The sequence below is a fragment of the Paenibacillus sp. FSL W8-0187 genome (assembly GCF_037969755.1).
In the GTDB taxonomy this organism is placed as follows: domain Bacteria; phylum Bacillota; class Bacilli; order Paenibacillales; family Paenibacillaceae; genus Paenibacillus_AQ.
Genome location: NZ_CP150206.1, coordinates 6,352,501 through 6,467,843 on the forward strand (window position 1 = coordinate 6,352,501; position 115,343 = coordinate 6,467,843).

89 protein-coding genes and 1 riboswitch (1 of these 90 running past the window's edge) are annotated in these 115,343 nt (G+C 51.1%); of the genes, 14 read left to right on the forward strand and 75 right to left on the reverse strand.

Annotated elements, in window-relative coordinates:
* Nucleotides 1-219 precede the first annotated feature (219 nt).
* On the reverse strand, nucleotides 220-1,098 hold the full coding sequence (locus MKY48_RS28950; RefSeq protein ID WP_339268039.1) for a nucleotidyltransferase-like protein: 879 nt from the start codon (nucleotides 1,096-1,098) through the stop codon (nucleotides 220-222).
* Nucleotides 1,099-1,285: 187 nt separating this feature from the next.
* Between MKY48_RS28950 and MKY48_RS28955 the strand changes: the two genes are divergently transcribed.
* Nucleotides 1,286-1,651, forward strand: coding sequence for a YgzB family protein (locus MKY48_RS28955; RefSeq protein ID WP_076325456.1), 366 nt, complete (start codon nucleotides 1,286-1,288; stop codon nucleotides 1,649-1,651).
* A 127-nt stretch (nucleotides 1,652-1,778) separates the two neighbouring features.
* Here the strand turns inward: MKY48_RS28955 and MKY48_RS28960 are convergent, their stop codons facing one another.
* From MKY48_RS28960 to MKY48_RS29055, 20 genes are all read right to left on the reverse strand, one after another.
* Entirely contained in the window at nucleotides 1,779-3,494 is a 1,716-nt protein-coding gene (locus MKY48_RS28960) for a glycosyl hydrolase family 18 protein (RefSeq protein WP_339268041.1), read from the reverse strand.
* Between the two features lie 116 nt (nucleotides 3,495-3,610).
* Nucleotides 3,611-4,030, reverse strand: a complete 420-nt coding sequence (gene perR / locus MKY48_RS28965) for a peroxide-responsive transcriptional repressor PerR (RefSeq protein WP_071219580.1) — start codon at nucleotides 4,028-4,030, stop codon at nucleotides 3,611-3,613.
* 87 nt (nucleotides 4,031-4,117) lie between these two features.
* Nucleotides 4,118-5,437 carry a DUF4097 family beta strand repeat-containing protein gene (locus tag MKY48_RS28970; protein ID WP_339268043.1) on the reverse strand — a complete coding sequence of 440 codons (1,320 nt, stop codon included), beginning with the start codon at nucleotides 5,435-5,437 and terminating at the stop codon, nucleotides 4,118-4,120.
* A gap of 49 nt (nucleotides 5,438-5,486) precedes the next feature.
* Nucleotides 5,487-6,095 (reverse strand): hypothetical protein, encoded by a 609-nt coding sequence (locus tag MKY48_RS28975; RefSeq protein ID WP_339268044.1) that lies wholly within the window; start codon nucleotides 6,093-6,095, stop codon nucleotides 5,487-5,489.
* Between the two features lie 195 nt (nucleotides 6,096-6,290).
* Nucleotides 6,291-7,004: an MgtC/SapB family protein gene (locus MKY48_RS28980; protein WP_076325452.1), complete on the reverse strand. Its 714-nt coding sequence runs from the start codon at nucleotides 7,002-7,004 to the stop codon at nucleotides 6,291-6,293.
* Between the two features lie 49 nt (nucleotides 7,005-7,053).
* Entirely contained in the window at nucleotides 7,054-7,512 is a 459-nt protein-coding gene (locus tag MKY48_RS28985) for a GNAT family N-acetyltransferase (RefSeq protein WP_339268045.1), read from the reverse strand.
* A 118-nt stretch (nucleotides 7,513-7,630) separates the two neighbouring features.
* A complete protein-coding gene (gene gatB, locus MKY48_RS28990) occupies nucleotides 7,631-9,070 on the reverse strand; it encodes an Asp-tRNA(Asn)/Glu-tRNA(Gln) amidotransferase subunit GatB (protein ID WP_339268048.1) in 1,440 nt (479 codons plus the stop codon).
* Nucleotides 9,071-9,100: 30 nt separating this feature from the next.
* Nucleotides 9,101-10,558, reverse strand: coding sequence for an Asp-tRNA(Asn)/Glu-tRNA(Gln) amidotransferase subunit GatA (gatA, locus tag MKY48_RS28995; RefSeq protein ID WP_339268050.1), 1,458 nt, complete (start codon nucleotides 10,556-10,558; stop codon nucleotides 9,101-9,103).
* Nucleotides 10,559-10,578: 20 nt separating this feature from the next.
* Nucleotides 10,579-10,866, reverse strand: a complete 288-nt coding sequence (gene gatC / locus MKY48_RS29000) for an Asp-tRNA(Asn)/Glu-tRNA(Gln) amidotransferase subunit GatC (RefSeq protein WP_009594109.1) — start codon at nucleotides 10,864-10,866, stop codon at nucleotides 10,579-10,581.
* Between the two features lie 173 nt (nucleotides 10,867-11,039).
* Nucleotides 11,040-11,420: an ATPase gene (locus tag MKY48_RS29005; protein WP_071219588.1), complete on the reverse strand. Its 381-nt coding sequence runs from the start codon at nucleotides 11,418-11,420 to the stop codon at nucleotides 11,040-11,042.
* Nucleotides 11,421-11,634: 214 nt separating this feature from the next.
* Nucleotides 11,635-12,411, reverse strand: coding sequence for a hypothetical protein (locus MKY48_RS29010; protein WP_339268052.1), 777 nt, complete (start codon nucleotides 12,409-12,411; stop codon nucleotides 11,635-11,637).
* On the reverse strand, nucleotides 12,408-13,331 hold the full coding sequence (locus MKY48_RS29015) for an ABC transporter ATP-binding protein (RefSeq protein WP_339268054.1): 924 nt from the start codon (nucleotides 13,329-13,331) through the stop codon (nucleotides 12,408-12,410). Before MKY48_RS29015 ends, MKY48_RS29010 begins: the two co-directional genes overlap by 4 nt.
* Nucleotides 13,328-13,522, reverse strand: a complete 195-nt coding sequence (locus MKY48_RS29020; protein WP_339268056.1) for a PLDc N-terminal domain-containing protein — start codon at nucleotides 13,520-13,522, stop codon at nucleotides 13,328-13,330. Before MKY48_RS29020 ends, MKY48_RS29015 begins: the two co-directional genes overlap by 4 nt.
* A gap of 44 nt (nucleotides 13,523-13,566) precedes the next feature.
* On the reverse strand, nucleotides 13,567-13,776 hold the full coding sequence (locus MKY48_RS29025) for a hypothetical protein (protein ID WP_076325445.1): 210 nt from the start codon (nucleotides 13,774-13,776) through the stop codon (nucleotides 13,567-13,569).
* Entirely contained in the window at nucleotides 13,776-14,114 is a 339-nt protein-coding gene (locus MKY48_RS29030; protein ID WP_339268058.1) for a YxlC family protein, read from the reverse strand. Before MKY48_RS29030 ends, MKY48_RS29025 begins: the two co-directional genes overlap by 1 nt.
* On the reverse strand, nucleotides 14,095-14,640 hold the full coding sequence (sigY, locus tag MKY48_RS29035) for an RNA polymerase sigma factor SigY (RefSeq protein ID WP_076325443.1): 546 nt from the start codon (nucleotides 14,638-14,640) through the stop codon (nucleotides 14,095-14,097). Before sigY ends, MKY48_RS29030 begins: the two co-directional genes overlap by 20 nt.
* Nucleotides 14,641-14,887: 247 nt before the next feature.
* A complete protein-coding gene (locus MKY48_RS29040) occupies nucleotides 14,888-15,079 on the reverse strand; it encodes a hypothetical protein (RefSeq protein WP_076325442.1) in 192 nt (63 codons plus the stop codon).
* A 178-nt stretch (nucleotides 15,080-15,257) separates the two neighbouring features.
* Nucleotides 15,258-15,896, reverse strand: coding sequence for an MBL fold metallo-hydrolase (locus tag MKY48_RS29045; protein WP_339268060.1), 639 nt, complete (start codon nucleotides 15,894-15,896; stop codon nucleotides 15,258-15,260).
* A 2-nt stretch (nucleotides 15,897-15,898) separates the two neighbouring features.
* Entirely contained in the window at nucleotides 15,899-16,465 is a 567-nt protein-coding gene (locus MKY48_RS29050; protein ID WP_339268062.1) for a thioredoxin family protein, read from the reverse strand.
* Nucleotides 16,466-16,468: 3 nt separating this feature from the next.
* Nucleotides 16,469-17,080: a DedA family protein gene (locus MKY48_RS29055; protein ID WP_076325439.1), complete on the reverse strand. Its 612-nt coding sequence runs from the start codon at nucleotides 17,078-17,080 to the stop codon at nucleotides 16,469-16,471.
* Nucleotides 17,081-17,231: 151 nt separating this feature from the next.
* Here MKY48_RS29055 and MKY48_RS29060 point away from each other — a divergent pair, with 151 nt between their 5' ends.
* Nucleotides 17,232-17,546: a hypothetical protein gene (locus MKY48_RS29060; RefSeq protein ID WP_076325438.1), complete on the forward strand. Its 315-nt coding sequence runs from the start codon at nucleotides 17,232-17,234 to the stop codon at nucleotides 17,544-17,546.
* A 58-nt stretch (nucleotides 17,547-17,604) separates the two neighbouring features.
* Here the strand turns inward: MKY48_RS29060 and MKY48_RS29065 are convergent, their stop codons facing one another.
* The 5 genes from MKY48_RS29065 to yyaC all read right to left on the reverse strand — a co-directional run bounded on the left by MKY48_RS29065 (nucleotide 17,605) and on the right by yyaC (nucleotide 23,764).
* Entirely contained in the window at nucleotides 17,605-19,794 is a 2,190-nt protein-coding gene (locus tag MKY48_RS29065; protein WP_339268064.1) for an O-antigen ligase family protein, read from the reverse strand.
* A 378-nt stretch (nucleotides 19,795-20,172) separates the two neighbouring features.
* Nucleotides 20,173-21,348 carry an SAM-dependent methyltransferase gene (locus MKY48_RS29070; RefSeq protein WP_339268066.1) on the reverse strand — a complete coding sequence of 392 codons (1,176 nt, stop codon included), beginning with the start codon at nucleotides 21,346-21,348 and terminating at the stop codon, nucleotides 20,173-20,175.
* A gap of 36 nt (nucleotides 21,349-21,384) precedes the next feature.
* Nucleotides 21,385-22,068: a DUF6483 family protein gene (locus tag MKY48_RS29075; protein ID WP_339268067.1), complete on the reverse strand. Its 684-nt coding sequence runs from the start codon at nucleotides 22,066-22,068 to the stop codon at nucleotides 21,385-21,387.
* 256 nt (nucleotides 22,069-22,324) lie between these two features.
* Nucleotides 22,325-23,116: an alpha/beta hydrolase gene (locus MKY48_RS29080; protein WP_339268068.1), complete on the reverse strand. Its 792-nt coding sequence runs from the start codon at nucleotides 23,114-23,116 to the stop codon at nucleotides 22,325-22,327.
* A 108-nt stretch (nucleotides 23,117-23,224) separates the two neighbouring features.
* Nucleotides 23,225-23,764 carry a spore protease YyaC gene (gene yyaC / locus MKY48_RS29085; RefSeq protein ID WP_339268069.1) on the reverse strand — a complete coding sequence of 180 codons (540 nt, stop codon included), beginning with the start codon at nucleotides 23,762-23,764 and terminating at the stop codon, nucleotides 23,225-23,227.
* Between the two features lie 182 nt (nucleotides 23,765-23,946).
* Here yyaC and MKY48_RS29090 point away from each other — a divergent pair, with 182 nt between their 5' ends.
* Entirely contained in the window at nucleotides 23,947-24,174 is a 228-nt protein-coding gene (locus MKY48_RS29090; RefSeq protein WP_339268070.1) for a DUF1128 domain-containing protein, read from the forward strand.
* 112 nt (nucleotides 24,175-24,286) lie between these two features.
* On the opposite strand, the gene MKY48_RS29095 is transcribed toward MKY48_RS29090, so the two are convergent.
* Together MKY48_RS29095 and MKY48_RS29100 are read right to left on the reverse strand one after the other, a co-directional pair.
* Nucleotides 24,287-25,006, reverse strand: a complete 720-nt coding sequence (locus tag MKY48_RS29095; protein ID WP_339268072.1) for a pirin family protein — start codon at nucleotides 25,004-25,006, stop codon at nucleotides 24,287-24,289.
* A gap of 65 nt (nucleotides 25,007-25,071) precedes the next feature.
* Nucleotides 25,072-26,076, reverse strand: a complete 1,005-nt coding sequence (locus MKY48_RS29100) for an asparaginase (protein WP_339268073.1) — start codon at nucleotides 26,074-26,076, stop codon at nucleotides 25,072-25,074.
* A 282-nt stretch (nucleotides 26,077-26,358) separates the two neighbouring features.
* On the opposite strand from MKY48_RS29100, the gene MKY48_RS29105 reads away from it, so the two are divergent.
* The 3 genes from MKY48_RS29105 to MKY48_RS29115 all read left to right on the forward strand — a co-directional run bounded on the left by MKY48_RS29105 (nucleotide 26,359) and on the right by MKY48_RS29115 (nucleotide 27,640).
* Nucleotides 26,359-26,616 carry a GlsB/YeaQ/YmgE family stress response membrane protein gene (locus MKY48_RS29105; RefSeq protein WP_006212694.1) on the forward strand — a complete coding sequence of 86 codons (258 nt, stop codon included), beginning with the start codon at nucleotides 26,359-26,361 and terminating at the stop codon, nucleotides 26,614-26,616.
* 47 nt (nucleotides 26,617-26,663) lie between these two features.
* Nucleotides 26,664-27,074, forward strand: coding sequence for a YtxH domain-containing protein (locus tag MKY48_RS29110; RefSeq protein WP_076325431.1), 411 nt, complete (start codon nucleotides 26,664-26,666; stop codon nucleotides 27,072-27,074).
* Nucleotides 27,075-27,208: 134 nt separating this feature from the next.
* Nucleotides 27,209-27,640 (forward strand): DUF5665 domain-containing protein, encoded by a 432-nt coding sequence (locus MKY48_RS29115; protein ID WP_339268074.1) that lies wholly within the window; start codon nucleotides 27,209-27,211, stop codon nucleotides 27,638-27,640.
* A gap of 87 nt (nucleotides 27,641-27,727) precedes the next feature.
* On the opposite strand, the gene MKY48_RS29120 is transcribed toward MKY48_RS29115, so the two are convergent.
* The 11 genes from MKY48_RS29120 to MKY48_RS29170 all read right to left on the reverse strand — a co-directional run bounded on the left by MKY48_RS29120 (nucleotide 27,728) and on the right by MKY48_RS29170 (nucleotide 39,745).
* The gene (locus MKY48_RS29120; protein WP_339268076.1) at nucleotides 27,728-28,705 is read right to left on the reverse strand and encodes a magnesium transporter CorA family protein; all 978 of its coding nucleotides are present in this window, start codon (nucleotides 28,703-28,705) and stop codon (nucleotides 27,728-27,730) included.
* Between the two features lie 120 nt (nucleotides 28,706-28,825).
* Nucleotides 28,826-29,596, reverse strand: a complete 771-nt coding sequence (locus tag MKY48_RS29125; RefSeq protein WP_009594120.1) for a sigma-70 family RNA polymerase sigma factor — start codon at nucleotides 29,594-29,596, stop codon at nucleotides 28,826-28,828.
* Nucleotides 29,593-30,042 (reverse strand): anti-sigma B factor RsbW, encoded by a 450-nt coding sequence (gene rsbW / locus MKY48_RS29130; RefSeq protein ID WP_076325428.1) that lies wholly within the window; start codon nucleotides 30,040-30,042, stop codon nucleotides 29,593-29,595. The genes MKY48_RS29125 and rsbW overlap by 4 nt, the downstream gene beginning before the upstream one ends.
* Nucleotides 30,043-30,074: 32 nt before the next feature.
* A complete protein-coding gene (locus tag MKY48_RS29135) occupies nucleotides 30,075-30,398 on the reverse strand; it encodes an STAS domain-containing protein (RefSeq protein WP_009594079.1) in 324 nt (107 codons plus the stop codon).
* Between the two features lie 111 nt (nucleotides 30,399-30,509).
* Nucleotides 30,510-32,189, reverse strand: coding sequence for a response regulator (locus tag MKY48_RS29140; RefSeq protein WP_339268078.1), 1,680 nt, complete (start codon nucleotides 32,187-32,189; stop codon nucleotides 30,510-30,512).
* Between the two features lie 20 nt (nucleotides 32,190-32,209).
* Nucleotides 32,210-33,082 carry a protein-glutamate O-methyltransferase CheR gene (locus MKY48_RS29145; protein WP_076325426.1) on the reverse strand — a complete coding sequence of 291 codons (873 nt, stop codon included), beginning with the start codon at nucleotides 33,080-33,082 and terminating at the stop codon, nucleotides 32,210-32,212.
* A gap of 60 nt (nucleotides 33,083-33,142) precedes the next feature.
* Nucleotides 33,143-36,802 (reverse strand): response regulator, encoded by a 3,660-nt coding sequence (locus MKY48_RS29150; RefSeq protein ID WP_339268080.1) that lies wholly within the window; start codon nucleotides 36,800-36,802, stop codon nucleotides 33,143-33,145.
* The gene (locus tag MKY48_RS29155; protein ID WP_339268082.1) at nucleotides 36,799-37,974 is read right to left on the reverse strand and encodes a SpoIIE family protein phosphatase; all 1,176 of its coding nucleotides are present in this window, start codon (nucleotides 37,972-37,974) and stop codon (nucleotides 36,799-36,801) included. The genes MKY48_RS29150 and MKY48_RS29155 overlap by 4 nt, the downstream gene beginning before the upstream one ends.
* Nucleotides 37,975-38,205: 231 nt before the next feature.
* On the reverse strand, nucleotides 38,206-38,547 hold the full coding sequence (locus MKY48_RS29160; RefSeq protein ID WP_339268083.1) for a general stress protein: 342 nt from the start codon (nucleotides 38,545-38,547) through the stop codon (nucleotides 38,206-38,208).
* A gap of 85 nt (nucleotides 38,548-38,632) precedes the next feature.
* Nucleotides 38,633-39,166: a hypothetical protein gene (locus MKY48_RS29165; RefSeq protein ID WP_339268085.1), complete on the reverse strand. Its 534-nt coding sequence runs from the start codon at nucleotides 39,164-39,166 to the stop codon at nucleotides 38,633-38,635.
* 57 nt (nucleotides 39,167-39,223) lie between these two features.
* Nucleotides 39,224-39,745, reverse strand: a complete 522-nt coding sequence (locus MKY48_RS29170) for a DUF948 domain-containing protein (RefSeq protein WP_339268087.1) — start codon at nucleotides 39,743-39,745, stop codon at nucleotides 39,224-39,226.
* Between the two features lie 275 nt (nucleotides 39,746-40,020).
* Here MKY48_RS29170 and MKY48_RS29175 point away from each other — a divergent pair, with 275 nt between their 5' ends.
* Complete coding sequence (locus tag MKY48_RS29175) at nucleotides 40,021-40,185, forward strand: DUF1328 domain-containing protein (RefSeq protein ID WP_006212708.1); 165 nt, start codon at nucleotides 40,021-40,023, stop codon at nucleotides 40,183-40,185.
* Between the two features lie 119 nt (nucleotides 40,186-40,304).
* Here MKY48_RS29175 and MKY48_RS29180 read toward each other — a convergent pair whose 3' ends face one another.
* From MKY48_RS29180 to MKY48_RS29190, 3 genes are all read right to left on the reverse strand, one after another.
* Nucleotides 40,305-41,810, reverse strand: coding sequence for a DHA2 family efflux MFS transporter permease subunit (locus MKY48_RS29180; protein WP_339268089.1), 1,506 nt, complete (start codon nucleotides 41,808-41,810; stop codon nucleotides 40,305-40,307).
* A 52-nt stretch (nucleotides 41,811-41,862) separates the two neighbouring features.
* Entirely contained in the window at nucleotides 41,863-42,312 is a 450-nt protein-coding gene (locus tag MKY48_RS29185; protein ID WP_076325419.1) for a MarR family transcriptional regulator, read from the reverse strand.
* 251 nt (nucleotides 42,313-42,563) lie between these two features.
* Nucleotides 42,564-43,142 carry a hypothetical protein gene (locus MKY48_RS29190; protein WP_076325418.1) on the reverse strand — a complete coding sequence of 193 codons (579 nt, stop codon included), beginning with the start codon at nucleotides 43,140-43,142 and terminating at the stop codon, nucleotides 42,564-42,566.
* A 202-nt stretch (nucleotides 43,143-43,344) separates the two neighbouring features.
* On the opposite strand from MKY48_RS29190, the gene MKY48_RS29195 reads away from it, so the two are divergent.
* Entirely contained in the window at nucleotides 43,345-43,710 is a 366-nt protein-coding gene (locus MKY48_RS29195) for a hypothetical protein (protein WP_339268092.1), read from the forward strand.
* A gap of 107 nt (nucleotides 43,711-43,817) precedes the next feature.
* Here the strand turns inward: MKY48_RS29195 and MKY48_RS29200 are convergent, their stop codons facing one another.
* Nucleotides 43,818-44,693 (reverse strand): cation diffusion facilitator family transporter, encoded by an 876-nt coding sequence (locus MKY48_RS29200; protein WP_339268094.1) that lies wholly within the window; start codon nucleotides 44,691-44,693, stop codon nucleotides 43,818-43,820.
* Nucleotides 44,694-44,919: 226 nt separating this feature from the next.
* Between MKY48_RS29200 and MKY48_RS29205 the strand changes: the two genes are divergently transcribed.
* A complete protein-coding gene (locus MKY48_RS29205; RefSeq protein WP_076325415.1) occupies nucleotides 44,920-45,111 on the forward strand; it encodes a hypothetical protein in 192 nt (63 codons plus the stop codon).
* 124 nt (nucleotides 45,112-45,235) lie between these two features.
* Here MKY48_RS29205 and MKY48_RS29210 read toward each other — a convergent pair whose 3' ends face one another.
* The 4 genes from MKY48_RS29210 to MKY48_RS29225 form a co-directional block, all read right to left on the reverse strand.
* Nucleotides 45,236-46,861: an ATP-binding cassette domain-containing protein gene (locus MKY48_RS29210; RefSeq protein ID WP_339268096.1), complete on the reverse strand. Its 1,626-nt coding sequence runs from the start codon at nucleotides 46,859-46,861 to the stop codon at nucleotides 45,236-45,238.
* Nucleotides 46,862-47,171: 310 nt separating this feature from the next.
* Nucleotides 47,172-48,203: an MBL fold metallo-hydrolase gene (locus MKY48_RS29215; RefSeq protein ID WP_339268097.1), complete on the reverse strand. Its 1,032-nt coding sequence runs from the start codon at nucleotides 48,201-48,203 to the stop codon at nucleotides 47,172-47,174.
* Nucleotides 48,204-48,436: 233 nt separating this feature from the next.
* Nucleotides 48,437-49,468 (reverse strand): cytochrome d ubiquinol oxidase subunit II, encoded by a 1,032-nt coding sequence (locus MKY48_RS29220; RefSeq protein ID WP_076325412.1) that lies wholly within the window; start codon nucleotides 49,466-49,468, stop codon nucleotides 48,437-48,439.
* On the reverse strand, nucleotides 49,465-50,817 hold the full coding sequence (locus MKY48_RS29225) for a cytochrome ubiquinol oxidase subunit I (protein ID WP_339268098.1): 1,353 nt from the start codon (nucleotides 50,815-50,817) through the stop codon (nucleotides 49,465-49,467). The genes MKY48_RS29220 and MKY48_RS29225 overlap by 4 nt, the downstream gene beginning before the upstream one ends.
* Before the next feature lie 544 nt (nucleotides 50,818-51,361).
* Here MKY48_RS29225 and MKY48_RS29230 point away from each other — a divergent pair.
* Nucleotides 51,362-52,492 carry a virulence factor gene (locus tag MKY48_RS29230; RefSeq protein ID WP_339268100.1) on the forward strand — a complete coding sequence of 377 codons (1,131 nt, stop codon included), beginning with the start codon at nucleotides 51,362-51,364 and terminating at the stop codon, nucleotides 52,490-52,492.
* 118 nt (nucleotides 52,493-52,610) lie between these two features.
* Nucleotides 52,611-52,790: riboswitch (Lysine riboswitch) on the forward strand.
* 170 nt (nucleotides 52,791-52,960) lie between these two features.
* Complete coding sequence (locus MKY48_RS29235) at nucleotides 52,961-54,352, forward strand: amino acid permease (RefSeq protein ID WP_244879126.1); 1,392 nt, start codon at nucleotides 52,961-52,963, stop codon at nucleotides 54,350-54,352.
* Nucleotides 54,353-54,427: 75 nt separating this feature from the next.
* On the opposite strand, the gene MKY48_RS29240 is transcribed toward MKY48_RS29235, so the two are convergent.
* The 5 genes from MKY48_RS29240 to xylA all read right to left on the reverse strand — a co-directional run bounded on the left by MKY48_RS29240 (nucleotide 54,428) and on the right by xylA (nucleotide 62,082).
* On the reverse strand, nucleotides 54,428-55,570 hold the full coding sequence (locus MKY48_RS29240; protein WP_339268102.1) for a transglutaminase domain-containing protein: 1,143 nt from the start codon (nucleotides 55,568-55,570) through the stop codon (nucleotides 54,428-54,430).
* Between the two features lie 107 nt (nucleotides 55,571-55,677).
* On the reverse strand, nucleotides 55,678-58,029 hold the full coding sequence (locus MKY48_RS29245; RefSeq protein WP_339268104.1) for a YcdB/YcdC domain-containing protein: 2,352 nt from the start codon (nucleotides 58,027-58,029) through the stop codon (nucleotides 55,678-55,680).
* 243 nt (nucleotides 58,030-58,272) lie between these two features.
* Nucleotides 58,273-58,902 carry a bifunctional 4-hydroxy-2-oxoglutarate aldolase/2-dehydro-3-deoxy-phosphogluconate aldolase gene (locus tag MKY48_RS29250; RefSeq protein ID WP_076325406.1) on the reverse strand — a complete coding sequence of 210 codons (630 nt, stop codon included), beginning with the start codon at nucleotides 58,900-58,902 and terminating at the stop codon, nucleotides 58,273-58,275.
* 156 nt (nucleotides 58,903-59,058) lie between these two features.
* Nucleotides 59,059-60,555 carry a xylulokinase gene (gene xylB / locus MKY48_RS29255; RefSeq protein WP_339268105.1) on the reverse strand — a complete coding sequence of 499 codons (1,497 nt, stop codon included), beginning with the start codon at nucleotides 60,553-60,555 and terminating at the stop codon, nucleotides 59,059-59,061.
* A gap of 210 nt (nucleotides 60,556-60,765) precedes the next feature.
* Nucleotides 60,766-62,082, reverse strand: coding sequence for a xylose isomerase (gene xylA / locus MKY48_RS29260; RefSeq protein WP_076325404.1), 1,317 nt, complete (start codon nucleotides 62,080-62,082; stop codon nucleotides 60,766-60,768).
* Between the two features lie 367 nt (nucleotides 62,083-62,449).
* Here xylA and MKY48_RS29265 point away from each other — a divergent pair, with 367 nt between their 5' ends.
* Together MKY48_RS29265 and MKY48_RS29270 are read left to right on the forward strand one after the other, a co-directional pair.
* The gene (locus tag MKY48_RS29265) at nucleotides 62,450-63,622 is read left to right on the forward strand and encodes an ROK family protein (protein ID WP_339268107.1); all 1,173 of its coding nucleotides are present in this window, start codon (nucleotides 62,450-62,452) and stop codon (nucleotides 63,620-63,622) included.
* Nucleotides 63,623-63,774: 152 nt separating this feature from the next.
* Complete coding sequence (locus MKY48_RS29270; protein WP_076325402.1) at nucleotides 63,775-63,978, forward strand: hypothetical protein; 204 nt, start codon at nucleotides 63,775-63,777, stop codon at nucleotides 63,976-63,978.
* Nucleotides 63,979-64,105: 127 nt separating this feature from the next.
* Here the strand turns inward: MKY48_RS29270 and MKY48_RS29275 are convergent, their stop codons facing one another.
* The 5 genes from MKY48_RS29275 to MKY48_RS29295 form a co-directional block, all read right to left on the reverse strand.
* Nucleotides 64,106-64,342 carry a glutaredoxin family protein gene (locus tag MKY48_RS29275; RefSeq protein ID WP_076325401.1) on the reverse strand — a complete coding sequence of 79 codons (237 nt, stop codon included), beginning with the start codon at nucleotides 64,340-64,342 and terminating at the stop codon, nucleotides 64,106-64,108.
* A gap of 67 nt (nucleotides 64,343-64,409) precedes the next feature.
* A complete protein-coding gene (gene trxB / locus MKY48_RS29280) occupies nucleotides 64,410-65,351 on the reverse strand; it encodes a thioredoxin-disulfide reductase (RefSeq protein WP_339268109.1) in 942 nt (313 codons plus the stop codon).
* Nucleotides 65,352-65,908: 557 nt separating this feature from the next.
* On the reverse strand, nucleotides 65,909-66,916 hold the full coding sequence (locus tag MKY48_RS29285; RefSeq protein WP_339268111.1) for a leucine-rich repeat domain-containing protein: 1,008 nt from the start codon (nucleotides 66,914-66,916) through the stop codon (nucleotides 65,909-65,911).
* A gap of 129 nt (nucleotides 66,917-67,045) precedes the next feature.
* On the reverse strand, nucleotides 67,046-69,067 hold the full coding sequence (locus MKY48_RS29290; RefSeq protein ID WP_339268113.1) for a heavy metal translocating P-type ATPase: 2,022 nt from the start codon (nucleotides 69,065-69,067) through the stop codon (nucleotides 67,046-67,048).
* 335 nt (nucleotides 69,068-69,402) lie between these two features.
* Nucleotides 69,403-70,512: a PEP-utilizing enzyme, TIM barrel domain protein gene (locus MKY48_RS29295; protein WP_339268115.1), complete on the reverse strand. Its 1,110-nt coding sequence runs from the start codon at nucleotides 70,510-70,512 to the stop codon at nucleotides 69,403-69,405.
* Nucleotides 70,513-70,784: 272 nt separating this feature from the next.
* Between MKY48_RS29295 and MKY48_RS29300 the strand changes: the two genes are divergently transcribed.
* Complete coding sequence (locus tag MKY48_RS29300; RefSeq protein ID WP_339268116.1) at nucleotides 70,785-71,399, forward strand: hypothetical protein; 615 nt, start codon at nucleotides 70,785-70,787, stop codon at nucleotides 71,397-71,399.
* A gap of 121 nt (nucleotides 71,400-71,520) precedes the next feature.
* On the opposite strand, the gene MKY48_RS29305 is transcribed toward MKY48_RS29300, so the two are convergent.
* The 18 genes from MKY48_RS29305 to MKY48_RS29390 all read right to left on the reverse strand — a co-directional run.
* Complete coding sequence (locus tag MKY48_RS29305) at nucleotides 71,521-72,855, reverse strand: alkaline phosphatase (protein ID WP_339268118.1); 1,335 nt, start codon at nucleotides 72,853-72,855, stop codon at nucleotides 71,521-71,523.
* Nucleotides 72,856-72,971: 116 nt separating this feature from the next.
* Nucleotides 72,972-75,227, reverse strand: coding sequence for a N,N-dimethylformamidase beta subunit family domain-containing protein (locus MKY48_RS29310; protein ID WP_339268119.1), 2,256 nt, complete (start codon nucleotides 75,225-75,227; stop codon nucleotides 72,972-72,974).
* A gap of 367 nt (nucleotides 75,228-75,594) precedes the next feature.
* Nucleotides 75,595-75,849, reverse strand: a complete 255-nt coding sequence (locus MKY48_RS29315; RefSeq protein ID WP_076325395.1) for an acyl carrier protein — start codon at nucleotides 75,847-75,849, stop codon at nucleotides 75,595-75,597.
* 3 nt (nucleotides 75,850-75,852) lie between these two features.
* On the reverse strand, nucleotides 75,853-76,887 hold the full coding sequence (locus MKY48_RS29320) for an HAD-IIIC family phosphatase (RefSeq protein WP_339268120.1): 1,035 nt from the start codon (nucleotides 76,885-76,887) through the stop codon (nucleotides 75,853-75,855).
* The gene (locus tag MKY48_RS29325; protein ID WP_098748974.1) at nucleotides 76,871-77,329 is read right to left on the reverse strand and encodes a GNAT family N-acetyltransferase; all 459 of its coding nucleotides are present in this window, start codon (nucleotides 77,327-77,329) and stop codon (nucleotides 76,871-76,873) included. Before MKY48_RS29325 ends, MKY48_RS29320 begins: the two co-directional genes overlap by 17 nt.
* Nucleotides 77,330-77,354: 25 nt before the next feature.
* Nucleotides 77,355-78,524 (reverse strand): bis-aminopropyl spermidine synthase family protein, encoded by a 1,170-nt coding sequence (locus MKY48_RS29330; RefSeq protein ID WP_339268122.1) that lies wholly within the window; start codon nucleotides 78,522-78,524, stop codon nucleotides 77,355-77,357.
* 174 nt (nucleotides 78,525-78,698) lie between these two features.
* Nucleotides 78,699-85,184 carry an HAD-IIIC family phosphatase gene (locus tag MKY48_RS29335; RefSeq protein ID WP_339268123.1) on the reverse strand — a complete coding sequence of 2,162 codons (6,486 nt, stop codon included), beginning with the start codon at nucleotides 85,182-85,184 and terminating at the stop codon, nucleotides 78,699-78,701.
* Nucleotides 85,181-92,983, reverse strand: coding sequence for an SDR family NAD(P)-dependent oxidoreductase (locus tag MKY48_RS29340; RefSeq protein ID WP_339268125.1), 7,803 nt, complete (start codon nucleotides 92,981-92,983; stop codon nucleotides 85,181-85,183). The genes MKY48_RS29335 and MKY48_RS29340 overlap by 4 nt, the downstream gene beginning before the upstream one ends.
* 13 nt (nucleotides 92,984-92,996) lie before the next feature.
* Nucleotides 92,997-97,724, reverse strand: a complete 4,728-nt coding sequence (locus tag MKY48_RS29345) for an SDR family NAD(P)-dependent oxidoreductase (protein WP_339268127.1) — start codon at nucleotides 97,722-97,724, stop codon at nucleotides 92,997-92,999.
* Nucleotides 97,717-100,344 carry a non-ribosomal peptide synthetase gene (locus MKY48_RS29350; RefSeq protein ID WP_339291775.1) on the reverse strand — a complete coding sequence of 876 codons (2,628 nt, stop codon included), beginning with the start codon at nucleotides 100,342-100,344 and terminating at the stop codon, nucleotides 97,717-97,719. Before MKY48_RS29350 ends, MKY48_RS29345 begins: the two co-directional genes overlap by 8 nt.
* 33 nt (nucleotides 100,345-100,377) lie before the next feature.
* A complete protein-coding gene (locus tag MKY48_RS29355) occupies nucleotides 100,378-109,605 on the reverse strand; it encodes an amino acid adenylation domain-containing protein (protein ID WP_339291776.1) in 9,228 nt (3,075 codons plus the stop codon).
* Nucleotides 109,606-109,623: 18 nt separating this feature from the next.
* Nucleotides 109,624-110,790, reverse strand: a complete 1,167-nt coding sequence (locus tag MKY48_RS29360; protein WP_339268131.1) for an acyl-CoA dehydrogenase family protein — start codon at nucleotides 110,788-110,790, stop codon at nucleotides 109,624-109,626.
* Nucleotides 110,791-110,793: 3 nt separating this feature from the next.
* Nucleotides 110,794-111,045 (reverse strand): acyl carrier protein, encoded by a 252-nt coding sequence (locus tag MKY48_RS29365; RefSeq protein WP_053491437.1) that lies wholly within the window; start codon nucleotides 111,043-111,045, stop codon nucleotides 110,794-110,796.
* The gene (locus MKY48_RS29370) at nucleotides 111,046-112,113 is read right to left on the reverse strand and encodes an HAD-IIIC family phosphatase (RefSeq protein WP_339268136.1); all 1,068 of its coding nucleotides are present in this window, start codon (nucleotides 112,111-112,113) and stop codon (nucleotides 111,046-111,048) included.
* A 12-nt stretch (nucleotides 112,114-112,125) separates the two neighbouring features.
* A complete protein-coding gene (locus MKY48_RS29375; protein WP_339268138.1) occupies nucleotides 112,126-112,980 on the reverse strand; it encodes a 3-hydroxyacyl-CoA dehydrogenase family protein in 855 nt (284 codons plus the stop codon).
* A 4-nt stretch (nucleotides 112,981-112,984) separates the two neighbouring features.
* Entirely contained in the window at nucleotides 112,985-113,716 is a 732-nt protein-coding gene (locus MKY48_RS29380; RefSeq protein ID WP_339268139.1) for an alpha/beta fold hydrolase, read from the reverse strand.
* Nucleotides 113,717-115,258 (reverse strand): serine hydrolase domain-containing protein, encoded by a 1,542-nt coding sequence (locus MKY48_RS29385; RefSeq protein WP_339268141.1) that lies wholly within the window; start codon nucleotides 115,256-115,258, stop codon nucleotides 113,717-113,719.
* A gap of 14 nt (nucleotides 115,259-115,272) precedes the next feature.
* A protein-coding gene (locus tag MKY48_RS29390) for an amino acid adenylation domain-containing protein (RefSeq protein ID WP_339291777.1) crosses the window boundary here: on the reverse strand, nucleotides 115,273-115,343 show its end. It continues 4,411 nt past the right edge of the window; the window shows 71 of its 4,482 coding nt (coding positions 4,412-4,482); its start codon lies beyond the right edge, outside the window — the gene reads right to left on this strand; its stop codon occupies nucleotides 115,273-115,275.

Below are 115,343 nucleotides of genomic sequence, written 5' to 3' on the forward strand. Positions count from 1 at the left end.
GAAGGGGCGAGTTATAATTTATCACAGAAACAGGTGGCTCGTCAACATAATTCGCCAAATTATTTTCAGGCTTCTTTTAACAAACGTCCTAAGGCATCTTTGCACGGTTAAGAACATCTTTTTTCTACACTAGTTAGATACTGTGTCTCCTTAGATGCTGTTTTATAACCGTAATATCAAATGTTCCGGCACAAAAAAAAGAAGGACTCGCGTCCTTCCTTAGTCGGTGTAGTACCGAATGGCTTCAGATCCATAAGATCGAATTCCTCTCCATAGCGGAACTTCCTTCACAAGTGATTGATACACCAGCTTGCGCATCACGATCGGCAGCTCTTTGCATACAGGTGCCAGCTCAGGGTGGAGAATCAGCTCCTGTATCGTCCAGGGATTCCGCCGGCTTCTTAAAACCCGGAGCAGCAGTGCTGCTGAGCTCTCCAGCTTGGATATCATGGAGAATTCATAGGCCAGCAGGGCCAGCTCCACTCGTTGCCCGAGCGTTTCCGTACTGACCGTAAGCTCTTCATATAATTTGCGGACGGGTGTATTCAATCCTGTAATCTGCTCCCAAACAGCCGACTCTGGATGAATCCCCCGCTCGATCAGCTCCAGCTGCCCCCAATGATGTAGACCTTCTAATAGAGTATGGTAAGCATCCAGAACCCGCTCTTCCTTCAAGTGCATCTTGGCATCCATATACTTTTGTAGAAAGTGGGCAAAACCAATAAACAATTTTTGCTCCCGGAACGGTTCAGCAAACCTAAGGAAATCACGGCGCAGATTGGACAGGCGATCTTGATCGTCTTTTATGATATCTCCTTCTAGGAAGCATTTGATCAATACTTTGTATGTGCCGCTCAGGAGTTCCCGATGCAATCCGTCCAATCCGATACTTATAACCTGGCAGCGTTCCCCGCCTACAATAGAATGCTGGATGGGAGGCTCATCAGGTGTTCCGTCATACACGACAACAATATTAACCTCAAAATCATAAACAAGTAATCCTTGCTGCCTTTTGTCCGAATTACGGTATGCTATCGCCCCTACAGCTTCCTCATCAACCGTATTTCCATAATAAAAAGAAAAGTTGGTTAATTCCACGTTTCCCTCCATACATTCCTTGGCGAATTTCAGCCATTTCAGTTATAATGTAATTCTACATGTCCATGTAAGTTCCTTCTTTTAGGAGATAAGATCTTATGAAGACGATAAACGAAAATACAAGATTTCATTTCTCGGTTCACGTTATTTCATAAACAACTATTTGAATGACAGGAGTTTTCGAGCCATGATCTTTAAAAACGCAAAAATCAACGCCTTCCGCACTTGGGGATTGCTGCTGACGATGCTGGGTATGGGCCTTATGGTGCTTGGTACAGCCGGAATCGTATTCTTCGGCCAAGCAGGCAAAATATTTGCCGGAATCGGATTGGTGTTTGGCCTGATTATGATGCTGGGGAGTCTCGGCATTTACTTCTGGGCAGGTATGTTATCCACGAGTGCCGTCCAAATTCAGTGCCCGGAATGCAATAAATTGACCAAGATGTTGGGAAAAACCGACCGCTGCATGTTCTGCCATACGATTTTGACACTGGATCCAGGTCAGGCCAACATCACAGCAGAAGAGCTTGAAGCCCAGCAAACCAAATCCTAAAGGGATTTGCAGAACCTGCATATTCAATAGGATTCGCAACTCGTAAGACGATTAAACACAAAGAACCCGGTTATCCTCGCGATAACCGGGTTCTTTATTATGATATGAAGATAAGTTCTGTTCATCCTTAATCATGTATCGTCTTCAGAACATGCCAGGTTTCCGGAATGGCAAAGCTTCGATTCCACGAAGCAACGCCGCCGAGCTTCAGCTTTTTGGCCATATTCACTCGGGACTGGAGAGAAGTGCCGTCCTCCATCCATATTTTCTTGATGGATTCTCCCTCTGTGAATTGAACATAGTTCTGCCCTGTACTGGCATCAAGTGTACCTTTCACTTTTTGTTCCTTAAGCAGGGTCTGCAGCTTCTCCATTCCAATCGCTTTCGAGGATACCTTCGTCTCTCCCGCTTCGCTTGTTTCCGTCCACACCCGTGTATATAACGGTACGCCCAACACCAGCTTGGACGACGGTACCGCGTCCTCCTCCATGATTCGCCTTACCGACTGCTCGGCCCATGGCAGCGAAGATACGGATCCCGCTTTCGGACTCGCGGCCCAATGCTCGTCATAAGCCATCACCATCATGTAATCAACCGTCTCTCCGAGTCGCTTCCGATCGAGAAAGAGCGACCACATCTCGCTGTTCGATTTTGGCGTAACATCAATAGAAACGATCAGCCCTCTGGCTTTGGCCAGCGGCTTCATTTCCCTCACGAACTGAACGACATGATCTTTATCCTTGGTGTGGACATTTTCAAAGTCGATATTGATTCCGTCGAGTTTATATTGCTTGGCATAAGACAGCATCTGCTTGATAATATGTGATCTTCTATCAAAAGTAGACAGCGCCTCGGTTGTCATATCAGGATCGAAGCTGTTGTCCATCAGACCCCATACCTCCATGTTCCTGTTATGGGCCCAGCTTACATACTGCTTATCAGCTTTGGATTTGACCGTGCCCTCACTATCCACAATGTTGAACCAGGTCGGACTGACCACGTTGACACCGGGCAGTTCGCCAATGCGATCCGTGCTGGGATTTTTGGTATAAACAGCTTCCCATGCCAGATTGACTGACTTATCCTTCCATTCCAGCTCTGCCCGCGAAGGAGTCTGTGCAAGCAGCGGAAGTTCCTTCACGTCCCCAAGTTTAATCTGCTCTTTAAGAGCATATCCCGTATACCCGTTATCTGCCTGGACGAATAACCATCCCTCTTCTTCACGCCATACGCGAAGCCGCTCACCGGCCGGCATGTCCAGTACAATCGGAGACCTTTTCTCCCCGCTCTCGCGCAGAGCCACGGTGTCCTCAGGGTTACCGGGTGCTGCCTCGGCAAGCTGAATCGAATCCCCCGCACGCATCAGAATGATGGCGCCTGTCGCCTTGTCCTCGTGAATGGCCACACCATAATGCTGTTTGAGCGGCTTAATCGGAACATAGGCAATGCCGTCAATCAGCTTAGGTGCGTAGGGAATAGTGACCGCCTTGCCGTTCAGCTCACCCTTCGTGCTGTCCATCTTCATGCGGAATACCGATTCCGAAGTCGTTACAATGACGGATTCCGTTTTCTGCTCATAACGGATGTTGGCATCCACGCTCTCCTGAATCACCGTTATCGGCAGCAGCAGCTCTTCCCCGGAGCCCTGTGCAGGCTGTTCCTTCAGTTCCCCCTGAACAAAAATCGGCTTGTCCATTCCACGCCAGTCCGGCACGGTATAGGTCTGGTTCGGAAATAATGTAGTAACAACCCACCAGACCCCGGCCGCAATCAACAACAACCCCAGAAAGAAAGAGCTTCCTCTCGTACGCCGCTTCTTTCCCCGATATCTTCTTCTTGCCAACCTACTCCCCCATTTCACTCTTGCTCATGACTAATCCCTTGATACAGAATAACGCCCTTAAAAATAAAAACGTGTGGAATGGTTCATTCCGCACGTTCATTTATAATAACCGGCGTCTATTGGCAGGACTTGCAGAGCCCATACAGCTCCATTCGTAGTCCCTTTACTTCAAACCCGGTGCTTTTCTCAGCTTGTATTCCAACATCTTCAAGGGACGGATAGCTGAAATCTTCGATTTTACCGCAACTCTGACATATAACATGATGATGATCCGATACGTTGGCGTCAAAACGACTCGAGTTATCCCCATACGTCAGCTCACGCACCATGCCGGCTTCAATAAACATTTTTAAATTGTTGTATACTGTGGCTACGCTCATACTAGGAAAATTAGGCTCCAGAGCCCGATAAATATCATCCGCTGTCGGATGGCCCATAGATTCCACCAGATACGTTAAAATCGCATGACGTTGCGGCGTGATGCGGACACCGGTCGTTTTCAGTTGTTCCAGCGCATGCTGTACGGACGTTCCCATGGTTGCCCACCGCCTTCAAGTTTAACTGGTTTTTACAAAACCTATACCGTTCTTAGACTTCATTGTACGGCGTTTCTTGGATTGTTGTCAATCCGGCAGAGGCGTCCAGCCCCCGCTGTTCCGGCCTTCCTCCTGCTCCGGATAGCTTCGGTAGATGTTCAGATTACTGTTTCCCTCAATACGAATGGAATGTTCGCCTGTACCGGATCCACCGGAGATGGTTTTCTGTTCGATCAAGAGATTGGGCAGCGTCGTCAGAATTCTGCCGTAGCTAATCGTCCCTTCTAGCTTGTAATCGCCCTCGAGCGGAATGTGAAGATTCATCTCGCCAACCGCACTGTATACATTCCAATCGCCACCAATGCGGGATGAACGTATAGCCACTCCACCATTGAGAGATTCAGCGTTTAATTGCGACTCTGCCCCGCTGATCAGAATATTGCCGTTCCTCGTCTGAGCCCGGATAAGATCGGTCGTTCGCTTTACCGTCATATTTCCTACTTGCGTGGTTAAATCCGTTTCGCCCGTAATGTCGACGGCCAGCATATTCCCGCGATTAGTGGACATTTTAATATTACCGGTAACGCCGCGCGCCGTAATTTCGCCATTTAAGGTCTTGCCCGTAACATTTCCGTATATCCGATCCATCGTAATTGGCCCACTACCGCTCTCCAGCAAAATATTCTCAATCGCTTCCACCCGGTTTAAGGTAATCGCTCCGTTCATCGTTCGTATCTCAAAATTGAATCGTCGATCATCCGGAACCGCGATGTTCAAGTTCATACGGGGCTGCCGCTTACCCGATTCTCCATAGGTCTTCCCCTTGGAACGAATCGTGATCGTCTTGCCTTCCCCCACTTCGATCGTCGACTGCTCGGCGATCGCTTCAGCTAAACCGGGCTGCTCATGATCGACCCATACTTCCGTCTCCACCTTGATATCGTCGACATCCTGCCGTGTGATGGAGATATCCCCGTTTAAGTGATCAACGATGACTTTCTCGGTTTCAAGCTCCACTGGAATCTCCAATGTGGACTTCTGGAACCGGTTATCTTCAGCTTCGCTGTAATCCACTCCCGCTGCCGTCAAGTTCAGGCTCACCCGGTTCCAGAGATGGAGAAAATGCTCCTGCTGGGAAATGACGAATACGGAGGCCGTAACAGCCACTGCCAGCAAAATCCCCCTCATGTCCGGCCGAAACCGAAATTCTTTGCCTTTGCCTAAGAGACGCGATAGCGTGTACCTGACTAAATATTCAACGCCGAGCAGGATAAATAACAGCGGCCACCAACGCTGGAGCGTAAATATATAATCCGTGCCTCTCCACTCGTCCAGCAGCAATAAAACGCCTGTACATACAAGCAGCAAAGCGGCTGTATATCGTCCCACTCTAATTTTATGTTTCATCCGTCTCCTCCCTCATCTGTTGGGCAGCTATCACCGTACACTGTGTGCATTATAGGAACTTGCCATTGTCTCTTCGGTGCCGGAGAGCTTCCCGGATGCCTGCCCATATCCCGATAACGATCAGCATGATGGCAGAGGCTTCCGCACCATAGTCGCGTATTCCTGTCTGCAGCCAAGGCGGCTTCTGATGAAACAAAATAAGCAGGGTCCCGGTAACAACCAACATGATGCCAAAAGCGATTCCCCGTTCACCCCGAAACGGATGGTTCCGTTCTCTTCCGTCCTCGGAAGCAGCGGCTACCTCACCACGTTTTTTCCGGGAAATAATATATTCTGCTGCCTGCAGCACGTCATACACGTTATAGAAATACCCTACCGGAATCAGAAGACCCAGGACGACAAGCAGCGGTACATTGATCTGCATACCGATGGAAGAGAAATATAAAAGCGCCGATATATCCAGCAGCAGCAACATAATAAATGTGATCCCCTTGCGATACATACCGAGGTATAAATGACCCAGGCCCGGAATGAGAGCGGCTAATAGAAGTGCATATAATTTCCGCTTTTTTCGCTGCAGCCCCGGGTGGCGCTTAACCTGGACCTGATGCCGTTTCTTCTTGCTGACTTCGGTTTGTGGTTCGGGTGTTGGATTCATAACCTTCTCGCCTCCTTCCAAACATCCTGGGACAGGCGTTGTTTTACGATGTTTTTCTTTGATAGTACCCCAACGAGGAGCCGAAGTAACTGGCAAAAAACTGGATAGACTGTCCGCAGAAGGCCGGCAAGCCCGCAAAAAAACGGCACCGCCGGTGGTTCAGCAGTTGCCGTTTGTTATGGTTCATTCCATATCCTATTCAGCCGTTACCATCGTTACATGACCGACTCCCCGTAATTGCCGGGTAATCTCCATCGGTTCGAATTTGCGATCGGTCAAGACGTGCAGCGAAATTTCGAGCCCTAATACCGCAGGCTGCAGCTCCCCGTATGCCACACTGCTTCGTTCGTTAACGATAAGCTTCTTGATCACGAATTCCTGTTCCTCCAGAACAGCGGATATGTCCTCCAAAATATTCGGCGTATTCGCTGCATGGACAGTGATGAGATGGAGTTTGCTGCCGCGGATGTAACGCTGCTCCAGCTTATTGAAGACAACCAGATTAAGAAGAATTAGTACGGTCGATACAATCGAGGCAAAGTAAAATCCAGCCCCGACCGCCAACCCCACGGCTCCCACAACCCAGATGGACGCAGCAGTGGTTAATCCGGTAATGGATTTACCCGTAAACAGAATGGTACCGGCACCCAAGAAGCCAATCCCTGTAATGACGGCCGTTGCCAAGCGCGCAGGGTCAATCCGAACGTTTATCTCGTCTACAAAATCGGAAAAACCGTAAATGGATAACAGCATAATAAGAGTAGAACCCAAGCATACCAATATATGCGTGCGCAATCCTGCAGCATGGTTGGAACGTTCCCGTTCAAAACCGATCAAGCCGCCAAGCAGCATAGCCAGCAGCAATCTTAATAAAATGGATACATTATCTATCACCCAAGGATTATTCAAAAGAACGATACTCCCCTCACGTCGCCTTCAATCGCTTATGCTATATCATTCATTGTATATGAAGATGGAACTCGGTCAATTCCACGCCCGGAGCAACCTCAAAAGCGTGATTCTTTACAAATCCGAATTTCTCATACAACGTTACCGCAGGCGTATTGCGCGTCCCTGTTGAGACCACGAACAATGGCGCTTCCTTGTAGGATTCCAACACATGTCGAATTAAAGTCCCCGCGATCCCTTTGCGAAAATGACCGGGATGGACCATCATCCGTGATATGGTGACCTGCTCCTGTTCCGGCTCTACCGCAATAGCTCCAATAAGGTCGCCTTCTTCATTTGTATAACCAAAAAAAGTTTCCCCGCTCGTACGGATCGTATCGAAAGTATCCTGCAGTGGGGGGATTTCGGAAAATCCGATTAATTCAGCTTCCAAAGGGTACGCCATGTGCTGCAGACTCCATATCTGCTGGACGGTATCCCTATCCTCCAAAGACAATGCTTTTATCATATATTCATCCCCTAACCAAGTTATTATTTCTGATATCTTAAAAAGGAACTTGCCCCTAAATACGGGACAAGCTCCCATTATCTAAATACATTTCGGGAACATGACGGATGAACGTTGATTATCCGTTCAGCACCTCAACCAGTAGTTTGTTGGCCAGCGCAGGATTAGCTTTTCCCTTGCTCTCTTTCATCACTTGACCAACCAGGAAGCCGATTGCTTTCTGTTTACCTGCCTTGTAGTCCTCTACGGATTGCGGATTGTTTGCAACCACCTGCTCGACAATACGCTTGATCGCACCTTCATCGCTGATTTGGACGAGGCCCTTCTCCTCAACGATTTGTGCAGGCAGCTTGCCGCTCTCCAGCATCTCTTTGAAGACGGTTTTGGCGATTTTGCTGCTGATGGTTCCCTTCTCGATCAATCCGATCATCTCGCCCAGGCCTTGGCCCGTGATCTTCACTTCAGACAGCTCCAGATTGTTCGAGTTCAAATAACCCAGCAAATCTCCCATGATCCAGTTCGATATGGATTTGGCATCCTTCGTATAGTTCAAGCTGTCCTCGAAGAAGTCGGCGAGCAGCTTGGACGACGTGATGACCGCAGCATCATACTCCGGCAATCCATACTCCGAAGCATAACGTGCCTTACGGGCATCCGGAAGCTCCGGAATCGTCGCACGAATCGCTTCTTTCCATTCCTCGCTAATATGCACCGATACCAGATCCGGGTCCGGGAAATAACGGTAGTCGTGCGCCTGCTCCTTCCCGCGCATGGAGAAGGTTTTTGCCTGTGCTTCGTCCCAGCGGCGGGTTTCCTGTACGATCACGCCGCCCTCATCAAGAATTTCCGTTTGCCGGTACTGCTCATATTCCAAACCGCGCTGTACGCCGCGGAAGGAGTTCATATTCTTCAGCTCGGCCTTGGTGCCGAATTCTTCCTGTCCCCATGGACGAAGGCTGATGTTGGCGTCGCAGCGAAGCGAACCCTCCTCCATCTTCACGTCGGAGACGTCGCAGTATTGCATAATCGCACGTATTTTCTCCAGATAAGCCTTGGCTTCCTCCGGCGTTGAGATCTCAGGTTCGGACACGATCTCAACAAGAGGCGTGCCTACGCGGTTAAAGTCAACCAGCGATGCATATCCGCCATCCACGTGCGTGAGTTTACCGGCATCTTCCTCCAGATGAAGCCGGGTAATCCCGATTCGCTTCGTCTTTCCGTCCACCTCAATATCGATCCAGCCGTTTTCACCGATCGGCTGATCGTACTGGGAAATCTGGTATGCTTTCGGAGAATCCGGGTAGAAATAGTTCTTGCGGTCAAATTTGCTGATATCGCCGATGGTGCAGTTCAGCGCCATGGCAGCCTTGATAGCATATTCCACAGCCTGGCGGTTTAATACGGGCAGGACGCCGGGATGGCCAAGACAGATGGGACATGTATGTGTGTTCGGCGGGGCTCCAAACGCAGTGGAGCAGCCGCAAAATATTTTGGAATTCGTATGCAGCTCTACGTGCACTTCCAATCCGATAACCGTTTCATATTTTGATGTAGACATCGATTGTTTCCCTCCTTCTCTGCCGCCGGTTTACAGTTCAGGGCGCCGTTTATGGTGTTCAGTATTTTGCTCGTAGGCATGCGCGACGCGCAGTACGGTCGACTCATCAAAGGCTTTGCCGATAATTTGCATGCCAACGGGTAGTCCGTCCGCAAATCCGCAAGGAACACTCACTGCCGGCACACCTGCCAAGCTGACAGGAATCGTCAGGATATCATTCAAATACATCGTCAGCGGATCGTCCACCTGAGCTCCCAGCTTAAAAGCCGTAGTCGGAGCTGTCGGTCCGATGATGACATCATATTGCTCGAATACTTTATCGAAGTCCTGCTTGATGAGCGTACGGGCTTTTTGTGCCTTCAAATAATAGGCATCGTAATAGCCCGAGCTCAGCGCATAGGTTCCCAGCATGATGCGGCGTTTCACCTCATCGCCGAAGCCTTGGCTGCGGGACTCATGATACAGGTCGATCAGGCTGCCTGCATTGTCGGAACGAACGCCATAGCGTACGCCGTCAAAGCGGGCCAGGTTCGAAGAAGCCTCCGAAGAAGCGAGCAAATAATATGTTGCTACCGCATAGTCGGTATGTGGCAGGGAAACTTCGTCCCAGGTAGCGCCCATTGCTTCGAGCACCTTCAGTGCGTTCAGGACGGTTTCCTTCACTTCAGCGTCAACACCCTCGCCCAGGTATTCCTTAGGCACGGCAATGCGAAGACCCGTAACGTCTCCGGATAACGCACTCAGATAGTCGGGCACGTCCACTTTGGCGGATGTCGAATCCATGGGGTCATAACCGGCAATGGCTTGCAGGACATACGCCGAATCTTCCACATTTTTCGTCAAAGGTCCGATCTGATCCAGCGATGATGCAAAGGCAACAAGGCCGAACCGGGATACGAGGCCATAGGTTGGTTTCAGTCCCACGACACCGCAATAAGAGGCAGGCTGCCTGATGGAACCGCCTGTATCCGACCCCAGCGAAAAGTATGCTTCACCTGCAGCTACAGCCGCAGCCGAGCCGCCGCTAGATCCACCGGGCACCCGATCTAAATCCCATGGGTTACGCACCGGGTAGAAGCTGGAGTTCTCATTGGAGCCTCCCATTGCAAATTCATCCATGTTCAGCTTACCGATTGTCACCGTATCCGCTGCACGCAATTTACCGACAACCGTCGCATCATAAACCGGTGTGAAATTGGACAAAAACTGACTTGCGCATGTAGTGCGAAGTCCTTCTGTCACGATATTATCCTTGATTCCGACAGGAAGCCCGAACAACAGACCGCGCGTCCCCTCTGAAGCCAGCTTCTCATCCAAAGCCTTGGCGGATGAACGAGCACCTTCTTCGTCCAAAGTAATAAATGCCTTCACCCGATCCTCACGTTCGGAAATACGAGTAAAAGCTTGGTCAACCAGATCGGTTACGGAAAGCTCCTTATTCTGCAGCTTATTATGTATCTCCGTTAACTTATAATCAAACAGACTCAAGTGTGTATCCTCCCTTCAGGCTATTCCAAAACAGCAGGTACTTTAATTTGATCGTCTTCTTCATCGGGTGCGTTAAGCAGCACTTTCTCGATGGGCAAGCTCTCGCGTACTTCGTCTTCCCGCATGACATTGCTGAGGTGCAGCACGTGCGTAGTCGGCTCAACGCCGTCTGTATCCAATTCGTTTAATTTCTCGGCATATTGTAAAATCGCATTCAGTTGGCCGGTAAACATCTGCTCTTCTTCAGGCGTCAAATTCAAACGGGCCAGCTTTGCTACATGCTGAACATCCTTATCGGTAATGCTCATGGCTTTACATCCTCCTTCATGCCCCTATCCAGTTAAAGGGGTAAAGTCTGTCACGACAACTTTTCTCATTATATTGTAGAAGCATGCAAGATTCAATCCAAACAGCTTGAAGCTTGCCGCTTCGAAGTCACTTTTCCATTCCATCAAAAAAGAGTCGGCCTCAGCCGACTCTTCTAAATCCAAGCACGAAGATTCACTTGTTTGATGAAATCCGCCTGGGATATTGCTTCCTTGGTCTCTTCTTCCTCTTCAACACTTTCCAACTCGCCGTTCATCACTTGATGAAACAGCTTCTCATTATATGTCGACAGGGCGAAATCGATGAGCGCTTCCCGCTCGACCCGCTCGGCTTCCTGCTTCAACACGATTGATTCCAGCTCTACATCATCTGCCGGAACAAAAAAATTACGGTTGAGGCTCGGAATCCGAATGACGTAATCGAACGCATTGTCCGGATTTCGGTCATAAGCGATGATATAACCGTATTGACCGATTGGAAGATTCTGCTCAAAGGCGTCCGCAACGATTGTAATCTTTTCCCCTAAACGCAGCATCGTCTACCTCCTGAGTTGTCTATCCTTTTTTAAGAGATAAGAAAATATAAACTTCAGAGGTTTATCATCCTTATCTCGCAAGAAAAACTTCCGCTAAATACGGTCTCTCTTCTGATAACGTACGTCGATAGACGTTTTTCTTGTCTTCATAGTCTACTAAAAAAAGATAGAGATGTCCATGTGATTCAGATAAAACCTGAATCTCCCATGGAAACTAGGATTGCGGGGATAATGGACTCCTTCTGAGCAGCTTGGCGGCAACGATAATCGACACCACCATAATCAGCATGGCAACGAGTATCGGTAACCACGCGCTGCTCCCTATACCAAGGATTCGCTCCGCGGCCATGCTGCTTAACCGGCCCGGGCTCCATAGAACGCGGGAGGGCAGCAAACCGGATAAGAGCGAAAGTACTCCGGCAACGGCCAAGCTGATGAAGGCCGCAGCTGGCCCGCGAAGGAAGGCGCCGAGCGGCAGTACAAGCGTTACGATCCAGGCCAGCCATACCGCATATAAACCTCCGCCGCTGGTAACCGCTCCCCATTCCAAAGGACCGATGAGCTGATACGTGTAATAAGCAGCACCGCCAAGCCCAAGCGCAAAAGAAACGACCATCAACGTCATCATGGCAGCCCATTTGGCAGACATCATGGGAATCGTGGATACCGAGCGGGCGAGAACAAGCTCAGCCGTGCCGGTGGCCCGCTCCCCTGCTACCGTGTTCATTCCGGCCAGCACAAGCACCAGCAGGCCGATGGTGCTGAATTGGCTCAAGGTTGATGCCATCACGCTCTCAGCGGACGGGACAGTAAATAATGCCGCTGCCTCCGGGGGCAACTCCCCGGCCATGGTAAGAATCTCCGGCAAATAATAAGTGGATACCGGCTGCATAATGCCAAGAAGCAGAAAGACCGCGGGGACCCAAATCCATTTATAGGTCCGACCTGCCTCGAGCATTTCTTTTTGATAATAAATCCAGAACGGCTTCATGAGCCCACCACCTTCATAAACATATCCTCGAGCGAAGACGTGCCCGCTTCAAAACGAAGCAGCTCGATTCCGTCATCGGCAAGCTCCTTGATTAACGCAGCACGCGCAACATCCATATCCGTCACCAACAGCTTGGCGCCTCGTTTGCCGAGCTCGATCTCATGCACATAAGGACGGCTCGCAAGACTGTCGAGCCAAGCAACCTCCCGCTCCCCCGGTTCAACCTCAATCGATAGGACCGGCTGGCGGTATTTCGTGCGAAGTTCACTAAGGGCGCCTTTCTCCGCAATTTCCCCGTCTACCATCAGTACCATGTCATCACAAATTTCCTCCGCATCGTGAAGCACATGGGTAGAGAACAGAACGGTGACTTCCCCGCGCAAGCGATCCAAAAGGTCCATTACCTCACGGCGTCCGATCGGATCAAGCGCCGATACCGGCTCGTCCAGCATAATCAGCTCGGGCTCATGCACAAGTGCCTGAGCAATGCCAAGCCGCTGCTTCATTCCGCCGGAGTAACCGGATATTCGGCGTTTAGCCGCCTGCTGCAGGCCTACCATTTCGATGACTTCCCGACTTCGCTTACTAGCCTCTCGTCCGGATAATCCCGACAGCTTGGCGCTGAAAGACAAGTACTCGATGCCCGACATCCAGCTATAAAACTTGGGGTACTGAGGCAAGTAACCAATACGGTTACGCCAACCGCTCGTTTGCGTATCGGCCGATCCGTATCGGATCTCCCCCCGGGTTGGAGGAATTAATCCAGCCAACATCCGCAGTGTGGTTGTTTTGCCGGCACCATTAGGACCAAGCAGGGCGGTGCAGCTTCCACGCTGCAATTCAAATGAGATGCCCTTGACCGGCGTGATGCTTCCTATGCTTTTGGTCAATTCATGAATGCTTAAAAGCTTCTCTATCAAACTTCTCGCCTCCCCGCAACGAAATAAGCAACGCTACCAATCAGGTTGCCCAGCAGTATAATGAGCACCCACATCCATCTCGGCCCACGTATGCTTGCTGGCTCTGCCCTAAACAGAGATACAAGTCCTGTCACCGCGAGAATCACTTGCAGTGCAAGAATCGGCCAGATCAATCCCCAAATCATATCCATTCTTAATCCCCCTAATTTTCCATATATAATGTAAGAACTTAAGACTAGTGGTCGTCTTCGTCTTTACGAATGACAAAAATCCAGTAAAAAAGCAGCGGCAGCGGCATTGTCGTAGACCCCCATATCCCCCAGAACCAGGCCATCTTGCCAAGCCCCCGTTTCCTGGCATCCAGGAAAAGCCATGTCCCTTGGATCAGCACAAGCACAACGGCAAGGATGATCACTCCCAGCGGGCTCTCGTTAACTTCATTCATCAGATTCCCTTCTTTCCGGCAGATCTCAGACTCTTGGAAAATACAAGAACGGAAATCCCGGCAACCATGCCGAACCCGTGAATAAACAGTAGGATCATCGGCGCCGCCAAGGCAGCCATCAATCCGCCACCAACGATAAAGATTGCAATCAGAAGAAAGAGTATCAACTCGTATTTCATCCGGCGCCGGCGCCGCTCCAAGGTATGAACGGCCAACTTGTGCATTCCTTCCAGAGAGGGCGACGGCACGTCCTCAAACAATTCATCTACTCTTTTCAACTCTTGAGTCAATCCTTCAATCCAAGCATCATCCTCATGCTCAGGCCCTTTGACCATCATCACCCATCTCCTTTCGCAGCTGCTTGATACCGTAGGCTGTTCGTGATTTTACCGTTCCCTCGGGAATGCCAAGCATGGTTCCGATTTCATCATAGCTGTAACCGTAATAATGCTTCAGCAGTATGGCAATCCGGTGATCTTCGGATAAGCGCGATAATCCATCCAGCATGTCTGTCCAATCTTCTCCCCGCCGCTCCATCTGCCAGCGCATCCGCCTTGCCGACTGAAGCGCCTCCTGCTCCAGCCATTTCTTCTCCCGCTTCCTTCGCCGGGTACTATCGATGAACAATCGAGTAGCAATGGTTATCATCCATGAGGAAAAAGATGACGTTCCGTTGTAGCGGTTCATATTCTCCATGCATCGAACAATGGTATCCTGTGCAGTATCTTCTGCAACCATCGGGTCCATCGTTACCTTAAGCAAATATTTATAAAGAAAGGAATAATGCTGCTTGAATAATAGCGCCATAGCCGCTGCATCTCCTAATTGCGCTTGTCGTATCAAACCCTCTTCATCAGGGATCATGATGAAATCATCACCTTCTTTCGCATTCCACCGTAATACGATTACCGACAGCTAATCGTTCAAATGGATATTTATATTTATCGTATACCGAATGATATTATTTATTTAAATTCAATCATGTCGGCAAGAAATTCATCGATATCTGTAAAAAAACTCAAAAAAAAGCAGCCGGTAAATAACCGGCCGCCCTCCCCAATAGAAAGAACACATTCACTTCATGATGAGGGTGTCATGTTCGTATGTCGATCTATTGATTAAATCTTATAACCTGCAGCCGATGATGCCATGGCTGCTGCGCTATCCCTTCATCCTTCACCAGCCTGTCCCAGACAACCGAGGATATTTCCGTCTGGGTCTGCCGGCGGGACTCCGATTGTCGATCAATCGCTTCGCCTCTTGTAGCCCTTCCGTTCAACAGCGATAGATGATCTTTCCTCACTGGCGCTTCCCCCTAATTACGTCCATGCCAAAAAACTCCCCATAAAATAAAAGAACGCAAACCGGGATAAATTCCACAGTCTGCGTGCTTCGCAAGGGTAACATTTAATTAACCGTATTGTATCAATGTTGTCTATGTTTGTCCAGACAAAAATTCCCGATTTATGTCGGAAGCTATCTTATCGGCTGGCAGGGACGTAAGGATTCCGCTGTTTTTCATAGCCAATGGTTGTCCGGGGACCATGGCCGGAGTACACAACGACTTCATCCGGGAAGCTGTACAGCGTATTTTGAATGGAATCAAACAAATCACGTTCACGACCTCCAGGAAGGTCCGTTCGCCCAACGCCTAGACGGAACAGCACATCGCCGGAAAACAGATCATTTCCACATTTGAAGCTCACACTTCCCGGTGAATGGCCCGGTGTATGAAAGACGCTGAAGGTATGTCCGATTAGCTGCAGCTCAAGTCCGTCCGCCAAATCGTACTCAGCCGGCTCGGTGGACAGCGGTTCCGTTACCTGTGGCCACATCATCGAGCCGTTAAGCTTCGGGTTGGACAGCCATTCACTCTCCAGGGTGTGCAGGTAAACAGGACAACCCTTTAGCTTACGGATTTCCTCGACACCGGCCATATGATCAAAATGCGCATGGGTCAGCAGGATCGCTTCAATTTCCAAATCGGCTATTCGCTTCAGCAGCGGCCCCGGGTTCATGCCAGGGTCGATGATGACTGCTTTGCCTTCTACAGGCCCTGTCAGTAAATACGCATTCGTCTGAAGCGGTCCTAAATTAAAAGTCTCAATATGAAGTGTCATGATTAGAACCCTGACATAAGTTCACGCAATTCCTTGATGATGGCAGCGTGAAACTCATACCCTTCCCCGTAGGCTTGAATAATGCTTTGTCGTGTGACTGCAAGGTTGTCCTGATAGTCCGGTGCTTCACGATCCGGATTGTTCTGCTTAAACTCAATCATAAACTTCTGCACATGCGCCGGGCGCGGTCCCCATGTACCGAGAACATGCCCTCCGGTATCTGAAATGATAACAATCGGAATGGAACGACCACCCATGGTCAAGAACTGATCCATGACATCCAGATTCTCTTCCATAATCAGCACTTCGGTCTCAATCCCGGCAGTCTCCATCGCCCGGAATACGACAGGCATATTGCGTGCAACATCACCGCACCAGTCCGCTGCCAGAATGAGGACCCGCAGGTCATCCCGGAAATTCAGACTTTCGAAGAACGCTTTATCCTCTTCATTCTCCCAGACAAACTGTTCATATCCTGCCTTGAACGTCTCCTGGTTCTTCTGCATGCCGTCCATAAATTGCTGTGGAGATATGCCTGTCCCCAAATGATTTGCCATATTCATGCTCATTCGTTATTTCGACCTCGCCTTCGATGATTTTATCCATTTTATCAAAAAATAAAGAATCATGACGGCCAATGCCCCCAGCAGAATTTCCTGCACGTATGGCCCTGCTTTCTCGTCAATATGCTCCCATTGATCACCCAGAAGCAATCCGAGGTATAAGAATAATGCCGTCCATGGAATAACAGCTAGTGTGGTCAGCAGCGTAAACCTTCCCACATGCATCTTGGATATGCCTGCCGGTATGGAAATCGCATGCCGTACCACCGGTACAAACCGTGCCGTAAATATAACGCCAGTGCCGTACTTGCTAAACCACTCCTCGGCGTAATCGATATGCTTCTTCTTAATCAATATGTACTTCCCGTACTTCTCTAAGAAGGGCCTGCCTCCATAACGGCCGATCCAATAAATAAACAACTGTGCGAGCACGCCGCCAGCGGTACCGAAGAGCATGGCTCCGAGAAAATGAACCTCACCCAAAGACACCAGATAACCGCCATAGGCGAGTACGATCTCGCTTGGGATGACCTCCACCATTAATCCGAGCATGATTCCGAAATAACCCAGCTGTTGGATCCATTCAAACAACCGGGCTACAACCTCGTAAAAGAATTCCACGCTTGTCCCCCGCTTTCCTCCTGCGCTGATTTCTAGTACTAGCCTATTCTAACACAGCCCGGGACATGCCTACTACTGCGCCCAATTATAGACGGCACAGTGACTTTCGCCCGTTTCGGGACATATGGTGAAGCAAAGGAGTGAGTCACGCATGCATTCTCCCCATGCCAAACAACCGGGCAGCAAGCCCCCCTCCCCGCGCGGGATACGGCGGGCCTGCAGCAAAGAATTATACCGCACGACCAAACGTCTCAAGCTGTACCTTCCTCCGGAAGCCTTGAAGCAAGGTGAAGAATTGTATTACCGGAAGGTTATCGGTAATTTGATCTGGATCCACGAAAACCACAGCAACAAGAAACTTTTGTGCGACTGGTGGGAAAAGGAAGTCTGCGGCGAACTGGCCGGGCTGTGGGAGGTTCCTGAACGTCAGTTGGCCTCGGCCTTCCGGGATGCCTTCGGCGGATAACGCTGCTCTTCCTTGTTTCGTTACCTGCTGTGAAATGGACAGTACGGCATGATTCGCGCTAGCGTCGGGCCGAGATATCTGCTTTCATGGGCTGCCTTGCCGCATGCTTTTCGTGTTCCCCATTCAGCATTTTTTCCAAACGGTTGGCCTGCCGCGCTGCAAGCATAGACAGATCGAATTCCCGGTCATTTCGATGATCATCCATCTCACGAAAATCGACCGCAAGGGCACGATAGCGCATCAGGATATCCATACCGGCCCGGGCTGCTTCAACCGATCTGGCGGGATCTCCTCCCGTCCGGTGCCAATCTGCGAGGGCAGCCAGCTTCAGCACGGCTCGGGTTTGTTTGACATCATTGAACCGATCCCGATCGATGGCCGCTATATACCAGGCTGTCGCTTCTTCCGATTCACCTCTGAGCGAGTAAGCCTCTGCCAGCTTCCAGCTCAGCCCCGGGTGATTCGGTGCATACACCAAACTTCGCTTCAGCAGCGGGATTCGCTGGCTTGGGGGAAGCCAATCCGCCAGGCTCAGTGCCGCCTCCGTGTTGGCAAGGTTCCACCTTAACGAGGATTGGAGGAGCGCGATCTGCCGTCCGGGCGGTTCCGATGCGGCCCATCGCTCTTTGACCTCGCTGATGCCCAGCGCGGCAGCGAGAAGAACCCAGCATACGAGCAGAACGATCGCTGTAACCCTGAGCAATGGCAGCAACGGCCGATTTCCCCGGTTCCCTTCATAAACGGCTAGCAGCTGCTTCCCTATTTTGAAGGGTTTGCGTCTTTGAGCTGCGATAGGTCCATTCTGCACTTCCCGACCAGAAGAGGCCGCAGCGAAGCCCATTACTGTAAGCCACAACAGCAGCAGCCATACCAGCCCAAAGCTCCAGTCAAAGTCCACCGCCGCGTGTCCGATCAGCACGAAAGCAGCGGGCATGAGTCGGGAGTTCACAGCAATGAGCCCCGCAACGATAAAGCTAACCAGAACAAGGACAAGCAGCAACCCGATCAGGCCCGCATTCAGCAGGATATCCATGTATCCGCTGTGCACCTCGGCACCCACGTAGGGCTGGGACTGAATGGCAAGGTAGGATTGCCGCCACGTCTCCCCTCCCCGTCCCAGCCACAGCGACGACCGGGCCAGCTGCCATGCGTCGCTGTACATGAGGCGGCGCGCGCTCAGCGTTGCCGCGCCGCCCAGAGTCCGATCCTGCACCTGATGCAGGATCACCGCTCCGGCTGCGGCAGCCAGCAGCGCCGCAGCCCCCAGGGTCCCTGGCGCGGCATACCGCCGCCACGGGTCCCCGCTGTGCCGCCAGCGGCACAGCAGCAGGCCGGCGAGGACGCCGCCGGCCCAAAGCCCGGCCAGCCATAGCAGGCCGGGCAGCACGGCTGGCGCCAGCTTGGCCTCAGCCAGCTGGCGGTACAGCAGCGCCGCGCTCTCCAATGGCGCGGCGGCAGCCACCAGGAGCGGCGCGAAAGCACGCCGCTCCTGGGCGAATCCGGCCGCGCACGCGAGGGCGGCCGCGAGCCAGGCGCCGCGCGACTCCGTCAGGAGCAGCGCGGCGGTGTAGGGCAGCAGCGGCAGCAGGGCAGCCGCTGCGCGGAGCGTGCCCGTCCGGGTCCGCAGGACGGACGGCAGCGCGAACAGCCGCTCCAGCAGGAAGGCGGCCATCACGGCCCCGAACACGTTCGGGTACTGAAGCAGGCCACCAAGCCTCGCGCCCGTCGCGCTGATGTCCGCATCCGCCGTATGATAGATCCCATACGGCAGCTCCAAAAGCCCATATACGGCAAGCAAAGCACTGCCGCACAGCACAGCACCCATCAGATGCCAACCCGCCTGCATCATACGTAAGCCATCACCTGCACGGCATATACGCCAGGCGACAGCTGCAAAGGAGCCGTAGCTTCCCCACAGGATGATCTCTTTCATCGTGCCTTCCAGAGAGAGTGGTCGCCCGATTGCATGAAGCACATACATGAGAATCATTCCGCAGATGCACCCAAGCACCACTCGCAAACCTTTATCCAAATTAACCAATCCAGGCATCATGCCAATGCCATGAATCTCCTGACCTTGGATTCCACCATGCCGTTTAGTTCCCATCATAAGCAGCAGAAGCACTCCAAAACAGGCTCCGACCCCATAGATATCTCCATCAAAAAACATTCCGCTCCGGATACCTGCCACCAAGACAAGTGCAATCAGCATCATCCCGCAATTACGATGTAGGGTCTTCCTTGCCATGAACCAACGCCCCCGTTCCCATGCATAACCATTCAACCTCGGCTGCTCCTTACACGGCATCCGTCCTTCTGGCCAAACCAGCTATTAGCCATTGTGGACAAGGACTTACGACGTTATTCTTTGAAGCAGCGTCTGTGATCTCATCGGGCTATAAGGCCGCTTGATCCCCTGGATTAAGGCTTCGAATGCCATCGCTTAGATGTTCCCCCGCAGAATCGGAATCACCGGCAATCGGGGTAAAGATATCTGCTCGATGCCAAACTTTCTTGCGATATCTGGAAGTCCAAGCTTCGAAGTTTATACGTTCTGATCTCTAAAAAAAGCGATGAAAGTGCAGTTGCACTTTCATCGCTTTTCCGGGATCAACATGATGTGATTTTACGTTTCCGGCAGCAAGTCCTTGCACGCCCGCTCAAGATATGGCGAGGCGCTTAAAAAATCGCGGAACGCGGTATATTCCTGCCACAGCTTATCCCGATCTCCGGCAGAACCGCTAACCGCACGGATCAATATGTTTTTCGGTGTATGTTCCATATCAATAAACTCCAGCAGCTGCGTCTTGTAGCCCATCAGATCGAGGAGCTTGGCTCGAATGGCGTCCGTGGCAAGCGCTGAGAATCGTTCCTTCAGAATACCGTGGGACAGCAGCGGCTCCATAACAGGGCTTTGGACTTGAGAGAACAGCTCATGCTGGCAGCAAGGCACCGACAGAATAACCGAAGCACCCCAACGGACCGCTTTTTCCAGCGCAGCATCTGTTGCTGTATCACATGCATGCAGCGTGACCACCATATCCACCTGCTCCAGCTCGTCATATTCCGCAATGTCACCGACAAGAAACTGCAACTGGGTGTAGTTCAGTTTTTTCGCCAGCATACTGCAGTGTTCGATGACATCCGCCTTGAGATCCAATCCGACAATATTCAGCTTTCTGTGCGCGGTTACCGCCAAATAGTGATATAAAGCGAAGGTCAGATAGGATTTGCCGCAGCCAAAATCAACGATCGTCAGTGGACGGTCCTCCGGCAGGTGGGGAAGCACGTCCTCAACCATCTCCAAAAACCGGTTGATCTGTTTGAACTTATCGTACCGGCGAGCAAATACTTTGCCGTCCTCACTCATGATGCCGAGCTCCACCAGAAACGGAACGGGCTCTCCCTCTTCAAGGATGTACGTCTTTTTCCGGTTATGAGACAAATCCGTCTTGGTCTTGGAGGCGGATTTGGTCAGAATCGAAACCTTGTATTTCTTCGAGATCAGTACCTGATAATCTGCTTCCGGCGTATACATCATCGCTTGCCGGAATACATTCTCAAACATGTCAACCAGCACCGCCTCCGCCTCATCCGCTGGCACGTTCTGATGGGTGACTTTGGTTCCGGAATAATAGGCGAACTGGTAGTGCAGCTTATTCTTGAGCTCTACAGGCTTAACCGTTACTTTGCTGTAAGTCATGCCTTCCCGCTTGCGAAGCTGGCTTAGCGTAGCCGTGATCAACGAGCCTTCTTCCATGATGTTATGAATCAATTTTCTTAATGCATCCAAAAGGCACATCTCGCTTTCTTTATGTGATAGACAGGTTAATCCCGCTTAGGTAAACGACTTGTCACCGTTTACCGCTGTATGTGGAAAACGACGGTTAAGCTCATCCATTCCTTCGTGGACTTCCTCCAGCGGAAGCCCGCCCTTCGCCAAATCCTCGGGCAGCTTCAGCTGCAATCTTTGATAGAACTGTACGGCTTCACTATATTCCATCTTGCCGTTATCCAGCAGTTGGTAAAGGGTGTTCTCCGCTTCCGCGTACATCCCCTGCTGCTCCGTATATGCATAGTAATCCCGCATCGCCGTCTCAGGCAATGCGTATGACCTTAAACGTTCTCTCACCATACCGATCCGTTCCGTCAACCCGATCAGTTTGAGATCCGCTCCTTGCAGGGCTGACTTCAAATATAGCTGAAAAACCTTGGTATAGAGCATAACAGCCTCTTCTTCACGCTCCAGGTCAAGCAGCAGGGATGCTTCCTCTTCCATAAGCCTGACGGCGCTTTGCAGCTTGTCCGCTTCCAAATAACCATGAATCCGAAATAACTGTTCAATATCGGCAGCGGACAATGAGCGAAGCAGATCCGAATTCAACCGGAACTGCCGTTTGAAGAGCTCATCCAGCTCCCATAGGGCTTCTGTGTGCTTGCGCTCCTGCTTCAGCGAAAACACCTTGGCAATCATCTGTGTCATATCCTCAATTAGCCGCACGAGATAATCCCTGCGAAACATTCGCCCACCCCCAACCTGCATCCATGACAAATGCAGTGTATTCTGATCTTGCCGGGTCCAGATCCCAACCGGATCACGATTAAATTGTAGGCTATCCGGGGCCAGAATTCCAGTAGCCGGCCCTCCCCCCCATTCTCGGCTCTATTTCAACGGCCGGACAAGCAAACGACGGAGAGTACGCTGGGCACAAAAATAAAACGGATATCCCGCAAGGGGGTATCCGTTCATTATAAACTATCGAAAGACTCTCATGCGTTTATTCATGCTCAAGCCGTCCCAAGAAAGAAGTGATGACTTCGCCGAGCTTCTCCGGCGTCTCCATCATACTCATATGTCCTGCGCCCTCGATTATGATTGGGGTCACGTTGTCATGATCTGTCGTAAAGGTACGCTCTGCCGGAATCAATCCGTCTTTCTCCCCGGCTACCAGCAGAATAGGCAGAATGGACGCCGAGAGCACATCGCGTCGGTCCGGACGCTCACGCATCGCCAGCGCCGCTCCGATCGCTCCCTGAGGTGGCGTTAGATAACCTATCTCCTTCGCGCGCTGAATACATTCCGGCTTGGTATCCTTCGTATCCGGAGCGAATAAGCCGGGCACCAATCCGTCAACAAAAGCCGTAATGCCCTCCCCTTGGATGGTGCTGACCGCCTTCACCCGCTTCTCCTTCGCTTCGTCCGAATCCGGGTAGCCTGTAGAATGAATCAGGCCGAAGGCGTTCAAACGAGAAGCGTAACGCTGGGCGAAGGAGAGCGTGATGTATCCTCCGAGGGAATGACCGAGTAATGTTGCCTTCGGGATGTCGAGCTCATCCATCAATAGCAGCACATCGTCTGCCATCTGTTCAATGGTATACGATCCCATCGGTGCATCAGACCGCCCGTGACCACGGAGATCCGGTACAATGACTCTGAAGCCTTGAAGAAATGGCAGGACCTGTTCCCAGTAGGCGGAGCTTCCGCAGAAACCGTGAAGCAGAATGACTGGCTCACCTTGTCCCTGATCAACATAACAAATCGTGCTGCCGTTGCATTGTACTTTTTCCATAGCGATACCCTTCTTTCTATTCAGCGGATGCCATGTGACAGACACCCATTATTTTATAAAGAATGATCTATTATTAAACAAAAACACCCCCGGCTGAAACGCCGTGTCTTACGGCCTAAGGCCAAAGGCTATAGCGGCTTGCTTCGCTATCTGCTCCGCCATCCCCATGACTTGGTATAGGGACGTCACTTGAAGAGTCCAATACGGTTTCGGTCCATGGACATTCACAACTGCTGCCACGCTGTAATCTCCCACTGCCGGAAGCCTCCCGCCGACGGACTGGGCAGGCGTCAGTGGACCCTCGCATGTAAAAAAATATCCGACTGACGAGGCTTGTCCCAGGCATGCATCAATGGCAATAATCGCCTTATCCTCAGGCAAACCTTGAAGCCTTGACTCAAGATTAAAAGCGTCGCACGGATCAGGCAGCGTCCCGATCACATGCGGAAAACCGTATTCCATGAGCCGGCTTCCTGTAAGCGGTCCGAGTGCATCTCCTGTGGAACGGTCGGTGCCTATACATAAAAATACAATGCTGTCCAGCGAATGCCGCTGCGAAATCGACCGAAAAAAATCCGTCAGTTCATGCCCCGACATTTTAGCTTTTACAGCCTGTACGCCTGGCGTCTTGCCGGCTTGTTCGCTCATGACGGCCCTCCTCCTTGATTACATCGCTTGAAACCTTGTCCCGCAGCCTGAAAAACCTTTTTTTCCTGATTTTAACCTATCTCTGTCTCCGATGGCAAAAACATTGGTCGAGCCACACGGTAACATGGTACAATACAGGGACGAAAATCGTAAATCAGCCTATGAGAGGATGGTGTTAATCCATGGATTTGAGTGAAAAATCCCAAGCCAATGTCGAGTATATGATTGAACAGATTAAAACCAAGCTTCGGATGGCTACAGGAGCTGCTATGCAAGCCTCCGCCTTCTCGGTTAACCAATATGATGACATTTATGATTTGTACGACATGGTCATAAATAAGCAAAACCTTAGTATATCGGAAGTGGAAGCTGTTGTCTCGGAGCTCGGGCAGTTGCGCGGGAACCAGTAGATCATCATTGCCCGAAAAGCTTGAAAAGATCAAAAAGAAGAGCCCTTGTATAGCTAAAAGCCCCCGGAACTTCGCTAATTTAAGCAAAGTTCCGGGGGCTTTCTGTCCTTCTCTACGGCATATCAATCATCACCACTTCTGAGTTCCCCTCACTTGAGTTCCCTCGGAATGTCAGCTCATGACGGCGCTGTATCCTGGCCGCGTCACCCGCTGTAATATCAAACATGCCGTCTTCCGATGATATTTCGACTTGACCGCTAATCACATACAAATGCATTCTCCGACCTTCGGCCAGGCTGTACGTCAGTTCTTGTCCTGTCTCCAGTATGGTACTGTACATTACAACATCCAGCGACTCGGGCAAGCTGCGTTCCCCGTGGCCCGGCCCCATAATCGGAAGCACCTGGTTCAATTGCTGTTCTTTTGTAAAATCGCCTTGATGATGACTGGTCTCAAGGTTCGGCTCCGGAGGTAGAAACCACATTTCCAGATAGCGTACGTCCTCGGAAGATGAGGCATTCTTCTCTGCATGGTACACGCCGGAGCCTGTATTCACGACATGAATCGAACCGGGCGTCAGCTCCATTTCTTTCCCTGTATCATCTTCATACGTTAACGTGCCTTCCAGCACCAAATGGACAATGACCAAGTCATGATGAAATCTTCGATCAAAACCTTCCATCGGTTTAAGCACATATTCATTATGTGCCAGCAAGCTTCCAAAATGCTCGTTATGTGGGTCTGTATAATCACCAAAGGAAAAGCTGAATTCACTATGAATCCCGTCTTTATGGGTCGTATGTCGTTCCGCTGCCGTCATGATTTTAATCATGGCCGGTCACCTCCGCCGTTTTTACTAATCAATACCCCGGCGGTTTCCGGTCTAATCAGTCATGCTTACGTATGAGTCAGCCTAAATGCGGTTTCCACCCTGCCTACTTTAAGGCCTTCATCGTTGTATAAATCCTTGGGATACGCGGCTTTCAAGCGATCGATGGTTGTTTTGTTGTTATACCCGATTTGCTCCAATATGGACTCCGCTACCCAGCCCCATTCTTCTTCAGAGCCATCTGCAATCTTGAACGAAATGCCTAGGTGCTCCTTCTTCAGACCCAAGCAGTACACACCTTTAAAGCCGCCCTTGGCCACAATATTATCATCTTCCAAAAGAAGGGTGTCCACCTTGTGATTTCCCGCCACCATATAAGGAGATGCATGCATGGCCTCCGTAATTCGGATGACCGCCCTTTGTGTTGGCTCATCCTCAATAAGTTCCGGGGATGCGAGCTTCATATAGGCTGTAGCCAGAGCACGAAGCGGCATGGCAAATACCGGCAGGCCGCAACCATCGGTTCCCAACCGGATATCTGAGGGAGCCAGTCCGGCCAAATCGGAAACCGTCTGAAGGATCTCCTGCTGCAGCGGATGTTCCGGCTGATCATATCCCGTCAGCGGATATCCTGCCATCTGGCAATAGGCCAGCATGCCATAATGCTTGCCGGAGCAATTATGGTACCATTTACGCTTGTCTCTCCGCTCTCGCAGAAGAGCTTCTTTATTTTCCTCATCCAGCGGCCAGCTGGACGCGCAAACCATGTGATCTTCGCTAATATTCACCTTGCGGGCAAAGCCTTCCAGCACTTCTATGTGAGCCGGCTCCGCCCGATGCGAGGCCGTCATGATCGCGATTTCCTTATCCGTCAGTCCATAATGGTCAGCAAGCCCGCCGCGGATGGAGGGGATCGCCTGCATCGGCTTGGCCGAAGAGCGCGTAAATGCGACATATTCCGGATCTCCCGCGTAAGCCTGAACGCTTCCTTGTTCATTAACAATACATATATGTCCATTGTGGACGCACTCTAATATGTCCGCCCGATATTCATTCACTAATACAGTGTCCATGTTGAATAACTCCTTCTATAACCGTCTGTGACCGTATTCCCGCCTTAGAAACCTCTTCATGCGTGGTACCTATATTCCTCGCTTATTCGAGGATTATTGCAAATCTGTATTCAGTATAGTACAAAAATCTGCAAATAACAGCAGGCTAAATTCCGCAGGGGACGGACACTCCATTTTATCTCCCGTTTCACGCTGTCCTGTTTCACGATGTGCCCTTAGGTTTAATTACGAGATAAGCAAGCCCACTCGAAAAACATTGCTCTTTAAAAAGGAGGCGATCGTATGTGGGGAATCATCATCAGCATCGTAATGGCAATCATCATCGGGATTATCGGGGATGCACTGGTTGGTCATGAAATGCCGGGCGGAATTATCGGATCCATGATCGCTGGTTTCGTGGGCGCATGGCTTGGACCATGGCTCTTCGGAGCATGGGGACCTGTCATTGGCGGATTTGCCATTGTGCCCGCTATCATCGGTACAGCTATCTTCGTATTCTTGCTCGGTCTTGTTGCCAAGCTATTTAGACGTACAGCCTGATTCTCGTGTCTATATTCTTTTTATATTAACTAAAAGGAGTGAAAGTTATGAATCACACAGAACAAGAACATCCAGTACAAAGCGGTTCCACATTCTTCAAAGGTGCTTTTATCGGTGCCTTGGTCGGAGCGGCAGCAGCTCTGTTGTTCGCTCCAAAGCCAGGCCGCGAACTGCGCGGGGATTTGTCCGAGAAACTGAGCATGGTAACGGATAAAACCAAGGAAGTTGCTTATACCGTAGGCGATAAAGCTTCTGAACTGGCCAAAACCGTGGGTACCAAAGCCTCCGATGTGATGGCCACCGTGAATGAAGGCCGCCAAAGCATTATGTCCAGCGTCAAGGAAGCATCGGCGGACGTGTCCAGCGAGGTTTCTAATGCTTCCAAAGACGTAAAGGATCAAGCGATGGACACTTCTTCCGATGTCAGCCGTGAAATAAAATCGACAACGAATGTTTAATTCGTGAGGTCACGAATAGCCAGCTGACACAGCTGGCTATTTTTGTGCCAGATCGTGACAGTCAGCTTATAAGCATCATATGGATTGATAATTGAAATGAAACGGCGCATTTGCCTAGAAAGCGGGGATAACTCATGAGTAAAGCGAACCCATATCATAGCGGCTCCAGCTTCTCGACCCGGAGCGGCAATCGTTCGACACGACGCGAGGAGCCACGAATGGAATCCGAAACTAGTAAAGAAAGGCGCTCCCGGGAGACGGATGATGTCCAGGAGCATCCCTTCGAACTGCGGCACGAGGTAAAGAAACTGAACACGCGGCTGGACAAAATTGCCACCATGCTGGAGAAATCCGAAATGAGGGACATGATCGATCATTACATGAATCCCAAGAAACGCATCATCGCCAACCTCACAGCCGGACTATCCCGGGGGCTAGGCTTAACGCTTGGCACGGCACTCGTGCTTGGTCTTCTGGGTTACATTCTCAGCTTCTTTGTCAACGTACCGATGATCGGGGATTTCATCTCGGATTTGCAAGGATATATCGATCAATCCAGATCATAGTGTTAACACATGAACACGCCCGGTGCCTTTAGGGGTCACCGGGCGTTGTGATCATTCTTGCTGCCATTCATGCATAACCTTTATGCCTCAAAGGTTTTTATTGCTGGACTTCACTTGAAGCAGGTCTCCCGTCCATCCCTTCGTGCGCATCCAAAGATACATGCCTCCGGTCCACAGCAGCGTAAAGCTGCTGACTACCGTAAATCCCCAAAACGTATTAATGGCGGGCAAATTTACAAAATTCATCCCCCATATGGCTCCGACCACGGTTGCCGGCGTGAATAGGACGGTAAAAATCGTCAGTGTCTTCATAATTTCATTGCCGCGGAACGCCGAGATTGCATCGTCTATCGATACCAGCGTATCGATTTCCCGCTCATAATGATAAATCAGCTTTTCCATTCTTTCCACTCGGTGCAGAAGCTGTTGAAACGAGCGGCTGCTATCCAGCTCGCCATGATACCCTTCCTTTGCAGCAGCGATCAGCTCCTGAAAAGGAATAAACAGATTGCTCCACTCCAGCAGCTCAAACCGGGACGAGAGAATGCTATCCATTAACGACCGGCTGTTGCGCGTGCGCATATCACGCTCGACAAGGCGCAGATTGTGCTCGAATTGATCCATTCCTGCATGGTAATAATGCAAAATGGCTCGAGCCAGCACAAACATCCCGTCGACAGGCTTTTGGCATTGATGAAGCATGGAAGCTCTATCGGACTTAGCCATCACGCTTCGGGTATGCTCATCCAAATTGATGGTGATCAGCACTTGGTGGTCTGTATAAAAATAGAATTGTTCCGACTTGTAATGATCGGCATCATCCGTAACCTTGTAAAGCATGGTTCCCATAATGACCGGCTCCACCCCATCCTTGAATCGGACGGATAAGTAGTTTCGTTCCTTTAACGTCGATGCCAGATCAAACCATTCGGCTGTATAAGGATAGCGCGTCCGAAGTTCACCGATCCAGGAGGATTGCCAGTCATCCGTTCGAACATCGTACCACTTCCATCCCCCTGCAATAGTATAAATATCCTGACCTTCCATCCTATCTGGCCCCAGCATGTTTCCCTGTCACTCCCTTCTATAAATACGAATCGTAGGTTCCAAAAAGGCACGCTTTCCTGTAATGGAGGAAGCGTGCCTTATGTTGCTATACGTCTGTTTCTACGAGGCTTGTCCATATCAGTAAGAAGAATTGGACATGATCTGCTTCAGTTTTTCCGTTGCCCGCTTCTGGATACGCGAGACACTCATTTGCGACACGCCTAACCTCTGAGCGATCGCTCTCTGGGACTGTCCCTCCTGAAATGCCAGCAATAGCACCTTCTGCTCTTGCTCCTTCAACTGGCTCATCGCCTGCTGAAGATCCATGCGCTTCTCAACGGAATCAAAATCATTTACATCCGAACTGATTAGCTCTCCAAGCGTCGCTCCGGTTTCTTCCTGAGATAAAGGGGAATCCAATGATACATAATGATAGCATTCACGTCCGGCTAGCACTTCAACCGTTTCCTCAACGGAAAGATCCAGGTAGGATGCGATCTCATTTACATCGGGAGATCTCTCCAGCTTCACCATCAATTCATCAATCGCTTGCTGAACCAAGGCACCCTTCTCCTTGATTCGTCTTGGTACTTGAATGTACCATGATTTATCACGGAGGAAGTTTTTCATATGCCCGATCATGCTCTTCATGGCATAGGGCTCAAACGGAATCCCCAGGCTGATGTCATATTGCTGCAGAAGGCGAATTAATGCCATTTGGCCAACCTGATACAAATCCTCATACAGGTCGGGCCGATTTCGGGCAATCTTGCCTGCCGCCATTTTAACCATCGGCTCATATTTCTTAATCAGCACCGTCGCGATATCGTTATCCTTCGTTTGCTGATACTGTTCAATTAAATGAACGGCTTCATCTCTGGACTCTTGGGGAGTCGCCTTATCACTCATACCGGCTCCTCGCTTCTTGCGAGCCGCTTTGTCAGCGTAACCTCGGTTCCCTTTCCAGCCTGGTTTGTCACGCTTACCTCATCCATAAGCGCCTCCATCAGGTAGAAGCCTAGTCCTCCGATTTGGACCTCGCTGAGATCTTTATCATGAAGTGTACGGTTGCCAACCGCTCCCACACTGTCGAAACTCTCCCCTTCGTCTCTGACCGTAATGGATAGCGAATCGCTGGTCACTTGAAATAAAACCTCTACCATTCCGCCTTCCTGACTATAAGCATACAAGACCGAGTTATTACAGGCCTCGGACACCGCGACCTTCATATCTTCGATCTCTTCATAGGAAAAGCCCATCTTGGAAGCTATCCCGTACAGATTCAGTCTTACAATATCCACATATTCAGCACTGGCAGGCAAATTAAGCGTTACTCTTTGTACATCTGAATTCATTCTTTTCGATCCTTTCCTATTGGGAATTCTTCTTACGACTGAAAGAACTTCGCAATACCCGTCATATCGAACAGCTTTTGAATTTGCGGCGGAACTTCCTCGACTGCAAAGCGTGCTTCCATGCCATGTCTTGCTTTCAGTATCGACAGAAGAATACCAATACCCGTGCTATCAATATATGTCATGTCCTTCATGTTGACGATCAAGTCTACTTCGGAATTGCCGACAAGAGGCTCCATGACTAACCGAAAATCCGGAGCGACGGACAGATCAAGTTCACCGCTCAAAAATACCGTGCATACGCCCTCGTTCATTTGGGTCTTAGCATTGAACTTATCATTCGTTTTTGTATTCATAGACACTCTCTCCCAATCATTTGTTTTCCCTTTACATAACCCGTTATCTCGCTTGTTGAAACAGGTTAGGTGGGTTGTAGACACGCTAATATATGGAAACCGATTGCTGCGCTAACCGTTGATGATGCGAACAGGGCTTGGGCTGATATCCCATCCTTCCGGTCCTACCGGTACATACCGGGATATCAGATGCTTCACACAGCTGATTTTGACCGGCTTGCTGATATATTCATTCATGCCCGCGTCAAAGCAGCGCTTCTGAATCCCGTCCATCACATTAGCCGTCATCGCAACCAGAACGGGAGGCTCAGCCTCCGGTTTCATCTGGCGGATCAGACGCGCTGCTTCAAGACCATCCATAACTGGCATCTGCAAATCCATGAAGATCATGTCGTAGACTTTAGGACCGGCAACCATATCAACCGCCTGCCTGCCGTCCTCCGCCATATCCGCTTTCATCCCCATCTTTGCCAGCATGCTTTCCATCAGTTTTCGATTAATTGGATGATCGTCCACAATCAGGATGTTTGGCTGCCTCTCCCCATGCACACGATATCTTGCCGAACGCTCCTCTTCCCGGAGTCGATGATACTCTTCCTCATGCGTATGAACGCAGATCGTAAATACGAAGGTGGCTCCCTTGCCTTCTATGGACTCAACCGCGATCTCTCCGCCCATCATCTGTACGAGCGATTTACAGATCGCAAGCCCAAGTCCTGTTCCACCATAGCGCCTTGTCATCGAGGAATCCAATTGAGAGAACGGCTTGAATAACCGATCAAGTTTCTTGGATGAGATTCCGATCCCCGTATCCTTCACTGTGAATTCAAGGGTTAACCGGTTCTCTTCAGCTTGGGCAAGCGAAACAACCAAATACACGCCGCCCTCATTCGTAAACTTCACGGCATTGGATACCAGATTCACCAACACTTGACGAAGGCGTCCCATATCCCCGAATATGATCGCAGGAATTTGATCCTCGATATAATACGTAAGCTCCAGATTCTTCTTGGAGGCTTCTCCAGAGAACAAACCAAACACTTCCTGAACGCAGGACTTGAGATCGAACGGATATTCCTCGAGCTCCATTTTGCCTGATTCCATCTTGGAAAAATCCAGAATGTCATTAATGATGTTAACCAAGGCATCCGCGCTGTTGCGGATAATCGTTGCGTATTCCCGCTGTTCATCCTGGAGGTCGCTGTCCATCAGCAAATCAATCATCCCGATGACGCCATTCATCGGCGTGCGGATCTCGTGACTCATCATCGCCAGAAATTCCGTTTTTGCTTTGGCGGCAATCTCCGCTTCTTCCTTGGCCAGCACAAGTTCCTGATTAATCTTTTCAAGCTCCTGGGTCTTCTGGTGCAACTGCATGGACTGAATTTTCAGCCTGTTATTGGTCCGGTACATATCGACAAAACCCTCGATCTTGGACTTTAAGATTTGAGGGATAAAGGGTTTAACCATATAGTCGATCGCCCCCGCGGAGTATCCTGCAAAAAGATGCTCCGCATCCTTGCTGTTCGCGGAAATGAATATAATCGGAATATCCTTTGTCTTGTCTCTCGCCTTGATCAGCCTTGCTGTTTCGATACCGTCCATGCCGGGCATTTGTACATCAAGAACAATCACGGCAAAATCATACTTCAAGAGATATCGCAAAGCCTCTTCCCCTGAAGTAGCTTTGATGAGCGTGTATTGTTCGCTGTCCAGAACAGCTTCGAGTGCAAGTAAGTTTTCAGGGCGGTCATCTACCAACAGAATATGAATCGGTTCGTGAAACCCCATGAGATCCTCCTACAAAACTTCTATTTAATCTTCCGGTATATTTTCTCCACCCGGTCCAGCGTCTCATAAGCTTCACTATAATTCGTAAAGTGAATAGACTCTTTAGAACCCAGTACGAGAATACCAAAATGGCTTAGACTCTCGTGAAATAATCCATGTACGTGATCCCGCAGCTGATCATTAAAATAAATCATGACATTCCGGCAAAAGATCACATTAAACTCGTTAAAGGAACGGTCTGTTGCCAGATTATGCTCGGCAAATATCATATTTTTCTTCAAAAACGGTTGGAAAATAACCGAATTGTACTTCGCTGTATAGTATTCGGAGAACGAGCGGGTACCGCCCGCCTCCATATAATTCTTGGTGTATTGCTTCATGCGTTTGATGTCGAATACGCCTTCCTTGGCCTGCTGGAGAGAACGTGAATTCATGTCTGTCGCATAAATCCGGGATTTCTCATACAGTCCCTCTTCATGAAGCAAAATAGCCATGGAATACACTTCTTCTCCAGTCGAACAGCCGGCATGCCAAATCCGTATATAAGGATACGTACGAAGCAATGGAACTACCGACTGCCTGAATGTCAGGAATAGTTTCGGATCCCTGAACATTTCCGTAACCGGAATTGATAGATTATATATGAGCCGTTCAAAACAAGAACGGTCGTGAAGTACTTTATCCTGAAGGGCTGAGATTGTGGATACGCCCTCGGCATGAACATGATGCCAGATTCTCCGCCTCAATGAGGGAATAGCGTAATTGCGAAAGTCGTAACCATAGAATCGATGAATTCCTTCCAAAAGAAGCTCAATCTCGATCTGTTCCAGCTCACGTTCGCTTTCCTCTGTTAACAACAGTTGTTCTGATTCCATATGGTCACTAGATGACATTACGCTTGCACCGCTTTCCCCGTGTTTATTTGCTACTTGTACTTTACCCACAAAAGCAGCTTACGAATACAACCAAACCCTCATAAGCGAAAGAAGTTGCTCCGTTTGTATCGGCTTCTTCATATAATCGGAAGCTCCCGCTTCAATACATTTCGCGCGATCCTCTTTCATGGCTTTGGCTGTCAGGGCAATAATCGGCAGTTTCTCGAATTCCGGCATTTCGCGTAAACGTCGCATCGCTTCATAACCGTCCATCTCCGGCATCATCATATCCATTAACACCAGATCATAATCCGGATGTTCCTGAAGCAGCTCGATTGCTTCCCGACCGTTCTCAGCGAAGGTAACTTCCATATGGTATCCCTCCAGCACGCTGGAGAGAGCAAACACGTTGCGGATATCATCGTCCACCAGCAGAATCTTCTTACCTTCAAACAGCTCTTCCTTGTTGTGCAGTTTCTGCAGGATTTTACGCTTATCTTCCGGCAAATCAGCCTCGACCCGATGGAGGAACAGTGTTGTTTCATCCAAAAGCCGCTCCGGCGATTTTACGTCTTTAATGATGATCGACTCCGCATATTTGCGTAGCTGCATCTCTTCCTTCGAATCAAGGTCCTTGCCTGTATAAATAATAATCGGCAGATCCACCAGTTTCTCATCGTCGCGGATCTGATCTAGCAGCTCAAAACCTGTCATGTCCGTCAGCATCAGATCAAGCACCATACAATCATAGTGCTGTTTGTGCAGCTCAGTGAGCGCTTCGGCGCCTGTGGATGCCGCCGTAATCGATACATCGTCATGACCAATCAATTCAATAATGGAATTCCGCTGAATATCATCATCCTCGACAATCAGCAGATGCTTCATCGATTTTTCCGTATAGGATTCGATATGCGTAAACGCGCCCTCCAGCGCTTCCCTGGATGACGGCTTCTTCAAGTAAGCGATCGCTCCCATCATTAATCCTTGTTTCACTTCATCCACGACCGAAATGACATGCACTGGAATGTGGCGCGTAACCGCAGAGCTCTTCAGCTCGCCCATGACAGACCAGCCATCAATAACCGGAAGCTGGATATCCAGGATGATGGCATCCGGTTTGTACGACTTGGCCATCTCCAGACCGATATCCCCCTGCAATGCAACCAACGCCTTGAAGCCGCGTCCTCTGGCCATATCCATAAGAATTCTGGCAAACTTCACGTCATCCTCAATGATAAGCAACACTTTATCTGTCGGTCCGAGCTGGTTGCGATCATCATCCACCTGTACGGATGGCTGAGCCTCTTTCGTAATCATCTTTGCCTTCGGCACGATCAGATTACGCTCCGGTGGTGCCTCAATTGCTGCGGCTGCTTGCTGTGTACCTTCTACCAAATCCGGAGGATTAGCTGGCAGGAAGAGTGTGAAGCAGCTTCCCTTGCCTTCTTCCGATTCAACCAGAATGCCTCCGCCCAGCAGACGGGAAAGCTCGCGGCTGATGGATAAACCAAGCCCGGTTCCCCCGTATTTACGGCTGGTTGTGCCGTCTACCTGCTGGAAGGCTTCAAAGATTAGATCCGTTTTATCAGCCGGGATACCGATACCGGTATCTCTGACAGCAAAGGCCACATAATCCGCTTCGGCATTCAAGTAAAGCGGAAGTTTCTCCTTGTCGGCCTTCTCCACATGCAGCTCGACAGAGCCGCTATTGGTAAATTTAAAGGCGTTCGACAACAGATTACGAAGAATTTGCTTCACACGATGGCTGTCCGTGACAATGCTCTGCGGAATATCTGCACCAATGTGCACACCCAGGTCAATATGCTTGCGGGATGCAACGGCGGCAAAATTCTGCTCCACGAAGGCTTCAATATCCGGAAGCTGAACATCCTCATAATTGATCTCCATTTTCCCTGCATCCACTTTGGACAAATCGAGAATCTCATCAATCATTTTCAGCAGATCGGAGCCCGACATATAAATAGTCTGTGCATATTCAATCTGCTTATTGCTCAGATTTCCATCCTTATTCTCCGACAACAGCTGTGATAATATCAGCAGGCTGTTAAGCGGGGTCCGTAGTTCGTGGGACATATTGGCCATGAACTCCGACTTATATTTGGTTGTAATCGAAAGCTGCTTCGCTTGCTGCTCAAGCTGCATTCTCGCCTTCTCGATTTCATCGTTCTTCTCTTCCACTTCCTGCACCTGTTCCTCAAGCGCACGCGTCTTGGCAACAAGCTCGGTATTGTAATGCTCCAACTCTTCCTGCTGGCGCTGCAGCAAGTCCTCGGAACGCTTGAGGGCATTGGTTTGCTCCTCCAGATTTTCGTTCGTACGGCGAAGCTCTTCTTGCTGGGTCTGCAGCTCTTCCGATTGAACCTGAAGTTCCTCGGTCATGGCTTGCGATTCGCGCAGCAGCTGCTCCACCCGCAGACGGCCTGTAATATTGTTCAGAATAATGCCAAGAGATTGACTCAGCTGAGATATTAGCTGCTGCTGTAATGAGGTTGTTTCCTCAAAGGCTGCCAACTCCATAACACCCATCACTTCATTTTCAAACAGAATCGGATAGATCATGACGGATACCGGCTTCGATGATCCCCATGCGGATTCCACCTTCATGTAATCCTCCGGTGCGCTTCTCAGTACGATCGGTTTCTTGTCGAATGCAACTTGACCAACAAGCCCTTCCCCGATCATGAAAGAAATCTTCGGTTCTTCGCCGCCTTCATGGGCGTAAGAGCCCTTCATCTCCAACTTATTCGGATGTTTGTCTTCTTGACGGATATAGATAGCTCCATAATGCGCACCCAAAATTGGCGTGAACTCGCTGATGAACCGCTGACCGACTTCCTCTAGGGAATTGATCCCCTCCAGCAGCTCCGTGACTCTGGCCATATTCGAGTTCAGCCAAGACTGATCACGCTGCGCCTGGAGATAGGTTTCCTCGATACGCTGCTTCTCAATAATGTCTTCCGACAGGTCTTTAAATACCCGAGCCACATCGCCAAACTCATCCTTGGACGTAACTTTAATACGACGGATCGCCTTCAATCTGCCTTCGCCAAAGCTCTTCAGCATCATGGAGACCACGTTGATGCCCCGGGTAATGCTTGGGAGAATCCATAGAATGACCAGCATTCCGATTAACAATCCGCCAGCCATGATATAGATGAACATTTGGACAGAGCGGTCATATGCCGCTTTTGCTGCTGTTATTTCATCATTGATCTTCTGGTTCTCATAACTGCTAAGCTCGTTCAAACTCGTCAGCATCTCTTCCTGGACAGCTTGTCCAGTCGAGCTGCGTAGCAGATTGGCCTCTGTTGCATTGCTCTTTGCCAATAGTTCCAATGTCTTGTTTTGATAAACGATATATTGATTCACCGCACGATCAATCCGGACTAACAATTGCTGCTCTTCGGCGGTATTTGCACTTTCCTTGATCGCTTTAAAATACGCCTGAGTTTGTGTTGTCATCGTTTCCAGTTCCTGTTCGGACACAGCGTACGTGGACTGGTCATTACTCAGTATCATATTCGTAAGCTCACGCGCCATATCGTTGACCTCTCCGCGCATTGCGCTGGAGTTTCGTACCTTTTGATAGCGCTCCTGATAGACCTGATCCATCTGGTCTTTCATATAAGTGATTCGGTCATAACCAATCAAGGTCAGAACCAGCATGAGCGCCAGTAAAGTCGTAAAACCAATGACTAACTTGCTCCTAAGCTTCATTGATTGGTTTCCTCTCCTTTTTTAAGAGATATCCAAACCAGGCATTTATCGTCCTCTCGCTCCTGCGATGGATCATCCACAAAATATTGCTCCTTCATTTCATCTTCTCGCCAATGATGAGGGCCGCCCAAATGTTCCTTCAAATACTCCAGCTTCTCGTCATGACCCCCCTCTACCAGCTCAAGCAGGCCATCCGTATACATAACCAAGTGTCCTTCGCCTTCATACTGAAAGCTTCTAGGCTCCATGTCTTCGATCCGGTCGAATAACCCCACTGGGCAGCAGCCTTGATCCAAGGTCATCACATCCCCGCTTTCCTGAAAGAAAAGAGCCGGAGGATGGCCTGCATTGACATAGTCCACCCGCTTCAAACGGGTGTCTACAACAAGATAGATCGCTGTAAAATAGTACTGTATCAGCTGTTCGCCGAGGTTTAACTGATTGAACCTGCGGTTCAATTCCTGAACCACCTTCTCCGGTTCGACATAAGTTGTCACCGTGTCCTTCAAAACCGAAGCGATGAACATGCAAAATAGGGACGAAGTAATCCCGTGTCCCATCATATCCAGCAGAATCACGCCATAACGGCCTTCGCCAAGCGGGTACCATGCATACAAATCCCCCGCCAGTTCCGCTGAGGGCTGGTATAACGCATGAATCTCAAGCTGATCATCTTCAATTGGTGAGCTCAAAACGGCATTCTGAACCATGGCCGCAAGCTTCAATTCAGCTTGGACCCGCTGTTCCCTCTCAATATGCCAGTCTTTCTCATGCTTCAACCGGAGCGCCAGACGAATCCGTGCCATAAGCTCCACCTTGTTGATCGGCTTCGTCACATAATCGACGGCTCCGGCATCCAGCGCTTCCGCCAGCTTCTTGGAATCCCCGACGGCAGTGACCATAATGATCGGTATATCTTTCAAATGCTCATATTGCTGTACAATACGGCAAGCTTCAATTCCATCCATCTCGGGCATCATCATATCGAGCAGAATCAAATCGATATCCGCTCTCCGGGGATGCAGCTCACGGCTGCGATCGCCAATCCCCAGATGTTCCAGCATTTCCAAGGCTGAAGATGCAGATAAAGTATTCTGATAGTTTTCCTTTTTTAAGATTTCTCGAATAATAATGACGTTAGTCGGATTGTCATCTACGATTAATATTCTCATTGCCCTCTCCCTTAACGTTACGGATTATACGATAGAAATCCTTTTCCTACTATTATACTATAATAACCTTCTGATCAATTGCCATAGAAAAAGGCTCTGTATCTTGAATCTTCCACCTTTACAAGGTTTATGGAACATTCTTTTAAAACATAGATAAGGAATGAGACGTCCAAGGTCTCATTCCTTATCTATGATTTAAGTCCTATAACGCATACCGTCGATGTTATGTCATTAATCTTTTTTAGCGATGACGAGTACTTTGCCTAGATCCAGCTGTTTCTCATAGAATCCAGCCTCGGCCTCCGTGAAGCCAAGCGATACGATTTTGGCGCGGAGCTCATCGCCGCGGGATCGGAATAAATTCGCAAAGGCATCAAACACGCCTTCTTCCTTGATGCCTACGTTGTTGGCATCGGATGCATCCACGATCCGGCTTGTCTTGTCCGAATCATGAGCCAATACATAAATTCGCTCCTGATCGTAACCGGACTGGCGCAGGTTCTGAACTTCCTGAACCGCTTGCGTACCGTTCTCAACGACTTTGGCATATGACTTCGTATTGGTAAATTCCATTGTGAAAACCTCCCCTAATAGTGTAAAACCTCAGTAGGTTGTAGTCCATTTGTTATTAACCTGATTTCTTAAGGTTGAAACAAATTTACTGGCTATAATCGAAAAACAAATCAATTCCTGTAATTTCACCGGAGTTCCGGTCAATAAACACCTTAAGCGCATGATGGTCCTCAAGGTACACATCCCCGTCCTCCGCTTTAAAATACGGCTTCCCCAGAGATGCCCGAATTTGATTGGTTGTCATACCTATACGCTGGTCTTCAACCTGAAAGGATGCGGCAGAGGGCTTCACATGAACATATTCCGTGTAGCCGTTGCGAACCCCAACCTCCAAATCTTTGTAATCCAGCTTGGTCATTCCGGTCAGCTCCTCATGCTCAATTTGAGCCGGCGCTCCCAGCTTGCGAATGACATCGCGCTTGTTATCCGTTAACGAAATCCCGTTTAAAGTTCGATAGCTCTCCGTAGAGTTGTCGCTGGTCTGTGCTTGTCCAACATCCGATGCGGCATGAATAATAGGCGGTGGCGACATCCCGGCAGAAGGCTGCGGCTCTGCCACAGCACCTCCACCTCCGGAGTAAATCAAGAGCCCTACCATCAACAGTGCGACATTCCACATGCGACCTCCTCCTTTCTTCAGCTTGCAGAGCTATACCCGGGCTTGGCTTTTTTACATTTATCTGGCTTTTTGACGACGAAAGCTGTTCCACAGACCAACCGCTGTATCCACGTAGGCTAACCAATTCCGGCCGCGTGACTTTTCTTCTTCTTCCGTATGCTGGTACACCGCATCATAGGACTGGAATGTACGATCCTGAGCCGTCAAAGGCACTTCCGTACGGGCAGGCTGCTCTTTCTTCTGTTCCATCCGGGATTGCTTAAAGCGGCTAACCATGCCGGAGGATACCTGCTTCACCGCATAGGTGACTTCGCTTAAAGCTTCTCCCAGATTCTTGACGGTATCCAGTACCGGATCGATCTGTCTCATCTTATGCTGAACATCCACCGTAATATCGTTCGTATTTCGAATGGTCTGCTTCACTTCATAAGTCAATTCGTCCACCGTCTTTTGGACATCCTGGAGTGTTTCTGTTACCTTTTCGAGCGATTGTGTCGCAGCCTTTAATGTCTTGATTAAAAAGAAAACCAGAACCGCAAATGCCACAGCAATAATGGCAACACTGATTTGGGTTAGCATACGTTGTCCCTCACTTTCAAGTATGTTGGTTTCGGATACGCAATAGTTACCCTATCCCCCAGCTCACGAAACAAAGGGACGATTGCTATTCCTGCCATTGTTCTGCAGCTTGTTTCATCCTCTGCCGCCCCGGTTAAAGAACACTACGAAGGGCGCTGTGGCAACAGCCGATAGCTCCCTACCGAGCTTCAAATTGGGTATATGCCGCTTCTTGAAGCCTCCTGAGACTGCTTGCTATATCCAATAAAATCGATAAAGAAAGCAGGGTGAATAGGATGTTAAAATGGTCCGTAATTTTTCTAGTTGTTGCACTGATTGCAGGGATCTTTGGCTTCTTCGGCATCGTTGAGGCTGCAGCCAGTATCGCGAAGGTGCTGTTCTTCATCTTCGTTGTCCTGTTTGTGATCTCTCTCTTCACCGGACGCAGACGAAGTATGTGACGCTGTAAGCCCATGCATTGAATATACACATTTGGAAATGAAAAAAAGGGTGTCCTCCGTTTGATAAACGGATTGGACACCCTTTTTATGCGTTATGCGCTGAGCAAAATCGGATCGGGTTACACGTTCGTTCCTGCAACCTCCTGATTTCCTGAAGTCTTCGGCTCTTCCGCCGGTCTCGTCTTCTTAATAAAGAAAGCCAAGATCAAAGAAGCGACGCTGATCCATGTGGCAATAACAAAGGCATAATTAATGCCGTAAATGGTTGCTTCGTTACCCAGCTTGAGCAGGTCAGCCTGATTCTTCGGATCAAATAGTCCCGATTGCATCAGGGCTTCCCCTTTGCTCTCGGCCTGGGTGGACATTACGGTAACAAGAATCGCCGTTCCGATCGAGCCGGAAACCATGCGGAGTGTATTCGACATGGCCGTACCGTGGGCGTTCAAGCTCCGCGGCAGTTGATTTAGTCCGGCCGTCTGGATCGGCATCATAAGCATCGACATCCCGAACATGCGGGCCGTATAGATGATCATGATGTGGTTGTAAGACATTGTTTCGGTCAAATTACTAAACTCCCACGTCGTAATGACCGTAATCGCCAGACCGATAACAGCCAGCCATCTTGCGCCAACCTTATCGAAGATCGCGCCCGTAATCGGTGACATGATCCCCATCAGAATAGCGCCGGGAAGCATGAGAAGTCCTGATTCCACCGGCGTGAATCCACGGATCTGCTGCAGATAAATGGGCAGCAGGATCATGCCGGCATACATTGCCATCGTGACAATGACATTGATTAGGGTCGTTAACGTAAACATGTTGTATTTGAATATCCGGAATTCCAGCATCGGATTGTCGGTCTTCATCTCCCGCCATACAAACAGGATGAGGGCGATCGCCCCGACCGCTAGGGTCGTAACAACCGGCGTGCTGGACCAACCGTCATTCCCGGCATCACTGAAGCCGTACAGCAAACCGCCAAAGCCCAAGGTGGACAAAATGATCGCGATCATATCCAGCTTCGGCCGGCTGACCTCGGTAACGTTTTTCAGGAAGAAAACTCCGATTAATGTAGCAATGATCGAGAAAGGCAGAATCATGTAGAACAGCACACGCCAATCATAGTGCTCCACAATATATCCGGAAAGCGTAGGTCCGATAGCAGGAGCAAATATCATAGCGATCCCCATCATCCCCATCGCCTTGCCGCGATTCTCAACAGGGAAAATATTCAGAAATACAACGGTCATAAGCGGCATCAAAATACCTGCACCCGCAGCCTGAACGAGGCGTCCGGTAAGCAGGAACGCAAAATTGGGGCTGATGGCACACAGCAAGGTGCCAATCGTAAACAGCGTCATCGCACTGATGAACAGCTGCCTTGTCGAGAAACGCGCGATCAGATAAGCGGTAACGGGGATCAAGACCCCGTTCACCAGCATAAAGCCTGTGGTCAGCCACTGGGCTACTGTCGGTTTGATGCTCAAATTTTCCATGATGCTCGGCAGAGCAACATTCATCAATGTCTGGTTAAGAATGGCGACGAAAGCGCCAATCATAAGTGCAGCAATGATAGGGCCTTTCTTAACAGGCTCGCCGGGGCGAACAACGGTATGGGTACTCATGTGCAGCCTTCACTCTCTTTCTAAGTAAAATCATATATATAGCTTGTTTGTTCTATGTGGACATCTGACCTTGGATGTGCTCAACATTCGTCAAAATTTTGCGATATAGGACACTCAACTGCTTAACCTCTTCGTCCGTTAGAAAACCGTATAACAAATCGCTCAACTCGGCACGTTTATTGGCCAACTGTTCGATCAGTTCCCGCCCAAGCGGCGTGATCTCCAGATGGATAACTCTTCGGTCGGCTGTATCCCTTATTCGGCGCGCGAACCCACCTTCGATTAATTTATCGGATATGCCTGTAACCGCTCCGCATGTCACATGAATGGAATCGGCCAAATCCGACAATCTCAAAGCTCCCTGTTCATGAAGCATCTCCAAAGCGGTATACTGGGTTCTGCCTAGTTTAGGAAATCCCTCCTTCTGCCATTCATGATGCACAGTCCGAACCATCTTCTTAAATAGCATCTCCAACTCCAGAATTTCATTCCGCATGGACATGTATTTTTACACTCCCTTAAAAGGTCCAGCACTCCTTCAACAGAGACAGCCATCTTCGCCTCTATATACTTTAGTACTAAAACATTTATTTCTAAACATTTATTGATTATAGTGGCGGATGATTATAGTGTCAATGTTTACATATGTATTTTCTTCATAGTTTTTTTCTGAAAATAATGACATCTCTTGAAAACACAAAAAAAGACCCAGACATTCTTCCCTTGTCTGAGTCTTTAGCCGATTCCCTTGCTTTACTTAAATAGCGACGGAATGGACATCCAATCCATGGTGAAGTTCAATTCCAAGCCATCAGACAGAAACTTCACATTTTTCACAGTTACCAGATCCGGTAAATAGTCCTTGAGCGAAATTTGAATCGGATCCAGGCGGAACATATTCAAAGGGATCTCAACTCCCCGAATCGTCGTCGATTCATGTATCAGGTGAAGATGGCTTCCCTCAGCCGACATTTGAAAGCGCAGCACAGCGCCAAAGGGAAGGATCCCCCATTGCCCGTTCATACGGGCTGTCATTGTGGTGCCATTCATCATGAAATCGGCGCCTGTAATATCTACGCCCAGGTCATGGGTGCTCATATATTTGACCATGTTCTTCTTGCTGAGTTCCCCGACTTCTTCTGTGCTCAGCAGCATGCGGGTATCCCGATTTGATACCATAGTCATCAACTTGTCCTTAAAATCAACGGAACGATATCGCATATCAAGAGATTGCGTAGGATAAACAAACCAGACCAACGCACCGATAATCACAAGCAGAAGGACAAATATACCCAGCAGGAAACGTCCGGCTCTTTTTTTTCGACGTACCATTCAAAGTCCCTCCTCCCATAGGATATTCCTGCAATAACAAGGCTTTTCCCATCTCCAAAGTATATAGGAATCCATGAAACTTGTCACGATTTGAGAAATGTACCCAACTTTCTTGGTTCAAAACATCCAAATCGTGGTTATTACGATAATGTGTTAAAATAATGTGTCAAATCATACTTCGGTCCCAAGGAGGAATTATTCCATGAAAAAAACACTAAGCATTACTGCAGCCCTAGCACTCACCCTGTCCCTGACCGCCGTAGCAAGCGCAGACCCGATTAACGGGACGGTATCCGAAACTTCGGGGACGGTAACTGAAACTTCAGGTCCGGCTCCCATCTCGACGACAGAGCCTATTATAAAACCGGAAGAAGTCGTGTTGGTGCCTACACCTATGATCGAGATTGCGGAAAGAACCTACTTCTATAACGCTCCAAACGGCGAAAAGCTTGGTGCCTTGGCTTCGCAAAAAATCGACACAACCGGTAATCGAACGGGTGTCGTGTTTGGCGGGGAATGGATTGAAGTTTATACATGGCTCGGTAAAGCTTGGATTTATGTAGCGTAATCGTGTATGACTGCCGGACTTCATGATCCTTCATGTATCCTAGCAGGTTAAATGGCAGGTCAAGACAATCTTGGCCTGCCATTTGTATACGTACCTCTTCGGTGCCTCTAGGACGATCCCTTAGGCTCCACATGAATGTGGACACTCATAATATTGTGAATCTTCTCCATCTGTTCTTCGATCCGGTCACTGATCTGATGACCCTCCAGAACACTGATATCCGGGTCGACCTCGATGACAACATCCACCAGCACATGATTGCCGTGAATTCGGGCCTTCATGTCCTTAATCCCCTCGACACCGGGCGTACGGGCAATCGTACTGCGCAAGTCCGACAAACGATTTTCATCAAAACCGTCCGTTAGACTATAGGTGCTATCTCTGAATATTTCCCAAGCCGTTTTGCAAATAATGACACCAACCGCTACCGCCGCTACGGTATCCAGCCAGGGCAGGCCGAATTGAGCGCCGATAATACCAACAGCTGCCCCCACACTGACAAGTGCATCCGATAAATTATCCTTGGCCGCTGCCATGAGTGCCTGGTTATCGATGCGCCGTGCGAGGTTCCGATTGTACCGGTATACGCCAAGCATGGCAACGGCACAGATGCCGGCCACGCCGGCAGACCATAAATTTGGTATTTCCTTAGAGCCTTCAAAAAATGAACGAACGGCTTCAACCAGCACTTGGATACCCACGACCGCCATGATAAATGAAGCAACCAGAGCCGCAATCGTCTCCGCCCTTAAATGCCCATACGCATGATCGGAATCCGGCGGTTTCTGGGAAATTCGCAGTCCGATCAATACGGCGAGTGATGCCACAATATCCGTCAGGTTGTTGAAACCGTCAGCAAGCAAAGCACTGGATGCAAATAAGTATCCACAGAATATTTTAAATGATGACAACACGAGGTAGGCTGCAATACTGATCCAAGCCCCGCGTTCCCCTTGTTTGATGTTTTCATAGGCGTTATTCACTTTATACGTCTCTCCTTTGCTTGCCCTTTTGCAGGCCTCAAGCGATATCCATCATTATCCATATTTAATCCTAGCAAAGGTCATTCGTGTGGGTCTAGAGAAACATAATTGCTTTCGGTCAAAGAACCATGGGCGTAGAAAATGGTATTAATCATTGTTACCCTTGCCGGGCGATTTAAAAACGAATAAAATGAGGACAGGCGAACACAAAGAGGAGGGTGATACTATGCCCGAGAATAATAATGAGTCACGTAAAGTGAATTTGGCTGATGCAATCCGGCAAAAGCTGGAACAAAAGAAACAGCAAAACTCATCCGCGAACAAACCCGGACAATTCCAGGCCGGTTCAGCGCAAAAAATGAAAAGCCAAAACAATAAAAAACCAAACAACCAGCGTCGTCGTACCGGCGGTTCGTAGAAGAGCCCGTCCGTGCATAACGCAAAAAATGCTGCACCTCCCATACTTGGAAGGTGCAGCATTTTTTAATGGATCGTGCGAGATGAAAGCTCGCGCCATCATCTTCGCCGTCGTATCTTATTTCTTAAGCTTCAACCGGGTACATGCTTTCGCGAAGTCCCTTGATCTCTTCACTCTCAAGATACTCATCATAACTCATGCTGCGGTCGATAATGCCATTTGGCGTAATCTCGATAATTCGGTTGGCAATCGTCTGAATGAACTGATGGTCATGCGAGGTGAACAGAATCGTTCCGTCGAAATCGATCAGACCATTGTTGAGTGCCGTGATGGATTCAAGATCCAAGTGGTTCGTCGGCTCATCGAAGATGAGCACATTCGCGCCGTTCAGCATCATTTTGGCCAGCATACAGCGAACCTTCTCGCCCCCGGACAATACGCTTGCTTTCTTCAACGCTTCCTCACCCGAGAACAGCATGCGGCCAAGGAATCCGCGCAAGAATGTCTCATCTTGATCCTTGGAATATTGGCGCAGCCATTCCACAAGGTTGATATCAACACCGTCAAAATAAGCAGAGTTGTCTTTCGGGAAATATGCCTGGGTGGTTGTTACACCCCAGCTGTATTCACCGGCATCCGCTTCGGTTTCTCCTGTAATGACCTGGAACAGCGTCGTTTTCGGCATACCGTTCGGTCCAACAAATGCGATTTTGTCGCCTTTGTTTACAACAAAGCTGACATTATCCAGAACCTTTTCCCCATCCATCGATTTGGTGATGCCATCAACCGTAAGCAACTGCTTGCCCGCCTCGCGTTCAGGCTTGAAATGAAGAAACGGATATTTACGGTTCGAAGGACGAAGATCCTCCAGCGTAATTTTATCGAGCTGTTTCTTACGGGAAGTCGCCTGCTTCGATTTGGAAGCATTCGCCGAGAAGCGTTGAATAAATGCCTGCAATTCCTTGATCTTCTCTTCCTTCTTCTTGTTGGCATCCCGTTGAAGTTCAAGCGCCAGCTTACTGGATTCATACCAGAAATCATAGTTGCCGACATACAGCTGGATTTTACCGAAGTCGATATCCGCAATATGCGTACACACCTTGTTCAGGAAGTGACGGTCATGGGATACCACGATAACGGTGCCTTCATAATCCATAAGGAAGTTCTCGAGCCACTGAATCGATTCCAGGTCCAAGTGGTTGGTAGGCTCATCCAGCAGCAGGTTATGCGGACGGCCAAACAATGCTTGCGCCAAGAGAACGCGTACCTTCTCATTACCGCTCAGCTCCGACATTTTCTTATCGTGCAGCTCACGTGGAATGCCGAGACCGATCAGGAGCGCTGCCGCATCCGGCTCTGCATCCCATCCGTTCAGCTCTGCGAATTCGCCTTCCAGCTCACCCGCACGCATGCCGTCTGCTTCAGAGAAATCGGCTTTCGCATACAGCGCATCTTTCTCTTTCATGATGTTATACAGCCGGGCATGACCCATAATAACCGTCTCCAGGACTGGATACTGGTCGTATTCATAGTGGTTCTGCTTCAGAACCGCCATCCGTTCATTCGGTGTCATATGAACCTCGCCTTGGTTCGGTTCAATCTCACCAGAGAGGATTTTCAGAAATGTAGACTTACCCGCCCCGTTGGCGCCGATGAGGCCGTAGCAGTTGCCCGGGGTGAATTTTATATTGACATCTTCAAATAGTGCTCGTTTGCCATAGCGGAGCGTTACGCCGCTTGTACTGATCATTAAGCATTACCATCCTTTATCACTATTGGTTTCAGCACATTATAGCATAAGTACGACGGTTATCGAAGCTTCTGGACGATATAAAACGGTTTTAAACAAATATAACCTCCTGCTTGCACTCTTTTCTCAAGCGCACAGGACAGGACGCCGTCGATCAAAAACTACTTTTTCTAGTTTAATAGAAAAAGTCTAACTGAAAATGGGCCCGAGAGGTTATAAAAAACCTTCCGGGCCTTCTTTTGCTAGTCTATGGTGTATGAATCTTTCCGTATTATGCATTTGCTTGATCAGAATCGTTTGTACGTTTCAGTTACGATGTCACGCTTCTCCGCTCAGGCTGAACCTTGAAGGTTTCTCCGTACTTTAATACGCAAATACGCTCCTTGGCGATCCCCAGCCGCTCGCGTTCCGCTTCCATCCTATCCAGCGCTTCTCTGGCCGTATCGTCTGCCAGCTTGAAAGTGCCATAATGCATCGGAATCATCGTCTCGGCCTTCACGTCCTGGAACGCCTGCAGCGCCTCTTCCGGATTAACGTGCTGTGACGTCATGAACCATTCCGGCTCATATGCCCCGATCGGCATCAGAGCAAGGTGAATGTTAAAGCGTTCTCCGATCAGCTTAAAGCCCTCGAAATAACCGCTGTCTCCGGCAAAATACAAATTCGGCGGAAGCAGGCGGGTACCATCCTCCGCGACAGGTTCGTTATAGCATAGCGATTCATCGGAAGAACCCGAATCCCTCTTCGCATCCTGCAGCACGGGCTCCATCACGAATCCTCCCCAATGGGATGTATTCGTATCAAACGGCGTACGCCGAGTCCAATGCTGTGTCGGCACGAAGGAGAATTTAACGCCCTTAATGGTTGCAGATTCCCACCACTGCAGTTCGATCACGCGGCGAAAGCCTTTGTTGATCATTTTGCGACGCAGACCAACGGGTACGATGATCGTGGTGTCCGCACGATACAGCTTGCGGATCGAGGCAACATGCATATGGTCATAATGGGAATGCGAGATCAAAATGACATCAATCGGGGGGATCTCATGAATGGGAAGTCCAGGTTCTCCAAGGCGCTTATTAAACCCCATTCTCCGCGCCCATACGGGATCAGTCACGATATTCAAGCCTTCATATTGGATGAAGAACGTAGCGTGCCCGATCCAGGTAACGGAGGTTTCGTGCCGGTTGCTATGCAAATACTGAAGATCCGGCGTCAGGTTCGGAATACAGTAGGAATAATCCTTCTTCTTCTGACGACGTTCGTCGCGCCACTGCTTGAATTGTTTAAGTGTTTTATCCGTGCTGACGTTATCGATATTGTTATAGCGAATTTTTGGCATGCAGCCTCCTCCTTCCATTACCCTGTATTTTACCCCGTATTGACCTCTCCGCTCAACTTTGCGTATGTTGTTCTTTTTACACCGAATGATTCGTGGCGAAACAACCCGTATTTGCCTTTGTCAGAATCAATCCGATGGATCTTTATACTTGACGACATAGATCGCCATAAAGGCTACAGCAGCCAGTACGGTGAGCAGCGGTGCTATGAAAATGGCGAAGTCCTCCACTTGCCTCACCCCTTCTTCGCGGATTTTCCACGAATGTAGTTCGCATCGAACAGAAACAATCGCATCAGCAGGATCAGGGAAGGAACCAATACGCAGAAACCCAGGATAAATGCGGTAATCAAAGCGATCGCCATCGTATCGTTGGTAATACTCTCATGAATATGGATGTAATCATAGAGAACATACGGCAGATGCGAGCGTCCATACCCATACCAGGCAAAGGCAAATTGGAGCATAACCATGATAAAAGCGATGCCGAGCCGGATTCGTTTCCATACAAGATACACCGCAATGACAAAGCAGATGAATGAGGCGATAAACATCCATGCGATATCCAGCATCTGCCCAAAATGCACCGGGTTCTGATGGTTGATCTGGAAAAACGCGAAAACCGAAGCCAGGATCGTCGGTCCGCTCCACCCCAGTGCATAGCCCCGGACCACGCCGAACGCTACCTCATCCCCCGCACGCTGCGCGTAATAAGACAGGAACATCGCCGAGATGTACAGAACGCTCACAAGTGCAAGCAGGATGACCGACCACGTGTACGGGTTCGTGAAAAACGTATACCAATGAAGCTCCACCTTCCCGTTGTCCATATAGATAATGCCACCTTCCGAGATGGCCAATATCGTTGACAATGCGGCCGGGATGAGAAGCCCCGTTGCCCCGTAGAGCCCCATATACACGATATTGTTCCCAGTCTGGCTGCCATACGTGTGATAGGCGTAGTAAGCGCCGCGGATCGCCAGCAGCACAAGGGCCAAGCTGCCCGGCACAAGCAGAGCGGTGCCATAATAATACGCAGCATCCGGAAAGAATCCGACAAGCCCAACCACAAAAAAGATCAGGAATACGTTGGTCACTTCCCAGACGGGAGATAAATACCGCTGGATGATGTTATGAATCTTGTTCTCGTGTCCAGTGAGCACGCTGTAATAGCTGAAAAATCCGGCACCGAAATCAATCGAGGCCACCAGCAAATAGCCAAACAGAAATGTCCACAGCACGGTTATTGCTACCATTGCATAGCTCATTTGCGGTCTCCCCCTTCGATTTTGAGTCCCAGCAGCCGGATTTCCTCTTCGGCGCTTTTATTCCGGAACAATTGGCTCAGCACGCGGATCGCGGATACGGATAGCACCAGATACAGGATAATAAACAGCACTAGCATCCAGCCGACGCTTGATGAAGTGGTTGCTGCATCCGATACCTTCATGTATCCCCGCACAATCCACGGCTGCCTTCCGATCTCGGCAAGGAACCAGCCCAGCCATATGGCTGACATCGAAAGAGGCCCCAAAGCCAATATACTGAGCAGCAGCCATTTTGGATAAGGCCTTTTGCCAGGAAGTTTCTTGCGGAACATATACAGGAGCGGAATCAGAACGATCACGGCGCCGCTGGTCACCTTCAAATCGAAAAAATAATGCACTGACATCGGCGGTCTCTCATTCTCCGGAAATTCATTCAGGCCAACGACTTCCGTGCTGGGGCTGTTTCCCGCTAATATGCTTAACGCATAGGGAATCTTCAATGCATACTTAATCTCGTTATTCTGATCCAGAAAGCCGCCGTAAATGAGCGGGGCTTGTGTCATCGTCTCAAAATGCCACTCGGCCGCCGCCAGCTTCTCGGGCTGGTATTTAGCCAGAAATTTGCCAGAGAAATCTCCGATCATCACGGTAGCCACTGCAAAAACAAAGGTGGACACGACAGTAAGCTTCAGCGCTTTCTTAAAGTAGATGTGCCTGCTTCCCCGCAATAAACTGAAAGCGGCTATGCTGGCCAGCGCAGCCGCACTGGTCGTATACGCTGATGCCAGCACATGGCTCACCTTGGTCGGCGTTGCCGGATTGAACATAGCCACAAACGGATTCACATTCGTAAATACCCCATCTACCAGTTCGAAGCCCTGGGGCTGATTCATAAAAGCATTCATGCTCGTGATAAAGAATGCTGACGCGGAGGAGCCGATCGCCACGGGAATAAGCAGCAGCAAATGGGTCCATTTATTTTTGAATCGATCCCATGTATAGAGATAAATGCCAAGAAAAATCGCCTCCACAAAAAAAGCAAAGGTTTCCATAAACAGCGGCAGCGCAATGGCTTTACCGGCTACACGCATAAAGGTGGGCCATAACAAGCTAAGCTGCAAGCCGATGGCAGTACCTGTCACAACGCCGACGGCCACCGTAATCACGAATCCCCGCGCCCAGCGCCTGGCGAGCAACGTATAATGGTTGTCCCCTGTCCGAATCCCCCTCCATTCCGCCAGGGCCAGCATAATCGGAATCCCAACGCCGATGGTTGCCAGAACAATATGTACAAACAGGGTCAAACCGGTCAGGATCCGGCTCATCAGTACGGGGTCCAGTGAAGACATCAGGTTCACTCCTCAGTTTCTTTATCCAAAATATTTCATATAGCGCAGATACCCTTTCACGGCGCCGTATAGCATTATGGCCGCAACAATAAAGCATAGAATCGCAAGCTTTCGCTCCTGCTTCCTGTGCATCCGTCAGCCTAGCCTCCTTTAGAGGTTGTTCAAAAAGCCCGCTTTTGATCACGAAGCGAATCAGGAAGCAGCTCGGCATCGAATCTTGAATTCAGCCGGGACTTCCGGTGCTCACGTACCCAAAACGTACGCTCCGCTCCTGACGTCCCTAGCTTCATCCAACCTTCTCGGTGCTGAAAATCGACCTTTTTGAACACGCACTTTAAGTATTCCAGCCCTTCTGCAAGGGCGCGGCCCTTCCACGCGTCATTCTCTTGAAACACACAAATGGCATATATCCAATCATTATCAGTTTTACAAACCTTCCCTCTTTTTATCCAAAGTCTGCTTATTTGGTTTGAATCCTTGCCATGATGTTTTTTCCTGCATGGAAAAGAGGTACAATAAGAGGATAAGGAGGCGAGATCATACCATGAAAATTACATTTATTGAACCAACCCCGAGCCCGAACTCCATGATGCTTCACCTTGACGAAACACTGGAGTCCGGGATTCGCAGAACATATACACTGGACAACGAACGGTCGGCTCCCCCCTGGATTAGGCAGCTGCTCCACATCCCAGGTGTAAAGAGCGTCTTTCATACCCTTGATTTCATCGCGCTCGACCGTAAAGGTAATGCCGATTGGCCTTCCATTCTGGGCGCCGTTCAGGAAATATTCGGTCAGGAGGGCCTTGCGGCCGGACTCCAAGAAGGTGCGGATGGTATCGCTTTTGGAGAGGCTCAAGTATTCGTGCAGTACTTCCGGAATATTCCGATGCAAATTCGTGTCAAAAGCGGGAATCAGGAAGAACGCATCGGTCTGTCGGAGCGCTTCGCCAAAGCGGTAGCCGCGGTGGGAACCACGACGCTCATCAAAGAACGCAAGCTCAAGGAGTACGGCGTTCGCTACGGCCAGCTGGAAGGCATCGCACGTGACGTAGAGCAGGAGCTTGAAGCTGCCTTCCCGCAGGAGCGCCTCGATAAGGTCGTTGCCCAGGCGATTGCCCACGGTGCCAGCGACGAGGATTTCGTCGAGCAGCGCCGGAAGCTGACTGACGAGGAAACCGAAGCCGCGCTGCAGAATGAGGACTGGCGCGTCCGTTATGCCGCGCTGGATGCACTGGAGCCATCCGAGAAGCATATTCCGCTTCTCCGCCAAGCGCTTCGGGATCCAAAGATGCAGATCCGCCGGCTGGTCGTCGTCTACTTGGGCGATCTTCGCACCCCTGAAGCGATGGAGCTTCTATATGAAGCCATGCGCGACGAAACACCGGCTGTTCGCCGTACCGCAGGCGATACGCTGTCCGATATCGGCGATGCTGCCGCTACCCCGGTCATGATCGAATCGCTCAAAGACAGCAGCAAAATCGTACGCTGGCGTGCGGCCCGTTTCCTGTATGAAGTGGGTACCGAGGAAGCCCGCTCCGCCCTGGAGGAAGCCGCCAACGATCCGGAATTCGAGGTTAGTCTGCAGGCACGAATGGCACTGGAACGCATCGAATCCGGCGAAGAAGCTGCCGGAACCGTCTGGCAGCAAATGGCCAAACGGAATCAATCGTAATCGTATCAACAGGACCACCTTCATACCGTAAAATTTAACCATTGCCTCTAACATGGAATGTGATTTATACTAGGACTCTCTTGTTAGAATTGAATATATAGATAGCCTCATCATTCCAAGATGAGGTAGAGGTTGCAGACATGATCAGTAGTTGTGCCGAGGCGAAGAGAAGCCGGTGAAGCATAGTGAAAGGCATGAATGCCGAAGTGCAGGGTATACTCTTGTATTCTGTGCTGGGGCCGTTGTCGAAAGAGACGGAACTGTCACGGGGATTTCCCCGTGTTGAGCTATCTTCATGGAGGGTATGGTGCGGATACGATAAAGACCGCAGGTATAATACCTGCGGTCTTTTTGTTTCAACAGGGTATATTTTAAATATCATTTCTTAATGTATAGAAGGAGTGTTCGATCTTGAATCGCAAAAAAGCACCAGCTGCTTCGCTGAAGCAGAGCTTTAAAGCCCGTCATATGACAATGATCGCCCTTGGCGGATCGATCGGTACTGGCCTGTTTCTGGCGAGCGGAACGGCCATCGCCTCTGCCGGCCCAGGCGGAGCGCTTATCGCCTACGCCGCGGTTGGCCTCATGGTTTACTTTCTGATGACCAGCCTGGGCGAGCTCGCTACGTATCTTCCGGATTCCGGCTCGTTCAGCACCTACGCCTCCCGGTTTGTCAGCCCTGCCTTCGGATTTGCAGTCGGCTGGAACTTCTGGTACAACTGGGCTGTTACCATCGCCGCCGAGCTCGCGGCGGCCACAGTTATTATTAAATTTTGGTTCCCGGACAGCCCGTCATTTCTGTGGAGTCTTCTATTCCTGGCGATTATGTTCGGCTTAAACTTTCTATCCGCCAAAGGATACGGCGAATCGGAATATTGGTTTGCTATCATTAAGGTGGCAACCGTCATTATCTTCCTCATCATCGGTGTCATGATGATATTCGGTATTCTTGGCGGTGAAGCCGTTGGATTCAGCACCTTTAACCTAGGCGATGGGCCGGTACACGGCGGGTTCTTCGCGCTGGTCGGCGTGTTCATGGCTGCCGGCTTCTCCTTCCAGGGAACCGAGCTGATCGGGGTCGCAGCCGGCGAGAGCGAAAATCCGAGAAAACATGTCCCTAAAGCCATCCGTCAGGTGTTCTGGCGCATCCTGATTTTCTATATTTTCGCTATTTTTGTCATCGGCATGCTGATCCCTTACACCCACCCGAGCTTGCTTCAATCCGGGGTCGATAATATCGGAGTCAGCCCTTTCACGCTGGTGTTTGAGAAGGCCGGGCTTGCCTTTGCCGCATCCGTCATGAATGCCGTTATTCTAAGTTCCGTGCTGTCGGCAGGCAACTCGGGAATGTATGCTTCAACCCGTGTCCTGTATGCCATGGCGAAACAAGGAATGGCTCCAAGATGGCTGAGCCGCCTGAACAGCCGCGGCGTACCGGTTGCGGCTCTAATCGTAACCTCTGCCGTAGGTATGCTGGCCTTCCTGGCCTCCTTCTTCGGCGATGGAGTGGTGTACGTGTGGCTCCTGAATGCCTCCGGGATGTGCGGATTCATTAACTGGCTGGCCATCGCCGTGAGTCATTACCGCTTCCGCAAAGCCTATGTCGCCCAAGGTAAAGACCTGAAGGAGCTGCCGTTCCGTGCACGCTGGTTCCCCTTCGGTCCCATCTTCGCCTTCCTGCTCTGTCTTGTAGCCATTATCGGTCAAGGCAATTTCAGCGGGGAGATCGATTGGTTAACGATCATTGCCACTTATGTCAGCATTCCGTTGTTCCTCTCCATCTGGTTCGGCTACCGCTTGATTAAGAAGAGCCGCGTCGTTCCATTGGACGAGTGCGATTTAAGCACGAACGTCAAATAATATAGATCAGACATACCAAAAGCAGCTTCCCTCCCATACTTGGGAACGGAAGCTGCTTTTTTTGATGCGGACATATTACCAAATAATCTGCACTCTCAGATCATCGGTGTTCTCAAACGCATGGTGATAGTATTTGATGGAGCCGAGATTGCTCTTCATCTGCACTTGCTGGAGCACATTCACAAGCTCTCGCTCGCTGCCGTCAAACCGGAACACCAGCTTCTGGCTGCCTTCAGCCTTTGCAGCTTTAACCAATGGTTGGAGCTGTGTATAGGAGCTGACGATGGAACGGGCATCATAGAGCTGATATTCCAGATCCCGTTTCAATTGTTCGTATACTCCGGCTCTCGAACGATCCTTTACGGCAAGCCCTGACAGCGTGTTGCGGTAAAGGGTGCTCGCCTTCGGATAGGATTTGACCCAGGTATGGTCACGGCCCATCTGTTCATCCGTCCGGAGGTAGTACGTATAGGATACCTCGTTGTCGCGATCCGGCACGGGATCGTTCCACGTCGTGTCCAGATGGTACCATTTGCCGTCCAGAAGGACCAGATTCCAGGCATGGAGCTGGCCCTTCGGATTATCGGAGGCATAAGCCGTGCCCTCCACAATTTTGTTCTGGATTCCGGCTTCCTTGAGCAGTTTATGCGTTAACAGGGAATAGCCCTGGCATACTGTGCTTCCGGTATAGAGCCCGTCATAGGCCGTATATTTCGTAAGCGTGGTATCGTATTTCAAGTTCCGGACAACCCAATCGTGGATGGCTTTCACCTTCTCATGATCATTCATGCCCGGCTTGATGATCTGCTTCAAAATGCTGTCGGCATTCTGGTTCACATAGTTCGTCTGCTCCGCAGTCTCGCGATAACTCAACCGAACCGTGACATTGGCGGAACTGGATGTCCCACGATAGTCGTAGCTATAACTAGCAATAGTGTAATGAATATAGGGATCACTGGCCATTGCCTGATCAAGTGCATCTTTAAGCTGCGATTTCAGCGATTGGGTCTCCCCCTGGTAAACAAATCGCACCGTCGATTGCCTATCGCTCATCGCTGTCAGCAGTTTCTGCTGAATCCCATTGACCGACTTCACGACCGCTTTGTTGGAGGTGGCATAGACATCACTGAGATTAGCTGGTTCAGGTACTGCTGCAACGGTTACCGCCAAAGACCCTATGAACAGTAATTTAACGATTGTTCCTCGGCTTCGTTTCATCGGTACACCCGCCCTTCATCTTCCTCATCCGTATGCACCATTATTGTAACACATAACATCAGGGCTTAAGGGTTCTAGTTTTGTCGACCGGGCACGAATATCAAATACTACCAATAAAATGAGGACAGGAAGGAATCGCTACGTCCCGCGAGCTTCGACATGCGAACCAGAACCTCTGCAGCCTCTGCACGCGTCACCTCACGCTCCGGCAAGAACTTGCCATCAACTGCAGGCAGAAGACCCAGCTTGAGAGCAATCAGGGCTGCTCCTTTGTTAGTGATGGCGTCGGCATCCGATATCCCTTGCACGTCAGTTGGAAGGATAAAGGCTTTGGACAGCTTCTCATAATTCAGGATGCGGGTCAGCGAGCTTGCCAGTTCATCCCTTGTCAGCTTGCCGTCCAGCTGCAGCGGGCTGTCCGGATCATAAGGGATCCAGTTCTGCCCAATCAGCACCTGAATGGCCTGGTAATACGGATGGTCCGGCTGTAAGCCTGCGTATGGATCCATTGTAGGTCTTCCATACAGCTGCTCATAGGACGGGCTTACCGAAGCCGCCACCAGCTGATACCATTCGCCAAGGGAAATCTGGCGATCCGGGTATACCTTTCCGTCCTTGTCCGGAACCAGCACCCGATATTTCACCAGCTCCTTAAGAGCCGCTTCCGCATAATGCCCCGCCGTATCGGTAACCGCCGGAATATCCTTGCGGCTCATTTCGGGCATGATATCGCGCCATTCCCCGCTCTTGGCATCAAGCGGCACCGTTATGCCGCCGAAGGCCGCCTTTTTGTGTGTCGGATAATAAATCAGCTTGATGAAAGGCTTCATAACCTCATTACCGGCCATTGAGTAGCCACCATAGTAACCGTATTTCAACTTCAGATCAATTTCTTCCAGATATTTAGCTCTTGCCTGCTCCGCACTGATGGCCGGTTTTGCATCCGTTGGCAGTTTGGACAGAACGGCGTCCGAATTCACGCTAAAGCCCTGGATCTGCCCGTTGGCCTCCATCGTGAGGCTCAGGGAATCGCCCATGACGCGAATATCACCGACATAGCGTTGGAATGAAAATTGGTAGCTGAGGGTTTTAGTGTCTTTGCCCATTTTTTCAACCGATGTCAGCTTCCATTCCTCTGCGGCATGCGGCACCAGCTTGCTTACCGTCTCGAATGCGAGATCCTGCGCAGCCTGCTGCGAAATCGGGTTCTTCACTTCCGCAGCCTCGGCCCGGTCAAAACGATATCGGTTGTACGAGTAAATCTGCCCGGTCCTGGCGTCCACCTCTGCGGATACCGTCTCCCCTCCGCCCATGGCGGAGAGCTTGTTTTCGCCCCAACTTATGTTCCACGTCTTAACCTCGCTGTTGTTCCATCTTGTACCCAGTCTCTTGGATTCGGTCTTTAAACCAGACGGGAGCTTGATCTGCGATTCCACCCATATGGCTGCTGCCTCTCCGCCAGCGAATGGAGCGGTGATTGGCTTAAAGGTTTCTTTGGATGCCGGAATCGCGCCATTCTCAACCGAGGTAAACCCGCTCTCTTCCCCTGAGAAACTAATGAACTTGCCTGTATTGGCATCCAGTGAATTGCCTGATTGATCATTAGGTATGTAACCTAAGAAATAATTGCCTTTGGCGTTGTTATATAAATTATCAGGTACATAGGCCAAGGATACCTGGAACTGATCTTCAAACACTTTACGGATGGAGGCCTCATTCCATTTCGGTGTGGATGAAGGAAACTCCTCATTGATTTGATTGCGGGAATAGTTCACGGTATTGCCCTGTCCGTCAAGCGTGATCGAGATGCTGTTCACATCCGATTCAATCCCGTTCACCGAGGTCTGGAAATAAAACTCAAACCGCGGCGGGCTGAACAATGCCGTCTGCATCCCGAGATAAGCCTCATTCTCCTTAAGCTCACTCGTCTTCACATCCGATACATGGCTGCCGATCCATTTCAGCGCCTTCTCCTTGGCTGCATCCCGGGTTAATACCGGTTTGTCGCTACCAGGGTTCATCAAAGAATGAGGGATATAAATGTTAAGAAGTTCCCCCGTGACCGCATTGACCTGGGCATTGAAGCCGGAGCTTGAATTCCCTTTGGTCAGTACCATTTGCAGATCCCAAGCTAGCGCGCTCGATCTCATGCCATCATTCTCCAGGAACTGCACGTTAGACACTTTCACGTTCTTGAGCTCCGGGAAAGCCTTCTTAATGATGTCTTCCGCCTGCTTGGATGAAATTTTTGCGCCATTCGGTGTTTCGTTATCCGTTACGCTCTCCGAACCGGTGTTATCGCTGCTAGTCACGGTAGTTACTGTATCGGATACAATGATTCCGCTGCCCGGAACGGAATTGTCTCCCCATACCGGCTGCGCCAAACAAAGCATGGCTGTAGCCGTAACCGCGCACACGGTCTTTTTTACCCTTACCTTCTTCTTACCCGATGGATTCACTTGATTCGCTCCCTTCCATTACTTGAACCTAACCATGCCTTACTTACACATGATGATATCCTTAACAAGTGCCTGTACACGGCAGCAATGACATAACCAAGCTACCTAAATAATACCATAACTTGTCTATATATTCCTTATGTAGTAAGCTTCCGAAACATAACCTGCATCGTTAAGGATGAACAAAGTGTAACTATTTCGATCCCTCTTCTTGCGAATTGGGAATTCCCTTTCGAACACATCTTAACCAAGCCGCGCCGCTTCAACAAAAGCCGCCGTGCGACGCTTGATCTCCTCCATATTGCCGGACACGAGGGCATCCTGCGGAAGCAGCGCGCTGCCTAAACCAACCGCTGCCGCGCCTGCATGAAAATAATCCGTAAGATTATCCAACGTAACTCCACCCGTTGCGAGCAGCGGAATGTGATTCAGCGGACCCTGAAGCTCCCGGATAAATGACAAGCCCAGACTGGCCATAGGAAACAGCTTCACGATCTCGGCCCCGGCTGCGTACGCCGCGACGATCTCCGTTGGCGTCATTGCCCCTGGCCATACATCAATTCCCTGCTCCAAAGCAAATTCGATGACGGAAAGATCCGTGTTCGGGGAAATCAGAAATTGAGCTCCGGCTGAGACCGCTTCCTTCGCCATCTCCACATCAAGCACGGTTCCCGCACCTATATATACAGCGCCATCATAGCGAGTACGCCAATCTTGGATCATATGTAAAGCACCTTCCGTATTCATGGTCACTTCCATGAACCGGATTCCGCCTTGGGTCAATCCTTCTCCTACGAAGTTCGCCTGTTCTCTCGTAATGCCCCGCACGATGGCAACAATTTTCTCGCGTTTGAGTTCAGCTGTCAGTTTCAATGTGTTCCCCCATTTCTATTTACACTTCCGGCACGTTCCTAAATCGCAAGGGCCGTAACTTCAGCCTGCTTCAAGTATATGCGGTCCGAAGCGTTCACGCAAAAAGAGCAGGCCCGGAAAACTGTCTTCCCGACCTGCTCTTTAACATCTATAAGGTTATCCGCGGAATTCAGACAGCTCTGCGCCGAGTTCACGCGTTGCTCCGTATACGCTTTGATAGAGTCCAAACAATTTATCATAGGCCTGAACCGCCTGCGGATTCGGAGAATACGAGCGTGCCGGCCGCAAAAACGCCTTTGCGCAGTCCTGAAGGTTCGGGAACCAGCCGCAACCGTAAGCTGCCAGCATCGCTGCACCCATAGCCGGGCCCTGTTCGCTTTCCAGCTTCACGATTTCAGCATTAAACACGTCCGCCTGCATTTGCAGCCAAGTTTCGTTCTTGGCGCCGCCCCCGATGGAAATAACGCGGTCGATCCGCTTGCCAGATGCGCGGAGGATATCGATGGATTCGCGGAGAGAGAACGTAATCCCCTCGAGTACCGAACGTGCAAAGTGAGGCAGCTTATGTCCGGCGTCCATGCCAATGAAGCTGCCGCGGATGGTGGCATCCGGATGCGGCGTGCGTTCACCGACGATATACGGCGTGAACAGCAGCCCTCCGCTGCCAGCCGGGATGCTTCCGATATCGCTCAACAGCGCGTCAAAGGAGATATCCGGCGCAAAGGTATCCTTGAACCAGGTCAGGCTGTATCCCGCTGCCAGAGTCACGCCCATGATATAGTAAGCGTCTTTCTCGCTATGATTAAAGAAATGAACCTTCCCTGCAAAATCCACCTCGCGACGCTCCTCATAGGACAAGACCACGCCTGATGTACCAATACTGCACATCGTCTGCCCTTCTTCGAGAATGCCGGCGCCGATGGCGCCGCAGGCATTGTCCGCCCCGCCGGCAAATACCTTCGTCTCTGGCAATAGAGCCGATTGCTTAGCGATCTCAGGAAGCAGAGTGCCGCACTCGTCGAAGGATTCGACCAGCGGTGGGCATAAGGTGTGCGGCAGCTGGAAGGCATCCAGAATATCGCTGCTCCAAGACTTGCCCGCCACATCCAGCAGCAGTGTTCCGGCTGCATCGGAATAGTCCATCGCGTATTGCCCAGTCAGGCGGAAACGCACATAATCTTTAGGCAGCAGGAACAGGGCAGCCTGTTCGAGCAGCTCCGGTTCAAACTCCTGTACCCATAGAATCTTGGGCAGGGTGAAACCTTCCAGCGCGCGATTGCGTGCAATCCCGAGTAGCTTCTCCTGCAGGGTCTCCTCGATGCGACGGCATTGTGCCGTTGTGCGCGTGTCATTCCACAGAATGGCCGGTCGCAGCACTGCACCCTCACCGTCTACCAAGACCAGACCGTGCATCTGGCCGGAAAAGCTTAACCCCTCAACCTCGGATGGGTCAATGTTGTTTCCGTTCATTAATTGCCGTAACGACAATACCGTTTTGTCCACCCAATCCTCCGGTCGCTGCTCGCTGTATCCCGGCTTCGGCTGGCTCAGCGGATACGACTCTGAATGCTCGGCGACAACCTTGCCGCTGCGATCCACCAGCACGGTCTTCACAGCACTGGTCCCCAAATCAACTCCGATAACGTAACTCATCTAAATCCTCCTTCGTCTCCTCATGAACCGAACATGAAAACATCGTTGGCATTTCTACCCCGGGCTCACGATGCGTGATCCGGAGCATGCTTGGATGACTGTCGACCCTAGCTCGCTATAGTTTGCTGTTTGAAATAAGTACACCGGCTTCCCTGAAGGGAGCCGGTGAAGGTTTGGATTTCATGATACAAGCACTAAAACGTGTATCGATTAATTGGCAAGAATGTACTGGTTCAGAATCGCTTTCAGCATTTCTTGACGTCCGGATTCGTTCTTGCGCGGAGACTCGTTGTTCAGCGCGTATTCTGCAAGAGAAGCCAGTGTAGCCTTGCCGGATACGACGTCTGCGCCGATGCCTTCACTAAAGCTGCTGTAGCGCTTCGCAATGAAGTCCTCGAATACGCGGTCTTCGATCAGCTTCGCTGCCACCTTCAAGCCTTTTGCGTAAGTATCCATACCAGCGATGTGCGCATGGAACAAATCTTCCGGCTCGAAGGACGGACGGCGAACCTTCGCATCGAAGTTCACGCCGCCGCGGCCGAGACCGCCGTTCATCAGCACTTCGTACAGTGTCAATGTCGCGTCGTAGATGTTAACCGGGAATTCGTCCGTATCCCATCCGATCAGCATATCGCCTTGGTTCGCATCGAGGGAACCGAGCATGCCGTTGATGCGTGCTACGCGAAGCTCATGTTCGAAGGTATGACCAGCGAGCGTGGCGTGGTTGGCTTCGAGATTTAGTTTAAAGTGCTTGTCGAGACCGTATTTTTGCAGGAATGCAATCGTTGTGGCCGCATCAAAGTCATATTGGTGCTTCGTTGGCTCCTTCGGTTTAGGCTCGATCAGGAATTGGGCGTCAAAGCCGATTTCCTTCGCATAATCAACCGCCATATGGAACAGGCGCGCCAGATTATCCAGTTCAAGGCCCATATCTGTGTTGAGCAGGGTCTCATAACCTTCGCGGCCTCCCCAGAACACATAGTTCTCGGCGCCGAGGCGTTTGCCGACTTCAAGGCCCTTCTTCACTTGCGCAGCCGCATGAGCGTATACATCCGCATTGCACGTAGTGCCCGCACCATGCATGAAACGAGGATTCGTGAACATGTTCGCCGTGTTCCAGAGCAATTTTTTACCGGTGGACTTCATGTGGTCTTCAATCGAATCCACGATTGTATCAATATTGCTGTAGAACTCACGCAGGCTGCTGCCTTCCGGTGCAATGTCCACATCGTGAAAGCAAAAATACGGAAGGTTCATTTTCTCCATGAACTCGAAACCTGCCTCAACACGTGCTTTGGCGAGGTCCATGCCGGAGTAATTCCCCCAAGGGCGAACCGCAGTGTCGGCGCCGAACGGATCCGAACCCCCTGCAGTCAATGTATGCCAGTAAGCCATGGCGAAACGGAGATGCTCTTCCATCGTTTTGCCGGCTACAACTTCTGTTGGATTATAAAATTTAAAAGCATAAGGGTTGGTTGATTGGCTGCCTTCGTACTCGACTTTGCTAATGTTGTTAAAATAGGCCATGAATAAATCCTCCTATACCTTGTTAAGGTGTGGTTAACGCTTACAAGGTTATCCTATCACAGGATTTCCACTTTGTCTATTGGTTAAACAAAGTTATTGCTTTACAACTTTTTCAAAACCGATGCCCCCTCCTATTAGGATTATTTTCTACTAAAGTTCAACATATCTCCGTTTGGCTTACTGCCTATGATTCTTCTAAATCCATATTCAAATGTTACGACGATGGAAACCACCGGGCTAAGGATTGTGAGTACCCGGGCAGCGTTACGGGCTGTTGCAATTTCGGGGCTTAGCCCCTAGACTATGAGCATATCAAGTCTCCAAAACTTATAATGATTAGAAAGCAAGACTAAAAGGATGAATACACATGGCGAATATTACCGGTGACCAGGCTCTGGTCAAAAAAATAAATACCTCCATTATTCTCGATACGATACGGCAGCACGCCCCTGTTTCCCGAGCAAAAGTATCCACGCTGACCGGACTGAACAAGGCTACCGTCTCCAATCTCGTACAGGAGCTGTGCAGCAACCACCTGGTCCAGGAGATCGGACCCGGCGAATCCAGCGGCGGCAGGAAGCCGCAGCTGCTGCTGTTTAACGGACAAGCTGGTTATGCCGTCGGCGTCGAGCTGCGCGTCAAGCAAATGACCGCCGTGCTTACAGATCTGGAAGGCCGGATTCTTTCCGAAGAGGATACCGCCCTTGAAGGACATGACGTGGAATCGGTGACGCGGCTGATGGTTAGCCTGATTCATGGCCTGATGCGGCAGGCTCCTCCCTCCCCATACGGCATCATCGGGATCGGCGTAGGCGTCCCTGGGATGGTTGACGGTGACGGCATCGTCCTCTTCGCTCCCAACTTGGGATGGGACATGGTGCCGCTGCAGAAGCAGCTCGAGCAGGAGCTGGGACTTCCCGTTACCATCGACAATGAAGCGAACGCGGGCGCCCAAGGCGAGCTGCGCTTCGGAGCTGGCCGGGACGCTCGCCATCTCCTCTATATCAGTGCTGGCAGCGGTATCGGCTCTGGCATTATCATCAATGGCGAGCTTTATAAGGGCGCCCGCGGATATGCCGGCGAAAGCGGCCATATGTCCATCGAAGCCGATGGACTGGAATGCACCTGCGGCAACCGCGGCTGCTGGGAGCTGTATGCCTCGGAGAAATCCTACGACAGCAAAGGCGCCGCTCTCCCGTCCAGGCGGACATCCGAGCTGATTCACCATGCAGAGCAAGGCCATGAGGAGACCATCCGGCATTTTGAAGAGCTCGGACGTTATCTCGGCGTTGGCATTACCAATCTTGTCAACGGATTCAATCCGCAATCGGTCATTATTGGCGGTCCGCTGTCCGACGCGCGGGCTTGGATTGAGGATACGCTGCGACAGGTCGTTGCCCAGCGCACGCTTCCCTACCACCGTGAGCTAATGGAGATCCGGTTCGCCGAGCTGGGCAGCCGCTCGACCATGATCGGTGCGGCTTACTCCGCCATCTCGCAATTTCTGGGGCCGATACGGGTCTCCATGCCGATTCATTAAAATTGACGATATTTTGTCGTAATTAACACCCTGCATATTAAGGAAATTCCCGCGATTTTCCGCTATAATTAATCTCGTCCTGTAATTTAAATCACGATTCTCCTCGTGGAGAAACGTGTGATCGTTATACAAAAGGGAGAGGAAACGCTCAAATGACCTATGTAAGCACTGCGGAAATATCGGCACAAATGTTTGTGACCATATTGCTGTTTCTCCTAGTTATCGCACCTTTGTTCAGTCTCGCCATCATGCGTTTTTTTCAAGGCAAGAAAAAAGTCGGTTTCATTCTCCTCGGCTCCGGCGTGGCTGCATACGTCGTATTCCAGATCATCATGAGTCTGTTTTTTAGCAAGTGAACATGATCTGAGCGAATGTTGGCAGCATAGGCTCGGAAGCTAAAAAAGCTCCTTCCCTGATTCAGGGAAGGAGCTTTTTATTCATATCATGAAGCAAGCGATCGGCTTGCCATGACGCCTGCTTAGATTAACCCTCCGGGTTCAACGCTTTGTTGAACTGGAGCTTGTTCATGCCAAGTATGCGGTGCTCGCCGATGATCGTGAGCGGTACTGCGCGAACGCCCATATCCCATACTTGCTGCGCGAATTCGTCGTTTTGCTCGATGTTGCGCTCTTCAAATTCGATGCCTTGATCGGACAAGAAGCCTTTTACTTGTTTGCAGTGCGGGCAGTTGTTCGAAGTGTATACAATCACATTTTCCATGGTTGGTCAGTCTCCTCTACTTATGATTTGGCTCTGCTAAAAGCCCGTTCGATCTCTATCTATCAGTTTACAACACGACAGCGTTGTGTTCCAAACTCTCGATATATTTCTCCGCATCCATAGCTGCCATACAGCCGCTTCCTGCCGCCGTGATCGCTTGTCTGTAACGAGTATCCTGAACGTCGCCGCAAGCAAATACGCCTTGGATATTCGTCTCCGATGTTCCCGGGGTCGTTACGATATAACCGTTCGGATCCGTCGTAATGTTTCCGTCGAGGAAACCGGTGTTCGGATGATGACCGATCGCCACGAATACGCCGCTGACCGTGATCGTCTCTTCTTCCCCAGTCTCATTGTTAAGCACTTTGATACCTTTGACGCCTGTCTCGTCCGCAATGACTTCCTGCGGTGTGCGGTTCAATGCCCATTCGATTTTTTCGTTAGCGCGGGCGCGATCCTGCATGATTTTCGAGGCACGAAGCTCCTCCCGACGGTGAACCAGCGTTACTTTGGATGCAAAGCGGGTCAGGAAGTTCGCTTCCTCCAGCGCGGAATCTCCGCCGCCGACAACAACGATCTCTTTGCCGCGGAAGAAGAATCCGTCACATGTTGCGCAGGTACTTACACCGCGTCCTACATTATCCTGTTCTCCCGGAATGCCAAGGTATTTGGCCGTTGCGCCTGTAGAGATGATCAACGTTTCGGCAACTACCTCGCCGATACCGTCTACGTCCAGCTTAAACGGACGCTCTCCGAATTCCACGCTGTTCACCCAGCCTGTACGAAATTCCGCGCCAAAACGTTCAGCCTGCTGACGCATATTGTCCATCAGTTCAGGACCCATGATACCTTCGGGAAAACCCGGGAAATTCTCAACTTCGGTTGTGGTTGTCAGCTGCCCGCCAGGTTGCGGACCTTCAATGACGAGTGGGCTCAGGTTCGCACGAGCCAGGTAGATTGCAGCCGTAAGGCCGGCAGGGCCTGTGCCTATAATAACGGATTTGTACATATCGTTTCCCTCCTATATATGGAACGCTTAATTATAATCATTATAAATTAATATTAATTATGGTTATATCAGAGCCGTCTGTCAATATGTCACATCACACCCCATCTGAAAATATTGTTAATCCATTCTTCATAAATCGCACTGAAATCCAATATTTTTGGGAATTGGACCCCTTTCTCCAATGAAGAAGACGGTCTTGATGTTCTGGAAACGTTTACTTCGAAAATAATCGTACGCTTAGAGAGAGTTAAATGAATATAAGGCTACCAAGTGCCTCCCCCACTCTTTCAACGAAAGGAAGATGAATGTTTGATGAAAAAAGGACAACGTAGGCACGAGCCCTAATGCCGAACCTAGCAGCGTAGAAGCTTGGGAGAAATCGAGATCGTTCACGGCCATTGAGAGCCAAACTCGGCAACTACAAGAATCCCCTGCACTCGCCATGCGAAGTCAGGGGGATTCTTGGTTAGGGCATCATTTCCCCAGATCCGATTATTCAATATAATCGATCCGGCGCTGATCCTGAGGACTTGTATTATACCGGTTATCCGACAGATTTACATATGGAAGTTCGGGCAAATGGGCAAATCCCCTATGAATTCCGGCTCGCTCAAGAGTTGGTTTCGACTTAAATCCAGGAACCTTAGATTTTGCAGCTGTCCCATCTCCACGGGCAGCTCCTTCAAGCCGGTATAATTAATGCTGAGTACTTCCAACAACTTCAACCGGCCGATCTCGGGCGGTACCTTTGTCAGCGAAACTTCCTCTCTCCTAATAATATCATTCGTAGGTCCATGATAACTCCCGCATGCGATATTCAAGCGTTTTAACTTGGTCAGCTGACTGATCTCCGATGGAATCTCCATCAAATCCGCCGTATAGACTGTCAAATCTTCTAATTCCGTTAGACTGAACAGGGCCGCAGGTAGACTGGTGATATAACTTTCGTGGATCATAAGTTCCTTCAGTCCCTTTAATTCTCCAATACTCTCAGGAATCTCTTTGATGCCAAACCCGAATATTTCTAGTTTCCGTGGCTTGTGAAACAAAACGTCCTGCCAGAATGCTTCAAACTGCTTATGTTCAGGCCGACTTAGAAATAGACCCGGAACCATGGCCGATATTCTCGCGGCTTCTTCTTTGTCAATCTGAAGCCCTCCCATTCTTTCATGAGCCACATTATAGAGGAAGTCTTGTCCGTTGCTATCCCAAAAGTTTAAATCTTCCGGCAGAAGGGGATGCTGCCAGGCAAACAGATCATCCGCAGCCTCCTTCAACACAGCAGCAGCTTCCTCGCAGCATTCATAGATATAGTAGGTGCCTGCTCCGTATTCAATCCCGTTGCCTCGCTCGGTTTCCTCTTCAAACCGCTTCATGATTTCTTCCTCGCTAATCGAACGTTCTTCGATCAGATAAGGTTCGAGTAGCGAAAATATGCGCTCGGCTTCCTCCATGAGTTGGAACTCTCCACGCCTTGCTAGCACGAATACCGCCGACCGCTCTATCGCATAATCAATCAGCCAGGAATAAGCCTCGCCTCTCGGAGCGTCGTAAAAGGATGCCATATTGCTGATCACCTCTCATCTTTCACTAATTCCAGTAGCCTGTTATTTCGCTCCCCAAAAAGAAATCCCCTTCTTCTCCACCAAGGAAAAGAAGGGGATGCTTTGTCATAGCAGATGATGCTCAGTCGATTAATGGTTGGAACGCAGCAGACGAAGCCCGTTCAGTATAACCAGAATGGTGCTCCCCTCGTGACCGATGACGCCCAGTGGCAGCGCAACGCCTTGAATGAAATTGGCTGCAATCAGCGTCAAAATCACGGTGATGGCAAATATCATATTTTGCTTCACGATGCGCTGAACCCGGCGTGCCACCTTGACGGTGCCGGCAATTTCATCGATGTTATCATTCATAAGCACCGCATCCGCTACCTCCAGCGCCGTTCCGCTTCCCGAAACGCCCATGCCGATCCCGACGGTCGCGGTAGCCAGTGCCGGCGCATCGTTCACACCATCTCCAACCATGACCACATGGCCGTAACGGGACCGAAGCTCCTTAATATGTGTAACTTTATCTTCCGGAAGCAAGTCGGAGAACACCATGTCTACGCCGCTTTGCTTCGCAATCACGTCCGCCGTCGCCTTGCGGTCCCCCGTCAGCATCGCTACCTTGATGCCCAACTGCTGAAGCCGCTTAACGGCCATCGCCGCTTGAGGCCGGACCGCATCCTGCAGAGCAATCATGCCCGCGATACGGTCTCCCTTCAGAATAACGGATACCGTCTTGCCTTCGGATTCCAGCGTGTTCCGGATGGACAGCCAGTGCTGGCGATTCTCTTCAAGCACGCTCAAATCTTTTTGCGCGTAAGCTTCACCCGAATACTGATCTGCAGTCGGTTGATCCAGAATATCACTTTTTCCTATTTTCCAGGTGATTCCTTCCACTTCCGCCTGCATACCCCAGCCTGTTATGGACTGACCGTTCTCCACCTGCTGCAGCTCGGCCCCCTCTTTCTGAGCCGATTGGACAATCGCCAAGGCCAGAGGATGCTTCGACATTCTTTCGATAGAAGCACTGATGCCAAGCAATTCATGCCGATCCCAGCCCTCGCCTGCGATAAAATCCGTAACCACTGGCGTACCAAGCGTCAAGGTACCGGTCTTATCAAAAGCAACAACTGCCGTGCGTGCCATATTCTCGATATGGGCGCCGCCTTTGAATAGTACGCCTTTTCTGGCGCGATTGGAAATCGCCGACAGCATCGCAGGCATGATCGAAGATACCAGCGCGCAAGGGGATGCCACGACGAGAAACACCATCGCTTTGTAGAAGGTTGTATCCCAGTCCCATCCCAGAACGGGAGTAGCCAGAACAATCAGGGCCACGGTCGCAATGACAACGACACGGGCATAAATCGATTCGAACCGCTTGATGAACCGCTGCGATTCCGGTACTTCGTTCTCCGCTTCTTCCACCAGTTTGATAATCTTGGCGAACAACGTGGATTCCGCCGACTGGGTGACCTCAATGTACAATACGCCCTCCCCGTTCAAGGTTCCGGTAAATACTTCATCGCCTATGGACTTATCGACCGGTACGGATTCGCCGGTAATCGAAGCCTGGTTGACCGAGGAGCTGCCGCGATAAATTTTGCCGTCTGCAGGAATAAGCTCGCCCGGCTTTACCAGAATCAGGTCGCCGATCTCCAGCTTGCTGATGGATACCGATACCATCTCCCCCTTCTCGATACGCAGGGCCGTCTCCGGCTGCAGCTCCATCAAGGACGAGATATCCTTGCGGCTTCTCTCCATGGTATAACTCTCAAGCGCCCCGCTGAGGGCAAAGATGAAGATCAGCATTGCGCCTTCATTCCAGTACCCTATCGCTGCAGCTCCCATAGCGGCAGCAATCATCAGCAGATTCACATCCAGATCGCGCTCCTTCAGAAGGGTCTCCACACCTTCTTTGGCTTTTACCCATCCGCCGACGGCGTAGGATATCACATACAACACAACGGAGAGCGGCTCAGACCATTGGCTGGTCAGCCAAGCCACCAGCATCAGCAGGCCGCTGCCCAGTGCAGCCACGACCTCCGCGTTGCTCAGCAGGCTGCGTATATCCCACTTCCCAGGCTGCCGCGGCTCACGTGGATCCGCTCCATTTTCTATTGTCGATATGCGTCCAGTCGTCGTTTGACTTTGTATCCATTGCATAACCAATCACCTTCCTAGTTGAGAATGAGATCCATTATTACTACCCTTAAAATGACACATGCTGCCCCGGCTTGGCCGGAGCAGCATGCTAAATGAGAATGAGAATCATTTTTGAACTTATACAATTTATTTTCCTTCGTACAACTTTATATGTATCATACTCACTTCATCCTCATTTGTAAACCATATTTTTCACATTTTTTAAATGCTGAAGAGTGCCTATTGGTGTTCCCTGATGGTGAAGATGAACCTTCAACACGTAAAAAAGCCCTTGCGATCTCTCGCAAGGACTTCTCTCTATACAATCACTTATTTCGTAAAGCGCTCACATTCCATCACTCGACAATCGTCGAACATCTGCGGCGCATCTCCAGCCTCGCGCCGGTTATTCGAATGGCTGCAATCTCTGAGGGCTGACAGCACACCTCATGTATGCCCTGCCGGTAAACCATCCGTAAATCCGTGGCAGCCACCCCATTGATCCGGAGCGTTAATTGCGGCTTCGTTCGCCTAATTCGATGGATCATCTCTGAGAAAGCCGCAACCCTGTGTCCTGCCTCATCCGAGGATTCGAAATTCTCCGTACCCTCCGAATCGAATACAATCACATCGGCCAAACGGGCAATCTCCGCTCCCGCTGCTGGTTTCATCCCTTCTCCGAACAGCGCCCCATAGCGAATACGCACAAAACGCCTTTGATCCATAAGGGTCTGCTCTGCCACTTCTTCGATAAAATTATGAATCGATATAAAGTCATCCGCGTGTGCCGGACGTACAGCCAGGAGCTCTAATTGGCAATCTACGCCTTCCTCGCTGCACTGCTCCACAGCTCGGAACAGCGACTCCAGCTGAGCATCCTGCACTTCACGTAACTCCATCGTGTTGGAAAGCCGGGCATCATGCAGCAAGCTGACCGCACATCGGGCTCCACCCGCCGCCTGAAACACCGACACCCAATAGGTCTTCCATAGCATAATGAGTCTCCGCCTTAACAGGGCGCTCTTCTCTGCGCTCCGCGAATTCAACCACGCCGTGTAAACCTCCTGCAGCAGGCCATGCTGCAGAGCATCCTCCCCGCGTATCAGCCCAATTCCCTGAGCACCTTGCCTGATATCTCGTGCAATGGATTCAGGGTCTGCGGATCGGCTCATGACTTTCAGTCTTCTGTTCCTGTCACTCCACCCCAGCAGTCGGGTCAAGGAAGGTCTGTCCGTGCCGTTATGCCGGATCCCGGAAACCCTGAGGGCTTCTTCAATATCGTCAGGCGATGCCAGTAACAGCAATACCTCCTCATGGGTGACTCCTCCTGCCATTGCAAAATGCTTCAGCAGATCCGTCTCGGGAGAAATCTCGTTTGCCATAATCTCCTCTGCTCTGATGAACTCTTCATCTTCAAATCGACGCTGTCCCAATTCACTGCCAGCTCCCCATTGCCTTTCCGTCATGGTTATCCTTCTACTCCCTTTCACCTTGAATTGGATAAACGCCTCCTTACAGATTATTATGAAACAATTGGAAATATACAGCGCATGGGATAAACACCGGCTGAAAAATATCGGGTGAGAACGAACCATGCCCCTACTCTCTTTATGCAGGATGCCTGTGCAAAGGCGGGAAAGCTTGACCTATCTATTTATCCTCATTTCACGGACAGGATAAAACCTATACAATGGAGGAATGAATCGAAGACGCAAGAAAACGTAAGGGAGAGTTGAACATGAGAACTGATTATGATCATTGGGAACCGATCAGCGTATCGGATACCGTCAGAATTTTTGCTGATATCCCTGCTCGTTGGTATATCGCCGGAGGCTGGGCTTTGGATTTATATTTGGGAGAGCAGACCCGGGAACACGGCGATATCGATATCCTGATCCTTCGCGAAGAGCAGGCCGCCATTTACGCTGCATTAGCCAAAGAATGGACGCTGTACAAAGCGGATCAAGGAACCTTATCAATCTGGGAGGAAGGCGAATATTTGCATTCGGTTGGCGATGTATGGGTAAGCCGAAATGATGAAGCCCCATTTTCATTCCAAATCATGTTGGTAGAAACCGAACAGGACCGCTGGGTTTATCGAAGAGAACCGTCGATCCGAAGACCTCTCCAAGATATATCCTTAAAAACAGACCAAGGAATTCCCTATCTGAAACCGGAGATACAGCTTCTATATAAGGGTGGCAGTAAGAACATTCGGGAAAAAGACGAGCAGGATTTAATCAAGGTGCTCCCCTTCCTTCACCCGCAAGCTAAAACATGGCTTACCCATGCGCTCCGTACGCAGTTTCCATCGGGTCACCCCTGGATCGATTACATCGCATCCTCGTTATAGCCGCCGAGCGGACACCCATCTCCATAAAAAAGACTGCTCCATGGTTTAGCCAAAATAACCGGAGAGCAGCCGCTGTCATATCATTGCTTTATCAGAATATGGAATTCACATTCAGCTCGTTTCACTTTTTATACTTGTCCTCACCGAAATCGATGTTCATTATCCGAGCGACCAAATGCGGTAAGTCCGTATTATTGTGTAGTCCGCGAAATAACTCAGATCCCGGTCCAAAAGCATACAGCGGAACATCCACACCCGTATGCAGATAGGTATTCCATCCCACGATGGAACGTTTGCTGATGACATGATTTATAGCTTGCATAGCGTCAGCAGCATTGATAATTGCGATTTCCTCCTCAGGCGTCACATCGATGCCGGCATAAGCTTTGAGCACCTCTTTGACATTGCTTCTATCCGTCTTCAGCTCTTTAGTCATATAGAGTCCGGATGCTTGTACCTGCCGCAGCACCTCCAGTTTGGCGTCCGTTTGATCATATCCTCCGACCGCCATTCCTCCGGTGTCGTGATCACCGGCTATAACGACTAGCGTGTTCCCATCCTCTTCTGCAAACTTTCTTGCCAGCTCCACTGCTTCTTCGAACGATTCCGTGTCCTTCATGGCCCATGCGGCATCATTGTAGTGACCGGCCGAATCAATCTGGCTTCCTTCCACCAGCAGGAAAAAACCGTCTTTGTCTCTATGGAGAATATCGATCGCTTTTCCCGTCATTTCTTTCAGGCTTGGTTCGTTCGTATGCTCCCGGTCCAGCTCAGGCGCCATATCTCCGTCCGCGAACAAACCGAGAATTCGGTTTCCACTTGCTAATTCCAGTTGAGTCCGGTTCTCAACTACACGATAACCTCTCTGTTTCGCTTCTTCCAACAGATTGCGGCTGCTTTGCTTCCCTCCCATAGTCTCAGGAAGAAAGAAGGCCTTACCTCCCCCTAGCAAAACATCCGCAATTTGCAGTTGCTGCTGCGCAATAAGGCTTTCATCTTTCCTTGAGAAAACATGCGATGAGAACGCAGCTGGGGTCGCATCGGTAATGCTCGAAGTAGCTACGAGACCGGTTGCCTTCCCCTGTTCGCGGGCCGCCTCAAGAATCGTCTTGCGCTCAATCCCATCGGGAGTCCTCCCGATCATTCCGTTATTCGTCTTGTATCCCGTGGCCATTGCAGTCGCCGCTGCGGCTGAATCGGTGAGCGCGGAATCAGCTGAATATGTCCTTACCATGCCTACAATCATGGAGTCCATCACAGAGGGCTCACCCTTGTACAAACGGTAGTTGGCTGCATAGGCAGGTGAAAATCCATCCGGAATCATAAAGATTACGTTTTTGGCCTTTGTACGAGAATTGGAGGCGGCTGCCTCCGCCGATTGGTCAGCCTGCAAACCCAACATGCAGCATACCAGCATAAGAGTCAATATGGCAGCAGCTGAAAGCTTAATTTTCACAGTTCCTCACCTTCCTTAATGGGTATTCTGAAGCTGGAACCAAATATGAACGGGGCACATGCTGTGCCCCGATTCGCCCACTGTTGTCTCAGATGAATTGATACATGTCCTGTTTGCTACAGCAGCAGCTTGCTCAGCACGTTGTCACTGATACGGACTACATTGTTGTTATAATCGTTCCAACCTAGGCTGCCGGCCCAGTTAACCGAACCGACAGAGAACACAGCGCCGCCGCCATGAATATCAAAATAAGTCATGTCCGCCCGCACGAGCGGATTTTCGGTTCCCCCCTGACCTGGTGCAGTATGAAGTTGATCTTCATGCACGAATTGGTAGTTATCGTCATGACCGGTCGATGTTGCCAGACGCAGCGTGTGCGGAGGTGTTCCGAAACTCAGATCGTAACGGTCGATCTCATCGCCAGCGGCTCCTCCGGCAGCATGTCCGAAATCACCAATGATCTCGTTTTCGCCGATACCGTCAAAAATAAACCCGGCTTCCGGTTTGAAGCTGTCGTCTAACCGCCGGTAGCCGGTAGCAGACCCGCCACCCAAAGCGCTAGTTCCTACACCGACTAGACGCTGGGGCATATAACCATGGTGACGCCATAGACCGCCGGACTCCCCCGTCGTGCTGTGGAACAGTTCACCAGGAGGAGAATCCGAAGCACGTGAACCGGCGTTACCGCGCCTTACTTCCAATAGGGATGGCCGGTCCGGATCAAGACTCGTCACCCAATAAAACCCGTTCCCGCCTAAATACATGACCCGCCCGCCGTTCGCTAAATATTGCTCCAGCGCCTTCATCATCGGTCTCGTCCAGTATTCGGGATGGCTCCCGGTGATCAGCACCTTGTAAGGGCTCAATAGATGAACTCCCTCATGATGCAAATCCTCGTCCGTAGCAACGTCATAGCTCTGACCCCGTTTTTCCAGCCACCCTGTAATGTACAAATCGGCGGAAAAGTGGCGTACAGCCCGCCAATTACGGTAGTGAGGCCGGATATTCAGAAGCGGTCGCAGACGGGATGAGAATTGCACGCCGCTGCCATCGTTATGCAGGTCGTAGATGGAGCTGCCCACCTCGGGATGTTCATCCAAATAAACGTCCTGGGAAGGAAGAACGTAGTCCTCACCCAGATAGTCTTTGGCAAATTTAAACAGCCGTTCGTTCCCGTAAGCCAAATAAGTATTAGTCGGCGCAAGAAACAGAACGGGTGCACTTACGGTTCCTTGAAGAGGGCGAACAAAGAAAGGAATAAAGTCTACGCTGCCTTCAGCTTCAAGTTTGAGCGCGTATATTCCGCTCGGCAGATCGCCCGGGATCTTCCAGGAAATATCAATCTCCCACTCGGCATCGACAAGATCATTATCATGAAAGTGAACAGCCGCATATTGTTTAGGCGCGTGCCGGTAGTCCAGGTGTTCCCCAGTCCAGTTGTGACTGGTTACCGCTCTTGTGCCCCCCTGATGCAGGGTGCCGTGATAGCCGCCTGCCGACAGGTCCTCAAGGCGTGTTGAAGCAATATCGACGCTGAAATCGTAATCCGCTAGGGGAACAACGCCAATTCCGTCTGTGCCAAGCAGTACGTCCGGTAACAACTCCTCGGGTAGAAGCTCTCCCCAGAACCGGGGATTGCCGATTTTACCATTGTAATGATGAATGGTGCGTCCCGGAGCGGCAGGGTCGGAATCCGCAGCGATCAGGACGCGCGCTAAGGCGACATTGCTGTAATCCAGATTTGCAGCAGCGGTATGAACTTGTAGGCCGTCATCCGCCTTCCACCCGTCCCGGCTGTTGACAAAAAGCTTGACTGTCTGTGTGCTTGCCGCATACTGAAGGACTACGGAATACCATATATTCTCCTTAAGCGGGATATCGGTGCGGACTGTAACGGATTGCCCGCAGCCCCCGGTTAGGGATAACGCCAGACGTCCGTCAGTTTCCAATGCCAGGGCAGCACCGGATGTGCCATCTGCAGAGCGTGCGGACCAGACGGTCTGAATATAGTCATATACGGGAACCGTCGGGAAAATCCACAGCTGTGCCGAGAATTCGCCGCTCTGCATCCAATTTCTCGGCAGGGGCAGCTCGGCATAGGAACCTGGAGCCGTTATCTGCCGCCGCCCGGGATATTCACCTGCACAATCTGCCGACACCGGTTCTGTCGGCAAAAAAGTCGAGTTGTCCGGATCAGGCATTCCTCCGATTAAACGCACAATATTAGCCGTATATACCGAGCTTCCGGTATCAATCATAAAGTGCAGATCTTGACCGGGCTGGACGCTGAATTCATTCGTATACCCGATAATAGTTACAGGATTTGGCGCCTGCGGATCGGTCACATTCGCCTTCACATCTTCTTTGGACATTCTTACATTCCTCCCGTAGTTCAAAGTTTTTCTTTGTACAACGTGAATCGGTTCTGTTATGCCTGCCATGAATAAGATGAGAACAAACACCTGGGTTCCTTCCTCTTATACCGCATACAAGTTTTCGGAATTCTTCCATAAGTTGTATGAGATATAATAGAATTATAGCATGTAAATATTATGGTAAGAAGGCAAAACTTGTTATAATAAATAAAATCTACTGAATATTGGCAGTGATATCAATTGATCCTTGCATGATTATCCACCTGTTTTATTCAATAAAATGAAAAACACCATGACGAAGCAGGAATAATTCCCGCTTCATCATGGTATTGTGAGGATCCTATCTTCTGATGCCTGCTGTAATTCAGGAGTTCTCCCGTTTGCTTTTAATCACCCATTCCGTCAGGTTCTTAACACTGCTGATGGAATCCAGAGTCAAATCATCCTCGTCCACCGTAAAGTCAAACCGCTTCTCTAACTCCGCAAGCAGTCTAATAAATGTCATAGAATCCAATACTCCGGCCGTGCCGATTAAGACGGTATCATTATCAACAAATGACAACTGAAGCATTTTCTTAATTATGTCCGTAATCTCTTGTTCGATCGCATCGCGGTTCATCGTTCATTCTCCAATCTCGAGCCAATTAAATACTTTGTGCGGAAGCGGCAGTTGCAGTATGTAAGTGGATGCCAAGTCATCCGCAGCGGATTTCTTGAAGCCCAGCATTTCCAATAACAGTCTGGCCGGTAAATTTCGTTGTTTGCGCACCAATCGGCACCGTACAGCTTTCGCCATCGGCACCTGTTGTCCCAGCCGTTCAAGAACCGTATACAAAAATGCCGAAGCGATGCCACGGCCTTCGATCCGACAGGAGATGCAAAAGAGATCCAGATTGATTTCTGCGTCGACGATATTCACAAAACAGGTCCCGATAAGCCCGTGCGCGCCGAACCGATCCTCAAGCTTGGCCACATACAAATAGCGGCCGTCCTGCTTGCAATAGGAATCGACGAACGTCATGTCAATTCTCTCCAGCAAATTGTTCATCTGATTCGTACGATGGGACAATTCAACAACCCGGGGGTAATCCCTCTCCTGCGCTAATCGGATCTGCAGCTTCATACCGCATTCCTTTAAAAATTGCTCACGGCTTCCCTTGTGCTCTTTTTGGGCTTCTTCTCTCCTAGATCGCGCCTGCATATATTGACGCCGGTTCTCCGATTCCTCGGTCGCATGGCCGATCTGAAATTCGGGGTACTCAGGCAAATCCCGATATTGACGGGCGTCATATGTACGTATCTGAGGAGCATAGTAGTTTATTTCAAAGCGTTCGAACGGATCATTGTCGATCAAAGCCAGCGTATCCAATCCAATGTTCAGTTCCTTCGCTATCCGTTCCATACTGAGCGCTTTTGAGTCAAAATGACACTGTGGATACAGAAAATATTGACCGACGCCCAGCTCCTCCAGCTTGCTTTTCACCTGGTCCCAGTTGTTGCGGCTGGCTATGCTCTGAACAATTCCGCGTCGGTCCAACGTATCGAGGACGTTTATTATCCCCGGCAGCAGTTTAATGCCTGCTTTGTCTTCTTTAAGCGTTCCCTGCCACAACGTATCGTCTAAGTCCCATACTAGACATTTAATCTTGGGGTCCATTAGGAAAGAGCTCCATCGTCAAATGTGTCGGCTTGAAGCCGTATTTCTTATAGAGAAGCCGCATTGGCAAGTTGCTCACATGCACCTTACCTACGATCTGCGTAACTTCCTCGCTTCTGCAGTAGTTCATTCCCGCCTCGAAGAGCTCATCGACATAGGCGGTTCCCCGGCAGGATTCAGCAATATAGAAACTTTTGAAATTCGCATACGTCTCTTTGGTAACCGAGTTTTTACGCGGGGTTATCCACATCCAGCCTGAGACTTCCCCATCCACATCGAGAACAAGCATTCCTTCCCTTTCATATCGAAGAGCCTTTTCTAGCTTTTTCGTATGAAATAGAGGATCGGTAATCGCATCTTCTCCGAATGAAATCATGGAGATTTCTGTCTCGAATATTGTAATAACAGGGATATCCTGGGGCTCGATTTCTCTAATCGGCATCGTGCTGTAACTCCAATCTGTATTCTTATGCGTTCTTTTTTTGAATGAGCTCGAAAGTCTCATAGCGGCAGCCCGGGCAGCCCTCTTTCTTCAGGTGCTCAATCGTTTGCCACTCCATTTGGAAACCTACTTCGGTCACGCGATTACAGCGTTTGCACTCGTATAAGCGAACCGTACGTTTGACTTCCCCGGTATACAGCGCTTGCCTGTATTCACGTTCGATACTTTCGTGGGTCTCTTCAGTAGATTGTAACACAATCATCTGGCTTGTGTTACCAATAATTTCCGCACCGATATATTCATTGAAGCGAGGCAAGACACTCGTCACTAACAAGCCCATATTGGCAAATTCGCGCTGCATCGCCAAGGTGAAGTCAGGCGATTTGTGGGCGAACGACAGGAAGATAGGCAGTCCTACATCCCGCTTCAGCAATTGAATTCCGCGGGAGACGAATAACGACATCCCCTGCTGTGTATAAGGCGGATCGGTGAATACGCAATCAAAGCGGTTCAGAAATTCAGACGGAAGCTGTTCGCGAAAATCCATTTCGTAGCAGACGATCGGCAAATCTTCGGTTTCCGCCAGATAGTTCACATAGCTGGTAATACGTTTGTCAATTTCGAATACGTAAATACGGGTGTTCGACTTGGAGGCATCGTTACGATAAAGCTGCTTCAGCAGAAACGCCAGCGACACGCTGACGAGATCATCGTCCCCCAGACAAACGATGTCCCTGCCGATTAGAGCCTCGTGACGAAGCGCCAGAACAGCCCGGTTCATGCTCGTAGCCAGAGTGCAGCTTGACTGATCAATCGTAACATCGACCTGAGGACGTCCCTCAAAGACGCTCTCCAGCTTGGTCATCATGTCCTTCAGTTCGTCAGGCTGCCACTGCTCGTACTTCAAACGCTGATACAGGTCATGATCCAAATCGCCGAACCCCATCACTTGCTCGACAAAACGGCTTCCTCTTGCCGTGCAGTTCACCCCCCGCTTTTGTTCAATGAGGCCAACCTTGATTAGCTCTTTCTTAATTGCGGACACCAGCGGCAGGGGCAGCAGCGTTTTTCTGGCAATCTCTTTGGTGGAAATGCCCGGTTTGAAGTAAATATCCAGAAGAATATTCTCAATTACTTTTTTTCCTTCTTTCATTGACACTTGAGAATAAACGTAATCTATCAGTTCCTCGTTCATATATTTACCACCATCCCCTTTAATAAATATATTATCCAACACAATGCACAATTGTATATTATTGTATTCCCATGAAGTTCAATCATTATCCTATATTTACCATAAAAAAGCAAGGCATCCGTTGACAGGCGATAGCCTTGTCTCATGATGCCTTGCAGGTAAAGTTGCCTCGTATTATTCCATGACAGAGATTCGAATGAACGGACTTAATTGATGAATCGTGCGATATTTGAATAATTGCTGTCCTTCTGCCGATAAACCTTGTTTCTCCATTTCGATCTCAACCCGAACAGCATGAAGGGACGTTCCGCCAAGCCGGAAAAAATCGTCATCAATTCCGATGCCGCCGATCCCGAGCACCCGTTCCCAAATTTGTACCAAGGCTTCCTCTGTCTGATTGGACGGAGCCCGGTACGGAGCTCTCAGAGCTGCGCTATCTTCTACTTCCTTTACCGGAATCTGGAGCATCCTTGAAGCGTCAGAATACTGCAGCGGAAGCAAATGACGGCGATGCTGCTGATTTTCACGGCCAATGAGAACTTCTTCCCAGCCCGTTCTCTCTAAACTTTGCGCCGGCCCTGTGGCGGTGCCCGCTTCGCTGCCGGTGAGCTGAGGCTGGGTCAGTCCCACGCCGGGCAGTGGCTCGTTAAGGACTTCAATATGCTTGATGGAATCAGGGATATCCTTTACTGCAATCCGGAAACACACCTTGCGGCCGGACTCCTCCGTGATGCTCCACGGTCCCGATCTCAAAAATGCGAGCAGCGGCTCATTTTTCCCGGTAATTGTGCACACAGCCTCCATATATTCGGCCTTCCGTTCATGGCAATAAGCCTTTAAAGAACTGATTACGGCCGACTCGATCCCTCTCCCAAGAATGCGGCAGCTGAGTAGGAATACATCCAGATGAACAATATCGTTTTCGAAGCGCGTTATGACCGCCCCTGTCAGTCCGTAATGCCCGAACCGGTCTGAGGCTTCAATCGCCCAGCATTTCGTATCCGGTTCAGCCCGCGTAGCTTCCAGTTCACTCTCTGACATTATATCTGCGTTTAGCGTGAATTGATTGGTGCGCTGTGTCAGCTGGGCTATGCGGGGCAGTTGTTCAGCAGTTGCTTCGTAAATGCCCAGTCTAAGCTCCAATTCGTCGAGAAAAGTCTGCAGAGAGGGAGCCGAAGAACGAATTTCTCTGCGCTTGCGCTCTGAGACATACATTTCGGTTCTCCGTTTATCCTCTTCTGTCACGCGCAGGCGATCTGTTGCCCAGATATGCTCCAGGAATGCCGGGATTAGCCGCTCTTCAGGAAGCTGAAGCGTAAGGACTTCCGGACACTGTGACTGTACTTCGGAACATTCCAGCAAACTGTCATCGATGAAGATAAAACTGTCCAGTCCTAATCCGAGTTCTTCCGCCAATGAAAGCAAGTTTTCGGATTTTAAGTTCCAATTGATCCTCGTTCCCGCAAAATGCTCTTTTTTAAGCAGCATGTCTGGGTTATTGTCCAGTACATTCCATACATCTGCTTCATTATTCTTGCTGACCAGCACCAGCAGCATGCCCTCTTGCTGCTTGCTCAGCAGATACCGCTGGAACTCGCGGTAGGGACCGGAGGCTGTTACCCCTGCCGCTCCATCCTCCCCGCATACCCCATGCCAGAGCGTGTTATCGCAATCCACCGCAATAACTTTGAAGGGATGTCCTTGCCAAGCGAGCAGCCGACGTGCAATAAGAGTACCGATTGCCGCATAAGATTCCGGTGTGAACGGCATATGTGCAGCTTCATCGGCAGTGGAATCGTGGATGTGTTCAATACCGAACATGGAGCTAAGCTCTCTGAAATCGATAACCTGAACATAATCCAGCCTTTCCAATTCGCGCTTCCAACGATTCCCGAGCTCTTCCAGGTAGCTCTCCATGACCGGAGAAGCCCCTAATGAAGCGGATACGGGAAACACTCCGGCGAATATCGGGCCCGTTCTCCGGCCAGCAGATAATGTCTGCAGCATATCGGCCAGTGCTCGTTCTAGCTTTTTAATCTGCTGGGCCTCCGGAGAGCGGTCATCCCGCAACCAATCTTCAAAGCGGACGAGCAGCAGTCCCGCAGCCTCTTCGGACGAGAAGGAGCTGTCCGGGTTCAATAGCTCCTGAAACACTTGTTGATATGGTGCAAAACGGATATCGACACGTGTTCCGAACTGCTCTCCCCACCAGCTGACATAAGAACGGATCGGGTCCGCAGTAAAGGTAGAGACGGCCGTTACGGTAAAGACACGCTCCGGCAGTGAACTGCTTCTTTTTGCCGCCGCTTCAGCCTCCTGCTCTTCGGTGAACAGCCGGATTTCGCTCAATTCAATAGCCGGGTTGTCCAGAGCCAGTTCAATCAGATCCGTAAAATGCCCCATGAGTCCCGCCATGGTTGCTTCCGCGAACAAAGCGGTATTGTACTGCATGACACAGAGCAAGCCGCCATGATCCGCATAGCCGATATCGAGTTTGAAATCGAGCTTGGAAATTCCCTTCGTAATTTCAAAATTCTCGAAAGTGAGTCCTTCGGCGGTAAGCACGGTGTCACCATCAAATTCATTGTGAAAAATCATCATCGTATCAAACAGCGGATTACGTCCGCGCGGTAGTTTCGCCGAGAGCTTCTCGACCATCCGGTCGAACGGGAAGTCTTGATTCTCATAGGCATTCATCATCGTGTCATTCAGAATAAGCAGTTGATCGAGAAGACTGAGCCGGGCTTGGAAGCGGACCCGGATCGGCAGGAAGTTCGTGAACATGCCTATTAAAGGCTCCACATCGGCATGCCTTCTGCCTGCCACCAACGAGCCGACCGTAATGTCGTCCTGACCGGTATATTCATGCAGCACAATCGTGTATAGATGAAACAAGAGCACATTAATCGTAACATTCTGGGATTTGGCCAAAGCATTCAGCCGGTCTGCGGTTTCCTTGGACAGGCTGATCTTGTGCGCTCTGCCGACAAACGATTGAAATTCAGGTCTCTCGAAGTCATACGGCATGTTCAGCACAGGGATTGTCTGCCGGAACTGGTTCATCCAATAATCCTCTTGCTTCCGAATAACATCCCCGCCCAGCAGGCGGTGCTGCCATTCCGCGAAATCCTTATATTGAATGCGCAGAGGCGGGAGATCTTTTCCGGCATACAGATCGCTGAATTCCTTAATAAACACATTCATTGAAGCGCCGTCCGAAACAATATTGTGCATATCCATAAACAGCACATGTTTCTCCGGCTCTATTCGAACGAAAGCGGCGCGAATAAGAGGGGCTTTGCCCAGATCAAAAGGCCTGATAAACTTCCGCATGATTTTCTTTAAATCTTCCTCGTCCGCTTCCATGCGTTCCACGGTAAACGTGAAACTCTCATGAATTTGCTGAACCGGTTCTCCGTCTACCATATGAAACGAGGTGCGCATGTTCTCATGACGGTGAATCAATTGAATGAAAGCCTGCTCAAAACGATCCGCTTCCGCTTTTCCGTGTACCCACAAAGCCATCGGCATGTTGTAAGTCGTTACCGAACCGATTTGCTGATGAATGAGGAACGTGCGTTTCTGTGCAGAGGACAAGCGGTAGTAAGGTTTGCTCTCTGCCGGTTCGATTGCAAAATATTTATTTTTAGCTTTCTGTCCGATATAACGGGCAAGCGCACTTATTGTCGGCATGTTGAATATATCCGACAAAGCCAGCTCCACATCAAGTTCCTTGTGAATCTTTGTGATCAGACTGGTCGCTTTCAAAGAATGCCCGCCTATTTCGAAGAAATCCTCATGAATTCCGATGTGCTCTAAGCCGAACAGATTGCGCCATATGCCGGCCAGCGTCTCTTCCAGCGGGTTGCTTGGTTCAGATAACCCTTTCTCTTTCTGGGTCTCTATCCGGTCATCCCGCTCCGTATTAGCTTGTTGTCCTGGCCTCTTCGCTGGCAAATCGGAGTGGACGATCTGGATTCCTTCCTCATCAAGCCAGAAACGGCGACGGTCAAACGGATAAGTTGGCAAAGGAATACGATTTCTTTTCCCTTCCCCGTAGAAACGGGTCCAATTTATTTTTATCCCCGCATTCCATAGACGCCCCACTTGAAGGAGCAGGTAAGCGACATCAGAGGTATTCTGCTTCGGATGACGCAGGAGGTTCACCATAACACGCTCTTTAGGGGCCCCGGCTGAGTTTTTGGAGAATTCATGATGACTCTTCGCAAATACGGTCAGGGCATTGCCTCCGCCAACCTCTACAAACGCAGCGTCCATTTCGTTCATCAGGGTACTGAGCCCGTCTGAGAACCTTACCGTGCCGCGCAGGTGCTGTGCCCAGTAAGCGGGACTAATTGCCTGCTCATCCTGAATCCAGGTTCCGGTGACATTGGAAATAAAGGGCAACTGCGGTGCTTTCAGCACAAGCTTGCCTACCTCGCGCTCATAGGCTTCCAGAATGGGTTCCATCATGGCAGAATGGAAGGCGTGTGACGTGTGGAGACGACGGCATTCGACTCCCTTCTCTTCCAAGGAACCAGCCAATGACTCGACCGCTTCCGAAGTGCCTGAAACAACGCACATGGAAGGAGCATTCACCGCAGCCAGCGATACGCCGCCGGACAACAGTGGAAGTATCTCCTGCTCGGTCAGCGGTACGCTCAGCATGACACCGCTTGGCAGACTCTGCATCAATTGACCGCGAAGGGTAACGAGCCGCACGGCATCCTCCAACGAGAAGACGCCTGACAGACATGCAGCGACGTATTCACCGATGCTGTGCCCGATCATGGCTTGCGGCTGTACTCCCCATTTCATCAGCAGTCTGGCAAGCGCATATTCGACTGTAAACAGAACCGGCTGGGCAATGTCAGTCCGGTTAATAAGTGACGTATCCGGCTCATTGGCGGAGGGATATAGTACCCGCTTCGCCTCATGGCGGATCTCATCCGGCATCAGCTCGAAGCAGCGGTCCGCCTCCTCGCGAAACACCGGCTCCTGTTCATACAACTCCCGGCCCATTCCGGTGTACTGCGAGCCTTGGCCGGAAAACATGAATACGACCGGCGGCTCATCGACAGAGGCAAATCCGTTCTGAACTTCGGGCGAACCTGGTTGAGCCAGCAGCATGACCGCTTCATCCGCGCTTCCGCAGACCAGTGTCCTGCGGTACGAGAAAGCTGCCCTTCCCTCATGGAGCGTATAGGCCATATCTGCGAGGCTCACGTCAGGATGCTCCTGCAAATGCAGTGCTATCCGCTCCGTCAGTCTGTCGAGCGAAACTTCCGTCTTGGCCGACAGAGAGATAAGCTGCGCCGACCTGCCCCGTGAGGAAGCGGAAGCAGGCGGCGCTTCCTCCAGGACAACATGCGCATTCGTGCCGCCGATGCCAAAAGAGCTGACACCAGCCCGGAGAGGGAAGGCATCGTTGGTCCAGTCTTTTAACCGGTCGTTAACAAAGAACGGACTGTTCTCAAAATCGATTTTGGGATTCGGACGTTCATAGTGAAGGGTAGGCGGCAGTTGTTTATGGGCCAGGGCGAGCACGGTCTTAATGAATCCGGCTACCCCTGCGGCGTTGTTCAGATGCCCGATGTTCGATTTAACCGAGCCGATGCCGCAGTATCTCTTCTTGTCCGTTTGAAAAGCGGTCTTCAATGCTTCGATTTCGATTGGATCGCCAAGTGTCGTACCTGTACCGTGCGCTTCAATATAGCTGATGCTTTCCGGCTCCACTTCAGCTACATGGCGAGCGGCACGGATTACGGACGCCTGACCTGATGTACTAGGAGCGGTATAGCCTACTTTTCGGCTGCCGTCGTTATTGATCGCCGAGCCTTTAATTACAGCGTATATATGGTCGCCGTCTGCAAGTGCATCCTCCAGCGGTTTCAAGGCGACAATCCCGGCGCCTTCACCAAAGACGGTACCCGCCCCTTTCTCGTCGAAGGCCCGGCAGTGGCCGTCAGGGGAATTAATCATCCCTTCCTGATAGAAATAACCGGCTCTCTTGGGCAGTTGTATCGATACGCCGCCGGCCAGCGCCATGCTGCATTCCCCGCTGAGCAGACTTTGACAAGCAAGATGAATGGCAACAAGCGATGTCGAACAAGCTGTCTGCACCGTAAAGCTTGGTCCCTTCATATTGAGTTTATAAGAAACAAGTGTGGCCATATAATCGCGTAAATTCAGCATAGCCGTCTCCAGGGTGGCGGATTCTTCCGCTGTTCCCAGCCCCTTGAACGCGCGCATGAACCAGTTGGAATTAAAAGCCGCGCCTACATATAACCCGATCGAGCCTCTATATGTCTTAGGATCATATCCCGCTTGTTCGAGCGCTTCCCAGGAACATTCGTGCATAAGACGGAACTGCGGATCCATAAGCTCGGCCTCGCGAGGCGTATAATCGAAGAATTCGGGATCGAAGTACTCGAGATCATCGAGTACTCCCTTGGCCTTCACATAATTAGGGTGAGTCACCGTCTTCACATCGATGCCTTCTTCCAACAGCTCTTCATCACTGAAAAAAGAGATGCTCTCCTTGCCGCTGCAGAGGTTATCCCAATATTCCCGCAAGTTTTTGGCTCCCGGAAACCTGCCGGACATGCCGATTACGGCAATTTCCGAACCGTTATACTCCCTACCGTTCGATATGCTCATAGCAAGACCTCTCCTTTGCGTCTCTTTTCTTTTTGCTGCTGCTGCCGCTTTCTTCCCTTCGCGGCGGAGTCGATCATTTGATGTTCCATCTCCGCCTCTTCCGCCTCGTTTTCTTCGCTGTGGGTAAGGCGCTGAGCTAGGGCATGAATGCTGGGATAGGTGAACATATCAACAACGGCGATACTCTCGTCTAACGCTTCATTCAATTTGGCGGTCACCTGGATCATATCCAGCGAGCTGGCTCCCAGATCGAAGAAATTATCGTGGATACCTACCTCGTCAATACGGAAAAATTGTTTCCACACCTCGGCTATCGTCTTCTCAACCCGATTGCGGGGCGCCGCATAAGGTGTGGTTAGATCCGGCCTGCTGAATGAGACGCCGCCTGCCGCGTGACTGTCTTCTTTCTTGCCTGCGCGCCGAATCCATTGATCGATCCGCGTCTGAAGATCACCGGTCGATACAATAATTTGGTTGCTGCCGCACGGACTGTAGACGTACCGGAACAGATCAGGCGCTTCGGCTGGCGTTATCGCCAGTTCGACAAGCGACTCTCCGATCGTCGAGCGGTGTTCTTCCCAGAATTCCCACGCATCCCAATTGACGCACAGCCACTTCGTCCCGCCAGCCCGGTTCTGTTTGCGGGCAAAAGCATCCATGTACAAATTCGCGGCCGAATAAGCGCTGAAGCCGAGTCCCCCGAGAATGCTGGCGATGGAGGAGAACAGGATGCATATCTCGGCCTCCCTGTCGGCAATTAGCCTGCCCAGCGTCTGCAAACCCTGGACTTTGGCCCGGAACTGCTCGTCGGACTGGTCTCCGCTAATATTCTCGATCGCGCGGAAAGATTCGCCGCCAGGAAGTCCCGCCGCCTGCACGACGCCATGAAGGCGGCCGTACTCACGATCAATAAACTTGAAGACATGGCGCATCTGTTCTTCATTAGACAAGTCGGCCTGCATATAGGTAACCTCAGCGCCGAGTTCTTCCAATTGCAACACACGTCTGATTTTTTGAGAAAGCGGATGCTCCTCTCCATGTTCAGCCAGACAACGCGTATATTCCTTCTTGTCGGGAAAGCTTGAACGTCCGGTAAGAATGAGCCGTGCACCATAATTGCGCGCCAGGAACTCTGCCGTCAGCATCCCGATTCCTCCCAGCCCTCCCGTAATGAGATATACACCCTGCTGCCGAAATGGAGCTGCCGATTTCTCCGCCTGGCGCAGTCCTACCGGCTTGAAATTCTGAACCCATCGGTAATTTCCCCGATAAGCGATAAGCCGGTCCGAGGGCGGAGACGATAATTCCCCGATAAGATTATCAGCGATTCGCCGCTTTTGCTTGGTCTCTTCCTGTACATCAATATCAATGCTCACACATGTAATTCCGCTGTATTCCTGCTGAATGACCATACAGGGTCCGAGCAGCGTCATTTTACCCGGAGACAGCGGCTCCATCCCCGTTACTTCCTGCATTCCTGAGGACACGACTGCTATACGGATATCCTCTACCTTATGCTTGCGCAGCGCCTGAGCCAAATAGATCAAGCTGTAGTAACCTTCTTGTTGCTGGCGGCGTTCAACCGCTTCCACATCGAAAGGTTCCATTTCCTCTTCTTCCTTCCCGGAGGAGGAAACATTCCACAGATGAGCGACTTTGTCGGGAACGAAATCCCGCTTTTGCAGTTCCTCCAGCAGCCGGACGTATTGCTCTGCAGAGCCCGGGACAAGCGTGAACGTTCCGTTCTCATGCGCGATGAAGGCGCTGCCCGCCTTAACCATTACAGTCCGCTCACCCATATTTTGAACACTTGCGGCAAGTTCGTCCGCGATCCCGCAATCATCCTTGAATACAAGCCAGTTATGACCGTTCTGACGGCTTTCTTCCGGATGCTCCTCCAGCAGGGCGCGTTCCCAGGAAGGATAATAGAACCAGTCCGCCATGTCAGCGTTTTTACCGCCTCTTGGGGCTGAGGATGGCCGTGCTCCCGGTAATGGCTGCTGCTCATCATCGAGCCAATAGCGCTGACGCTCCATCGGATAGGTTGGCAGCTCGATGCGCCTGCGCCGCTCATGGACGTAATAGCCCGTCCAATCGATGTCGATACCCGCCAGCCAGAGGCGTCCGATTTTGTTCAACAAGTGCGCGGTATCAGAAACAGCTTCCTGGGGATGTCTCAGCATATTGACAACGATCCGGTCACGCGAACCAGCTTCATGCTTGCGCACGAATGTGCTGAGCGAATTGCCCGGTCCGGCTTCTATGAATACAGAGCGCGGATTATTCAACAGTTCGTAAAGCCCGTCCGCAAACCGCACGGTTGACCGCAAATGCCTAACCCAGTACTCCGCATCCGTAGCCTCTTCAGGTGTGATCCAAGTGCCGGACACGTTGGAAATAAAGGGCAGCTCAGGCTCATGCAGCCGGATCGAGCGTACTTTATCCGCGAATGCCGCAAGTATCGGATCCATCATATGAGAATGGAAGGCATGAGATGTGTGGAGAAGACGGCAGGCACAGCCTTTGTCTTCCAGCAGCCGTGAGAATGCATCAATCTCAGCCGATGTGCCGGATACGACGCACAAGGAGGAGCTGTTGACTGCCGCCAGCGCAATATGATCAGGCAGCAATGGGCGCAGTTCCGCTTCTGACATCGCCACGCTGAGCATAGATCCCGCCGGCAGCCCCTGCATGAGCCGGCCGCGAAGCGCTACGAGCTGCAGCGCATCTTCCAGCGTGAATACACCAGCCAGGCATGCTGCCACATATTCACCGATACTGTGACCCAGCATCGCTTCGGGCCGGATGCCCCAGCGTATAAGCAGTCTGGCAAACGCATATTCGATCATAAAAAGCACGGGCTGGGCGATATCCGTCCGCATCAAGATTTCCTCTCGATGATCTTGGTCCGATTCGCCAGCGGCATAAAGGACAGCCTTTAAGTCAAGCTCTACATACGGTTGAACGAGCTCGAAGCAGCGATCAAGTTCTTCTCTGAATTCAGGTTCGTTGAGATAGAGCTCCCGTCCCATGCCGACATATTGTGACCCCTGGCCCGGAAACATGAATACTACAGAGCGTGTTTGCGTCCCCGTTTGGCCTTCGGCAATTTTATCGGACCCTATCGATGTCAAGATGGCGGTCGCTTCTTCCGCATCCTTGCACACAAATGCGGCTCTCCACTCAAAAGCCTTCCTGCCTGCTTGCAGCGTATACGCCGTATCTGCCAGATTCACTTGCGGATGCTCTGTCAAAAATGCGGCCAGACGTGCTTTCGCCTCCGTCAATGCTGTTGGCGTTCTTGCTGACAAGATCAGCAGCTTCTCTGCACGACCTTCGTCGGATGGTTCCCTAGGGGGAGCTTCTTCCAGAATGACGTGCGCATTCGTGCCACCGATGCCAAATGAGCTGACTCCGGAGCGCAGGGGATGCTGGCTGCCTTCCCAAGGCACCAGTTCCGTATTGACGACAAAGGGACTGTTAGCGAAGTCAATGTTGGGATTTCCCCGTTCATAATGCAGGCTCGGCGGAATTTGCTTCGCTTTGAGCGCCAGTACCGTTTTAATGAACCCGGCCGCTCCGGCTGCGCTGTTGAGATGGCCGACGTTCGTCTTGACCGACCCGATACGGCAAAATCCCTTTTTATCCGTGCCGAAGGCTTCCTTCAAAGCCTCGATCTCAATCGGATCCCCCATGTTTGTGCCTGTTCCGTGCGCCTCTACATAAGTGATGCTTTCCGGATCCACACCCGACATCCGATGAGCGGCACGGATGACCTCGGCTTGTCCCTTTGTGCTCGGAGCGGTAAAGCCTACCTTGCGGGTACCGTCATTGTTCAAGCCAAAACCTTTGATAACGGCGTGGATAACATCTCCATCCGCAATGGCATCACTCAGACGTTTCAGGACAACGACACCGACACCGTCTCCGAAAACAGTTCCTGCCGCCTGCTCGTCGAAGGCTCGGCAATGCCCGTCCGGCGACTGAATCATACCGTCTTCGTACAAATAACCGGATTTGTCGGGTACGCTGACAGTGGAGCCGCCGGCCAGAGCGATATCGCACGCGCCCGCCAATAAACCTTGCGAGGCCAGAACGATATTAACCAGGGATGTGGAGCAAGCGGTCTGCATCGAGATGCTGGGGCCCCGGAGATTGAGTTTATACGACAGCTGGGTGCTGAAAAACTCCCTATCGTTAAGGAGCATGGCGCTGAATCGTTCCGTTCCGCCCAAAGCAGGCGCAAAGCGGGAAACCCACTCCAGATTCGGGGTCGCGCCAGCATAGACGCCGATAAGTCCCGGATAAGTGTCGGGATTGTAGGCGGCGGATTCGATCGCTTCCCAAGCGCATTCGTGAAAAAGCCGTAACTGCGGGTCCATTAGCTGCGCTTCCCGAGGTGAATAGCCGAAAAACGCGGCATCGAACTGATCGATCCCGTTCAAAGCGCCTTTGGCTTTTACATAGGAAGGATGAGATACAAGCTGCGGGTCGACGCCTGCCTGTACCAGCTCTTCGTCCGTGAAGAACGTTATCGACTCGACGCCGTCGCGCAAATTGCTCCAGAACTGGCCGATGCTGTCCGCACCCGGAAATCTGGCGGCCATACCTATGACCGCTATCTCAAGCCCATTCTCCCCCACGGCTTCACGTTCCGTTTGTTCCTGCCTTCCCGTCAGATCTCTATCTTGGACCGATATGGTCCTCATCCGCTCGGAACGCGCCATTCCCTCGTTAATGGCATTCTGGCGCTCTGCTTCTTCTTCAACCGCTGCCTCATCGGACGCTGAGCTTCCCTGTCCGTTTCCACGTAAGAATGCCGCTAAGGTACGAACGGAGGGATAAGAATACAAGGTAACCACGGGCACTTCCATCCCCAGCACTTCCGCAAGCTTATCAGCCAGCTGGGAAATATCGAGCGAGCTTGCTCCGATTTCAAAAAAGTTGTCATTGATCCCAAGATGCGCGAATCCGAAGTGATTCTGGACAAGTTCTGCAACCGTCTGTTCTATAGAGGATGCAGACCGCATACGCGCGGCTACTTGGGATTGTTTAACAGCTTCGTTCCCGGTCTCCGTTTCCGTAGCTCCCATTCTCCGCTGAGCTGTTTTCTCCTGCATGTTTCGCAATGACCATTGTGCGCCCTCTACGGAGTACCGCTGGCGTTCGAACGGATAAGTCGGCAGAGTAACCCGCCGTCGGCGTTCCGAGCTGTAGTACCCCTTCCAATCGATCTGCGTGCCTGCAATCCACAGTTTGCCGATCTTCTCTAGTAAGAAAGCATCATCTGCGGCCTGCTCGTGCGGATGACGGACGAGATGGAACACTTCATGCTTACGCTCCGTTTCCTTCCCCTGTTGTTTACGGATGAAGCTGCTGAGAACATTGCCAGGTCCGATTTCTATAAATACGGCCTGCTTCTCCTTAAGCAGCTCGGCCGCCCCGCTTGCGAACCGCACCGTTTCCCGAAAATGCCTAGTCCAATATGCGGGATCGGCGACATCTTCCGGCGTTATCCATGTTCCCGTTACATTGGACACATACGGAATTGACGGGGCGGATAGGACCACCTGCTTGACTTTTGCCTCATATTTCTCCAATATCGGCTCCATCATGGCCGAATGAAACGCATGTGACGTATGAAGCTTTCGATGCACCACCTGCAGCCCGGTAAGTTTGGTTTCAAAGGAAGCGATGTCCGCATGCGGGCCGGAAACAACACAGAGCTCCGGTCCATTAACGGCTGCAAGCGCCAGTCCTTCCGGAAGAAGCTCTAATAAACTTGCCTCGTCAAGGGAGACGCTCAGCATCTCTCCGGCAGGCAGGCTCTGCATAAGCTTGCCGCGCAGTGTGACGAGCTTCAGCGCGTCCCTAAGTGATAGAACACCCGACAGGCACGCAGCCGTGTACTCTCCGATACTGTGCCCGATCATGGCATTCGGCTTAACGCCCCATGACATCAGGAGCTGCGCGAGCGAATATTCGAACGCGAACAAAGTCGGCTGTGCCGCTTCCGTCTGGTTAATCCTATCAGCAGCTGCCGCACTGTCCGAAGCCCCGTACAGCACATGCCTTGGATCGGTGCCACCCTCTGCTGTAATGATCTCGCAGCAGCGGTCCATTTCCGCCCGGAACAAAGGCTCCTTGCGGTATAAATCAGCTCCCATGTTCACATACTGCGAGCCCTGCCCCGGGAAGAGGAAAACAACCCGGGTCTGATCCCTCTCCGACTCGCCCGTTTGCAATTTGCCTTCATCGATAGCATCCAGACGCTCCAAAGCTTCACGGACATCAGCGCAGACCAGTGTTCGGCGGTAACGGAACCGTTTGCGGCCTGTCTGCAGCGTATAAGCCGCATCAGCCAAATCAGCTTCGGGACAAGTCCGCAGAAACTCGCCGAGATTGCGAGTCGCCCGTTCTAACCCTTCCTCCGTCCGGGCAGAGAGTACGAGCAGTTTCAGATCGCGTCCCGCCGAACTTGCCGCGCCAATCGGGGCCTCCTCCAGAATGACGTGGGCATTCGTCCCCCCGATACCGAAGGAGCTGACTCCTGCTCTCCGAGGTCCTTCTGTTTTTCTCCAATCGCTAAGCTCCGAATTGACTTTGAAAGGAGAGTTTTCAAAATCGATTTTGGGATTCGGTTGATGAAAATGAAGGCTTGGCGGGATTTGCTGATGCTTAAGCGCCAATACGGCCTTGATGAAACCCGCGACTCCTGCCGCGGCGTCCAGATGACCGATATTGGATTTGAGCGAACCGATTTTGCAAAAGCCCCTTTTATCCGTGGCGAAAGCAGCTTGCAGCGCCTCCACTTCGATCGGGTCCCCCAGTGTAGTCCCTGTTCCGTGGGCCTCGATGTACCCGATACTTTCCGGATCAACTTCTGCCATTTGGTGGGCTGCGCGAATAACTTCCACCTGGCCGTTCGTGCTTGGCGCCGTGTACCCTACTTTCCGGCTGCCGTCATTGTTAACCGCCGAGCCTTTGATAACCGCATGAATAACGTCTCCATCCCTAGCGGCGTCTGCGAGCCGCTTGAGCACGACGATTCCGATTCCGTCGCCGAACAAAGTGCCGCTTGCGCCTTCGTCAAAAGGCCGGCAGTGTCCGTCGGGAGATTGGATCATTCCTTCCTGGTAGAGATAGCCGGTTGTGCGCGGCAAATTGACCGAAACCCCTCCGGCCAAGGCAAGATCGCATTCGCCGGCCAGCAATCCCTGGCAAGCCAGATGAATGGATACAAGAGAGGTAGAGCAAGCCGTTTGCACGCTTACGCTTGGGCCTTTCAGATTCAGTTTGTATGAAATTCGCGTCGTAAACGAAGGATTATTTAATTGCAGAATTTGAAATTGATCACTGGCATGTACAGCATTCATGGCTTGGCTTGCGACCCAATAGGTGTTAGGAGAAGCCCCTGCATACACCCCGATGAGTTGATCCTCGGTTTCGGGAAGGTGTCCCGCATGCTCAAGCGCTTCCCATGCACATTCGTGGAACAGACGGAACTGTGGATCGATTAGCTCGGCTTCTCGTGGCGTGTATTCAAAAAACGGCGCATCAAACGACTCCACGTCCTCTAGCTGAGACTTTGCTTTGACATACTGGGGATGCCTGAGCATTTCCGGGGCAATCCCTGCTTTCTCCAGCTCTTCATCCGTAAAAAAAGTGACCGACTCCTTGCCGGCACGCAAGTTTTCCCAAAACTCCGTGAGGTTCTTCGCACCCGGAAATCTTCCTGCCATTCCAATAACGGCAATTTCCAAACCGGTTTCTCCGTACTTCTCGTTCTCGGCACTCATCTTGCCACCTCCTTCACGTTCTATTCCTTTTTTGCAGCCGCTTCTGCAGCCTGTGCTTTCCGTCCTGTATCAGTTCTGTGCGGTCCGCTGTCTCTTCCTGCTGACCGGTTCCCGCTTGTAATCTTCTCAGCAACCCAGCGAGTGCATAAATGGTCGGATGGCTGAACATGTCAACCACTGACACTTCCTGCTGAAGTGAACGTTGGAGCTTGGAGTTCATTTGAATAATATCGAGCGAGGTAGCCCCCAGCTCGAAGAAGTTATCATGCAGGCCGACTTGATCAATACCCAGATAGTCCTGCCAAAGCTGGGCTAAAGTCTGCTCCAGTTCGTCCTCCGGAGGCGCAAACGACGTGCTGACCTCGGAACGTGCCGTTGTGCGGGATATGCCGCTCATCTCCCCGTCCACTAGGGATTGCAGGGATGAAGTGCGGGCGGCATGCAGCCGCAAGCTCAAATCCGTCGTCGATACCGTTACCTGAGGCAGACCGCAAGCCAGTGCATACCGGAAAACAGCGATTCCTTCCTCAGGGAACAACCGGGTCTGCTTGTCCGGGCCTTGTGTGGACACTCCCGCTTGCGCTGCAGCAATGGCGACTTCTTGCTCAGCCGCAGCGGCCATTCCGACAGTCTGCCACCCGTCCCAATCAATCGCGACGACATGCGTATTGTCCAGCGAGCGTTTACGGTAGGCGTAAGCATCGAGAAACGCATTGGCTGCGCAGTACCCCGCTTGGCCCAAGGCGCCCAGCACACTGGTCAGAGAAGAACACAATACGAGGAAGTCCAGCTTCCTTCCCGCCAGCACTCGCTCGAGGACACGCGTACCGTTCACCTTGGCCGTCAATGCACGTTCTTCAATCTCCCAAGTCCGCCGCTGGATGAGCGCACCATCCGCCGTGCCGGCCGCGTGGATAACGCCATGAATCGTTCCGAAGCGGTCGACCGCCCGGGCTACGGCCTGCTCCATTTGCTGCTCATTGCTTACATCCGCTTTGCAGACCAGTACCTCGGCCCCGTACAACTCCAGCTCCTCGAGCTTTTTCAGCTGAATCGCCTGAGTTTCGTCTGCCGTATGTTCGACGCATTGACGCCAGTCCGCTTCTTCCCCTATTCCCGATCGGCTGACAAGTATGAGCTTAGCCCTCACACTCTTCGCCAGATGCTCCGCCAAGGTCATTCCTATACCGCCCAAGCCTCCGGTAATCAGGTATACCCCCTCTTCTCTGAGACCGAAATTCTCTTCGACAGCGGCAGGAACCGGAATTGGAATGTATGTCTGCACCCAGCGGTTCCAACCGCGATACGCGACGAAAATATCCGCTGGAAAAGCGGTTAATTCGGCTTGTAATCGGCCCAATAGCGCTTGCTGCCGATGTTCAGAAACCTCCTGCCCGAGCGAATCCGCAATATCGATGCTGCGACAGCGCACATTGCCGTATTCCTGCGGAATAACCAGACATGCCCCAAGCACCGCTGCTTGTTCCGGCAGCAGCCGCTCATCTCCTGTCACCTCTTGCATACCGGACGTTATGACCGTAAGCTGCAGCTCTTCCTGCAGTCCGCAAGTCCCAATCGCCTGAGCCAGTGCAATAAGGCTGAAATAACCATTAGCCAGTACCCTTGCGCTGCGGGAAGCGGTCCACCCTTCGGTATGTACGCTCTCCCCCGTCAGCCAGGCATGAACAATGCGCTCCGGCATGGTGCCGGCTTCCTTCAAATTCTGCAGCAGTCGGGTATAATGCTCTTGCTGCCCCGGATCGATCCCGTACGCTTGATCATCCAGCTTAGCAAACGAATCGGATGGATAAACCGAAACGATGCCATGACCGGCTTGCTGTAACCCCGCTGCCAGCCGGGAACAAATGCCATGCTCTGGCGCAAAAAATAGCCAAGAGGTCTTGGGTTTCATGCCCGCAGCCGCAACTGCCTCTTCGTTTAACAGGGAACGTTCCCAGATTGGCGTGTACAGCCACTCCCGTACAGCATTCTTTTTAACTCCGGCAACGCTTTGGGGTCTTGATTCCTTCGCTTCCTTGCGGACAAGACCTTGCTTTAGAACATCCGTATCAAACGGCGGATCAACCCAATAACGCTTGCGCTCAAACGGATACGTCGGCAGAGCTATCCGCCGGCGCTGTTCATGCGCATGGAATGTTTTCCAATCAGGGCGAGCTCCTTCCAGCCACATGCGTCCCACCTGCTGCTGCAAATAATAGTCGTCACGCACTTGCTCCTTCACATGCCGAACAAGATTGATGACGGCGTGCCGCTCCTTCTTGTCGGGATGCCGACGCACGAATGCGCTTAATGTGTTGCCGGGACCGACTTCCACAAATACGGCCTTATCGTCATGCAGCAGCTCGCGAAGACCGTCGGCAAAGCGTACGGTCCCGCGCAAATGCCGGACCCAGTAATCGGGATCGACTGTTTCTTCCTTCGCAATCCAGCCTCCGCTTACATTTGAAATATATGGTATGCCCGGGGCCTGCAGCTCCATCCCTCTTAACTTCTGGCGAAACGGCTCCATTGCCGGTTCCATCATGGCGGAGTGAAAGGCATGTGACGTATGCAGTCTTGTGCAGGCCTGCCCTTTCCGGGTCAGCTTTTCTTCCAAAAGCTCTATCACCTCATGAGATCCCGATACGACGCACATCACCGGACCGTTAACTGCCGCAATCGATAAGCCTTCGTTCATGAACGGTATGAGTTCCTGCTCAGGTAAGGGTACGCTTAACATCGCTCCCTCCGGCAGGCTGTGCATAAGTTTACCCCGCAGCACGACCAGCTCCAGCGCATCTTCTACCGTCAATACTCCTGCCAGACAAGCGGCCACATATTCTCCGACGCTGTGTCCGATCATGGAGGCAGGCTTCAGCCCCCATCCGATCAGCAGATTTGCCAGCGCATAGGAGAATATAAACATGACCGGCTGTGTCACGTCCGTCTGCTTCAAGCGATCACTATGATCACCGGCCGCTTCGCTACCGGCGGGATACATCAAATCTTTTAAATCAACGTCCATCAACGGACGGATAATGGCAAAGCACCGGTCGGCTGCTTCGCGGAATTCCGGCTCATGGTTGTACAGATCCAGTCCCATGTTGACATACTGCGCGCCTTGTCCAGGGAACATAAATACGAGCCTGGGCTGTTCATTATCGCCAACAAGGCTGTAAACCCGTTCCGGAGGCAGGCTGCCCAACAGCTCCAGCGCTTCCTCCGCAGAAGAACTTACGAGCATGCGCCTATGCTTATATGCCCTGCGGCCGATCTGCAGTGTGTAGGCCGCATCGGGTAGAGAAAGACCTGGATTAGCCCGTAAATACTCGCGTAAGCGGGCTGTAGCTTGTTCAAGTCCTGATTCCGTTTTTGCGGACAATAGGAGCAGCTGTGAATCTCTCCCTTTCGTTTCTTCCGCCCGGGGAGGTGCTTCTTCGAGCACCACATGCACATTGGTTCCACCGATACCGAACGAGCTCACGCCGGCTCTCAGCGGGTGCTGCTCGCTCGTCCAGCTCGTGAGCTCTGTATTGACGATAAACGGACTGCTGGCAAAATCGATTTTGGGATTAGGCTTATCGAAATGTAAGCTCGGCGGAAGCTGCTTGTGCATAAGCGCCAGCACCGTTTTGATGAACGCCGCAACCCCGGCGGCGCTATTTAAGTGGCCGATGTTCGTCTTGACGGAGCCGATCCGACAGAACCCTGTTTTGTCCGTCTGGAAAGCCAGCTTAAGCGCTTCGATCTCGACCGGATCGCCCAGCGCTGTACCGGTACCGTGCGCTTCGATATAGCTGATACTCTCCGGAGTGACCCGGCTCATCCGCTGCGCCGCGCGGATTACCTCAGCCTGTCCCTCTACACTGGGAGCGGAGTAACCCATTTTACGCGTACCGTCATTGTTCGCCGCCGAGCCCTTAATAACCGCATAAATAGCGTCTCCGTCGGCTAATGCCTGCTTAAGCGGCTTCAGCACAACGACACCCGCCCCTTCGCCGCCGACGGTTCCCTTGGCATTTGAAGCGAAAGCACGGCAATGGCCATCCGGCGAGCTCACCATACCTTCCTCGTATAAATAACCTTCCGTCCGGGGTACCGTTACGGTAACTCCGCCGGCTAACGCTATCCTGCATTCGCCCGTAAGCAGTGCTCGGCAGGCCAGGTGAATGGCCAGCAGGGAGGTGGAGCAAGCAGAATCGACGTTCACACTCGTGCCTTTTAAATTCAGCTTGTGGGCAATACGCGTGCTCAAGAAATCTTTGTCCGACAAAGCCAGTGCGGCGAACTGCTCGGCTGTGCTCTCGCTGCGCGAGAGCATGGCCACTAGCTGCCAGTAAATACTCGATGATGCCCCTGCGTACAGACCGATAGCGCCGTTTGTCTGCTCCGTGTCGTAGCCCGCATGCTCCAACGCTTCATAGGCGCACTCATGGAAGATCCGCAGCTGCGGATCAATGACTTCAGCCTCGCGCGGGGAATAATCAAAAAAATCAGAATCAAACCATTCCGCATCCGGTACGAGCCCTTTCGCTCTTACATATCTGGGATTTCGAATCAGTTCGGGATCGACGCCTGCCGCCTCAAGTTCGCTATCGGAGAAGAAATGGATCGATTCCTTGCCGTTTCTCAGATTATCCCAGTACTCCTCTATATTTCGCGCTTCGGGAAACCGGCCCGCCATGCCAATCACAGCGATTTCCAGCCCGGTAGCCGTTTGTGAATGTTTGCTTTTAGTCATCATGCGCTCCCTCCAGAATCAGCATCGTCTGTTCCATGGTTTCGAATCCCGCATCCATCTCTTCGTTGTCGGCCATATCTTGGGGCATTGGAGCCTCCCCATTGTCCATCCTCTGTAGATAGCCGCCGAGCGCCGAGACCGTAGTGTACTGGAACATAACGGGTACTGGAATGTCATGCCCGAAGGTTTCCTTCAGCATATTGACTACCTGGACCAGCTGAAATGAGTTGCCTCCCAGGTCGAAAAACGTATCCTGTACCCCGACTTTGTCTTCGCTAACCGCCAAAACCTCGGCCCAGATCCGGACCAGTGTGTTCTCTGTTTCACCCTGTGGTGCCACGTATTTCTTGCCAGTATGAACATGAGCTTTCGGATCAGGTAATGCTTTCATATCCAGTTTGCCGTTTGCCGTTACAGGAAGCTCATTCAGGTAGACAAAATAGGCCGGAATCATATAAGCGGGCAGCTGCCCGGAGAGATGCTCCCGAAGTTTAGCAGCGGAGAGATCATCCGGCCCGGTATAGTACGCGCATAAGAAGTTCTGCCCGCTCTCATCTTCCATGATGCGGATTACAGCTTCGCGAACTTCCTCGTGACGCCGCAGCAGAGCTTCGATCTCACCGGGCTCTATGCGATATCCCCGTACCTTGACCTGGTCGTCCTGTCGGCCCAAGTACTCCAGTGTTCCGTCTTGAAGCCAGCGTCCCAGATCACCCGTCAAATACAGGCGCTCTCCGGGAGCGAACGGGTGAGGGACGAATTTCTCTGCTGTCAGCTCCGGTCGACCGAGATAACCGCGAGCCAGACCCGCACCCGAAACGCAGATTTGGCCAGGCAATCCTGGTGGAAGCAGCTGAAAATTAGCGTCTAATATATAAACCTTGGCATTATCGACCGGCCGCCCGATCGGAATGCCTCCGTTGTCCGGCTTAATTTCGGTGAACGTAGTCACGACCGCATTCTCAGTAGGACCGTAATTGTTGAACAGCCTGTAGTTGCAAGGCTTATACCGCTTCAACCGATCGCCGCCTGTTAACAAGATCCGCAGTGGGGTCTGTTCCCGGTCTGGCAAATCCATGAACTGCTCGCACATCAGAGTCGGCAAGAAGGCGATGGTAATGCCGTTCTCTGTGAAAAAATCATCCAGTTTGTTTGCATCCAGTCTGATCTCGGATGGCACGATGTGAATGCATGCCCCTGCAAGCAGATAGGGAAACACTTCCCACACCGAAGCGTCAAATCCGAAACCGGCATACTTAATGCTGCGATCCAATGTTGTTACACCAAAAGTGCGATTGTGCCAGAAGGCCAGATTGACAAGCGAACGGTGCTCAATCATGACACCTTTCGGCTGTCCTGTTGACCCGGATGTATAGATAACATAGGCCAGATCATCCGATGTGCTCTCTAATGCCAAATTACCTGCTTCGTCGGCAAACAACTCTTCATCATCCAGACACAGCGTCTTGCGGCCTCTCATTCTGCCGATAAAAGCCTGTTGTGTCAGCACCACTTGTGCGCGGCTGTCTTCCAGCATGTACGTTATGCGCTCGTCGGGATAATCCGGGTCTATCGGCAGGAAAGCACCGCCGGCTTTAAGGACGGCCATCATACCAAGCATCATGTCAGCGGAAGGCGCAAACAGCATGCCTACGATGTCACCCGCCCCGATTCCTTCAGTCCTCAGTACCCGGGCGAGCTGGTTGGCCTTCTCATTCAGCTCACCATACGTCATGTACTGCCCCTGGTTAACGATGGCAGGCGCATGCGGGGTCCGTGCAGCCTGCTCTTCAAACCACTGCTGAACGGTCTTATGTTCAAGAAACTCGGCTGGACTGCCGGCCAGAGGGCCGAGAAGATCCTCTCTCTCCCCCGGCAGCAGTATGTCGATGCTGTTCAGCGGAAGATCCGGATTCGCCAGCGTCTCCCGCAGCAGAAGTGTGTAACGCGAGACAAGTTTATCTATCGTGTCGCTGCGGTAGAGCTGTGCGTTATATTGAACCGTACCGCTGATGCGGTCTTGCTCCCTGCAAAAAGAAAACAACGTAGTCCATTTCACATTCCGGAAATAACGCTCTTCATGAATGTTGTCGAGCAGCAATGCCGCCTCGAATAACGGATGTGCGATGGGATCATCCGTTTGAAGCGCCAACTGTTCCGCCACCATCTCCATCGGATAGCTCTGATGATCCACTGCTGCCACAACCGTATCTTGCGTGTGAAGAAGACATTGTCTGAACGAGAGTGAGTGATCGATCTTAATCCGCAAAGGCAGTACGGAATTGATAAATTCGGCCTCTTCCTTCTGCTTATAGATCGGAGTCCCTAGCGTAACGACACTGCGATTGGACATTTTGGCCAGCAAAACGGCGAGTGCAGCAGATAGTACGACATGAAGCTTTGAATCCGATCCGTTGCTGACTTGCAACAGGCGGTCCGCCAGCTCCTGCGGGAAGGAAAACGAAGCATATTCAACCGTCACCCCTGTTCCGCGCGTATAATCGCCAGGAAACCCGCTTTTGTCATATTCTCCGGACAATGCGGACAACCAGTAATCCCGTTCCTTGCTCTTTTGAGAAGCTGCCACTGCCAGTCGGTCCAAACGATTTTCAAGCCCCATCCCTATTCCTCCCTTTCTTCCTCCGGCTTTCACTCATAGTCCGAAATCTCCCCGGGCTCCGGCAAGATAGACAGGTTCGGGCTCAGATAAATGATGAGCAATCGTGATGTCCTTCAGCTTCTTGTCCGGATCTGCCAGAACACCGGATATAATATCCTGCATATAACCTGCATAACGCACAATCGTGTCTCTAAGGAATAAGCGTGTACTGTATTCAAACTTGAAGGACAGTCTTTCCCCGTCCTCCTCCGCAATCAGAGATAAATCGAAATGAGAGGCATCGTGAACGAACGGGAATGGCTCCATCTTCAGGCCCGGAATGCTCATCTCAGGGTTCTGCATATTCTGAAGCGCGAATACAACATCAAATACTGGATTACGGGCCAAATCACGGTCCTGACCCAACTGCTGAACCATTTCTTCAAACTGGTAGTCCTGATTAGCAAATGCATCCAAGGTTGTGCTCCGCACAGTTTGGAGAAGAGCACTGAAGCTCATTTCTTCATCCAATTGATTACGCAGCGGAAGCATGTTAACGAACTTGCCGATAATAAGATGCAAAGCCTGCTGTTTGCGGCCGATAATCGGGGTCCCTACAACGATGTCTTGTTGTACACAAACTTTGGAGAGAAGCAGGTTGTAAGCGGCGAGCAGCGTCATGAACAACGTTACATCTTCCTTCAGGCAGAGCGACTTCAAAGCTTGGGTCTGCTCCGTACTCAGATCAAAATGGACTCGACTGCCAGCGAAATTTCTTGCCTCTGGGCGCGGATAATCCGTGCGCAGAGCTAGCCGGGGAGCTTCCTGCAGCTGATTTAGCCAGAATTCTCCCTGCCGTTGCTGCTCTTCCGTTTCTTTCATCCGGTTCTGCCATTCTGAAAAGTCCTTATACTGCAGCTCAAGCTCGGGCAAGTCACGGCCAGCATACAGGGCCATAAAATCGTTAACGAATATGTCCTGTGATAAACCGTCCGACACGATATGATGAAGATCCACCATCAACACATGCCGCTCATCCTCAAGCTTGATCAGTCCGGCGCGCATCAAAGGCGCCCGGGTTAAGTCAAAGGGCCGCACGAACTTCGCCACTATTTCGCGGATTTTCGCAGCCGTTTCCCCTTCCTCATCAAGGAGTCCAGCGTCCGATGTCCCCGGCTCAATTTCGCCGCTGAAGTCCGCATATTCAACCTCGAACTCGACGGTTTCGTTGATTTTCTGCATGGGCAAGCCGTTAACCAATTCAAATGAAGTACGCAAGCTTTCATGACGCTTTATCAGCTGCCGGAGTACCGCTTCCATACGAGCTTTGTCCAGCTTGCCTTTTAAAATGCCGGCGACAATTTCGTTATATCCCGTATGTCCCTTCTCCATCTGCTGGATCAGATACAGACGCTTCTGCGCAGAGGATAACTCGTAATATTCGCGGATTGAGGCCTTTTCGATATCATGGTAGGTACTCTGTTCCGCCTCATCGATAAAGGCGGCAAGCTGCCGGATCGTCGGCATATTGAAAAAGGCGGGCAAGCTGATTTCCACCTTCATTTCTCTATGAATCCCGGTTACGACTGTAATTGCCTTGAGCGAATCTCCGCCCAATTCGAAGAAATCATCCAGCACCCCGATCCGGTCTATCCGAAAGAATTGCTCCCACATTCCGCAGAGCTTGCGTTCCAATTCAGTTACGGGAGCGATATATTCACCGGACAATGCGGGACGGGTATAAAAGCCGCCGTCTCCCTGTGGTAGGGATGCCTCTTCTTGAGCCGTCCGTTTCACCCACTTGTCGATCCGATCCTGCAAGCTGCCGGTCGACAGGACGATCTGGCCTGCTTCCCGGACCGACAACACGCGCCTCAGCAGCTCGATCCCCTCTTCTGGCGCAATGAGCAGCTCGGATATCGAAGCGCCCGCCTGCCCATGAATCGTCTGCTCTTTCTCCAGCTGCCAACCGTCCCAGTTGACACTGGTCCAAGCCGTGCTCAGACGACGGTTGCGATCGTGTACATAGGCATCCATAAAATGGTTCGCTGCTGAATAGGCGGTAAAGCCTAATCCGCCCAGCATCGGAGACAGCGACGAGGCCAGCAGGCAGAAATCAAGCTCCTTGTCAGCCAACACTCGATCCAGAACATAGAGTCCATACAGCTTTGCTTGGAAATGCTGTTCGCTTAATTCCTCGTCTGTCTCCTCCAGCATCCTAAATGCCGCTTCCCCAGTCATACCCGCTGTATGGATAACTCCGTTTAAGGAACCGAACACTGACTCGATTTGCCGGACAGCCTCCTTCATTTGCTCTAAGTCCGACGAGTTCGCCGTTAACACAAGTACCTCGGCTCCCTGGGATTCGAGCTGCTTCAGCTTGCCAATCTGGACACTGACGGTATTCTCAGGGCCGTGTTCGGCAAGCCACTGTTCCCATTTGTCATTGGTCGGGAATGATGAGCGGGTGGTGAAGACAAGCTTCGCCTGTACGCTTCGGGCCAAATGACCTGCGAGAACCTGGCCGATATATCCTAATCCGCCCGTGATCAAATAAACGCCGCCTTGACGGAGTCCCGATGCTTCCGCTTCAGGTTCCGCTATTTTAACGGGCTCATAACCGAGAACCCAGCGTTCGTTATCGCGATAGGCAGCCGCCAATTCAAACCGGGCAGCGCCGAACTCGTCCAGCAGGCGGCGGATCAGCCTGTCTCTCTGCCAGCTTCCCGCTTCCGGCAGGTTAATATCGATACTGTGACAATGAATGTTAGGTAATTCTTGCGGAATAACCCGGCATGGTCCAAGTACCGTCGCTTTCTCAGGATACAGGACAGATTCGCCGGCAATAGCGTGCATATGATCCGTCAGCACCCACATGTGTATTTCATGACCTGAAGCTTGTTTTTTCAGTGCCTTGCCCGTGTATAACAAGCTGTAGTATCCACGTTCCTGTGTGGCAGTCAGCCAAGATGCACCGCTGTCACAAGAGGATGGAGCGGAAATTCCCCAAGCGTGAAGCAGCAGGTCAGGCGAGGTTCCCCCGGCTTCCAGATCCGCAAAAAGTTTCATATAATGATGTTCATTTTGCGGATTCACGATATATTGATGAGCTGTGACCCGTTCGTAGTGCTCGCCCGCTCTAACGAAAACAATTTGCCCTCCGTACTCGGCTATAGACTGCATAATATCGGCGGACAAGCCGTTTTCATCGGCAAATACAAGCCAGTTTCTGGCAATTTTTGCGTTCATGCCGGAGGAGCAAGGAAGCAGCTGTTCTTTTTTCCATGTCGGTACATAGAACCAGTCGGACATGTCGGGCAGCTTGGCCACCTTCCCGCCCGCGCCCTGAATCTTGTTCTTAGCGCTGCCCACCGGCAGTGAAGTACCGGCAGCAGACTCGATCCAATAGCGCTGCCCGGCAAACGGATAAAGAGGTAGAGAGATACGCCGTCGCGGTTCTTCTCCATGAAATGCTCTCCAATCGACGGACTGGCCGTAGAGCCACACTCTCCCGATCCGGTTAACGAGCAGGGAGGTGTCCGGTATACTGCTATGCTCAGGCGGCATAAGGTTTAGTGCCTGCTGTCCGCGCTCTGTATCGATGTAGCGACGCGCCAAGAGTGTCAAATCCTGCCCCGGACCGATTTCCACGAACAGCCTGCCCTGCTGCTCTGCAAGCCGCTCAATCCCATCCGCAAAACGAACGGTATCCGTCATGTGCCGAGTCCAATAACCCGGGTCTGTCGCTTCTTCATCCGTTATCCAATTGCCCGTCGTTGTAGAGATATACGGTATTTGGGGCGGATTCAAACGGACCTGTCGGACGGCTTCGGCGAACGGCTCCGCCACTTCGTGAAGAAGCGAAGAATGAGCAGCCGTTGACATCGGCAATCTCATACAAACGAATTTGCCCGCCTTCATCTGCTGTTCGAATGCGGCGATTTCTTCTTCTGGGCCGGATACAATGCAGGAAGGCCCGTTGACGACCGCCAGTGATATGGAGCCGCTAAGAAGGGGTTTGATATCTTGCTCAGGAAGAGGCACGCTGAGCATCCCGCCTGGCGGCACCTGATGCATAAGCTCTCCGCGCAGTATGATGAGACGCATCGCCTCTTCCAGTGACATGACGCCGGCGAGGCAAGCGGCAGCATACTCGCCGAAGCTGTAACCTATCATCGCATCCGGCTTCACTCCCCATGACAGGAGAAGACGCGCGAGCGCAAATTCGAGCATAAGCATGGCAGGCTGGATATGTTTAGTCTGATTTAATTGAAGGGACGCTTCCGCAGTCTCTGCGTCTGCATCCGGGTACAGCATTACCTTCATATCAGAGCCGGTAATGTCGAGATACAGACGGAAGCAGTGGTTCATCTCTTCTCGGAACACGGGCTCGGTCTCATACAAGCCCTTCCCCATGTTGATATATTGCGATCCTTGCCCGGAGAACATGAACACGATTGAACCGCGCTCCTCCCCGGTCGTGCCGGAGATTACTTTCCGTGCATCGAAGCTTGCCCTGTCAGCAGCAGGCGTCAGTGCTGCTATCGCTTCCTCAACCGTGCTGCAGGAGAGCAGGCGCCGGTATCTGAAGGGACGCCGGCCGGTCTGCAAGGTATACGCAATATCGGCCAGATTCTCTGAAGGATGCTCCTTGAGATAGACGCCTAGATTGGCTGTCATCGAATCGAGTGCATCCGGTGTCTGTGCGGACAATACCAGCACCTGATGGGTCCGTCCCTTCCCGGTGGCTCCCTGTATAGGCGCCTCTTCCATGACGACGTGGGCATTCGTTCCACCTATTCCGAAGGAACTGACTCCCGCGCGCAGCGGATAATCATCGTTGCGCCAATCGGCCAGGCCGGTATTGACTACGAAAGGACTGTTCGCGAAATCAATATTCGGATTCGGGGTCTCATAATGCAGGCTGGGCGGAAGCTGTTTATGATGAAGCGCCAGCGCCGTCTTGATCAAACCCGCCACCCCTGCTGCGGCATCCAGATGTCCTATGTTCGTTTTTACGGAGCCTATGCGGCAGAAGCCGGTCTTGTCCGTCCGGAATGCCTTCGTCAACGCCTCGATCTCGATCGGATCGCCAAGCGTAGTTCCCGATCCGTGCGCCTCAACGTAAGTGATACTTTCGGCTGGAACTCCTGCGGCTTCTTGAGCTCTGGCGATAACATCAGCTTGGCCCTGTACGCTTGGCGCCGTATAACCGACCTTGCGACTGCCGTCATTGTTGATAGCCGAGCCTTTGATTACCGCATAAATCCGGTCACCATCTGTGATAGCTGCCTCGAGCGATTTGAGCGCCACGAATCCGACACCATCTCCGCCTATCGTTCCCTTTGCTTTGGCATCGAAGGTGCGGCAATGACCGTCCGGTGACTTTACCATTCCTTCCTGATACAGATAACCCGATTTATGAGGGAGCACGATCGACGCGCCTCCGGCCAGAGCCAGATCGCAGTCCCCGTTAAGAATAGACTGGCAAGCCAAATGTACAGCTACCAGTGAGGTAGAACAGGCCGTTTGCAAACTAATCGCAGGACCTTTCAAATTCAGCTTATGCGAAATACGAGTGCTGACCGTATACGAATCATTCAGCGAATCAACCTCAAACATATCCGATAAACTCCCGTGCAGGCGGTCAGACAGCTGCGACAGCCAGTGGAAATTGTTCGTAACCCCGGCAAACAGCCCGATAGACCCAACATGTCGCTGCGGGTCACAGCCGGCATCCTCCAGCGTATGCCACGCGCATTCGTGCAGCAGGCGAACTTGAGGATCCATCATCGCCGCCTGATCCGGAGTATAACCAAAGAAGGCCGGATCGAAGTGGTCCATCTCATCCAGCACGCCCTTTGCTTTGACAAACTCAGGCCGCTCCAAAAGCTGGCGGTCAAATCCATACTCTGCCAGTTCGTCATCCGAAAAAAAGGAGATCGACTCTCTGCCCTGCTGCAAATTGCTCCAAAACTCACTGATATTTCGTGCGCCAGGGAATCTGCCGGCCAAACCAATAACTGCAATATCCCGGCTGCCTTCATTCTCGTGCTTCGTACGGCCGGGTTGTGCCGGGGAAGGCTGCTCGTTCTTCCTAGTGGGTGCTGCACTCTCGCTCTTCCGTTCTGCTGATCGTTCCGTTTCGCCTGCCAAATGCACAGCCAGTTCATACACGGTGGGGTATTGGAACAGCGTGACGATTGAAATCTCACGCTTAAGCTGTCTTTGCAGTCTGCTCTGCAGTTGGATGAGGCTAATCGAATTGCCGCCTACTTCAAAATACTTATCGTGGATACCGATGCGGTCCAGCTCAAGCACGGCTTTCCAGGCGTCTGCAATCAGATTCTCCAGCTCTGTCCTCGGCATCGCAGCTTCCTGAACCTCGCGGGGAGCCTCCGCAAGCGCAGGCAGTGCCTTGCGGTCCAGCTTTCCGTTAGGTGTAAGCGGTATCTGTTCCAGATGGACAATGTGAGACGGTATCATGTAATCGGGCAATTTTGCGGAAAGATATGTCCGCAGGTCAGATATAGACACCGTCTCACAAGCCGCTATGTAGGCGCATAACTCAGTCTGAGCGCCCCGTTGTTGCACCGTTACCGCTGCTTCTTGAACTGATTTGTGCTGCAGGAGCATCGTCTCGATTTCACCGATTTCGACGCGGTGGCCGCGGATTTTCACTTGCTGGTCCATTCGTCCCATATATTCAATGGTTCCGTCTTCCAGCCAGCGCGCCATATCGCCTGTCCTGTAGATATTCCCGCTTAAGCGGAAGGGATCCGATACAAATTTCTCCGCCGTCAGATCCGGCCGATTCAAGTACCCGAGCGCAACACCGTCACCTCCGACGATCAGCTCGCCGGGAATGCCGATCGGCAGCAGGTTATCATAGCGGTCGACGATATAAGCCGTAGAATTGCTGATAGGCGGCCCGATCGGAATATGCTCGTTAAATTCACGGTCGATACGGAAGCAGGTGGAAATAACCGTGTTTTCGGTAGGACCGTACGCGTTCCAAATCGTCAGTCCAGGACATGCTTGCCGAACAGCCTCAATGTGCTTCGGAGAGAGTACATCGCCGCCTACGACCAGGTTCCGCATCCCGGCGAACATGTCTGGACGCTGCTGGGCCAACTGATTGAATAATGCCGGAGTCAGCAGTCCGCCCGATATTGCGCGCGTACGCAAAAAGGCATCCAGTTTGGCATTGTCAAGCAGCGTATGCTTGTCCGCAATATGCAGACTAGCCCCGTTCAAGAGCGCCCCGAACACCTCGAATGTTAGAGCATCAAAGCCGATTGCTCCTGCCTGAAGGACGCAGTCATGCGCTTCGAACTGGACGTGGTTCGTGTTCCGAACCAGCCTCACAATTCCTCGGTGCCCGACAATGACACCTTTGGGCTTACCGGTCGAACCGGATGTATACATGACGTAAGCCGGATGTTCCGAACTGCCTGCCTGAGGCAACTCGGACGCTTCGCCGAGATGAAGCAGCGCCTCGTCCAGCTTCAGCACCTGGGCATGTTCCGGTATCAGATCCTCAAGGCCCGGTGAAGCCAGCACTGTGCGCACATTGCCATCAGACAGCATATAGGCGATCCTTTCGGCAGGATGCGCGGAATCAATCGGCAGATAGACCCCTCCCGCTTTCAGAATGCCGAAGATTCCGGCAACCAATTCTGTGGATCTGTTCGCCATCAAGCCCACAATCTGGCCGCTTTCCATGCCTTTCGCCTGCAGCGAACGAGCAATCCGGTTAGCCTGCTCATTCAGCTCGCGATAGGTATAGGATATATGCTCATCTGTTACAGCCGTACTCTCAGGGGACAACAGCACCTGTTCCTCGAACAGCTCATGAACCATTTTCTCACTGGGATAATTTGAAGTTGTCAGGTTGAATAACAGAATTTGCTCCCGCTCTTCATGGGTAAGAATCCCGATATCCTTAAGCCTGGTCTCCCGGTATGTAGTAACCTGGACTTGGGCTTGTGTGATTTGTTCAAGAATATAGAGATAATGATGAGCAAGCTTCTTGACCATATCCTCGTGATACGCCTGTTTATTATATGAGAAGGTTAATTCCAGCTCTTCGGCCACGGTAATGCGGAGTGTCAAATCGAACTCGGTCTCTTCCTCAATGTGATGGGGTTCAATAATAAGCGGTCCGTCGGTGCTTGTAACCACTTCATCCAGCGGATAATTCTCCACTACGACTAGGGTATCGAACGGACTACCTTCAGCTCGGAGCCCTCCGTATGTTTTAATATCCGTCAAGGAAGTGTTCGCATGCTCTTCGCTTGCTTGAATCGATGCATTCACCTCGGCCAGGAGCTCGGGGATCATTTTATCCGGACCCGCCGTTATGCGAAACGGCAGCGTGTTAATGAATAAGCCGACCATGTGCTCCATTCCGGGAATAATCGTATTGCGTCCTGACACCGTAGTACCGAACAATACGTCGTCACTATTAGTATAGTGCTGAAGCAGAATGCCCCACGCCGTATAGAACAGAGCGGCCTGCGTCACTTCCTCGGAACGGACCCACTGATGCAGTCCGGCAGTGAAGGTGCTGCCCTGTTGTTCTGTGTATACAGCCATGTCCGGCATTCCTGAAGCTTTTGCACTCCTCGTAACGATGGGCCGGTTCTGCATGTCATGCAAGTACTGGCTCCAGTAGTTCTCTTGTGTTTGCTTGTCCTGCTGCTGCAGCAATGAGATAAACTGCTTCAGGTGCGGCTTGTACTGCCGCTTCGGCTCCTGCCCCTGCGCCAGCATCAGGTAGGCGCTCCGCCATTCCTTCAACAGGATTCCGGTGCTCCAACCATCGAACAAGATATGGTGAAAGCTCATTAGCAGGGTGTGTTTGCGCTCGGTCTGCTTACACAGCGTCAAGCGGAAGGGCACCTGATCCAGCTTGAATTTTTCCTTTTTATCGGCGGCAATCCGGTCTGCAATCAGCCCAGCCTGAGCATTTTCGTCATAATCGGAATAGTCCTCATAACGAATAATGGGACGGTGCTCCCGCAGCACGATTTGAACAGGCTGGTTCACCTCTTCCCAGCGGAACAAAGACCGCAGCGCCTCGTTGCTCCGCACAACGTAGGCCCAGGCCTGTTCAAACAACGAGGGCTTCAGCTCCCCGCTGACGGCAAGTGCGATCAACTCTACATACTGCGTAGTTTCGGGATCTCTCAAGTATTGAAGCAGCATCCCGGACTGCATAGGAGACAATGCCAAAATATCTTCAACATTGCTTTTGTCCAGCTTCTGAGGTTTCTTCACACTCTCACCCATCCTTTTCTATTCGAACTTCCCCTGCTTCTTTACCGCATATTTGCGAAGTCCGTATTGAGAAATGACCTGCTGCTGAATTTGGCTGGTGCCTTCAATGATTTCCAGCACTTTGGCTTCCCGAAATAACCGCTCGGCAGGGAAGCCGCTGCGGCAGCCGTTGCCGCCGTGAACTTGCACCGTATCGTTCGTGACCTCAACAGCAACTTTCGATGTAAAATATTTGGCGATCGCTGTCTCGTCAACCGCTTCCGCCGCCCCGCCTTTTCGCATTTCACCTGCGGCTATACAAAGCGTACGGGCGGCATGAACCTTGGTGACCGCGTCCCCAATCATTCCTTTGACCAACTGGAACTGGTGCAGCTTCTCTCCGAATTGGGACCGCGACATCGAGTAGGCTACCATCGCTTCCAGCGCCTCGCCTGCAATTGCCGCTCCTGCCCAAGCAATGCTGTATCTGCCATGATCAAGCGCGGTGGATACGATATAAGTAAAGCCTCCGCCTACGATGCCGAGCACGTTCTCCGCCGGAATTCTCACTTCATTGAGCTGAACCTCCGCAATGTGAGCCCCCCGGTTGCCGAGCATGCCTTGCATAGGGATTGTATGCACTCCTTCACGTTCGCGCTCTACGATGAATGAGGTGATTTGCCCGCCCGAATCAGCTGCGATCACAACGAAAAAATCAGCGATTGCGGCGAATGAAATCCACTTTTTGCTGCCATTCAGAATATAATGGCTTCCTTCTTTACGGTAGGTGGTCTGTACGCTTTTAGCATCCGAGCCCACATTTGGTTCTGATAAGGCGAACGCGCCCAGCTTCTCCGCCCGCGCCATCTGTGGCAGCCAGTATTTTTTCTGTTCCTCTGTGCCGAATCGCAGCATGGTCTCTCCGAGCAGTGAGGTTTGAACGGTTATCAGAGCCCTCGTGTTGCAGCAAGCTTTGCCGATTTGCTCTGTAAACAGTCCGTATGCCACAGGATCCAGCCCCAGACCGCCATATTCCTCCGGCCAGCTGGCCGCCAGATATCCCAATTGCCCCATTTTGTTAATCAAGGTGCGGGGCAGCTCGCCTTTGACATCGATTTCTCCTGCGAGCTGCCGGATTTCCCGATCGGCAAAAATTTTAGCCTCCTCTACGACTTGGGCAGCAGACGCGCATGTCTGTCCAATCATCGCTTAGGCCTCCTGCTTATGCTTTTCGATTAGCTTTACGATATTGTTAAGCGTGCTGAAATTAGCGATATCCAAATCCTCATTGCTGACCGTGAATCCGAATTCTTGTTCGATGTAGCTGAGGAGTTTCATCGCGAACAACGAATTGACGAAGCCCTTTTGAAAAATATGATCATCGTCAGTGAACACGGCCTCGTCTTCAAATACAACCAGATTGCTTTCAATAAAACTGCGGATTTTTTGTTTGATTTCCATCTAGTTACCCCTCTTCCCAGCAACCGTTACCAACACATCAATGTAAGGCGGAAACGGTTGAATATGATTTAAATCGTTCTCGAACAGAATGTTTCCTTCTCCGTCATTGGAGATTTCCGTGAAACTAGCGAAACGGTACGTGACATACATCATCTTGTTGCGGTCCGTCTGTTTAAAGTCGGCCCTAAGTACTTTCCCTTCATTCTTCGCCTGCTGCATGATATACGTGAGCATGACGGTACCGACTCCGCGAGACATCACTCTGCAGGACATGAGCAGCATTTTCAGATGCCAGCAGCTTTCCTTCAATTCGATCAGAGCGAGCCCGATCTTGCCGTAAGAGCCGTATTTGTCCGTCAATTCGCACACGAGCAGGATATGATTATCCGACCGTCTGATCTTGTCCAATTCCTCATAACTGTACGTATAACCCGTCGCATTCAGCTGATTCGTGCGAATGGTCAGTTCCTCCGCCCGTTTCAAGTCCTCCTCTCTAGCCTCGCTAATGACAAAGCGCATGCCGAGCGAGCTGAGAAACGCTTCTTGGGGGCCCTCAAACGATTCTTCCTCGTTTTTGCGCAGTATGTCTTCCAGATACATGGCCCGCCTACGTCTTGAATCTTCCGTAATGAACCGGGGATTGAGACGCGGGTGACCGAGCAATGTCTCGTATGGCGTCACATCCAAACACTCTACCTCTGGATGGACGCTTAGGACCTCATCCCGTTCGAAGGGCTGATCGTCGATGAATAGGATCGTGTCCATCCCGATGTTCAAGTTCAAGCGTATTTTATCGATCGACGTTGATTTGGCATTCCAGTTGATTTCGGGGTACAGGAAATAGGTATCGATGCCGAACTCCTTCAGCTTGTCCAGCGCATGCTCCGTATCATTGCGGCTTGCGATGGATTGCAGAATGCCGCGAGAATCCAGTTCCGCGAGAAGCTCGCGCATGCGCGGCTTTAGCTTAACCTCATCGGACTCCAGCAAAATACCGTCCCACATCGTATTGTCCAGATCCCAGATCACGCATTTGACTTCCTTTAGCTTGTCCGCTGCTTTGTTCATCGTTATCCCTCCCTACTTGCTGTAATCGAAAAATCCTTTTCCTGATTTTTTGCCCAGGTAACCGGCATCCACCATCTTGACGAGCAGCGGGCAGGGCCGAAACTTCGGATCCTTGTAGCTGTCCTGCAGAACTAGCAGCGAATTAAGAATGGTGTCCAGACCGATCAGATCACATGTAGCAAGCGGCCCCATTTTGTGGCCGAAGCCCTGGCGGAAAATCTTATCAACATCCTTCGGCTCTGCGACTCCATCCTGCACGGTCCAAACGCATTCGTTAATCGTCAGCATGAGGACTCGATTCGTTACGAAACCGGGAAAATCATTAACCACTACCGGGACTTTATCGAACGATTTTAAAAACTCCTCCCCGCAGGCAACGGTCTCGTCCGATGTATGCTCGCCCCGGATGACTTCGACCAGTTCCTTCATCGGGACGGGGTTCATGAAATGCATGCCGATGACATTCTCCGGTCTTGGCATTAACGAGCCAACCTTCGTAATGGAAATGCAGCTTGTGTTAACGGCATAGGTGGTTTGTAAGGCGCACACCTCGGACAGTTCCGTAAACACCGCCTTTTTCAGTCCCCATTCTTCTGTCACGTTCTCAATAACAAACTGGACGCGTGCGAAGTCATCATAAGCCGTGGTAAAGGTAATCCGGGACAGAAGGTCCTCCACGGTAAGCTGTTTCGCCTGAGGCTTGACCAGCTTTAATAGCCGGAAATCCGTCTTAATTTTCTCCTTAGCTTGATGCAAGACATCTTCGTTAATATCTTTGAGCACCACTTCGTATCCATAGCAAGCCAGATCCAAAGCAACGTCACTGCCCATTACACCCGCACCGACTACTCCGACGGTTCGTATCATGAATTCACGACTCCTTTTTGGTGGACATTAGCTCAACAGAGCTGCTTAGCACATCGTTGATGAGCGACACTACTTGCTCGGTATGTTCGTTTATGAAGAAGTGACCTCCTTCGAATTCATAAAGTTGACAGTCTCGGCTGCCATATGCGGACCACTCCATCAGATTGATGCCTTCTGTCGCTTTATCCTCTTTTCCGTTAAGCACGGATATATCACAGGGAATAAGCTCCTCTCTGCTCTTAAAGCAATGCGTTTCCACCAGTTCCAGATCTCTCCGCAGACCTGGCAAAAACAGTCTCAGCAGCTCCTCACGTTCAAACACTTCATCCTCGGTTCCGCCAAGCAGCTTAATTTCTTGCTGCAGCCTTGCATCAGATAGCAGATGCAGTGTAAGATTCCGGCGGGCGTGAGGGGGATAGGTCCCCGAGACGAATAAATGGATGGGTTCGCTCCCCTTCTTCTTCCTTACGGCGTGCGCCAGTTCGTAAGCGACGAGGGCTCCCATGCTATGGCCGAAGAAAGCAAAATCAGCTTCGTCCAGTTGCGGTTCCAAATATCCGTATAAATCCTCAATCATTTCGTCCATGCTGCCGTAATGAGGTTCGAGTAATCTTCTTCCTCTGCCAGCCAGTTCAACGGGATGCAGTTCAATATGGCTGTGCAAATGGCGTTTCCATCTCATATAGTTGGTAGCGGAACCTCCGGCGTAGGGCAGGCAGAACAGCTTGCATTTCATTTAGATCACCTCCTCTGCAGGAGCTGGAAGAATCAGCCCGGAACGTCGTTTCACGGATGGAAACAACCAGACTGCAAGAAAGAACAGGAACGCGATTCCGACGAATAGATAGAGTGCATAGACGAGCCAGATGATCGTGGAAGGCGACCATACTGCGACTACAGCAAGCGGAAGACCTGCAAATGCAGCCTCAAGCAGCAGACCGATCCCCCACAAGCAGACTCCGGTCAGTACAAGCGCAGCTCCAAGGCCGATGAGCCTTCTTCCTTGGGGCGGAACGAAAATGCGCCGCTGACGACGTAATTGTCCGGGAATACCGATGGCCTTACCTGCCAGTACAATCATTAAAATGCTGATGAGACTAAGCGAGATCATCGCAATCCGATCAAGCTGCGGATAGAAATCCGCTTCAGCGGGTGGAAGCTCTTGCTCCCGCAGCAGGCTCATCAGACCTTGGCCGATATGAAACGTATAGGCTGAGTTGATGTTGGCGAGTACTCCTACGCCGAGCTGCTCTTGCGGACGAATGATGAAATAGGACGAGAAATTGGGATTAGAGCCTTGGTGAGAGAGTTCTTTGCCGTCCGGCGTTACAAACCACCCCGAGGCATAGTAGGTTCCGTTGGCGTCCGGCCCTACGCTCGTATCGGGTATATGGGAACGTTCGATGATGATCCGGTCCGGCTCGGAGATACTCTTCGTCCCGAGCTGGAGCAGCAGCCACTGTCCAATATCGTCAGCACTGGAGATTAAGTAACCGGCGGGCGTGTTTCCCCTGTAATCGGGCGCTTCATATAAACGAGGCGAACCGAATCCAATCTTATATCCCCTGGCGAGCCGCTGTGGGTCCTTCAGCTGGGCCGCAGGCACCGTGTTGTTCATACCAAGCCGCTGCAGCAACCCCGACATGTAATCCTCATACGACATACCGGATACTTCCTGGATGACCAGCCCCAGAACATCATAATTAATGGTGGCATATTGATACTTATCTCCGGGAGGGGCGTCCAGCGCCGTACCCGATAATGCCCGTACAGTCAGTTCCAATGCCTGCTCTTCGGAACTGATCGGGATGGAAGCTAGCGAAGCGAAAGGCACGCCACTCGTATGGTGCAGCAGTTGGGCCAGCGTCACCTTGGCCGGCTGCCCTTGATAGATTAGCGAGAGCCACGGAATATAGCGGGTGACCGGATCGTCAAGGCTAAGCGCATCTTCACGCTCCAGTTCTAACAAGGCCAGGCCTGTGAATGCTTTGGAAGTCGATCCCAATTCAAATAATGTAGTGTTTGTTGCCGGAATCCCCAATGCACTATCGGCTAGCCCGAATCCCTTCGTATAAACCACCTGATTCCCGCTTACAACTACAACTGCGGCTCCCGGGCTTTGCGCCTTCACCAGTTGTGCCTGCACGAATTGGTCGATGGCAATCTCATCTATATTCGGCTGTTTTTGCGTAGAAGGGGCTCCGCCTTCGGCGGCTGCAGCTGGTGGACTGACTAGCAGCAGTATCATCAGTACGTAGAAAACAAGTTTCTTTACCACGATTGTCCGCCCCTTTATGAATTGAAGAGTACGTCAAGTTCTTCTTGTGCGAGCTTGACAGTCTCAAAATCAGAGGGCGTAAAAT

Bases quoted from the DNA above. Each gene is read 5' to 3' on its own strand.
- MKY48_RS28955 (WP_076325456.1), top strand. From the start codon at position 1,286: ATGATCTTTAAAAACGCAAAAATCAACGCCTTCCGCACTTGGGGATTG.
- perR (WP_071219580.1), bottom strand. From the start codon at position 4,030: ATGGGAACGTCCGTACAGCATGCGCTGGAACAACTGAAAACGACCGGT.
- MKY48_RS28970 (WP_339268043.1), bottom strand. From the start codon at position 5,437: ATGAAACATAAAATTAGAGTGGGACGATATACAGCCGCTTTGCTGCTT.
- MKY48_RS28975 (WP_339268044.1), bottom strand. From the start codon at position 6,095: ATGAATCCAACACCCGAACCACAAACCGAAGTCAGCAAGAAGAAACGG.
- MKY48_RS28985 (WP_339268045.1), bottom strand. From the start codon at position 7,512: ATGATAAAAGCATTGTCTTTGGAGGATAGGGATACCGTCCAGCAGATA.
- gatB (WP_339268048.1), bottom strand. From the start codon at position 9,070: ATGTCTACATCAAAATATGAAACGGTTATCGGATTGGAAGTGCACGTA.
- gatC (WP_009594109.1), bottom strand. From the start codon at position 10,866: ATGAGCATTACCGATAAGGATGTTCAGCATGTAGCAAAGCTGGCCCGT.
- MKY48_RS29005 (WP_071219588.1), bottom strand. From the start codon at position 11,420: ATGCTGCGTTTAGGGGAAAAGATTACAATCGTTGCGGACGCCTTTGAG.
- MKY48_RS29010 (WP_339268052.1), bottom strand. From the start codon at position 12,411: ATGAAGCCGTTCTGGATTTATTATCAAAAAGAAATGCTCGAGGCAGGT.
- MKY48_RS29020 (WP_339268056.1), bottom strand. From the start codon at position 13,522: ATGGATATGATTTGGGGATTGATCTGGCCGATTCTTGCACTGCAAGTG.
- MKY48_RS29025 (WP_076325445.1), bottom strand. From the start codon at position 13,776: ATGAATGAAGTTAACGAGAGCCCGCTGGGAGTGATCATCCTTGCCGTT.
- MKY48_RS29030 (WP_339268058.1), bottom strand. From the start codon at position 14,114: ATGATGGTCAAAGGGCCTGAGCATGAGGATGATGCTTGGATTGAAGGA.
- sigY (WP_076325443.1), bottom strand. From the start codon at position 14,640: ATGATCCCTGATGAAGAGGGTTTGATACGACAAGCGCAATTAGGAGAT.
- MKY48_RS29045 (WP_339268060.1), bottom strand. From the start codon at position 15,896: ATGACACTTCATATTGAGACTTTTAATTTAGGACCGCTTCAGACGAAT.
- MKY48_RS29050 (WP_339268062.1), bottom strand. From the start codon at position 16,465: ATGAGCATGAATATGGCAAATCATTTGGGGACAGGCATATCTCCACAG.
- MKY48_RS29060 (WP_076325438.1), top strand. From the start codon at position 17,232: ATGCATTCTCCCCATGCCAAACAACCGGGCAGCAAGCCCCCCTCCCCG.
- MKY48_RS29065 (WP_339268064.1), bottom strand. From the start codon at position 19,794: ATGGCAAGGAAGACCCTACATCGTAATTGCGGGATGATGCTGATTGCA.
- MKY48_RS29070 (WP_339268066.1), bottom strand. From the start codon at position 21,348: ATGTGCCTTTTGGATGCATTAAGAAAATTGATTCATAACATCATGGAA.
- MKY48_RS29075 (WP_339268067.1), bottom strand. From the start codon at position 22,068: ATGTTTCGCAGGGATTATCTCGTGCGGCTAATTGAGGATATGACACAG.
- MKY48_RS29080 (WP_339268068.1), bottom strand. From the start codon at position 23,116: ATGGAAAAAGTACAATGCAACGGCAGCACGATTTGTTATGTTGATCAG.
- yyaC (WP_339268069.1), bottom strand. From the start codon at position 23,764: ATGAGCGAACAAGCCGGCAAGACGCCAGGCGTACAGGCTGTAAAAGCT.
- MKY48_RS29090 (WP_339268070.1), top strand. From the start codon at position 23,947: ATGGATTTGAGTGAAAAATCCCAAGCCAATGTCGAGTATATGATTGAA.
- MKY48_RS29095 (WP_339268072.1), bottom strand. From the start codon at position 25,006: ATGATTAAAATCATGACGGCAGCGGAACGACATACGACCCATAAAGAC.
- MKY48_RS29100 (WP_339268073.1), bottom strand. From the start codon at position 26,076: ATGGACACTGTATTAGTGAATGAATATCGGGCGGACATATTAGAGTGC.
- MKY48_RS29105 (WP_006212694.1), top strand. From the start codon at position 26,359: ATGTGGGGAATCATCATCAGCATCGTAATGGCAATCATCATCGGGATT.
- MKY48_RS29110 (WP_076325431.1), top strand. From the start codon at position 26,664: ATGAATCACACAGAACAAGAACATCCAGTACAAAGCGGTTCCACATTC.
- MKY48_RS29115 (WP_339268074.1), top strand. From the start codon at position 27,209: ATGAGTAAAGCGAACCCATATCATAGCGGCTCCAGCTTCTCGACCCGG.
- MKY48_RS29120 (WP_339268076.1), bottom strand. From the start codon at position 28,705: ATGCTGGGGCCAGATAGGATGGAAGGTCAGGATATTTATACTATTGCA.
- MKY48_RS29125 (WP_009594120.1), bottom strand. From the start codon at position 29,596: ATGAGTGATAAGGCGACTCCCCAAGAGTCCAGAGATGAAGCCGTTCAT.
- rsbW (WP_076325428.1), bottom strand. From the start codon at position 30,042: ATGAATTCAGATGTACAAAGAGTAACGCTTAATTTGCCTGCCAGTGCT.
- MKY48_RS29135 (WP_009594079.1), bottom strand. From the start codon at position 30,398: ATGAATACAAAAACGAATGATAAGTTCAATGCTAAGACCCAAATGAAC.
- MKY48_RS29140 (WP_339268078.1), bottom strand. From the start codon at position 32,189: ATGGGGTTTCACGAACCGATTCATATTCTGTTGGTAGATGACCGCCCT.
- MKY48_RS29145 (WP_076325426.1), bottom strand. From the start codon at position 33,082: ATGTCATCTAGTGACCATATGGAATCAGAACAACTGTTGTTAACAGAG.
- MKY48_RS29150 (WP_339268080.1), bottom strand. From the start codon at position 36,802: ATGAAGCTTAGGAGCAAGTTAGTCATTGGTTTTACGACTTTACTGGCG.
- MKY48_RS29155 (WP_339268082.1), bottom strand. From the start codon at position 37,974: ATGAGAATATTAATCGTAGATGACAATCCGACTAACGTCATTATTATT.
- MKY48_RS29160 (WP_339268083.1), bottom strand. From the start codon at position 38,547: ATGGAATTTACCAATACGAAGTCATATGCCAAAGTCGTTGAGAACGGT.
- MKY48_RS29165 (WP_339268085.1), bottom strand. From the start codon at position 39,166: ATGTGGAATGTCGCACTGTTGATGGTAGGGCTCTTGATTTACTCCGGA.
- MKY48_RS29170 (WP_339268087.1), bottom strand. From the start codon at position 39,745: ATGCTAACCCAAATCAGTGTTGCCATTATTGCTGTGGCATTTGCGGTT.
- MKY48_RS29175 (WP_006212708.1), top strand. From the start codon at position 40,021: ATGTTAAAATGGTCCGTAATTTTTCTAGTTGTTGCACTGATTGCAGGG.
- MKY48_RS29180 (WP_339268089.1), bottom strand. From the start codon at position 41,810: ATGAGTACCCATACCGTTGTTCGCCCCGGCGAGCCTGTTAAGAAAGGC.
- MKY48_RS29185 (WP_076325419.1), bottom strand. From the start codon at position 42,312: ATGTCCATGCGGAATGAAATTCTGGAGTTGGAGATGCTATTTAAGAAG.
- MKY48_RS29190 (WP_076325418.1), bottom strand. From the start codon at position 43,142: ATGGTACGTCGAAAAAAAAGAGCCGGACGTTTCCTGCTGGGTATATTT.
- MKY48_RS29195 (WP_339268092.1), top strand. From the start codon at position 43,345: ATGAAAAAAACACTAAGCATTACTGCAGCCCTAGCACTCACCCTGTCC.
- MKY48_RS29205 (WP_076325415.1), top strand. From the start codon at position 44,920: ATGCCCGAGAATAATAATGAGTCACGTAAAGTGAATTTGGCTGATGCA.
- MKY48_RS29210 (WP_339268096.1), bottom strand. From the start codon at position 46,861: ATGATCAGTACAAGCGGCGTAACGCTCCGCTATGGCAAACGAGCACTA.
- MKY48_RS29215 (WP_339268097.1), bottom strand. From the start codon at position 48,203: ATGCCAAAAATTCGCTATAACAATATCGATAACGTCAGCACGGATAAA.
- MKY48_RS29220 (WP_076325412.1), bottom strand. From the start codon at position 49,468: ATGAGCTATGCAATGGTAGCAATAACCGTGCTGTGGACATTTCTGTTT.
- MKY48_RS29225 (WP_339268098.1), bottom strand. From the start codon at position 50,817: ATGTCTTCACTGGACCCCGTACTGATGAGCCGGATCCTGACCGGTTTG.
- MKY48_RS29230 (WP_339268100.1), top strand. From the start codon at position 51,362: ATGAAAATTACATTTATTGAACCAACCCCGAGCCCGAACTCCATGATG.
- MKY48_RS29235 (WP_244879126.1), top strand. From the start codon at position 52,961: ATGACAATGATCGCCCTTGGCGGATCGATCGGTACTGGCCTGTTTCTG.
- MKY48_RS29240 (WP_339268102.1), bottom strand. From the start codon at position 55,570: ATGAAACGAAGCCGAGGAACAATCGTTAAATTACTGTTCATAGGGTCT.
- xylB (WP_339268105.1), bottom strand. From the start codon at position 60,555: ATGAGTTACGTTATCGGAGTTGATTTGGGGACCAGTGCTGTGAAGACC.
- xylA (WP_076325404.1), bottom strand. From the start codon at position 62,082: ATGGCCTATTTTAACAACATTAGCAAAGTCGAGTACGAAGGCAGCCAA.
- MKY48_RS29265 (WP_339268107.1), top strand. From the start codon at position 62,450: ATGGCGAATATTACCGGTGACCAGGCTCTGGTCAAAAAAATAAATACC.
- MKY48_RS29270 (WP_076325402.1), top strand. From the start codon at position 63,775: ATGACCTATGTAAGCACTGCGGAAATATCGGCACAAATGTTTGTGACC.
- MKY48_RS29275 (WP_076325401.1), bottom strand. From the start codon at position 64,342: ATGGAAAATGTGATTGTATACACTTCGAACAACTGCCCGCACTGCAAA.
- trxB (WP_339268109.1), bottom strand. From the start codon at position 65,351: ATGTACAAATCCGTTATTATAGGCACAGGCCCTGCCGGCCTTACGGCT.
- MKY48_RS29285 (WP_339268111.1), bottom strand. From the start codon at position 66,916: ATGGCATCCTTTTACGACGCTCCGAGAGGCGAGGCTTATTCCTGGCTG.
- MKY48_RS29290 (WP_339268113.1), bottom strand. From the start codon at position 69,067: ATGCAATGGATACAAAGTCAAACGACGACTGGACGCATATCGACAATA.
- MKY48_RS29295 (WP_339268115.1), bottom strand. From the start codon at position 70,512: ATGACGGAAAGGCAATGGGGAGCTGGCAGTGAATTGGGACAGCGTCGA.
- MKY48_RS29300 (WP_339268116.1), top strand. From the start codon at position 70,785: ATGAGAACTGATTATGATCATTGGGAACCGATCAGCGTATCGGATACC.
- MKY48_RS29310 (WP_339268119.1), bottom strand. From the start codon at position 75,227: ATGTCCAAAGAAGATGTGAAGGCGAATGTGACCGATCCGCAGGCGCCA.
- MKY48_RS29315 (WP_076325395.1), bottom strand. From the start codon at position 75,849: ATGAACCGCGATGCGATCGAACAAGAGATTACGGACATAATTAAGAAA.
- MKY48_RS29320 (WP_339268120.1), bottom strand. From the start codon at position 76,887: ATGGACCCCAAGATTAAATGTCTAGTATGGGACTTAGACGATACGTTG.
- MKY48_RS29325 (WP_098748974.1), bottom strand. From the start codon at position 77,329: ATGCCGATTAGAGAAATCGAGCCCCAGGATATCCCTGTTATTACAATA.
- MKY48_RS29330 (WP_339268122.1), bottom strand. From the start codon at position 78,524: ATGAACGAGGAACTGATAGATTACGTTTATTCTCAAGTGTCAATGAAA.
- MKY48_RS29335 (WP_339268123.1), bottom strand. From the start codon at position 85,184: ATGAGCATATCGAACGGTAGGGAGTATAACGGTTCGGAAATTGCCGTA.
- MKY48_RS29340 (WP_339268125.1), bottom strand. From the start codon at position 92,983: ATGAGTGCCGAGAACGAGAAGTACGGAGAAACCGGTTTGGAAATTGCC.
- MKY48_RS29345 (WP_339268127.1), bottom strand. From the start codon at position 97,724: ATGACTAAAAGCAAACATTCACAAACGGCTACCGGGCTGGAAATCGCT.
- MKY48_RS29350 (WP_339291775.1), bottom strand. From the start codon at position 100,344: ATGGGGCTTGAAAATCGTTTGGACCGACTGGCAGTGGCAGCTTCTCAA.
- MKY48_RS29360 (WP_339268131.1), bottom strand. From the start codon at position 110,790: ATGATTGGACAGACATGCGCGTCTGCTGCCCAAGTCGTAGAGGAGGCT.
- MKY48_RS29365 (WP_053491437.1), bottom strand. From the start codon at position 111,045: ATGGAAATCAAACAAAAAATCCGCAGTTTTATTGAAAGCAATCTGGTT.
- MKY48_RS29370 (WP_339268136.1), bottom strand. From the start codon at position 112,113: ATGAACAAAGCAGCGGACAAGCTAAAGGAAGTCAAATGCGTGATCTGG.
- MKY48_RS29375 (WP_339268138.1), bottom strand. From the start codon at position 112,980: ATGATACGAACCGTCGGAGTAGTCGGTGCGGGTGTAATGGGCAGTGAC.
- MKY48_RS29380 (WP_339268139.1), bottom strand. From the start codon at position 113,716: ATGAAATGCAAGCTGTTCTGCCTGCCCTACGCCGGAGGTTCCGCTACC.